The organism is Corynebacterium kalidii (assembly GCF_022869005.1).
In the GTDB taxonomy this organism is placed as follows: Bacteria; Actinomycetota; Actinomycetes; order Mycobacteriales; family Mycobacteriaceae; genus Corynebacterium; species Corynebacterium kalidii.
Genome location: NZ_JALIEA010000010.1, coordinates 1 through 96,770, shown reverse-complemented (window position 1 = coordinate 96,770; position 96,770 = coordinate 1). Strand labels below are relative to the sequence as shown.

Annotated in this window: 87 protein-coding genes and 1 tRNA gene; 47 read left to right on the top strand and 41 right to left on the bottom strand. The window is 69.5% G+C overall.

What is annotated here, in order from left to right; all coding sequences use genetic code 11:
• Nucleotides 1-71 precede the first annotated feature (71 nt).
• From MUN33_RS02625 to MUN33_RS02610, 4 genes are all read right to left on the bottom strand, one after another.
• A complete protein-coding gene (locus tag MUN33_RS02625) occupies nucleotides 72-419 on the bottom strand; it encodes a hypothetical protein (protein WP_244803357.1) in 348 nt (115 codons plus the stop codon).
• A gap of 51 nt (nucleotides 420-470) precedes the next feature.
• Nucleotides 471-1,412 carry a universal stress protein gene (locus MUN33_RS02620; protein WP_244803356.1) on the bottom strand — a complete coding sequence of 314 codons (942 nt, stop codon included), beginning with the start codon at nucleotides 1,410-1,412 and terminating at the stop codon, nucleotides 471-473.
• Between the two features lie 3 nt (nucleotides 1,413-1,415).
• Nucleotides 1,416-1,868, bottom strand: a complete 453-nt coding sequence (locus tag MUN33_RS02615; RefSeq protein ID WP_244803355.1) for a MarR family winged helix-turn-helix transcriptional regulator — start codon at nucleotides 1,866-1,868, stop codon at nucleotides 1,416-1,418.
• 115 nt (nucleotides 1,869-1,983) lie between these two features.
• Entirely contained in the window at nucleotides 1,984-3,090 is a 1,107-nt protein-coding gene (locus MUN33_RS02610; RefSeq protein WP_244803354.1) for an inositol-3-phosphate synthase, read from the bottom strand.
• Nucleotides 3,091-3,220: 130 nt separating this feature from the next.
• On the opposite strand from MUN33_RS02610, the gene MUN33_RS02605 reads away from it, so the two are divergent.
• The 7 genes from MUN33_RS02605 to dnaB all read left to right on the top strand — a co-directional run bounded on the left by MUN33_RS02605 (nucleotide 3,221) and on the right by dnaB (nucleotide 9,835).
• Entirely contained in the window at nucleotides 3,221-3,682 is a 462-nt protein-coding gene (locus tag MUN33_RS02605; RefSeq protein WP_244803353.1) for a DUF5318 family protein, read from the top strand.
• Entirely contained in the window at nucleotides 3,679-5,817 is a 2,139-nt protein-coding gene (locus tag MUN33_RS02600; RefSeq protein WP_439647822.1) for a transglycosylase domain-containing protein, read from the top strand. The genes MUN33_RS02605 and MUN33_RS02600 overlap by 4 nt, the downstream gene beginning before the upstream one ends.
• Nucleotides 5,818-5,830: 13 nt before the next feature.
• Nucleotides 5,831-6,031, top strand: coding sequence for a hypothetical protein (locus tag MUN33_RS02595; RefSeq protein ID WP_244803352.1), 201 nt, complete (start codon nucleotides 5,831-5,833; stop codon nucleotides 6,029-6,031).
• A 111-nt stretch (nucleotides 6,032-6,142) separates the two neighbouring features.
• Complete coding sequence (gene rpsF / locus MUN33_RS02590) at nucleotides 6,143-6,442, top strand: 30S ribosomal protein S6 (protein ID WP_244803351.1); 300 nt, start codon at nucleotides 6,143-6,145, stop codon at nucleotides 6,440-6,442.
• 65 nt (nucleotides 6,443-6,507) lie between these two features.
• Nucleotides 6,508-7,134, top strand: a complete 627-nt coding sequence (locus MUN33_RS02585) for a single-stranded DNA-binding protein (RefSeq protein WP_244803350.1) — start codon at nucleotides 6,508-6,510, stop codon at nucleotides 7,132-7,134.
• A gap of 64 nt (nucleotides 7,135-7,198) precedes the next feature.
• On the top strand, nucleotides 7,199-7,654 hold the full coding sequence (gene rplI / locus MUN33_RS02580; protein WP_244803349.1) for a 50S ribosomal protein L9: 456 nt from the start codon (nucleotides 7,199-7,201) through the stop codon (nucleotides 7,652-7,654).
• Between the two features lie 651 nt (nucleotides 7,655-8,305).
• On the top strand, nucleotides 8,306-9,835 hold the full coding sequence (gene dnaB, locus MUN33_RS02575; RefSeq protein WP_244803348.1) for a replicative DNA helicase: 1,530 nt from the start codon (nucleotides 8,306-8,308) through the stop codon (nucleotides 9,833-9,835).
• Here dnaB and MUN33_RS02570 read toward each other — a convergent pair whose 3' ends face one another.
• Entirely contained in the window at nucleotides 9,836-10,300 is a 465-nt protein-coding gene (locus tag MUN33_RS02570; protein WP_244803347.1) for a MarR family winged helix-turn-helix transcriptional regulator, read from the bottom strand.
• 95 nt (nucleotides 10,301-10,395) lie between these two features.
• Here MUN33_RS02570 and MUN33_RS02565 point away from each other — a divergent pair, with 95 nt between their 5' ends.
• From MUN33_RS02565 to MUN33_RS02555, 3 genes are read left to right on the top strand one after another with little or no spacing between them, the layout of a single operon-like run.
• Nucleotides 10,396-10,941, top strand: coding sequence for a YceI family protein (locus MUN33_RS02565; RefSeq protein WP_244803346.1), 546 nt, complete (start codon nucleotides 10,396-10,398; stop codon nucleotides 10,939-10,941).
• 44 nt (nucleotides 10,942-10,985) lie between these two features.
• Complete coding sequence (locus MUN33_RS02560) at nucleotides 10,986-11,408, top strand: FluC/FEX family fluoride channel (RefSeq protein ID WP_244803345.1); 423 nt, start codon at nucleotides 10,986-10,988, stop codon at nucleotides 11,406-11,408.
• Nucleotides 11,405-11,779: a fluoride efflux transporter FluC gene (locus tag MUN33_RS02555; RefSeq protein ID WP_244803344.1), complete on the top strand. Its 375-nt coding sequence runs from the start codon at nucleotides 11,405-11,407 to the stop codon at nucleotides 11,777-11,779. The genes MUN33_RS02560 and MUN33_RS02555 overlap by 4 nt, the downstream gene beginning before the upstream one ends.
• A gap of 28 nt (nucleotides 11,780-11,807) precedes the next feature.
• Here MUN33_RS02555 and MUN33_RS02550 read toward each other — a convergent pair whose 3' ends face one another.
• Entirely contained in the window at nucleotides 11,808-12,587 is a 780-nt protein-coding gene (locus tag MUN33_RS02550; protein ID WP_244803343.1) for an SDR family NAD(P)-dependent oxidoreductase, read from the bottom strand.
• 67 nt (nucleotides 12,588-12,654) lie between these two features.
• A complete protein-coding gene (locus tag MUN33_RS02545; protein ID WP_244803342.1) occupies nucleotides 12,655-13,146 on the bottom strand; it encodes a hotdog fold domain-containing protein in 492 nt (163 codons plus the stop codon).
• A 210-nt stretch (nucleotides 13,147-13,356) separates the two neighbouring features.
• On the opposite strand from MUN33_RS02545, the gene trxA reads away from it, so the two are divergent.
• The gene (gene trxA, locus MUN33_RS02540) at nucleotides 13,357-13,722 is read left to right on the top strand and encodes a thioredoxin (protein ID WP_244803341.1); all 366 of its coding nucleotides are present in this window, start codon (nucleotides 13,357-13,359) and stop codon (nucleotides 13,720-13,722) included.
• Nucleotides 13,723-13,734: 12 nt separating this feature from the next.
• On the opposite strand, the gene MUN33_RS02535 is transcribed toward trxA, so the two are convergent.
• On the bottom strand, nucleotides 13,735-14,826 hold the full coding sequence (locus MUN33_RS02535) for an NAD(P)-dependent alcohol dehydrogenase (RefSeq protein ID WP_244803340.1): 1,092 nt from the start codon (nucleotides 14,824-14,826) through the stop codon (nucleotides 13,735-13,737).
• A gap of 128 nt (nucleotides 14,827-14,954) precedes the next feature.
• Here MUN33_RS02535 and MUN33_RS02530 point away from each other — a divergent pair, with 128 nt between their 5' ends.
• From MUN33_RS02530 to MUN33_RS02520, 3 genes are all read left to right on the top strand, one after another.
• Nucleotides 14,955-15,758 carry a PspA/IM30 family protein gene (locus MUN33_RS02530; RefSeq protein WP_244803339.1) on the top strand — a complete coding sequence of 268 codons (804 nt, stop codon included), beginning with the start codon at nucleotides 14,955-14,957 and terminating at the stop codon, nucleotides 15,756-15,758.
• A gap of 286 nt (nucleotides 15,759-16,044) precedes the next feature.
• Nucleotides 16,045-17,532, top strand: a complete 1,488-nt coding sequence (locus MUN33_RS02525) for an MDR family MFS transporter (RefSeq protein WP_244803338.1) — start codon at nucleotides 16,045-16,047, stop codon at nucleotides 17,530-17,532.
• Nucleotides 17,516-17,881, top strand: a complete 366-nt coding sequence (locus MUN33_RS02520) for a hypothetical protein (protein WP_244803337.1) — start codon at nucleotides 17,516-17,518, stop codon at nucleotides 17,879-17,881. Before MUN33_RS02525 ends, MUN33_RS02520 begins: the two co-directional genes overlap by 17 nt.
• A 12-nt stretch (nucleotides 17,882-17,893) precedes the next feature.
• Here MUN33_RS02520 and MUN33_RS02515 read toward each other — a convergent pair whose 3' ends face one another.
• From MUN33_RS02515 to MUN33_RS02500, 4 genes are all read right to left on the bottom strand, one after another.
• Nucleotides 17,894-18,490 (bottom strand): Ltp family lipoprotein, encoded by a 597-nt coding sequence (locus tag MUN33_RS02515; protein ID WP_244803336.1) that lies wholly within the window; start codon nucleotides 18,488-18,490, stop codon nucleotides 17,894-17,896.
• Between the two features lie 137 nt (nucleotides 18,491-18,627).
• Complete coding sequence (locus tag MUN33_RS02510; protein ID WP_244803335.1) at nucleotides 18,628-19,785, bottom strand: FUSC family protein; 1,158 nt, start codon at nucleotides 19,783-19,785, stop codon at nucleotides 18,628-18,630.
• Between the two features lie 49 nt (nucleotides 19,786-19,834).
• The gene (locus MUN33_RS02505) at nucleotides 19,835-21,232 is read right to left on the bottom strand and encodes a GntP family permease (protein WP_244803334.1); all 1,398 of its coding nucleotides are present in this window, start codon (nucleotides 21,230-21,232) and stop codon (nucleotides 19,835-19,837) included.
• On the bottom strand, nucleotides 21,229-21,768 hold the full coding sequence (locus MUN33_RS02500; protein ID WP_244803333.1) for a gluconokinase: 540 nt from the start codon (nucleotides 21,766-21,768) through the stop codon (nucleotides 21,229-21,231). Before MUN33_RS02500 ends, MUN33_RS02505 begins: the two co-directional genes overlap by 4 nt.
• A 237-nt stretch (nucleotides 21,769-22,005) precedes the next feature.
• Here MUN33_RS02500 and MUN33_RS02495 point away from each other — a divergent pair, with 237 nt between their 5' ends.
• From MUN33_RS02495 to MUN33_RS02485, 3 genes are all read left to right on the top strand, one after another.
• Nucleotides 22,006-23,361 (top strand): lipase family protein, encoded by a 1,356-nt coding sequence (locus tag MUN33_RS02495; protein ID WP_244803332.1) that lies wholly within the window; start codon nucleotides 22,006-22,008, stop codon nucleotides 23,359-23,361.
• A 19-nt stretch (nucleotides 23,362-23,380) separates the two neighbouring features.
• On the top strand, nucleotides 23,381-25,660 hold the full coding sequence (locus MUN33_RS02490) for a glycoside hydrolase family 3 C-terminal domain-containing protein (protein WP_244803331.1): 2,280 nt from the start codon (nucleotides 23,381-23,383) through the stop codon (nucleotides 25,658-25,660).
• 140 nt (nucleotides 25,661-25,800) lie between these two features.
• Nucleotides 25,801-26,256 (top strand): hypothetical protein, encoded by a 456-nt coding sequence (locus tag MUN33_RS02485; RefSeq protein WP_244803330.1) that lies wholly within the window; start codon nucleotides 25,801-25,803, stop codon nucleotides 26,254-26,256.
• Nucleotides 26,257-26,587: 331 nt separating this feature from the next.
• On the opposite strand, the gene MUN33_RS02480 is transcribed toward MUN33_RS02485, so the two are convergent.
• From MUN33_RS02480 to MUN33_RS02460, 5 genes are all read right to left on the bottom strand, one after another.
• Entirely contained in the window at nucleotides 26,588-27,262 is a 675-nt protein-coding gene (locus MUN33_RS02480; protein WP_244803329.1) for a response regulator transcription factor, read from the bottom strand.
• A complete protein-coding gene (locus MUN33_RS02475) occupies nucleotides 27,259-28,722 on the bottom strand; it encodes a sensor histidine kinase (RefSeq protein WP_244803460.1) in 1,464 nt (487 codons plus the stop codon). Before MUN33_RS02475 ends, MUN33_RS02480 begins: the two co-directional genes overlap by 4 nt.
• 29 nt (nucleotides 28,723-28,751) lie before the next feature.
• Nucleotides 28,752-29,177: a hypothetical protein gene (locus MUN33_RS02470; protein ID WP_244803328.1), complete on the bottom strand. Its 426-nt coding sequence runs from the start codon at nucleotides 29,175-29,177 to the stop codon at nucleotides 28,752-28,754.
• 105 nt (nucleotides 29,178-29,282) lie between these two features.
• Complete coding sequence (locus MUN33_RS02465; protein ID WP_244803327.1) at nucleotides 29,283-30,533, bottom strand: glycerate kinase; 1,251 nt, start codon at nucleotides 30,531-30,533, stop codon at nucleotides 29,283-29,285.
• 62 nt (nucleotides 30,534-30,595) lie between these two features.
• Entirely contained in the window at nucleotides 30,596-32,125 is a 1,530-nt protein-coding gene (locus MUN33_RS02460; RefSeq protein ID WP_244803326.1) for an SLC13 family permease, read from the bottom strand.
• A gap of 219 nt (nucleotides 32,126-32,344) precedes the next feature.
• Here MUN33_RS02460 and MUN33_RS02455 point away from each other — a divergent pair, with 219 nt between their 5' ends.
• The 7 genes from MUN33_RS02455 (at nucleotide 32,345) to MUN33_RS02425 (ending at nucleotide 40,342) form a co-directional block, all read left to right on the top strand.
• On the top strand, nucleotides 32,345-33,229 hold the full coding sequence (locus MUN33_RS02455; protein ID WP_244803325.1) for an SDR family NAD(P)-dependent oxidoreductase: 885 nt from the start codon (nucleotides 32,345-32,347) through the stop codon (nucleotides 33,227-33,229).
• 5 nt (nucleotides 33,230-33,234) lie between these two features.
• Nucleotides 33,235-34,641, top strand: a complete 1,407-nt coding sequence (locus MUN33_RS02450; protein ID WP_244803324.1) for an MFS transporter — start codon at nucleotides 33,235-33,237, stop codon at nucleotides 34,639-34,641.
• On the top strand, nucleotides 34,638-36,134 hold the full coding sequence (locus MUN33_RS02445) for an AMP-binding protein (protein ID WP_244803323.1): 1,497 nt from the start codon (nucleotides 34,638-34,640) through the stop codon (nucleotides 36,132-36,134). The genes MUN33_RS02450 and MUN33_RS02445 overlap by 4 nt, the downstream gene beginning before the upstream one ends.
• Nucleotides 36,131-36,940, top strand: a complete 810-nt coding sequence (locus tag MUN33_RS02440) for an SDR family oxidoreductase (protein WP_244803322.1) — start codon at nucleotides 36,131-36,133, stop codon at nucleotides 36,938-36,940. Before MUN33_RS02445 ends, MUN33_RS02440 begins: the two co-directional genes overlap by 4 nt.
• A gap of 15 nt (nucleotides 36,941-36,955) precedes the next feature.
• Complete coding sequence (locus MUN33_RS02435; RefSeq protein ID WP_244803321.1) at nucleotides 36,956-38,095, top strand: acetyl-CoA C-acyltransferase; 1,140 nt, start codon at nucleotides 36,956-36,958, stop codon at nucleotides 38,093-38,095.
• 18 nt (nucleotides 38,096-38,113) lie between these two features.
• Nucleotides 38,114-38,752, top strand: a complete 639-nt coding sequence (locus MUN33_RS02430) for a TetR/AcrR family transcriptional regulator (RefSeq protein ID WP_244803320.1) — start codon at nucleotides 38,114-38,116, stop codon at nucleotides 38,750-38,752.
• A gap of 219 nt (nucleotides 38,753-38,971) precedes the next feature.
• A complete protein-coding gene (locus MUN33_RS02425) occupies nucleotides 38,972-40,342 on the top strand; it encodes a lipase family protein (protein WP_244803319.1) in 1,371 nt (456 codons plus the stop codon).
• A 10-nt stretch (nucleotides 40,343-40,352) separates the two neighbouring features.
• On the opposite strand, the gene MUN33_RS02420 is transcribed toward MUN33_RS02425, so the two are convergent.
• Nucleotides 40,353-42,680, bottom strand: a complete 2,328-nt coding sequence (locus tag MUN33_RS02420; RefSeq protein ID WP_244803318.1) for a heavy metal translocating P-type ATPase — start codon at nucleotides 42,678-42,680, stop codon at nucleotides 40,353-40,355.
• A 2-nt stretch (nucleotides 42,681-42,682) separates the two neighbouring features.
• Nucleotides 42,683-42,892: a heavy-metal-associated domain-containing protein gene (locus MUN33_RS02415; RefSeq protein ID WP_244803317.1), complete on the bottom strand. Its 210-nt coding sequence runs from the start codon at nucleotides 42,890-42,892 to the stop codon at nucleotides 42,683-42,685.
• Nucleotides 42,893-43,065: 173 nt separating this feature from the next.
• Between MUN33_RS02415 and MUN33_RS02410 the strand changes: the two genes are divergently transcribed.
• Nucleotides 43,066-44,142: an alkene reductase gene (locus MUN33_RS02410; protein ID WP_244803316.1), complete on the top strand. Its 1,077-nt coding sequence runs from the start codon at nucleotides 43,066-43,068 to the stop codon at nucleotides 44,140-44,142.
• A 3-nt stretch (nucleotides 44,143-44,145) separates the two neighbouring features.
• Here MUN33_RS02410 and MUN33_RS02405 read toward each other — a convergent pair whose 3' ends face one another.
• The 3 genes from MUN33_RS02405 to dprE1 form a co-directional block, all read right to left on the bottom strand.
• Nucleotides 44,146-45,030 carry a Fic family protein gene (locus tag MUN33_RS02405; RefSeq protein ID WP_244803459.1) on the bottom strand — a complete coding sequence of 295 codons (885 nt, stop codon included), beginning with the start codon at nucleotides 45,028-45,030 and terminating at the stop codon, nucleotides 44,146-44,148.
• A 397-nt stretch (nucleotides 45,031-45,427) separates the two neighbouring features.
• Complete coding sequence (dprE2, locus tag MUN33_RS02400; protein ID WP_244803315.1) at nucleotides 45,428-46,186, bottom strand: decaprenylphospho-beta-D-erythro-pentofuranosid-2-ulose 2-reductase; 759 nt, start codon at nucleotides 46,184-46,186, stop codon at nucleotides 45,428-45,430.
• A 24-nt stretch (nucleotides 46,187-46,210) separates the two neighbouring features.
• A complete protein-coding gene (gene dprE1 / locus MUN33_RS02395; protein ID WP_244803314.1) occupies nucleotides 46,211-47,626 on the bottom strand; it encodes a decaprenylphosphoryl-beta-D-ribose oxidase in 1,416 nt (471 codons plus the stop codon).
• A 49-nt stretch (nucleotides 47,627-47,675) separates the two neighbouring features.
• On the opposite strand from dprE1, the gene MUN33_RS02390 reads away from it, so the two are divergent.
• Nucleotides 47,676-50,747: a hypothetical protein gene (locus tag MUN33_RS02390; protein ID WP_244803313.1), complete on the top strand. Its 3,072-nt coding sequence runs from the start codon at nucleotides 47,676-47,678 to the stop codon at nucleotides 50,745-50,747.
• A gap of 22 nt (nucleotides 50,748-50,769) precedes the next feature.
• On the opposite strand, the gene MUN33_RS02385 is transcribed toward MUN33_RS02390, so the two are convergent.
• Entirely contained in the window at nucleotides 50,770-51,090 is a 321-nt protein-coding gene (locus tag MUN33_RS02385; RefSeq protein WP_244803312.1) for a hypothetical protein, read from the bottom strand.
• Nucleotides 51,091-51,199: 109 nt separating this feature from the next.
• On the opposite strand from MUN33_RS02385, the gene MUN33_RS02380 reads away from it, so the two are divergent.
• The 5 genes from MUN33_RS02380 (at nucleotide 51,200) to MUN33_RS02360 (ending at nucleotide 54,798) form a co-directional block, all read left to right on the top strand.
• Complete coding sequence (locus MUN33_RS02380) at nucleotides 51,200-51,670, top strand: DEAD/DEAH box helicase family protein (protein ID WP_244803311.1); 471 nt, start codon at nucleotides 51,200-51,202, stop codon at nucleotides 51,668-51,670.
• Complete coding sequence (locus tag MUN33_RS02375) at nucleotides 51,667-52,290, top strand: N-acetylglucosamine-6-phosphate deacetylase (protein WP_244803310.1); 624 nt, start codon at nucleotides 51,667-51,669, stop codon at nucleotides 52,288-52,290. Before MUN33_RS02380 ends, MUN33_RS02375 begins: the two co-directional genes overlap by 4 nt.
• A 78-nt stretch (nucleotides 52,291-52,368) precedes the next feature.
• Nucleotides 52,369-53,586, top strand: coding sequence for a hypothetical protein (locus tag MUN33_RS02370; protein ID WP_244803309.1), 1,218 nt, complete (start codon nucleotides 52,369-52,371; stop codon nucleotides 53,584-53,586).
• Nucleotides 53,587-53,803: 217 nt separating this feature from the next.
• Complete coding sequence (locus MUN33_RS02365) at nucleotides 53,804-54,376, top strand: GtrA family protein (RefSeq protein ID WP_244803458.1); 573 nt, start codon at nucleotides 53,804-53,806, stop codon at nucleotides 54,374-54,376.
• Nucleotides 54,373-54,798, top strand: coding sequence for a GtrA family protein (locus MUN33_RS02360; RefSeq protein ID WP_244803308.1), 426 nt, complete (start codon nucleotides 54,373-54,375; stop codon nucleotides 54,796-54,798). The genes MUN33_RS02365 and MUN33_RS02360 overlap by 4 nt, the downstream gene beginning before the upstream one ends.
• Nucleotides 54,799-54,869: 71 nt before the next feature.
• Here the strand turns inward: MUN33_RS02360 and glfT1 are convergent, their stop codons facing one another.
• The 4 genes from glfT1 to MUN33_RS02340 all read right to left on the bottom strand — a co-directional run bounded on the left by glfT1 (nucleotide 54,870) and on the right by MUN33_RS02340 (nucleotide 58,401).
• Nucleotides 54,870-55,793: a galactofuranosyltransferase GlfT1 gene (gene glfT1, locus MUN33_RS02355; protein WP_244803307.1), complete on the bottom strand. Its 924-nt coding sequence runs from the start codon at nucleotides 55,791-55,793 to the stop codon at nucleotides 54,870-54,872.
• 61 nt (nucleotides 55,794-55,854) lie between these two features.
• Nucleotides 55,855-57,369 (bottom strand): SDR family oxidoreductase, encoded by a 1,515-nt coding sequence (locus MUN33_RS02350; protein ID WP_244803306.1) that lies wholly within the window; start codon nucleotides 57,367-57,369, stop codon nucleotides 55,855-55,857.
• Nucleotides 57,370-57,387: 18 nt separating this feature from the next.
• Nucleotides 57,388-57,870: a MarR family winged helix-turn-helix transcriptional regulator gene (locus tag MUN33_RS02345; protein ID WP_244803305.1), complete on the bottom strand. Its 483-nt coding sequence runs from the start codon at nucleotides 57,868-57,870 to the stop codon at nucleotides 57,388-57,390.
• Between the two features lie 72 nt (nucleotides 57,871-57,942).
• The gene (locus tag MUN33_RS02340; protein ID WP_244803304.1) at nucleotides 57,943-58,401 is read right to left on the bottom strand and encodes a helix-turn-helix domain-containing protein; all 459 of its coding nucleotides are present in this window, start codon (nucleotides 58,399-58,401) and stop codon (nucleotides 57,943-57,945) included.
• A 119-nt stretch (nucleotides 58,402-58,520) separates the two neighbouring features.
• Between MUN33_RS02340 and MUN33_RS02335 the strand changes: the two genes are divergently transcribed.
• Both MUN33_RS02335 and MUN33_RS02330 read left to right on the top strand, forming a co-directional pair.
• Entirely contained in the window at nucleotides 58,521-59,585 is a 1,065-nt protein-coding gene (locus tag MUN33_RS02335) for a ferrochelatase (RefSeq protein ID WP_244803303.1), read from the top strand.
• 58 nt (nucleotides 59,586-59,643) lie between these two features.
• Complete coding sequence (locus tag MUN33_RS02330) at nucleotides 59,644-60,033, top strand: histone-like nucleoid-structuring protein Lsr2 (RefSeq protein ID WP_244803302.1); 390 nt, start codon at nucleotides 59,644-59,646, stop codon at nucleotides 60,031-60,033.
• On the opposite strand, the gene MUN33_RS02325 is transcribed toward MUN33_RS02330, so the two are convergent.
• The 5 genes from MUN33_RS02325 to wzm all read right to left on the bottom strand — a co-directional run bounded on the left by MUN33_RS02325 (nucleotide 60,003) and on the right by wzm (nucleotide 64,543).
• Nucleotides 60,003-60,731: a Rossmann-fold NAD(P)-binding domain-containing protein gene (locus tag MUN33_RS02325; protein ID WP_244803301.1), complete on the bottom strand. Its 729-nt coding sequence runs from the start codon at nucleotides 60,729-60,731 to the stop codon at nucleotides 60,003-60,005. The two genes, MUN33_RS02330 and MUN33_RS02325, sit on opposite strands and share 31 nt — an antisense overlap.
• A 146-nt stretch (nucleotides 60,732-60,877) precedes the next feature.
• A complete protein-coding gene (locus tag MUN33_RS02320; protein ID WP_244803300.1) occupies nucleotides 60,878-61,822 on the bottom strand; it encodes an alpha/beta hydrolase in 945 nt (314 codons plus the stop codon).
• A gap of 95 nt (nucleotides 61,823-61,917) precedes the next feature.
• A complete protein-coding gene (locus MUN33_RS02315; RefSeq protein WP_244803299.1) occupies nucleotides 61,918-62,826 on the bottom strand; it encodes a helix-turn-helix transcriptional regulator in 909 nt (302 codons plus the stop codon).
• 36 nt (nucleotides 62,827-62,862) lie between these two features.
• Complete coding sequence (wzt, locus tag MUN33_RS02310; RefSeq protein WP_244803298.1) at nucleotides 62,863-63,651, bottom strand: galactan export ABC transporter ATP-binding subunit Wzt/RfbE; 789 nt, start codon at nucleotides 63,649-63,651, stop codon at nucleotides 62,863-62,865.
• Nucleotides 63,652-63,664: 13 nt separating this feature from the next.
• Nucleotides 63,665-64,543 carry a galactan export ABC transporter permease subunit Wzm/RfbD gene (gene wzm, locus MUN33_RS02305; RefSeq protein WP_439647824.1) on the bottom strand — a complete coding sequence of 293 codons (879 nt, stop codon included), beginning with the start codon at nucleotides 64,541-64,543 and terminating at the stop codon, nucleotides 63,665-63,667.
• A gap of 226 nt (nucleotides 64,544-64,769) precedes the next feature.
• Between wzm and MUN33_RS02300 the strand changes: the two genes are divergently transcribed.
• The gene (locus MUN33_RS02300; protein WP_244803297.1) at nucleotides 64,770-66,077 is read left to right on the top strand and encodes an aminotransferase class V-fold PLP-dependent enzyme; all 1,308 of its coding nucleotides are present in this window, start codon (nucleotides 64,770-64,772) and stop codon (nucleotides 66,075-66,077) included.
• Here MUN33_RS02300 and MUN33_RS02295 read toward each other — a convergent pair.
• Nucleotides 66,074-67,060, bottom strand: a complete 987-nt coding sequence (locus tag MUN33_RS02295) for an NAD(P)H-quinone oxidoreductase (protein ID WP_244803454.1) — start codon at nucleotides 67,058-67,060, stop codon at nucleotides 66,074-66,076. The two genes, MUN33_RS02300 and MUN33_RS02295, sit on opposite strands and share 4 nt — an antisense overlap.
• 120 nt (nucleotides 67,061-67,180) lie before the next feature.
• Here MUN33_RS02295 and MUN33_RS02290 point away from each other — a divergent pair.
• Nucleotides 67,181-67,268, top strand: a tRNA-Ser gene (locus MUN33_RS02290).
• A 122-nt stretch (nucleotides 67,269-67,390) separates the two neighbouring features.
• Here MUN33_RS02290 and MUN33_RS02285 read toward each other — a convergent pair.
• Nucleotides 67,391-68,110: a hypothetical protein gene (locus tag MUN33_RS02285; protein ID WP_244803296.1), complete on the bottom strand. Its 720-nt coding sequence runs from the start codon at nucleotides 68,108-68,110 to the stop codon at nucleotides 67,391-67,393.
• Between the two features lie 396 nt (nucleotides 68,111-68,506).
• Here MUN33_RS02285 and gltB point away from each other — a divergent pair, with 396 nt between their 5' ends.
• The 5 genes from gltB (at nucleotide 68,507) to MUN33_RS02260 (ending at nucleotide 76,763) form a co-directional block, all read left to right on the top strand.
• Complete coding sequence (gene gltB, locus MUN33_RS02280) at nucleotides 68,507-73,099, top strand: glutamate synthase large subunit (protein WP_244803452.1); 4,593 nt, start codon at nucleotides 68,507-68,509, stop codon at nucleotides 73,097-73,099.
• The gene (locus tag MUN33_RS02275; RefSeq protein ID WP_244803295.1) at nucleotides 73,099-74,685 is read left to right on the top strand and encodes a glutamate synthase subunit beta; all 1,587 of its coding nucleotides are present in this window, start codon (nucleotides 73,099-73,101) and stop codon (nucleotides 74,683-74,685) included. Before gltB ends, MUN33_RS02275 begins: the two co-directional genes overlap by 1 nt.
• Nucleotides 74,686-74,725: 40 nt before the next feature.
• On the top strand, nucleotides 74,726-75,385 hold the full coding sequence (locus tag MUN33_RS02270) for a LysE family translocator (protein ID WP_244803294.1): 660 nt from the start codon (nucleotides 74,726-74,728) through the stop codon (nucleotides 75,383-75,385).
• A gap of 200 nt (nucleotides 75,386-75,585) precedes the next feature.
• On the top strand, nucleotides 75,586-75,945 hold the full coding sequence (locus MUN33_RS02265; RefSeq protein ID WP_244803293.1) for an RNA-binding S4 domain-containing protein: 360 nt from the start codon (nucleotides 75,586-75,588) through the stop codon (nucleotides 75,943-75,945).
• On the top strand, nucleotides 75,945-76,763 hold the full coding sequence (locus MUN33_RS02260; RefSeq protein WP_244803292.1) for a VOC family protein: 819 nt from the start codon (nucleotides 75,945-75,947) through the stop codon (nucleotides 76,761-76,763). Before MUN33_RS02265 ends, MUN33_RS02260 begins: the two co-directional genes overlap by 1 nt.
• 161 nt (nucleotides 76,764-76,924) lie before the next feature.
• Here the strand turns inward: MUN33_RS02260 and MUN33_RS02255 are convergent, their stop codons facing one another.
• The 7 genes from MUN33_RS02255 to MUN33_RS02225 form a co-directional block, all read right to left on the bottom strand.
• Nucleotides 76,925-78,565 carry a glycoside hydrolase family 25 protein gene (locus tag MUN33_RS02255; RefSeq protein ID WP_244803291.1) on the bottom strand — a complete coding sequence of 547 codons (1,641 nt, stop codon included), beginning with the start codon at nucleotides 78,563-78,565 and terminating at the stop codon, nucleotides 76,925-76,927.
• 240 nt (nucleotides 78,566-78,805) lie between these two features.
• Nucleotides 78,806-79,876: a PrsW family intramembrane metalloprotease gene (locus MUN33_RS02250; RefSeq protein WP_244803290.1), complete on the bottom strand. Its 1,071-nt coding sequence runs from the start codon at nucleotides 79,874-79,876 to the stop codon at nucleotides 78,806-78,808.
• Nucleotides 79,866-80,714, bottom strand: a complete 849-nt coding sequence (locus MUN33_RS02245; RefSeq protein WP_244803289.1) for a hypothetical protein — start codon at nucleotides 80,712-80,714, stop codon at nucleotides 79,866-79,868. The genes MUN33_RS02250 and MUN33_RS02245 overlap by 11 nt, the downstream gene beginning before the upstream one ends.
• Before the next feature lie 10 nt (nucleotides 80,715-80,724).
• Nucleotides 80,725-82,821 carry a M13 family metallopeptidase gene (locus MUN33_RS02240; protein ID WP_244803288.1) on the bottom strand — a complete coding sequence of 699 codons (2,097 nt, stop codon included), beginning with the start codon at nucleotides 82,819-82,821 and terminating at the stop codon, nucleotides 80,725-80,727.
• Nucleotides 82,822-82,956: 135 nt separating this feature from the next.
• Nucleotides 82,957-86,391 (bottom strand): arabinosyltransferase domain-containing protein, encoded by a 3,435-nt coding sequence (locus MUN33_RS02235; protein ID WP_244803287.1) that lies wholly within the window; start codon nucleotides 86,389-86,391, stop codon nucleotides 82,957-82,959.
• 71 nt (nucleotides 86,392-86,462) lie between these two features.
• Nucleotides 86,463-88,487: a galactan 5-O-arabinofuranosyltransferase gene (locus tag MUN33_RS02230; protein WP_244803286.1), complete on the bottom strand. Its 2,025-nt coding sequence runs from the start codon at nucleotides 88,485-88,487 to the stop codon at nucleotides 86,463-86,465.
• A 70-nt stretch (nucleotides 88,488-88,557) separates the two neighbouring features.
• The gene (locus tag MUN33_RS02225) at nucleotides 88,558-89,820 is read right to left on the bottom strand and encodes an NYN domain-containing protein (protein ID WP_244803285.1); all 1,263 of its coding nucleotides are present in this window, start codon (nucleotides 89,818-89,820) and stop codon (nucleotides 88,558-88,560) included.
• Between the two features lie 198 nt (nucleotides 89,821-90,018).
• Here MUN33_RS02225 and MUN33_RS02220 point away from each other — a divergent pair, with 198 nt between their 5' ends.
• The 7 genes from MUN33_RS02220 to MUN33_RS02190 all read left to right on the top strand — a co-directional run bounded on the left by MUN33_RS02220 (nucleotide 90,019) and on the right by MUN33_RS02190 (nucleotide 96,694).
• Entirely contained in the window at nucleotides 90,019-90,393 is a 375-nt protein-coding gene (locus MUN33_RS02220; RefSeq protein WP_244803284.1) for a GntR family transcriptional regulator, read from the top strand.
• Complete coding sequence (locus tag MUN33_RS02215) at nucleotides 90,390-91,304, top strand: ATP-binding cassette domain-containing protein (protein ID WP_244803283.1); 915 nt, start codon at nucleotides 90,390-90,392, stop codon at nucleotides 91,302-91,304. Before MUN33_RS02220 ends, MUN33_RS02215 begins: the two co-directional genes overlap by 4 nt.
• Nucleotides 91,301-92,470, top strand: coding sequence for a hypothetical protein (locus MUN33_RS02210; protein WP_244803282.1), 1,170 nt, complete (start codon nucleotides 91,301-91,303; stop codon nucleotides 92,468-92,470). Before MUN33_RS02215 ends, MUN33_RS02210 begins: the two co-directional genes overlap by 4 nt.
• Nucleotides 92,471-92,513: 43 nt before the next feature.
• On the top strand, nucleotides 92,514-93,425 hold the full coding sequence (locus MUN33_RS02205; protein WP_244803281.1) for an ATP-binding cassette domain-containing protein: 912 nt from the start codon (nucleotides 92,514-92,516) through the stop codon (nucleotides 93,423-93,425).
• A complete protein-coding gene (locus MUN33_RS02200; RefSeq protein ID WP_244803280.1) occupies nucleotides 93,422-94,585 on the top strand; it encodes a hypothetical protein in 1,164 nt (387 codons plus the stop codon). The genes MUN33_RS02205 and MUN33_RS02200 overlap by 4 nt, the downstream gene beginning before the upstream one ends.
• Nucleotides 94,585-95,469 (top strand): ATP-binding cassette domain-containing protein, encoded by an 885-nt coding sequence (locus MUN33_RS02195; RefSeq protein WP_244803279.1) that lies wholly within the window; start codon nucleotides 94,585-94,587, stop codon nucleotides 95,467-95,469. Before MUN33_RS02200 ends, MUN33_RS02195 begins: the two co-directional genes overlap by 1 nt.
• 124 nt (nucleotides 95,470-95,593) lie before the next feature.
• Nucleotides 95,594-96,694 carry a hypothetical protein gene (locus tag MUN33_RS02190; RefSeq protein WP_244803278.1) on the top strand — a complete coding sequence of 367 codons (1,101 nt, stop codon included), beginning with the start codon at nucleotides 95,594-95,596 and terminating at the stop codon, nucleotides 96,692-96,694.
• Nucleotides 96,695-96,770: the final 76 nt, after the last annotated feature.

Here is a 96,770-nt window from a genome sequence, read left to right as displayed (position 1 = left end):
CGGCGACAATCCGACATGGGGGCCGATGGGGGCGGATGGGGCGGATCGGTCGGGTGCCGCAGGGACGCGGGTCAGTGCCCGGCGATGAGCGGGACGGGCAATGTGGTGAAGATGATCAGGAAGAAGGGGATCAGCCACCACAGGGCCCCCATGAACGGCTGCCACCACTGGTAGCGGCGCCACTTGCGCAGCACGACCAGGCCCGCGGTGACGGGGCCGCACATCGCGACCACGGTGGGGATGATCCGTGTCGCCGCGGTGTCCCCCCACGTCAGGTCGAGGAGGAACCAGACGACGATCGTGACCACGGGGAACCCGACGGCCAACTGCCAGGCCTGACGGACCGACGTACGCCGGTCGAGCGCTTCGAGACGGTCGAGCGGGTCGGGGAGCTCTGCACTGCTGGACTGATCGGACATGATGCCTCCGAGTCTAGCCCGTGGACCGGTGCCTCCGGCTACCGCTGTACGTCAGACGGGACTGACGAGCACCGGAGCCGGCGAGTGCGCCAGGAGCTGGTTGGTGGACGGGCCGATGAAGACCCGGTTGAAGGCGCCGAGGACGGAGGACCCGACGACCAGCAACTCCCCCTTCTTCCAGTGGACGTCGTCCATCGCACCGCTCCACCCCGGTCCAGAGCCGACCTCGGTCTCGACACGCAGGTCCCGGTGCCGCTCCTCGGCGCGTTCGCGGCCCCGTGCGAGGATGCCGAGGGCCTGCCCGCGCCACCGTTCATCGGCTTCGGCGGCGTCGGGGAACGGTGTGAGGGTGGGGTACATCGACGCGCCGGTGGGGCTGAAGGCGACGAGGCGGAGCGGCACGTCCCAGCGGGACGCCAGGTCCGCGGCCTTGCGCAGCGCCTGGTGCGACTGCTCGTTGTCGACGTAGGCGCAGCTGACCCGGGTGACGCCGTGTTTCGACAGGGTCGGGCTGCGGGGCACGGTGACCACGGGCAGGGGTGCACAGTGCAGGAGGGCGTCGGCGGTGGAGCCCGCCCGGAAGCGTCCGACGGGCCCGCCGGAGGTACCGAAGCGGGACCCGACGACGATGACGTCGGCCCCGAACTCCTCGGCGGAACGGATCAGCGCCGTCGTCTCCGAGTGGCTGTGGAGCAGTTCGTCGCTGTCGTCGATCATCGACTCCGGGACACCGGCGTCGGTGAGGGCGGTGCGCGCCGCGGCGTGGCAGGCGGTCGACTCGGCCGCGGCCCAGGCCTCGAAGCGCTGTGCGGCGGCGTCGGGGACCTCGTCCCGGCCGACGCCCTCGGGCCAGATACGGGGGATGACGGTGACCGGTTTGACGTTGATCTCCGCTGTCCTGGCCAGCCAGGAGACGAAGGCCGCGGTGTCGGCCCCGGCGCCTCCGGAGTCTCCGTCAGGCCGCCAGGCCAGGAGCACCCGTAGCGGTGTCACCGGCTACTTCTCCCCCATACGACGGGAGTCAAAGACCTCCATGCCGGCCTCGAGGGTGGGGATGAACTCCTCCACCCGCTCCAGCTGCTCCGCGTCGAGGACGGAGAGGATGTTCGCCATCTGCTTGTCGCGCTCCTCGCCGATGCGGGCGAGCTCGGTCCGGCCGACGTCCGTGAGCTTCACCCGGACTCCGCGGCGGTCGCTCACGTCGCGGACGCGGGACACCAGGCCCAGCGACTCGAGGTGGTTGATCGCGTTCGACGCGGTGGGCATCCGGATCGACTCGAGGTCGGCGATCTGGCTGATGCGCAGTGCTCCGTGGGTCTGCAGGTTCATCATGATGGAGAGCTGCGCGGTACTGATGCTGGACTGCGTCGTCTGGCGGAAGTACAGCAGGTACATCCGTGTGACGACGGGTCGCAGGCGCTTCGCGACTTCAGACGGGGTAGCGGTCATGGTCACCAATCTACCGTGCTTTGCTCCTGAAAGGTATACTGGTACCACTTTTAGGCCCGTGAAGTTCCTTAACCCCGCAGTTCAGACTGCAATTCCTCGCCCACATTGATGTTGGTCACCCCTCCACGATGAAGGTCTCGAGGTCCGCGCGGCCCTGGTCGTCCGGCCGCTGGACCCGGGGCGACTTCATCAGGTAGGTGGACGCCGGGTCGACGGGCCCGCCGAGTCCACGGTCCTTGGCGATCTTCGCCGCCCGGACCGCGTCGATGATGATACCGGCCGAGTTCGGGGAATCCCACACCTCCAGCTTGTACTCCAGGCTGATGGGCGCGTCGCCGAAGGCGCGGCCCTCCAGCCGGATGAACGCCCACTTGCGGTCGTCGAGCCACTGCACGTAGTCGGACGGGCCGATGTGGACGTTGCGGTCGTCGATCTTGCCGGACAGCGCGCCGGTGAGGTTCGAGGTCACCGCCTGGGTCTTGGAGACCTTCTTCGACTCCAGGCGGTCGCGCTCCAGCATGTTCTTGAAGTCCATGTTGCCGCCGACGTTGAGCTGGTAGGTACGGTCCACCGTGACACCACGCTCCTCGAAGAGTCGGGCGAGGACGCGGTGGGTGATCGTCGCGCCGACCTGGCTCTTGATGTCGTCGCCGACGACGGGCACCCCGGCGTCCTCGAACTTCTTCGCCCACTCCGGGTCGGAGGCGATGAAGACCGGCAGCGCGTTGACGAAGGCCACGCCGGCGTCGATGGCGCACTGCGCGTAGAACTTGTCGGCCTCCTCGGAGCCCACCGGGAGGTACGACACCAGGACGTCCGCCCCGGTCTCCCGCAGGTGGGCGACGATCTCGTCGTGGGTGGCGTCGGGCTCGTCGGACTCCTCGATGGTCTCGCGGTAATACTTGCCCAGCCCGTCGGCGGTGTGGCCGCGGCGCACGGTGACCCCCAGCTCCGGCAGGTCGCAGATCTTGATGGTGCAGTTCTGGCCGGACTCGGTGGCGACGGAGACGTCCTTGCCGACCTTGTCGGCGTCGACGTCGTAGGCGGCGACCAGTTCGATGTCACGCACGTGGTAGTCGCCGAAGCGGACGTGCATGAGTCCGGGGACGGTGTCGTCGTCCGGGGTGTCCCGGTAGAACTCCAGCCCCTGGAGCAGGGAGGTCGCGCAGTTGCCGATGCCGGCGATGGCCAGCTTGATGGTGGGGTTGTCCTGTGAACTCATGACTCCGGACGTTAGCCCCGGAAACTGCGGAAAACACCCTCTGACATGGGGCGGAACGGGTCTTGATCGGTCAACGGCACGCCTTGACCGATTCACCCGCGGCCGACGGACGGATAGAATGGTCGGCACCATGTCGACAGTGCAGCCCGTCCACACCGTCCCCCACGACCTCGACCGCCAGCGGACCCTGCGTGCCGTACGGCGCGGCGAGCGTCGTCGGGCGGACGTCTGTGACGCCGACCGGGCCCTCCTCTCGTCCGCCGAGGTGCTGGGGACATGGGTCGACCGGCCCTGTCCCGTGTGCGGCGCGCCGGACCTCCGCGAAAGCCGGTGGGTCCACGGTGCGGCGATGGGGGAAAAATCGGGAACGGCGCGTAGTCTTTCGGAGATTGACGCTATCCTCGCTACCCTGTTTCCTGACGGCGTCGGACGGTCTGATAAGGAACGGCCCGACGCAGCCCCCGACGGTGTCTCCGGGAGCGGGGTGGCCGTCCACACGGTGGAGGTCTGCCTCCGCTGCCGGTGGAACCATCTCATCAGGGAAGACATGTACGGTGCCGGTAATTCCAGTACGGAGAGAACAGCCACGTGACTAACGACTCGACCACCCCCAACGACTCCACGAAACGGCAGCGCACGCGTACGCGCAAGCCGGTGTGGAGGCGTCTCTTCGCCTCAGTGGCGGCCGTCCTGGCCGTGTTGATCGTGGTGCCGCTGGTGACGTTCTTCGCCGCCTACTCGGTGACCAAGGTCCCGCAGCCGGAGGAGCTGGTGAACAACCAGATCTCGCAGATCTTCGCCAGCGACGGCACCACGGAACTGGCACGCATCGTCCCGCCCGAGGGCAACCGCCAGAACGTGGGCATCGACGAGATCCCGGAGCATGTCCAGGAGGCCGTCCTGGCCGCCGAGGACCGGGACTTCTACGACAACCCCGGGTTCTCGGTCACGGGCTTCGGTCGGGCTGCGCTCGGTCAGCTCACCGGCAAGGACGCCGGCGGTGGGTCGACCATCACGCAGCAGTACGTCAAGAACGCCGTGGTCGGCGACGAGCGCAGCCTGGTCCGTAAGGGCAAGGAGCTGGTGATCTCGGCGAAGATGTCGCGGCAGTGGTCGAAGGAGGAGATCCTCGAGGCCTACCTCAACACCATCTACTTCGGCCGGAACGCCTACGGCATCTCGGCGGCGTCGCGCGCGTACTTCAACAAGCCGATCCAGGAGCTGACCCCGGCCGAGGGTGCGGTACTCGCGGCATCGATCCAGCGACCCAGTCAGCTGGACCCGTGGACGAACCGTCCGGAGGCGGAACAGCGTTGGAACTACGTCGCCGACGGACTCGCGGAGATGGGGGCGGTGACCCGCCAGGAGCGTGACGAGATGGTCTACCCCGAGGTCATCGACCCCGCACAGGTCGACTCCGGCTCCGTGGCGGAGGGGACCAACGGTCTGATCAAGAGGCAGGTCCTTGCCGAACTCAACGCCAACGGCATCACCGAGGAGGCGGTGAACACCGGCGGGCTGAAGATCACCACCACCATCGACGCCAACCAGCAGCAGGCCATGGTCGACAACGTGCACGGCGTCATGGAGTCACAGGCGGACACGGTGCGCTCGGCCGGCGTGGCCATCGACCCGAAGACCGGCGGGGTGCGTGCCTATTACGGCGGCGACGACCCCACCGGCCTGGACTGGGCGAACGCCGGCCTGCAGACCGGTTCGACGTTCAAGATCTTCACCATGGCGGCGGCGGTGGAACAAGGCATCCCCACCTCTACCCCCTACGACTCCTCCCCCGTCTTCACCGGGTCGACACAGGTCGGTAACGTCGGCGGTGAATCCTGCGGCACCTGCTCGATGTCCGAGGCTCTGATGCGTTCCCTGAACACGACGTTCATCCGCGTCGCCCGTGACCTCAACGGCGGCCCGCAGGACGTCGCCGACATGGCGCACCGGCTCGGTGTCGCCGAGGAGCTCCCGGGCATCGGAGCCACGCTGCGTGAGAATGGCGGCACCCCCTTCGAGGGCATCACCCTGGGCCAGTACCAGTCGCGTCCGCTGGACATGGCGTCCGCGCTGGCCACGCTGACCAACCAGGGCCGCTACTTCCCCCCTCACTTCGTGTCGAAGGTGGAGACCTCCGAGGGTGAGACGCTGATGGACAACAGCGACATGGAGCCCACCCAGGTCGTCCAGCCCGAGGTCGCCGACCAGGTGATCGCGGCGATGGGCCCGATCGCCGCCTACTCCAACGGCCACTCGTTGGCCGGCGGACGGCCCAGCGCGGCCAAGACCGGTACCGCCCAGCTGGGTGACACCGGGCAGAACAAGGACGCCTGGATGATCGGTTCGACCCCCCAGCTGGCGACGGCGGTGTGGATCGGTGACACCGACGGCCAGCCTCTGATGGACGGCCGGTACGGCGGTTCGATGTACGGTTCGCAGTCGCCGTCGGACATCTGGCAGGGCTTCATGAACGAGGCCCTCGTCAACGAGGAGGTCGAGCAGTTCGCCAGCTCGGTGCCCGTGGTCCAGACCCCGCAGACCGGATCGTCCTCCGGGACGCAGGGCGGTGGCACGGGTACCGGGGACGGTGCCGCCGAGGACGACGGGGAGGCTGACAGCGGCGTCTCCGAGGACCTCCCCGACCCGGGCGTGAACCCGGGCACCGGTACCGGTCAGGACACCGACATCGGGCGGATGATCGACGACTTCCTGAACAACCTCTGATCGGCCGGCCGGAATGTCGAGTACGGAGCTGCTGATCACCATGGGCAGCGTGTTCATCGGTTTCCTGCTGTTCGGTGGCTCCTTCGCCAGTTTCATGGCGAAGCGGCGCCCGGCGGTGATCTGGGGCCTGTTCGGTGCGGCGATCGTGTTCATCACGGTGATCCCCGTGATCGTCGCGGTGTTCTGGGCCACGGCGGGCCCGGTGTCCGGATAAGTTGGGGCCAGGTCATATGGCGTGTATTCTGATCAGGTTGCTGACGCAACGAACCCTCCTGCCGTGACCACTCCCGGTCGCGGCCGAAAAAACACTAGACCACAGGAGGTGATGAGGTCCGTGCGTCAATACGAGATGATGATCATCATCGACCCGTCACAGGATGAGCGCACCGTTACCCCGTCCCTGGACAAGTTCCTCGAGACGGTCCGCAAGGACAACGGTACGGTTGACAAGGTTGATATCTGGGGCAAGCGTCGCCTGGAGTACCCGATCAACAAGCAGGACGAGGGCATCTACGCTGTCGTCGACCTGAACTGTGAGTCGGCCACCGTCCAGGAGCTCGACCGCGTTCTGAACCTGAACGACATCATCATGCGCACGAAGGTGCTGCGCAAGGACGCCAAGTAAGCGTCCTCACGATATCCGGATCAACGTCGGACCGACGCTGACATCGACTGACAGGAGAAACTGACATGGCACAGGGAGACACCCCGATCACCCTCGTCGGGAATCTCGTCGCGGACCCCGAGCTGAGGTACACCCCCAGCGGTTCCGCCGTCGCGAATTTCCGCGTGGCTTCGACGCCGCGCCGTTTCGACTCCCAGTCGAACCAGTGGGTGGACGGCGAAGCACTGTTCCTCCAATGCAACGTGTGGCGCCAGGCGGCCGAGAACGTGGCGAACTCGCTCACCAAGGGTGACCGGGTGATCGTCACGGGCCGTCTGCGGCAGCGCTCCTTCGAGACCCGTGAGGGCGAGAAGCGCACCGTGTTCGAGGTCGAGGCCGACGAGGTCGGCCCGTCCCTGAAGTACGCCACGACCCAGGTCACCAAGACCCCCCGCCAGGGTGGGAACTTCGGTGGCCAGCAGGCCCCGCAGGGCGGCGGCCAGGCCGGTAACCAGGGAGGCTTCGGTGGAAACCGTGGCCAGGGTGGTTTCGGCGGTCAGCAGGGACACCAGGGTGGTCAGCCCAACCAGGGTTTCGGCGGCAACGCCGGGAACCAGGGTGGGTTCGGCGGGCGCAACGCCGCGCCGGACGACGACCCGTGGAACTCCGCTCCGCAGTCCGGTTTCGACGGCGGCGACGAACCGCCGTTCTGATCCGTCGTGTGAGTTCACCCCCAGATCCTCCGGGATCTACCGAAACCATGAAAGGCTACGGATCATGAAGCTGATCCTCACCGCCGCCGTCGACAACCTCGGTGTCCCCGGTGACATCGTCGAGGTCAAGGCCGGCTACGGACGCAACTTCCTGCTGCCGCGCGGCTACGCCATCACCGCCACCCGTGGCGCTGAGCGTCAGGTGGAGAACATCCGCCGTGCACAGCAGGACAAGGTCATCCGCGATCTCGACCACGCCCGCGAGGTCAAGGACGAGATCGACCGTCTGAACACCGTCACGGTCACCGTGCGTACCTCGGAGAAGGGCAAGCTGTTCGGCTCCGTCACCGCTGACGACGTCGCTGCTGCCGTGAAGGCCGCCAACGGCCGTGAGCTGGACAAGCGCACCATCGTCCTCAACCAGGGTGACGTCAAGGCGACCGGTTCCTACAACGTCGACGTGAAGCTGCACCCGCAGGTCGTCGCGTCGCTGAACTTCAAGGTCGTCGCAGAGAAGTAGTTCTCTCCTCGCCTCCCCTGTCACAGGAACCCGTCCATGGTTCCGCGGACAACCCCCGGCCTAGACACCCGGGGCTCCCGGCCTAGACAACCGGTGTGTCCGCGGTCCGGGTACCCTGTGCCGGCGGCGAAGAACGCCACCATCTGTAAGACAACAGCATCGTCCGACAGGCCCGCCCCGGTCATCCGACCGGCCGGCGGGCCTTCGGCATGTCCGGGGCAGGGTGTGTGCATCTGTGGAAGGTTGTGCACAGCCATCCGCAGCCCTGTGGATAACTGTGGACAACGGAGGATAAGGCGCGCTGATATGCACGAAATATGCGCATATTTAGTTATGCTGTGACCTCGGAAAACGCAGGACGGGGGGTATCTGGCCTGCGGTAAGAGACGTTGTCCACGTCGCATAGCCACTAATATTTCACACAAATAACACGGTGACCTGCGGTAATGGAGAAAACTGCAGGTCAGTACGATTGGTGTCCACACGTTGTCCACAGGCCGTGCAGGTACGACGTCCATACGCACACATTCTGTCCACAACTCTCACACACACCCTGTGGACAACTCCGGCGCGGGCACGCCGCGGGTAGGGTGGGGACGGTGGACAACCGTAGGCGTGGAGCCTGTGGTGGAGGGGGCTAGAATCATGGACATGAGCACACCGGAACGGGCACGCGACAGCTTCGCCGACGACGCAGGGGACGCTCCCCTGCCGCCGGAGCCTGACCAGTGGGACGGCGAGGCGTACACGCCTGCACCGGTATCCGGTGGCTTCGGCGGGCAGGGCGGCCAGGGGGGACGCGGCAACTACCGCAGGCGCGACAATGAGACGGGCGCGGGCGGGGCGTTCCTCGAGGCACGGCAGATGCCGCAGAACACCGAGGCGGAGATGGGCGTGCTCGGCGGCATGATGCTGAGCAAGGACGCCATCGCCGACGTCGTTGAACGGCTGCGTCCGGACGACTTCTACCGGCCGGCCCACCGCACGATCTACGAGACCATGCTCGAGCTCTACGGCGAGGGCATGGAGGTCGACCCGGTGATCCTCGCCGGGCGTCTGGACAACAACGGCATCCTGGACAGCGTGGGCGGGGCCCCGTACCTGCACGAGCTCTCCGCTAAGGTGCCCACGGCCGCCAACGCGGGGTACTACGCCGACCTGGTCTCCGAGAAGGCCGTCCTGCGCCGTCTCGTGGCCGCCGGGACGCGCATCGTGCAGTACGGCTACTCCGGGTTGGAGGGCAGTGAGCTGGAGAGCGTGGTAGACCGCGCCCAGCAGGAGATGTTCAACATCACCAACGAGTCCGCCTCGGAGGACTACATGGTGCTCCAAGACCTCCTGGAGTCCACCATGGACGAGCTGGACGCGCTGGAGAACGGCGACGGCCAGGGGCAGGGCGTGCTCACCGGGTTCAGTGAGCTGGACGAGATGACCAACGGGCTGCGTGGCGGGCAGATGATCATCGTCGCCGCCCGTCCCGGTGTCGGTAAGTCGACGCTGGCGATGGACTTCATGCGGTCGGTGTCGGTGCAGCAGCACCGGGCGTCGGTGCTCTTCTCCCTGGAGATGAGCAAGTCCGAGGTGATGATGCGTGTCTTCTCGGCAGAGGCGGAGGTGCCGTTGTCGGTGATGCGCGGCGGCAAGATGGTCGACTCGCAGTGGGACAAGCTGACCCAGCGGGTCACCGCCATCGAGGACGCCCCGATCTTCATCGACGACTCGCCGAACCTCACGATGACCGAGATCCGCGCGAAGGCCCGGCGCCTCAAGCAGAAGCACGACCTCGGGCTGATCGTCGTGGACTACCTGCAGCTGATGAGTTCGGGCAAGAAGGTCGAGTCACGTCAGCAGGAGGTCTCGGAGTTCTCCCGTCAGCTGAAGCTGCTGGCCAAGGAAGTCGATGTGCCGCTGATCGCGATCTCGCAGCTGAACCGTGGTGTCGAGTCGCGTGGCGACGACGCCCTGCCGCGCGTGTCCGACCTGCGTGAGTCCGGTTCGCTGGAGCAGGACGCCGATATCGTCCTGCTGATCAACCGTCCCGACGCGCAGAACCGTGACCATGAGCGCGCCGGTGAGGCCGACCTGATCCTGGCCAAGCACCGTGGTGGGCCCATCGGCACGGTCCAGGTCGCCCACCAGCTGCACTACTCGAAGTTCTCGGACCTCAGCAGGGGTGTCTGACTACCCGGTGAACTGCCGTCCCAGCGTGTCCAGGATGTCGTGGAGGGCGGCCGTCTGGTCCTCGTCGAGGACGTCGAACATCATCCGCCGGACCGACGCGACGTGGGAGGGGGCCGCGTCCCGGATCGTGGCGAGCCCCAGGTCGGTGAGGACAACGAAGGCGCCGCGACCGTCGGAGTTGCACGTCTCCCTACCGAGGAGGCCCCGGTTGATCATGCGCGTGATCTGGTGGGAGAGCCGCGAGCGGTTCCAGGCCAGCCGGTCGGCGAGCACCGCCATGCGCATCCTGTTCCCCTCGGCCTCGGAGAGGTTCACCAGGACCTCGTAGTCGGCCATGGAAAGCCCCGTGTCACGCTGCAGGTCCCGGGCCAGTGCGGTGTCCATGCGTCGGGCCACCGACAGCCAGGAGCGCCACAGTTCCTGTTCCGCCTCCGTGAGCCAGGGGGTCGTCTTGCCGTTCATCATATGTCCATTGAACCACAGCGAGAAAGTAGTTGACACATCAACTATCCGGGTCTATTCTGAACCCCGTCATGCACCACACGAAGGGAAACAGCATCATGAGCAGCATCAACGACTACAGCGGCAGCTACACCATCGATCCCGCCCACTCCGAGATCGGGTTCACCGCGCGCCACGCGATGGTCACCAAGGTCCGCGGTTCCTTCACCGAGTTCTCCGGCTCGGCGTCCACGGAACAGGGCCTCGAGAACGCCACCATCGCCGTGGAGATCCAGGCGGCCTCCATCGACACCCGCAACGCGGACCGCGACGGCCACGTGAAGTCCGCGGACTTCTTCGACGTCGAGACCTACCCGACGATCACCTTCACCTCCACCGACGTCCGTGCGGACGGTGACGACACCCTGGTGGTGACCGGCGACCTGACGATCAAGGACGTGACCCGGTCCGTCACCGTGGAGTTCGACTTCGACGGTGAAGTCACCGACCCGTGGGGCAACAGCCGCATCGGCTTCGAGGGTTCCACCGAGATCCGCCGCTCCGACTACGGGCTCACCTGGAACGCACCGCTGAAGAGCGACGGTGTGCTGGTCTCCGAGAAGATCACGCTGAACTTCGACATCTCTGCGACCAAGAACGCCTGACTGAACGCCTGACTGACGGGCGGACATCGCCTACCATCGCGGACATGACCATCCACCTGTCCGCGGACGGCCGCACCGGCGGCCTCGTCTTCATCGGCGGGGCCGCCGGTGCGTTTCTGCGCTGGGCGTTCACCGTCGACACCGGTGTCGACGGTTCCCTCTGGCCCCTGCTGGTGATCAACCTCCTCGGCGCCATGCTGATGGGCACACTCGTCGGCTACCTGCCGGTGGTGCAGGACACGGCGCGCCGGGCGCGGCTCAAGGCCACCCTGGGTACCGGCCTCCTCGGCGGCTTCACCTCCTACTCGGCGATCGCGGCGGCCGCGGTCCTCGACGCGGACAACGTCGTCACCGCCGTGGTCTACGTGGTGGGCACGGTGGTGACGGGGGTGCTGCTCGCCCGCGCCGGTGTGTGGTGCGGGGAGCGGCTGCACACCGGCGACGAGGGTGCGGGGGCGGAGTCGTGACCGGGGAGATCTCGCTTCTGGCCGCGCTGGCGGTGGCGTTCGGTGGTGGCGTCGGCTCGTGGCTGCGGTGGCGGGTGGACGGCCTGGTCAGCGAGCGTACCGCCACCGACGTCCCGGTCGCGCTGCTGGTCGTCAACACCGTGGGCTCGCTGGTCCTGGGGGTGCTGCTGGGCCTGACCGACACGTGGTGGCCGGTGGCGCTGGTGGGCACCGGCCTCTGCGGCGGTTTCACCACGTTCTCCACCGCGTCGGTGGAGGGCATGTCGCTGCTCCGGCGGCGACGGACGGTCCCGGCGGTGGTGGCGCTGGCCGGGATGGCGGTCCTCGCCGTCGGGGCCTTCGCCCTCGGCTACCTGGCCGTGTCCCGGTAGCTGTCCTGGTAACTGTCCCGGTGGCGCGTCAGACCGCGGTGTAGCCGCCGTCGACGAGGTGGTAGGAGCCCGTCACGAACGACGCCTCGTCGGAGAGCAGGAACCGCACGAACGGCGCGATCTCCTCGGCCCGGCCCAGGCGGCCCAGCGGGTGCCTGGCGACGAGACCCTGCTTCACCTCGTCGGGCACGTGCGCCAGCAGCGGGGTGTCGATGTAGGCGGGGCCGACCGCGTTGACCCGCAGACCGGCGGGACCGTACTCGGCGGCCGCGTTCTTCGTCAGGCCGACCACCCCGTGCTTGGCGGCGGTGTAGGCGGCGCTGTTCGGTGCCGCGACCGCGCCGTGGATGGAGGCCATGTTGACGATGGCGCTCTCCCCCGCCCCGGCCTCCAGCATCGCGGGGATCTGGTACCGCATGCCGTAGAGGACACCGTTGAGGTTGATGCCGATCACGGTGTCCCAGTCGTCGGTGTCCAGTTCGCCGACCGGGCTGGAGGCACCGGTGACACCGGCGTTGTTCACGGCGTAGTTGAGCTTGCCGTAGGTCTCCACGGCGACGGCCACGGCGCGCTCGGCGTCGGTGGCGCTGGAGGCGTCGGACCGCAGCGCGGTCGCCGTCCCGCCGGCCGCGGTGATCCTGTCGACGACCTCCTGCGCGCCCTCGAGGTTGATGTCGGCGACGACGACCTTCGCGCCGCGACCCGCCAGGTCCGACGCGACAGCCGCGCCGATGCCCGACCCTGCCCCGGTGACCAGTGCCACCCGTCCCGCGAAGTCCTGTGGTGTTGTGGCGTCCTGTGCTGACACGGTGTGTCCTTTCGGTGTGGTGGTGTCTCTCCACCACCCGAGGTTACGCCCACCGCGGGGAGGTCGCTCAGCGCTTCTTCGCCGAGACCCACACGTCGATCTCGGCGTGGACCGGCTCGTTGCCGGCGTCGTCGATCAGCGAGATGTCCAGGGTCACCAGCTGGCCACCGGTCTCGGGGGTGATGGTGGAGAAGTCCGGGAAGTCGGCGGTGGCCGTCACGGTCAACCCGCCGGTCGACTTGGTGGGGTAGTCGGCGCGCATACCGCGCGGCAACCACCGGTGCGTCGTCGGGACGGTCGACTCGCAGAGCATCCCCATCGCGGCCTCCGCGCCGTTGAGGGCGGCGATGACGTGGTACGTCCCGATGTGGTTGCGCACGCCCCACCAGTCGCCGATGCGCACGACGGCGCGTCCCGGTTCAGCGGCGCGGACCCGGGGCAGGACGGTCCGGAAGTACGGGGCCTTGAGGCAGAACCCGACCGAGAACAGCCCGCGACCCGGCGCAGTGCCGCTGAGCTTCTTCCACAGCTTGTAGGTGCCGGTGGCATGAGTAGTCATGTTTCCAGACATTATCGGAGCCGAGCGTCCGGCACAGCCGAACCGCCGGAGCGGTGACACACGGCCGCGGACGCCGGTAGCGTGGGGGAGACCGCGGCGACGGAATACCCGCCGCGCCCGGCGGCGTTGTACCGGGTACGGCGCGAGAGCGACCGGGTACCGATCACCGAGCGATTAACGAGCGACACAGACAGTCAGGAAGGTGCGGCCATGGCCACCACGACGATCACCAGCGAGAACTTCCAGGACACCATCCAGGGCGACGGCATCGTGCTGCTCGACTTCTGGGCGGAATGGTGCGGGCCCTGCAAGCGGTTCGGCCCCGTCTTCGAGAGCGTCTCCGAGAAGTACCCGGACCACACCTTCGGCAAGATCGACACCGAGGCCAACCAGGACATCGCGGCGGCCCTGCAGATCCAGTCCATCCCCACGCTGATGGCGTTCCGTGACGGCATCCTGGTCTACCGCGAGGCCGGCGCCCTGCCGCCGAAGGCCCTCACCGACCTCATCACCGAGGTCGAGGGCCTGGACATGGACGACGTCCGCAAGAAGGTCGCCGAGCAGCAGGACAGCTGACCGCGCGGCCGGTCAGAGGGTGCGCGCGTCGATGACCGCGCGGTAGCGCACCTGCGAGCCGAGCACCCGCCGGTAGGCGTCGTTGACCGCATCGACCCCACCGGCCCCGGCGGCGGTGACGACCTCGACCCGGGCGGTGATCCCGTGCGCGGCGCAGAAGTCGATCATCTCCTGGGTCTCGGCGATACCGCCGATACTCGACCCCGCGATCCCGCGGCGGCGGCCGGTGAGCTGGTTGACCCGCACCGACAGAGGTTCGGTGGGCAGGCCGAGCATCACCAACGTCCCGTCCGGGGCGAGCATGCCGAGGTAGCGGTGGACCGGCAGGGGGGCCGACACCGTGTTGAGGATCAGGTCGAACTCGTCGGCGTGGTCCCGGTGGAAGGTGTCGGCGGCGTCCCCGCCGGTCGCCACATAGTGGGACGCGCCGAACCGCAGCCCGTCCTCCTTCTTCGACAGGCTGTGGGAGAACACGGTCACCTCCGCGCCCAGGGCGGCCGCGATCTGCACGGCCACATGCCCCAGCCCGCCCATGCCGACCACCGCGACACGTGAACCCGGACCGACCTCCCAGTGCTTCAGCGGCGAGTAGGTGGTGATCCCGGCGCACAGTAGCGGGGTCATCGCCGCCATCGTCGCACCGTCCAGCCCGCCGTCGACGTCGGGCATGCGGATGAGGAAGTCCTCCCGGCACACGATGTGCGTGGAGTACCCGCCCTGGGTGACCGAGCCGTCGTGCCGGTCGACGCCGTTGTAGGTGCCGGTCAGGCCGTCGAGGCAGTAGTTCTCCTCGCCCCGGGCACAGGCGGTGCATTCGCCGCAGGAGTCCACCATGCAGCCGATCCCGACGACGTCCCCGACCCGGTACCGGGTCACCGCGGTGCCCGTCTCCAGGACGGTGCCGACGATCTCGTGGCCCGGGGTCATCGGGAAGTTGTCGTGCGGCCAGTCGCCGTTGACCGTGTGGATGTCCGAGTGGCAGATCCCGGACCAGCGGACTGCGACGAGGCAGTCGTCGGGACGCAGATCGCGCCGGGTGACGGTCCCTTTCGTCAGGTCGGCGCCGGCGGCCGTGGCGTGGATGCAGGTGGCGGTGACGGTCATGGCTCCGATGGTAACCCTGCCGTCGACACACCGGGGGACGCGTGGGATGAAAACCGTTTATGCTGGGGAACAGACCAGAGAAGCCGCCCGGGCACGGACGCGGACACGACATCGTTAGGAGTACCGCCATGGCGAACCCCTTCTCCAAGGGCTGGAAGTACCTCATGCAGTCCCTCGACACCACGATCGAGGAGAACGCGGACCCGAAGGTCCAGATCCAGCAGGCGACCGAGGCGGCGAAGAAGCAGCACCGTGAGGTCACCGAGTCCGCCGCCCGGATCATCGGCAACCGCAACCAGCTGGAGATGACGCTGAACCGCCTGGTCAAGGACCAGGAGAAGCTGCAGGACAACGCGCGTGCCGCCCTGCAGCAGGCCGACAAGGCGGCCGCCGGGGGAGACACCACCGCGGCGACGGAGTACACCAACACCGCCGAGATCTTCGCTACCCAGCTCGTCACCGTCGAGCAGGAGATCGAGGACACCAAGAAGATGCACGCGCAGGCCACCCAGGCCGCCGAGCAGGCCCAGCAGCAGCAACGGCAGTCTGAGGTGCGGCTGAAGGAGCAGATGGGCCAGATCGACCAGCTGCGTGCCCAGGTGGACCAGGCGAAGATGCAGGAGAGCTCCAACCAGGCACTGGAGTCGATGCAGGGCATACAGGCCGACGACAGCGTCCCCACCCTCGACAGCGTCCGCGCCAAGATCGAGGCCCGCTACGCCACCGCGCTCGGCGCCCAGGAGCTCACCGAGAACAGCGTCCGCGGCCGGATGGCGGAGATCGAGTCCAGCGGACGTGACATGGCCGCGTCCTCCCGCCTGGAGCAGATCCGCGCCGAACTCGCCGGGGGCTCCACCGCGGCCGGCACCGGTGAGATCACCGCAGGGGAGTCGGCCGGGGACACGGATCAGGAGGACACGCAGGGGCGGTGACCGTCCTGTCCGCGCGGTCCTGTCCGGCAGGATTGCGCGCATGGTCCAGAACCTCTAGGATTGCAAGGCTTGAGCACGGGAGCGTGGTGTTCCGCCGACGGGCGGCCCCGGGCACTCCGGATACTTTGTGACAGGACCCCCGCATCTGAGCGCGGGGTCCTCGCGTGTGCCTTCATCCCGAGCCAGCCGCTGCAGCGGGTCAACCGACACTGCAGCCCACCGGCGACGCATGTCCGCACGGTCACCCCGTGCGTGGGCGTCGCCCTGCATCTTTGGGAGGACCTCCATGGCAGAAACCAGAACATCCCCGGGCTCGCGCCCGGACACGGCAGGCGTCAACGTCGGCCTGCTGATCGGCATCCTCGTCGCCGCGGCCTTCGTCGCGATCCTCAACGAGACGGCCCTGTCGAACGCGCTGCCCAGCCTCATGCGCGAATTCCAGGTCGGCGAAGACGTCGCGCAGTGGCTGACCACCGTCTTCATGCTCACCATGGCGGTGGTCATCCCCACGACCGGCTACCTGATGCAGCGTCTCACGCTCCGGACGATCTACATCGTGGCACTGTCGTTGTTCCTTGGCGGGACGGTGCTGGCCGCCGTGGCCCCGGTCTTCGCCGCGCTGCTCGCCGGCCGTGTGCTGCAGGCCGCCGGTACCGCGCTGATCATGCCGCTGCTGATGACCACGATCATGGTCCTCGTCCCGGTCGAGCGGCGTGGGTCCGTCTTCGGCCTGGTCACCATCGTGATCGCCGTGGGACCGGCGCTCGGGCCGACCTTCGCCGGCCTGGTCCTCGAGCTCGCGAGCTGGCGGTGGATCTTCCTCGTGATGATTCCGCTGGCGGTCCTGGCGCTGGTGATGGGCATCTGGCAGATCCGCAACTTCGAGGAGCCCAGCCGTCCGCCGTTCGACCTGCTGTCCGTGCTGTTGTCGGCGGTGGGCTTCGCCGCGGCGATCTACGGCCTGTCCGGCCTCTCCAAGGCCGCCCAGGAGTTCCCGACGGTGGCGGTCGTCTGCCTGGTGGTCGGCGCCGTGGTCCTGGTGGTCTTCTTCCGCCGCCAGGGCATGTTGATGAAGGCCCAGGCCGCCGGCGAGCACCGCGCACCGTTGATGAACACCACGCCGTTGAAGATCCGGGAGTTCTCCTGGTCCCTCGGTCTGATGCTGCTGTCCTTCGGCTCGCTGTTCGGGTTCATCATCATCATGCCGATCTTCGGCCAGAACGTCCTCGGACTCTCTGAGCTGCAGACCGGACTGGTCACCCTGCCCGGCGGCATCATCATGGGGGCGATGGGGCCGATCGTCGGACGCCTGTACGACGCCCACGGAACCCGCCCGCTGATCATCCCCGGTGGTGCGCTGCTGGTGGTGGCGATGGGTCTGCTGCTGATGCTCGACGAGGACAAGACCTTCTGGTACCTCGCCGGGATCGCGGTGGTGCTGAACCTCGGGCTGTCGCTGCTGATGACGCCGTTGATGTCGAACGCCCTCGCCGCGGTGCCGAACGAGATCTCGTCGCACGGCTCGGCGGTCCTCAACACCCTGCAGCAGCTCGCCGGCGCCGCCGGCACCGCGTTGTTCATCGCCGTGATGGGCATCGGTTCGGCGAACTCCTCCGCCGGGACGCCCACCGGTGTGCTGGTGGACGGTGTCCACGTGGCCTTCTACCTGGGTGCGGGCATCGCCGTGCTCGTGTTCGTCCTGGCCCTGGTGCTGCGCATCGACGCGCGGGACGCCGAGACGGGTGAGGTTCAGCGGGATGCGCAGACGGCCTGACCTGCGGGTGTTGACCGTCCTGCTGCTGGTGGCGCTCGTCGCCGTCGGGGCGGTGGTGGTCTGGTGGTACGGACAGAGCTACCTGGAACGTGCCGGCGGCCTGCGTGAATCCGAGGCCCGCACGCACTGTCGTGAGGAGGTCCGGTGGGAGACCGGCTACGGCCGTGACGCGGAACTGGACCTGTGGGGTGCCCGGCACGACCGGGAGGGGGACCGGTGGATCATCGACGGCCAGGTGTTCGCCGAACACCTGGAGGGCGTCGAGGTGACCCACGGGGCGCGCACCGACGGGGAGCAGTTCCGCTGCCTCGTCTCCACCGACCGCGTGGTCGTGGAGATGGTGGACTGACCTGACCGGCCGTCACTCCAGGTTGGCGATGGCGAAGTCGGCTTCCTCGACGGTGAACTTCTCCCCGTACTCGGAGGTCAGCTGGTCGTGGATCGCCGCCGGGGACATGCTCATCGTGTCCTGGTAGTTGCGGGCGGACTCCAGGGCGTTGTTGTTCCAGTCGGCGTCGATGGTGTCGACGGCGTACTGTGCGGCCTCCGGGGAGAACTGGTCGGCGTACTCCGAGGTCAGCTGGTCGTAGATCTTGGCCTTGGACATGTGCATCATGTCGGAGTACCGCTCGGCGGACTTCAGGGCGGAGGTGAACTCGCGGGGGACGTCCCCGCCGGAGTCGGCCTCCGGCGCGGGGTCCGGCTCGTTAGCGGGCTCGGGGTCCGGCTCGGGGTCCGACGGCGCCTCGGGGGAGACGGCTGCCGTCGTGGTGCCGGCGTCGTCCGCTGCGGTGTCGTCCTCGTCGCCGCCGCTGAGGGCACCGCCGATGACGGCGAGGACGACCACGCCGGCCAGGACGAGGAACCAGACCCTCTTGTAGAAGGGCTTCTTCTGTGCGGTCTCCGGCGTCTGCTCCGGGGGCAGGTACTGGTTCTGGGGTGCGCTGGGGGTACTCATCGTGAAACGTCTTTCTGCGTCGGTGGAGGCCGGTCGACCCGGCCGGTGGACGTCCTCTCCTCGAAGGACACGTCCGATGTTCGCACCGGGTCCGGACACGGAAGTTCCGTGTTCGAACGCATTGTTCGACCGCCCCGTCAGCCGGCGGTTTCCCGCGCCTCCTGGGACGAGGCGACGTCGTCCACGACGGTGATGATGTGGTCGAGGCCGGTGATCAACGCGCCGTAGACGGGCCAGTGGTCCGTCGGCAGGTCCCCGTCGGAGAACTCCCGGGTGAGCGCGGCCAGCCGGTCCGACAGGGGGCCGACATCGGCGTCCGGGTCGGCCACCGCACGTCCGGTGGCGCGGGCGACCGACGCCCATTCCCGACGGAAGCCGGTGTCCCACTCGCCGTCGGCGTACGAGGCCTCACGCAGCGTCCGGGCGAGGTGGCGCAGATGCGACACGCCTTCGTCCGCCCGCCGCAGGATGTCCTCCCAGGTTGCGTCCGCCGGATCCGGGGCGCGCCCAGTCGCCGCGCGTGTGCGCTGGAGTCTGGCGAGGTAGGACCGTGGATTGGCGCGGCGGCTCTCGCGGGCGAACCGCACGACCGACCACGCCGACCCGAGTTCACGGCTGATGGAGTCCGTCTCGTCGATCCAGGCGTCGGCACGGTCGGTGTCCCACGAGGAGGCGAACTCCTCGCCCATGTTCTCCAGGACCGAGCCCATCCGCCGGTTCACGCTGTCGACGTAACGCGACGCCTGCCGGTCCCGCATCGGCGGCAGGACCAGCAGGTTCACCACGACGCCGACGAGGACACCGACACCGATCTCCAGCATCCGGTCGCCGAACTGCTGTTGTTGCTCGGAGAAGCCGTCACTGAGGATGAAGATGGACATCGTCGCGACGGTGACACCCTCGTCGCGGATCCACCGCACCTGGGCCACCACCAGTCCCACCAGCAGGGCCAGCGCGTAGGTCCACAGGGAGACCTCCAGGAACGTGCCTACGGTGAAGGCCACGCCGATGCCGAGGAGGGACGCCACGGTCGACTGCACCCCGCGCGACAGGGTGCGGTAGGCGGTGGCGTCGATGGTCAGCAGCGCGACCCAGGGGGCCAGGAAGGGGAAACTCGTGTTGAGGAACGTCACCGAGACCCACCACGCGCCCGTGGCGGCGATGACGCACTTGGCGATCTGCAGTCCCGCCGTCGACGCCTCCGGGTTCCGGGCCATGTCCCGGAGTCTGCCGAGGGCGCCCCGGGTGTCGGTGTCGGGGGCGCGAACCCCGCCGGATGGTGAGAATCGGGCCATGTCACGACCTTACCAGCGTCGTGACCAGCCGGGATGTGCGCTGTCGTCCTCAGATGAGCAGGTGGACCAGCAGCACCATGACGAGGGCGACCACGGACAGGACGGTCTCCATCAGCGACCAGGTCTTCAGCGTCTGCGGCACCGTCATGCCGAAGTACTCCTTGACCAGCCAGAAACCGGCGTCGTTGACGTGGGAGAAGAACACCGAGCCCGCGCCGATCGCCAGCACCATCAGGGCCACCTCGGTCGACCCCATGCCGGCGGCGACCGGTGCCATGATCCCCGCCGCGGTGACCGTCGCCACGGTGGCCGAACCGGTGGCGAGTCGGATGAACACCGCGACCAGCCAGCCTGCGACCAGCGGCGACACCGGGGCGGCCTGCACCCACTGTCCGACGACATCGGCGACCCCGGTGTTGACCAGCGTCTGCTTGAAGCCCCCGCCGGCGCCGACGATGAGGATCACCCCGGCGATCGGCCCGAAGGCGCCGCTGACCTGGTCGGAGACCTCCTGGCGGGTACGGCCTGTGCCGAAGCCGAGGAAGTACATCGCCAGCAGTACGGTGGCCAGCAGTGCCACGATGGGCTCACCGATGAACCCGAAGACCGTGGACACCGTGGACGCGACCGGGCCCTCCGGCAGCTGCAGCGACTCCACGACGGTCCGCGAGAGCATCATCACCACGGGGAGCAGCACCACGGTGAGGCCCCGACCGACCGACGGACCGACCGACGGGCCGACCGACGGACCCGCCGACGCGCCGTCCGGCTCGTCGCCGGTCCGGGTGACGTCCTGCCCGGAGATCGAGGCCGGCGCCTCGATGGGCACCCAGCGGGCCATGACCTTCGCCGACAGTGGACCGGCCACCGCGACGACGGGCAGGGCCACCAGGAGCCCGAGTGCCAGGGTGAGTCCGAGGTTCGCCCCCAGGGCGTCCACGGCGATCAGCGGGCCGGGGTGCGGCGGCACCAGGGCGTGCAGGGCGGAGAGGCCCGCCAGGGCGGGGATGCCCAGCAGGATCACCGGGAGCCGGGAGCGCCGTGCCGCCAGCATCACCACCGGGATCAGCAGGACGATGCCGACCTCGAAGAACAGGGGGATGCCCAGCAACATCGCCAGACCCGCGATCACCCAGGGACGCAGGCCCGGCGTCGTGCGGTCCAGGAAGGCGTCGACGATGCTGTCGGCGGCACCGGAGGTGACGAGGAACTGGCCGACCACCGCGCCGAGCGCGATGAGCACGCCGACGTCGCCGACGGTGCCGCCGAAACCCTCGGTGAAGCTGCCGAAGGCGTCCACCAGCGGGGTGCCCGCGACCAGGGCGAGGGTGGCCGACCCGATCATCAGGGAGAGGAAGGGGTTGAGTTTCGCCCAGACGATCAGCGCGATGATCAGCGTGATGCCGACCACCGCGGCGATCACCAGCTGGGAGCCTGCGGTGCTCATTCGTGGAGGAGCACGGTCAGTGCCCCGATGGAGAGAATCTCGCGGGCGAGCGACTCCGGCGGCTCGGTGGCGTCGACGGTGACGCCGTTCTCGTCGGCGTCGAGGCCCTCGAGGGTGTCGAGCTGGGAGCGCAGCAGGGAGGCGGGCATGAAGTGGCCCTTGCGGTCCTCCATGCGGGCGGCGAGGACGTCCTCCGGGGCGTCGAGCAGGACGAAGAACTCGTCGCCCTCGGCGGCGCGCAGGACGTCACGGTAGGACTTCTTCAGCGCGGAGCAGGTCACGATCGTGGAGTGCCCCTGTTCCGCCTGGGAGGTCATCCAGTCCCGCAGCTCGTGCAGCCAGGGCCACCGGTCGTCGTCGTCGAGAGGCTGGCCGGACCCCATCTTCTTCTTGTTCGCCTCGGGGTGGAAGGCGTCGGCCTCGGCGTAGGGGACCCCGGTACGCTGTTCCAGCTGTTCGGCGATCGTGGTCTTCCCGCTGCCGCTCACCCCCATGATGACGAGGTGGACGGGGCGGGGCCGGGTTGTGTCGGTCATGGCACTCGTTTCTGGTTGGACGGGCGGTCTTGCGGAGACTGTACTCCTGCGGCCCCGTGTGGTGAATATTCCGTGTACGCCCGTCCGGGGTGACCGTATCTGTGGTCTTGTTTGGTTCTGTGTGGTTCTGTGTGGTTTTCGCGGTGCCGCCGCGCGACGGCGACTCCGCAGCTAGGTTCGACAGGGGAATGTAGTTCAGGAAACTTTCCTTCTGTCGGGAACGGAGGAGCATCAGGTATGAAGCGAACAGCGGGCAGGACGGTCGGGACGGCACTCGCCGCCGCACTCGTCACCGTGGCGGCGGGGCTGGCGGCGGGACCGGCGGCTGGTCCGGCGCAGGCCCAGACACTGCCGTGGGGCGGACACGCGCCGCGGGTCGAGGCGGGCGACCACGACCCCTTCTACGGCACCGCGGACCTGGCGCCGGGGACGCCGGGCACGGTGCTGCGCACCGCGTCCGCCCCCTACGCCCCGGCACCGTCCGGACCCGACGGCCACCAGTTCGCCGTCCCGGACCGGGTGCAGAAGATGATGTACTCCACCACCGACATGGACGGCCGGCCCGTCGCCGTCAGCGGCTACACCGTGGAACCGACGGTGCCGTGGCGCGGGCCGGGGGAGCGGCCCACCGTGGTCGTGGGGCGCGGCACCGTCGGGCAGGGCGACCAGTGCGCCCCGTCGCGTAACTGGCCCCTGGACAACCAGCCCGACCCGCTGGACTCCGGCCGGACCGTCGCCCTGGAGGGTGCCTACGACTGGATCTTCGCCAGCCAGGGTGTCCGCGTCGTCGTCACCGACTACGTGGGTATGGGCACGCCGGGGATGCACACCTACATGAACCGCGCTGAACAGGCCCACGCCATGATCGACGCCGCCCGCGCCGCCCGGAATTTGGTCGAGGACCGCGGGGAGGACTTCGGCGCGATCGGCTTCTACGGGCACTCCCAGGGCGGCGGGGCGTCGACCGCGGCCGTCGAGGCGGTGGCCGACTATGCGCCGGACCTGGACGTGGCGGGTGCCTACGCGTCGGCGCCGCCGGCGGACCTGGTCGAGGTGCAACGCACCATCGACGGGTCGAACCTGGTCGGGGCGATCGGCTTCGCCATCAACGGCCTGTCCGCCCGGTACCCGGCCCTCGCCGCCGAACTCGACACCCACCTCTCCGACCACGGCCGCGGTGTCCTCGACGACCTGGCCGGCATGTGCACCGACGAGATCGGGGACACCTACGGCTACCTGACCACCGACCAGTGGACCGCGGATGGACGACGCCTCGACGACCTGCTCGGGGAGATCCCCGAGGGGGTGCGCGCCATGGAGGAGCAGCGCGTCGGCACCGGCACCCCGGCCGCCCCGACGATGATCGTCTCGGGCCGCCACGACAAGACCGTGGCATACGGCCAGGCACGCGAACTCGCCGCCACGTGGTGCTCGGCCGGGGCACCCGTGGTGTACCGCGACGACATCCTCCCCGAGATCAGCGACCAGAACCACTTCCTCCAGGCGGCCTCCGGCGGCGCGTTCGGCATCCCCTTCCTGCTCGACCGCTTCCACGGACGTCCGGTGGGCGGCACGTGCAGCTTCCCCGCCTGAAACCCCGTACAAAGGAGGTATGAGCCACCACACACCACACACCACCGGTACCGACGATGTCGCCGCACTGCCCCTCGCCGACCGGGCCGCCCTCGGCTCCGGGAAGAACTTCTGGCAGACCCAGGACGCCGGCGACGTCCCCTCCATCACCCTGACGGACGGGCCGCACGGCCTACGGAAACAGACCGGCGGTGTCGACCACCTCGGCCTGTCCGGCAGCGCCCCGGCCACCTGCTTCCCGCCCGCCGCCGGGCTCAGCCAGAGCTGGGACCCTGACCTGGTCGAACGGATCGGCGCCGCCCTCGCCGACGAGGCCCAGGCCGCGGACGTCCAGGTCGTCCTCGGGCCCGGCGTGAACATCACACGGTCCCCGCTGGGCGGCCGCAACTTCGAGTACTACTCCGAGGACCCGCACCTGACCGGGGTGCTCGGCACCGCCTGGGTCACCGGCCTGCAGAGCGGCGGGGTCGGGGCGAGCCTGAAGCATTTCGCCCTGAACAACCAGGAGACCGACCGGATGCGGGTGAGTGCGGACGTGGACCAGCGTCCCCTGCACGAGATCTACCTGCGGGCCTTCCGTCGGATCGTGGAGGACGCCCGCCCGTGGACGGTGATGTGCTCCTACAACGCCGTCAACGGCGTCCCGGTCCGTCACAGCCGTGAACTGCTCACCGACATCCTGCGCGACGAGTGGGGGTTCGACGGGGTCGTCGTCAGCGACTGGGGCGCGGTCGGCGGCCGCCTGCGGTCCGTCGCCGCCGGCCTCGACCTGCAGATGCCGTCGGACGGCGGGGCGGCGGACGAGGAGGTGGTCAGGGCGGTGAGCAACGGACAGCTCGACGAGCAGACCGTGACCGTCGCCGCGCAGCGGGTGGCGGCCCTGGCGCGCCGGGCGACGGCGGCACGACGCGAGGTCAGCCTCGACGACGCCACCGTCGAGGCCCACCACGCCCTCGCCCGGGAAGCCGCGGCACGCTCGATCGTCCTGCTCAAGAACGACGAGGCCGACGGACGCCACATCCTGCCGATCGCCGCCTCCGGGGTCACCGGCTCGGTCGCGGTGATCGGCCCCTTCGCCGAGACGTCGCGCTACCAGGGCGGCGGCAGCTCGCACGTCAACCCCACCCGGCTCGACTCGCCGCTGGAACTGATCAAGGACCGGTTGGCGGCACCGGTGACCTACGCCGCCGGCTTCACCACCGACGGTTCCGGACGGCACAGCGGGCTGCTCGCCGAAGCGGTGGAGGACGCCGCGAACGCGGACATCGCCGTGGTGTTCCTGGGCCTGTCGCCGGACCAGGAGTCCGAGGGCTTCGACCGCACCGACCTCGCGCTGCCCGCCGAACAGCTCGGCCTGCTGCGCGCCGTCCGCGCCGTGCAGGACCGGGTGGTCGTGGTGCTGTCCCACGGCGGCGCACTGGACCTCACCGAGGTCACCGAACTGGCCCCGGCGATCCTGGACGCCAACCTGCTGGGACAGGGCGGCGGAGCCGGGATCGCCGACGTGCTGACCGGCGAGGTCAACCCCTCCGGCAAGCTCGCCGGGACGGTGCCGGCACGGCTGGCGGACACCCCGGCGTTCCTCGACTTCCCCGGCGAGCACGGGCATGTCCGCTACAGCGAGGGCCTGTTCGTCGGCTACCGCTGGTACGACGCACGTAACCTCCGGGTCGCCTACCCGTTCGGGCACGGGCTGTCCTACACCACCTTCGCCTACGACGAGGCCTACGGGCAGCCCGACGACGACGGCGACGGCATCACCGTCACCGTCGGTGTCACCAACACCGGACGTCGCGCCGGGCGGGAGGTGGTCCAGGCCTATGTGTCGGTGCCGGACTCGGGGCAGGTCAGGGCGCCGAAGGTGCTGGCCGGATTCGGTTCGGTCACCCTGGAGCCGGGTGAACGCGAGGAGATCGAGATCCACCTGGGCCGGCGTGACCTGGAGTACCGGGACGTGCGCTCAGGCAGGTTCGTGCTGGAGCCGGGACGGTACGTGGTCCACCTGGGGTCGTCCAGCCGGGACCTGCGGGCGTCGGTCGAGGTCGACCTCGAGGGTGAGGACGTCCGTGTGCCGCTGACCCTGGAGTCGACCCTCGGGGAGGCCCTCGCGGTGCCGGCGGTGGCGGAGGCGTTGGGCGGTTTCCTCGGCGGGCTGACCGGGGAGGACTCCGGTGACGGACTCGGTGTCGACATGGCGAAGATGATGGCGAGCATCCCGCTCGACCGGATCATCACCTTCAGCGGTGGTTCCGTGACCCGGGAGCAGCTCGAGGAGCTGCTGGAGCGGGTGAACGGGTAGGGGGCGGGCCCTGTCAGGGCCCGACGCCAGGCTTCCATGCCGAGCACTACTGGAGGTCACTTTGTGATGAACTGAAGGTGCTCCTGTTGGCAGTTCTTCTGACAGCATGACTCTTACTTAGGTGGGGAGGTGGGTCTCAGGTGTCAGTCGATGCTATTGTATTGACTATGAAAACTCGCTTAGCTTCAGTTGCCGCCGCGGTGGCCATCGCTCTTTCAGCCCTTCCCTCTGCTCACGGAGAGCCTGACCTTCTGCGGATCTACGACCGGACGGGTACCGTCACTGAATCCAACCCGCTGGGTGTTCCCGAGCCGGATGACGTGGCGGATCTTGGGCTCGCGACACAGACTGGCTACATCAATTACATGAGCAACTGGTGGGAGTACAATGACTACCTGAAGCCCAACTGTGCTCGACATGTCACCGCGATAGACGCGACGCTCTGGTACTTCGATCCCGAGAACTTCGACGGGGTGAGTGTGGTGAACCACTATCCTGGAAAGACCGGCGAACAGTGTGCTGCGGAGAACGGGCTTCCGTCGGCGCCTACTCCTGGAGGAAGTATCTCGGGAAGCTTGGCGGCAATCGGGTCGTAACCACGGCGTGTTCGGGGGCTGTCCCTTGTTACTCGACGGGCAGTCGAGCCCAGGGGCATATGAAGACCGTGATAACGACGATGAAATCACAGTGTCCTCCTTCCTATGATCTCCGTGCCCTGTGACGGATCCTGGTTGTTCTTCTGTCTCCGTTGCAGGTCAGGTCCTCCGCTGCCACGGACTCGGCGTCGACATGGCGAAGATGATGGCGAGCATCCCGCTCGACCGGATCATCACCTTCAGCGGTGGTTCCGTGATCCGGGAGCAGCTCGAGGAGCTGCTGGAGCGGGTGAACGGGTAGGGGGGCGAGTGGAGTGAGATCCGGGTCCACTCACGCCAGCCGGTAGCCTACCCCGCGGACCGTCTCGATCCGGTCCGCGCCGATCTTCTTCCGCAGCGCCCGCACGTACACATCCACCACATTCGACCCCGGGTCGAAGTCCATGTCCCAGACCATGCTCAACAGCTGGGCCCTGCTCAGTATCTGCCCCGGGTGCCGCATCAGTGCCTGGAGCAGGTCGGACTCTCGGCGTGAGAGGCTGCGAGGGACTCCCCCGACCCGGACTTTCTGCGTCCTCGGGTCGAGGTCCAGTTCCCCGCGGCGCAGGACCACGGGCGCGGCGGCCGTCCCTTCCGCCGTCCTTCCGGCCCCTTCGAGCCGGAGTTTCACACGGGCCAGCAGTTCGGCGAACTGGAACGGTTTCGCCATGTAGTCGTCGGCCCCGCCCTCCAGCGCCCGCACCCTGTCATTCAGCCCGGTGCGCGCGGTCAACACGATGATCGGCATCGTCACCCGGAGAATCCGGAGCTGCTCCAGGATGTCCGTCCCGTCCATCCCCGGGAGGCCCAGGTCGAGGATCATCATGTCGAACTCGCCGCTGTGGCCGCGGATGAACGCCTCGGACCCGTGGTCGGCCACCTCGCAGAGGTACCCTTCCAGCCGGAATCCCCGCATGATGAAATCGGCGATCCCGGCGTCGTCCTCAGCCACCAGTATCCTCGTCATTGTCTCTGCTCCTTTTCTTCCGGTGTCCCCGACCCTTCGGGGCCGGTCGGCGCGGGGAGGTCCAGACCGAAGATCGAGCCGAGCCCCACCGTGGACTCCACGAACGCCCGTCCACCGTGGCCCTCGGCGATGGACTTCACGATCGACAGGCCGAGACCGGCCCCGCGCGGCCGCGCCGACGCCGCAGCATGCTCCCCGCCACGGGAGAAGCGGCGGAACAGCGACTCCCGGGATTCCGGAGGCAGCCCCGGCCCCCGGTCCCGTACCCATATCCGCAGGTACCGTCCCGGGCCGGTGCCCCGGAACTCCGACCCGATCTCGACGGTGTCGTCGCTGTACCGCAGGGCGTTGCCGAACAGTTCCAGCACCGCCTCGGTGACCCGCTGTTCATCCAGCACGACCACGCCTTCGGCGGCGTCCACGAGCAGTGCCCGGTCACTGACGGTGCGTACCTTGTCCTCGATGTCGATCATCAGCTCGGCGATGTCCACCGGCGACGGGTGCAGGAAGGAACCGGAGTCCGCCACCGCCAGGGTCAGCAAGTCGTTGACCATGCGTGTCATCCGGTCGAGTTCGGTGGTCGCCAGTTCGACCGACCGCGCCCGGGACTCCGCGTCGCTGGTCTCCAGGAGCTCCAGCTGACCGCGGACCACGGTCAGCGGCGTCCTCAGTTCATGTCCCGCGTCATCGACGAAGGCCCGCTGGTCGTTCACCACCGTCTCCAGTCTGTCCAGCATGTCGTTGAAGGTCTCGGCCAGCCGGGAGATCTCCCGCGGGCCGTCGGCCGGCACCCGTCGGGACAGGTCCGAGTTCGATATCGACGACGACACCTCCTGCAGACGTCGGATCGGCGCGATGATCCGCCCCGCGACCAGCAGCGCGAGGAGCGTCGCGACGAGGACGCCACCGGCCCCGGCCGCCGCCATCATCCGGACCTGCGAGGACACGGCGGCCTCGTCCTCACGGGTGAACATGACCACGGCGAACTGGCCGGACTGCGATTCGTCGCCGGTCGTGAACGCCAGACGTCCCCAGTGGGCGGTGCCCCGGTCGGGGTCGTCGAGGATCCCGGAGGACTCGTCCGAGGAGAGCACCTTGGCTGCCAGGGGTTCCGACGGGTCGAGGGGCTCCGGGTGGGCACTCCGCAGATGGCTGCGGTCCGCCTGGAGCAGGTTGCCGTCGAGCAGGCCCACCATGAGCTCGTCCTCGTCCGGTATCTGCCGGGACAGGTAGACCTCCGTCAACCTCCGCGTGGACGAGAAGGGGGCGGCCGTCACCGGGTCCGTGCCCTGGGCGACGAACCTCCGGAACTCCTCGAGTTCCTGTTCGACCGCGGCGTTCGCCCGGTCACTGACCTGGGCCAGGGACACGGACCTGGTCACGACGACGACACTCGCGACGGTGATCAGGACGACGGTGGACATCGTCAGGACGATCTGCCATCTCAGGGAAGCGGGCATCCGCAGGAAGAGGGACACGTCAGTTCAGGCTAGTCGTCCCAGTCATCGTCCCAGTCGTCGTCTCCGTCATCGTCCCAGTCGTCGTCCCATCCGGTACCGGTGCCGGTGCCACCCGGTGCGTACGGACTGTAGTTCAGGGGCAGGTCACGCGGCGTCCCTGCGCCGGGTTCGGCGGGGACCGCGCCGGTGCCGGGCGCCGGGGGGACGTCGTCCGGGCGTTTCCCCGGGGACGTGGGGGACGTGGGGGACGAGGAGGAGGTGGCGGACGTGGGGGACGTGGAGGACGTGGACGATGCAGCGTCCCGTTCCCCGTCCCCGGTCGTCTCCTGGCTGGTCGCCCGCGCGGGCTCGGAGTCGACCTCCGGTGGCGCGCCGTTGTCGGCCAGGGCGGTTCCCAGTACGGCGACGAGAAACAGCACGGCCAGCAGTCCTGCCAGTGGTAGGAATCGTTTCACGGTGGTCATTGTCCGGTCCTCCTGTCGTGGTGGCGTCCCCCGGCGGGGGCCGGTGTCTACGGTGCCGAGGGTCGTCGGGCCCCATTGTCGACGACGGAGATGAAGTCAGGATGAAAAGTCTGCCGGGACGGCGGCGCCGACGGCGCTGGTGTAGCTGCTGCGCACCTCCGCTTCCCGCCGTCCGGAGACGACGCAGCCGAGCAGCAGCATCCGGGTCGCCCGTGCCGCCGCCTCCGTGAGCAGGTCGCGGCCGTTGCGTAGGGCGTCCTCCATGGCCATGGGCACGGTCATGATGGACTGCAGGGCGCCGATGCCCATGTCGTGGACGTCGGGTGCCCCGTCTCCCAGCGATCCGGCGAGCGCGAACACCGGCACCCCGGTGGCCCGGGCCCGCCGTGCGATCTCCGCGGGGACCTTGCCTTTCGGTGTCTGGAAGTCGATGGCGCCTTCTGCGGTGACGACGAGGTCCGCGGCGCTGATGAGGGAGTCCAGGTCCTCCTGTGCCGGCATCCTCCCGAGCAGCACCTCGAAGCGGTTGCCGGCCCGGCCGCCCAGAGCCATCACCGCTGCCCCGAGCCCGCCCGAGGCCCCCGTCCCCGGCGCCCGGTGCAGGTCGACGGTCGGTCCGAAGGTCCACTGCAGGACGTCGGCCCAGCGTCGCATCGCCTTGCCGAGCTGCTTGACCTGCTTCCTGGTGGCGCCTTTCTGCGGGCCGAAGACCGCCGCGACCCCGTTGTCCCCGGTGAGGACGTTGTGCAGGTTGCAGGCGAGCGTCAGCGTGCAGTCGGCGAGTTCGGGGCGCAGTCCGCTGACGTCGATCTCCGCCGCCCGGGAGAGCGCGAGACCGCCGTCGGGGAGTTCCCGTCCGTCGTCGTCGAGGACGCGGGCGCCGAGGGCGCTCAGTGCCCCTGCCCCGCCGTCGCACGTCCCGGAGTCGCCGCAGCCCACGATGATCTCCCGGATGCCCCGGTCGAGGGCCAGTCCGATCAGTTCGCCGACGCCGCGGCTGGTGGTGGAGCCGGGGTCCCGCTGTCCGGTCGGGATGAGGCGTAGCCCGGCGGCCTGGGCCATCTCGATGACGGCGGTGGACCGGTCATCGTACTCGAGCCACCGGGCGGTCACCGGTTCGCCCGTGGGACCGGTGACGGTCGCGGTATGGACGGTGGTCCCCGGGCTCCGGCTGAGGATCTCCACGGTGCCCTCACCTCCGTCGGGGACGGGGAAGGTGTCGACCCGCACCCCCGGCAGGGTCCGGAGGACACCGGCGGCGATGGCGTCCGCGACGTCGACGGCGGACATGGACTCCTTGAATCCGGAAGGGCAGACGAGGATACGTTCGGGCAGGTAGAGGGTCATGGGACAGCTCCTGACGTGAAAGGGGGTGGGTGAGGGAGGTGGGACCGGCGAGGGGGACGGTCTCAGAGGGTGAGTGGGAGTCCGAGTGCCGGCCAGACGACGAAGGCGAAGACGACGGTGACACACAGGAACATGGGGAACAGGAACGCGGAGACGAGCAGCAGGTCGGACGCCGTGAAGCGGGGGAGGTCGTCGTCCTGCCCGTCGGTGGTGTCGTCGCCCCGGAAGATCGTCAGGGGTTTCGCGGACGACGCCATCGTGTGGCAGTAGCCGGCGGCCGCGGTGGAGATGAACGCCGCGGCGACGGGATTCACCCCGGCGGCCGGGGCCAGGGCGAGGACCAGGGGGACCAGGACCGCCGACCGTGCCGAACGGGACTGGACGACCAGGTGCGCCAGGGCGGACACGACGATGACCACGATGACGAAGCCGGTGGTGTGTAGTCCGGCGAAGACGCCTCCGGTGAGTACCTGGACCGCCCCGGACTCCGTCAGTGCGGTGCTCAGGGCCACGGTCGCGGCCATGAAGATCAGCAGTGACCAGGGGACATCGTTCATCGCGCCCTTCAGGGTGACCGTGCCCACCACCGGGGACGCCGCGAGGACGGCCCCGAGCACCGCGACGAGCGCCGGCGGGATCCCGTGCAGCCCCTCGGTGAACCACAGCACCGTGACCACGGTGAGGAGCACCAGGACCCTGGTCTCCGGCGCGGACAGGGGCTTCGTCGCGGGGAGGCTGAGGTCGAGCCGCTGTCGACGCTGCTCCGGTGTGGACAGGCACTGCAGGATGATCTCCGCTGCGAGATGCGACGTGACCAGTGCGAACGGTAACCCGAGGACGAGCCACCGGGTGAAGGGGATCCCTTCTTCGCCGCCTGCGGTGAGTATCTGGACCGTGATGAGGTGGGCGCCGGCACCGATGAGGGACGCCACCGCCGAGAACAGGACGACGCCGGGCAGGGCCACGGCCAGGACCCGTCCCAGCCACCGGGGGAGGGCCCGGGCGACGACCAGGAAGACGGGGAGGACGAGGGCCGCCCGGCCACTGGTCGCCGGAACGACGAACGCCGTGGTCACCGCGGCCAGGGTGAGCAGGTGCACCAACGCCCGGGAGGACGTCACCCCGTTGCACAGGAGGGACGCTGCCCGGTCGGCGAGCCCGGTGGCCGATATCGCCGACGCGACGATGAAGGCCCCGATGAGCAGCCAGATGGTGCTGTCGCCCAGTGGTGAGAACAGGGCGTCTTCCTCGATGACCCCGGCGACGACCAGGACACATGCCGCGGTGAGGGCGACGAGCGTGTCCGGGACCGACGAGAACACCCACAGCCACACCGCCGAGGCGAACACCAGGAGGGTGAGCCTGGCGTCCCCGCCGGTCTCCGGCGGCACCGGGAGGAACCAGATGGCGGGGATCCCGGCCGCGGCGACCGCCCCCACCACGAGAGCGGCCCACGGTCGCGACCGGGACGGGGTCTCCGTCGTCTCCGCCGTCTCCGTCGTCTCAGACGGTGGAACGGTGAAGGGCACGGTGTCGGGGTCGGATGCGGTGTTGGATGCAGGGTCCGTGGTGGCGTTCGGTCGGGGGGTCATCGGATGCTCGCCTTCGTGGTCGATCTCTGCGGTGGTCGGGACACCGGACGTCCCGACAACCCCATCGTCGGGTCCGGCCGTGAACCGGGGATGAAACGGGAATGAGAGATCTTTCATGGAGCCGCGATCGCTCGATCGCAAAACAAAATATTGACACGACTGCGATCCACGTCACATAATACTCGGCAGTATTGCAGATCACATCGAGAAAGGCGTGTCATGGAAGAGTTCACGGGACAAGTCGCCGTCATCACCGGGGCAGGTGGGGGACTGGGCAGGGCCCACGCCCTCGCCCTCGCGGAACGCGGCGTGAAGATCGTCGTCAACGACCTCGGTAACGCCGCTGCCGTCGTCGACGAGATCATCGCCGCCGGCGGCGAGGCAGTCGCCGACAACGCCGACATCTCCGACGTCGACGCCGCCACCGCCCTGGTCGACACCGCCGTCGAGCGGTGGGGCCGCATCGACATCCTCATCAACAACGCCGGCATCCTCCGTGACAAGAGCTTCGCGAAGATGGACCTCGCCGACTTCCGCAAGGTCGTCGACGTCCACCTCATGGGGTCGGTGAACTGCACCAAGGCCGCCTGGCCGCACATGGTCGACCAGGGCTACGGCCGCATCCTGATGACCACCTCGGCCTCCGGCATCTACGGCAACTTCGGCCAGGCGAACTACGGTGCGGCGAAATCCGCGCTGGTCGGGCTGACCAACGTCCTCGCCATCGAGGGCGCACGCAAGGGCCTCAAGGTCAACGCGTTGGCGCCGACCGCCGCCACGCAGATGACCGACGGACTCATCGACGAGGACGCCGCCGCGAAGCTCGCCCCGGAGACCGTCGCCCCCGGCGCGGTGTTCCTCGTGTCGCCGGACGCCCCGACCGGGGTGATCCTCGGCGCCGGTGCCGGCGTCTTCGCCGTGTCCCGCATGCTCGAGGCCGAGCCGGTGGCCCTGTCCGCCGAGGACTGCACCGCGGAGGGCATCGCCGCCCGGTGGGACGAGATCTCGGACCTCGGCAACCCGCACTCCCTGGGCTCAGCCTTCGACCAGACCGCGTTGTACGTGCGGACGGCGACCGGGGCCTCCGCGGCGGCGGGGCGGTGAGCGGGATGTCCGCCGTATCCGTCACGTCCGCCACCAGCCACCTCCATGCCGTCGCCACCCGCAAAGCGATGCTGCGGCTGCTGCCGGTCCTGTGCCTCGCGTACTTCATGTCCTACGTGGACCGCACGAATATCGCGATGGCGAAGACCCAGCTGCAGGCCGACGTCGGGATCAGCGTCGCCGCGTTCGGGCTCGGCGCGGGTCTGTTCTTCGTCACCTACGCCTTCCTCGAGGTGCCCAGCAACCTCATCATGTACCGGGTCGGTCCCCGCCGCTGGATCTTCCGCATCGCGGTGAGCTGGGGCACCGTCACGGCCCTGATGATGTTCGTCAGCAACGACATCACCTTCTACCTGCTGCGCATCCTGCTCGGGGCGGCCGAGGCCGGCCTGTTCCCGGCGATGATGTTCATGATCACCCAGTGGTTCGCCCAGAAGGACCGGGCGACCGCGATCGGCTACACCTACCTCGCCGCGACGATCGGCATCTTCCTCGGCGGGCCCATGGGCGGTGCGCTGATGGGCATGCAGGACACCCTGGGCCTCCACGGCTGGCAGTGGATGTTCCTCGTGGAGGGCATCCTGACCATCCTCGTCGGGTTCGTGGTGCTGGTCATGCTGCCGGACACGCCGCAGACCGCGGGCTGGTTGAACCAGGAGGAGGCCGACGCCCTCACCGACGGCGCCACGGGTGGCGGTGAGGCTCACGAGCGGCACTCGGTCAGGGGCAACGTCAAGGTCGCGTTCGGGCGGCCCTTCATCCTCCTGATCGGCCTGATCTACTTCCTCAACCAGGTCACCAACAACGGCGTCACCTTCAACGTCCCCTCCATCGTGGAGGAGATGAACGTCAGCAGTACCTTCATGATCGGCCTGCTCAGCGGAATCACCGGTGTGGGTGGGACCCTCGGGGTGCTCCTGATCCCCAGGATCGCCAAGCGGTTCACCAACGAACCTGCGATCATCGGGGTGCTGGCCGGTGGCTGTGCCGTGGTCGCCGCACTGTTCCTCGCGACGTCCTCCCCGGTGCTGCGGATCATCCTCATCGGTGTCCTGGCCTTCTTCTACCTGGGGACGCTGCCGTTGTTCTGGTCGGTGGCGATGCCCCGGATGACCGGCCTGATGGCCGCCGCCGGCTTGGCGTTCATCAACACCGTCGGTCTCACCGGTGGATTCGTCGGACCGTACGTCTTCGGTCTGATGGAGAGCGCGTCGGGCACGCCCGTGACCGGTTTCTGGATCATCATCGGGGTCTCCGTCGTCGGCGTCTTCCTGGCCATGGCGCTGGGGCGGGCGTTGAAGAAGGAGGACCGGGCCCTGGCGAAGGAGGCGGCGGAGGCCGCCGCGACCCGCACCACCTTCCGCCGGACGGATGTCCCGGAGCACACAGCAGACCTGAAGGAGAAGAAGTGACTGAGCAGTACAGTGAACCCGACCTCGGCTTCCCCCTCGCGGGCATCCCCGGGTTCTACGCCTCCCGGATGCCCGACACGGTCGTCGTCGAGGCTGGCGGGGACAGGCTGACCTGGCGGGACCTGGACAGCCGCAGCACCCGGGTGGCCCGGGGCCTGCGGGCGGGAGGTGCGGAGCGCGGCCGGATCGTCTCCCTGTTGATCCCCAACTCCACGGACCTGGTCGTGGCGCTCTTCGCCTGCTACAAGGCCGGTGCGTCCCCGCAGGTGCTGTCACCGCGGATGACCGGCCACGAGCTCGCCGCGATCCTCGAGCTCGGCGACCCGGCGGCGGTGATCGTCGTGGACACCGGTGACGGCCCCGACCTCCCCGGTGCCGTGACACTGCCGGAACTGGCCGACGGCCACGGTGACGAACCCCTGGAAACGCAGGTCGCGGCGTCGTGGAAGGCCCCGGTCTCCGGCGGCTCCACCGGACGGCCGAAGATCATCCTCTCCGGACGGGAGGCGGTCACCTCGGACTTCGACCCGTCCTTCTGGGGGATCGGCCCGGGCGAGCGGGCCCTGATCACCGCGCCGCTGTTCCACAACGCCCCCTTGAGCACGACCCTGTCCACCATCTTCCGTGGCGGTTCGGTCTGCCTGCTCAGCAGGTTCGACGCCGAGGGGACACTCGCGCAGATCGACCGGTTCGGTGCGACCTGGATCTACCTGGTGCCGACGATGATGCGCCGCATCCTCGCCCTGCCGGAGGACGTCCGGGCGTCCTACTCCCTGGCCTCCGTCCGGTCGTTCTGGCACTGTGCCGAACCCTGCCCGGCATGGCTGAAGGCGGAGTGGATCGACTGGGTCGGGGCCGAACGGCTCTGGGAGCTCTACGCCGGCACCGAGGCGGAGGCCGGCTGCACCATCCGGGGCGACGAATGGCTCGGACACCGAGGCTCCGTCGGCACGGTGACCTGGGGGACGATGGTCCTGCTGGACGAGGACGGGCAGCGGATCACCGAGTCAGGTGTCACCGGCGAGGTCTTCATGCGACCGCCGGAGGGCATGACCGCGACCTACCGCTACATCGGGGCCGAACCCAAGGTGACCGACGGGTGGTCGTCCCTCGGCGACATGGGCCACTTCGACGACGACGGGTACCTCTACCTGCACGACCGCAGCTCCGACATGGTCACCGTCGGCGGGGTGAACATCTACCCCGCCGAGGTCGAGGCGGCGCTGATGGAGCATCCGCGCGTGCTGGTCGGTGTGGTCGTCGGCCTGCCGGACGACGACGCCGGCAACCGGCTCCACGCGATCATCAACACCACCGGCGGCGACGTCACCGACGGCGAACTGGCCGAATTCCTCACCACACGGCTCTCGCGCAACAAACTGCCGCGGACCTACGAGACAGTGGAGGAACCGCTCCGCGACGACGCCGGCAAGGTCCGTCGACCGGCGTTGCGCGCGGCACGGCTCCCCGACAACACACGGAAGGCATCATGACCACACCAGACCTGTTCGACATCTCGGGACGTACCGTCCTGGTCACCGGCGGCGCCCGGGGCATCGGGCGCATGATCGCCGAAGGCCTGCTGCGCTCCGGGGCGACCGTCCTGGTGACCACGCGGAAACCCGAGGCCGCCGAGGAGGCGCAGCGGGAGTTGTCCCGCATCGGCGGCACCGTGCACGCCATCGCCGCCGACATCTCCACAGAGGAGGGGTGCCGGGACCTGGCCGAGCAGGTCGGGGCACTCATCGACCACCTCGACGGACTGGTCAACAACGCCGGGGCGACCTGGGGCGCCCCCTTCGACGAGTTCCCCCCGTCCGCCTGGGACAAGGTGCTCGGGGTGAACGTCAAGACCCCCTTCATCCTCACCCAGCTGCTGCGGCCACTGCTCGAGGCCGGTGCGGGGGCGACCCCGTCCGGCCCGTCCCGCATCATCAACATCGGCTCCATCGACGGCCTGGCCGTCCCGAACTACGAGAACTACTCGTACTCGGCGTCGAAGGCGGCGGTCCACCACCTGACCAGGCACATGGCCTCCACACTGGCACCGTCGGTCCTGGTCAACGCCATCGCGCCGGGACCGTTCCCCACCAGGATGATGCAGTGGGCCATCGACGAGCACGGCGACGAGATGAACGAGGCCAACCCCCTCGGGCGGCTGGGACGACCCGAGGACGCCGTGGGGCTCGTGACATTCCTGCTGTCCCCGGCGAGTTCCTTCATCACCGGCACGACGATCCCCCTTGACGGCGGACTGACCACCACGATGTCCGTCAACCTGTACGACACCGAGAACTGAGGAAAAGAGACGACCATGAGAGAAGCAGTGGTGGTGTCCACCGCCCGGACCCCTATCGGCCGTGCCTACAAGGGTGCGTTCCGTGACACCCAGGGCCAGGAACTCGCCGGCCACGCCATCGCCGCCGCCGTGGAGCGCGTCGGCCTGGACCCGTCGGAGGTGGAGGACGTCATCCTCGGCTGCGCCATGCAGGAGGGCTCCACCGGGTACAACGTCGCACGTCAGGCGACGCTGCGGGCCGGGCTGCCCGTGACGGTGCCGGGCATGACCGTCGACCGTCAGTGCGCGTCCGGGCTGATGGCCGTCGCCACGGCGGCCAAGGAGATCATCACCGACGGACTGCAGGTCGCCGTCGGTGGCGGCGTGGAGTCCATCTCACTGGTGCAGAACGAGCACCGCAACAGCTACCGTGCCGTGGACCCGTGGCTCGCGGAGAACGGGCACGACGTCTACATCCCGATGCTGGAGACCGCCGAGAACGTCGCGGAACGGTTCTCCGTCTCCCGGCAGGCCCAGGACGACTACGCCCTGGAGTCCCAGCGGCGCACCGCCGCCGCACAGGAGGCCGGCCTGTTCGACGAGGAGATCGTCCCCTTCGGCGGACTCTCCCTCGACGAAGGGAACCGTCCGAACACCACCGCCGATGGCCTGGCCGGGTTGAAGGCCGTGCTGCCGGACCGCGCCGGACACGCCGCGACGATCTCCGCCGGCAACGCCTCCCAGCTCTCCGACGGTGCGGCCGCGGTGGTCCTCATGGAGAAGGACGAGGCCGCCCGCCGCGGCCTGGAGCCGATGGGCACCTACCGGGGGATCGCGGTGGCCGGGTGCGAGCCGGACGAGATGGGTATCGGGCCGGTCTACGCTGTGCCGAAACTGCTGGAGCAGCACGGACTCACCGTCGACGACATCGACCTGTGGGAACTCAACGAGGCGTTCGCCTCCCAGGCGGTGTACTGCCGTGACACGCTGGGTATCGACCCGGAGAAGTACAACGTCAACGGCGGTGCCATCGCCATCGGCCACCCGTACGGCATGAGCGGTGCCCGCATGGTCGGCCATGTGCTGCGCGAAGGGCGGCGACGTGGGGCCCGGTACGTGGTCGTCACGATGTGCATCGGCGGCGGCATGGGCGCTGCCGGCCTGTTCGAATTGTGACTGTATACACTGGAGACCATGACAGCGGAGACCTTCGGTGTGGACACCACTGCCCATGATCAGGCGCGTCGTCAGATCCTCGACGCCGCCGCCGAGGTCTTCCAGCTCAGGGGATTCGACCGCGCCACCATCGACGACATCGCCGAGGAGATCGGGGCGACGAAAGGGCGCGTCTACTACTACTACCGCTCGAAGTTCGACATCTACCTCGCCGTGTACGAGGAGGGGATGAAGAACGTCCGGCGGGTGGTGGAACCGTTCTCCACCGGTGGCGGCACCGGTGCGGAGCGGCTCGCCGCCATGAGTGAGGCGCACCTGGTCAACCTCATGCAGAACCTCGGCTACCACAATGCGATCCACCAGGGTGTTCCCGGCCAACGGTTCGCCGCGCTGAAGGAGCGGCAGCGGGAGGTGCTGGGGACGATCAACGGGCTGCGCGAGGAGTACGAGGTGATGTTCCGGCAGGTCCTGGAGGACGGCGTGGCCGACGCCAGCATCCGCGACGGCGACCGGCGCCTGATGACCCGTGTCCTGTTGAGCAGCCTGAACAGTACGGCGATGTGGTTCCGGCCCCGCGACGGACAGGACGGGGCGGAGATCAGGGCACTCGCCGGTGCGGTCGTCGGTCAGGCACTCGGCGGACTGCTGCGCGCGTGACGGCCGCCCGTGACGATCGTCCGTGCCAATACTGATGAAATCACACTGTTTTCTCTCCCATGATCCCGGGTCCCATGATGGGATCCGGGATTGTCGCATCCTCCGTCGCAGGTCACGGCCTTCTTCCTGAGGGGTGCCACGCCGAACACCGGCACCTCCCCGAGGAGTCCGGATTCCGTGGCTACGGTGTCGTCAACTGACTGACGATCGGGAGGAACGATGCGGGACACGAAGAAGACACGGAAGACACTGTGGGCGACACTCGTCGCCCTGGCCCTCGTCGGCGGGGCGGCGCCCGCCTGCGCCGGGACGGCCGACGGCCCACCGGGGGAGACGACGGTGTCCGCCCCCGTCACCGCCCCGGCGGAGATCCCGACTGTCCAGGACGACGGGTCCTTCTTCTCCCTCCCCGACGGCGGTGACCTCCGGGGCCTGGCACCGGGGGCGCCGGTGAAGCAGCGCACCGTCCCGGCGAGCATGGAGGAGTTCGACGCCCCGCTGCAGGTCACCCAGGTGCAGTACCGCACCACCGACTCCCTCGGCGACCCGTCCGCCGCCGTGACCAGCGTGATCCACCCGCCGGCGTCGGTCGAACCGTCCGGCGGCACCGTGATGTACGCCAGCTTCTACGACTCCATGCGGCCCGAGGACGGCCCGTCGCGCGTCCTGGCCGGGAACGTCACCGAAGGGGGCGCGGTCGTGCTCGCCGAATTGGCCTTCGTCGCACCGCTGCTGGCGGCCGGGCACACCGTCGTGATGCCCGACATCCAGGGCGAGCGGGAGATCTTCGCCGCCGGGCCCGAGTACGGGCAGATCATCCTCGACGGTCTCCGGGCGGCCCACCGCACGCCCGGGGCGGACGTCCCGTCCGACGCGCCCACCGCCCTCGTCGGCTACTCCGGCGGGTCGATCGGCGCGGGGTGGGCGGCGATCCTGGCGGAGAGCTACGCCCCGGACGTCGCGGAGGGCATTGTCGGGGTCGCCCAGGGCGGCACCATGGTGCGGCCCGAGCACAACCTGGCCTACGCCGGCGAGGGGAGTGGATGGTCCGGCGTCGTCGGTATGGCCATGGTGGGGTTGACCCGCGCCTACGGTGTCGACATGGACCCCTACCTCACCGATACCGGCCGGCAGGTCTTCGCCGACATGGACCGGGTCGCCATCGGCGACGCCTCCGACGCCTACGAGCACCTGCGGTGGGACGAGATCATCCGGCCGGAGTACCCCGACCCGGACTCCATCCCCGAGGTGCGCCGTCTCCTGGACGACACGAACATGGGCTTGCGCGACACCCCGCCGTTCCCCCAGCTCCTGGTGCAGGCCGGCGGCGGTACCGCCGAGGACACCCCGCCCCACCCGGTCCTCGGCGACGGTGACGGGGTGATGCTGCTCGGCGACACCCGCACCCTGGCCCGGAAGTACTGCGAGGACGGCACGGACGTGGACTACCGCGAGATCCCCACCGGCGGTCACGCGATGGCGGGGGCGGCGTGGGCGACGCAGATGGTGCCGTGGGTGAACGCCCGCGTGGCCGGGGAGACCCCGACCAGCACCTGCGGGCAGATCCCGGAGGGGAACCCGCTGGTGTGAGCAGCTGTACTCAGCTGCCGTGGCTGGACCGGAACCCGCGCAGACGCAGCGAGTTCGACACCACGAACACCGAGGAGAAGGCCATCGCCACTCCCGCGAGCATCGGGTTGAGTAGCCCGATCGCGGCCACCGGGATCAACGCGACGTTGTAGGCGAACGCCCAGAACAGGTTGCCGCGGATCGTGCCGAGCGTGCGGCGCGACAGGCGGATGGCGTCGACGGCGGAACGCAGGTCGTCGTTCATCAGGGTGATGTCCGACGCCTCGATCGCCACGTCCGTCCCCGCGCCCATCGCCAGCCCCAGTTCGGCGGCGGCCAGTGCCGCGGCGTCGTTGACGCCGTCACCCACCATCGCCACGTTGCGGCCCTCGGCCTGCAGCGACTCGACGTGGTCGACCTTCTCGTCCGGCATGACACCGGCGATGACGTGCGCGGGGTCGATCCCCACCTCGGCGGCGACGGCACGGGCCGCCCCCTCGTTGTCGCCGGTGAGCAGCATCGGGGTCAGCCCCAGCTCCTTCAGCCCGGCGACAGCCTCCGCGGAGGTCGGCTTCACCGTGTCCCGCACGGTGACCACGCCGGCGGCCCGCCCGTCGACCTCGACGACCACCGGGGTGCCGCCGGCGTCCTGCGCCCGGTCGAAGGCCTGCCGCAGCCTGTCGGACAGGGCCGCCGCGGGACGGCCCACCGTCACCGTGGAATCGTCGACCTGCGCGGTCACGCCACGGCCGGCCGTGGTGCTGAAGTCCGTGGCCGCGGGGATCCCCGCGGCCGCCTCCTGCTCCTCGGCCGCCCGCACGATCGCGCGGGCGATCGGGTGCTCGGAACCGGACTCCACGGCGGCGGCGAGGGCGAGCAGCTGCTCGGTGGAACCGTCCCCGTCCCCGGAACCGTCCTCGTCCGCGGTGACCTCACTGACGGACATCACCCCGGAGGTGACGGTGCCGGTCTTGTCCATGACCACGGTGTCCACGCGCCGGGTGGACTCCAGTACCTCGGGCCCCTTGATCAACAGGCCGAGCTGGGCGCCGCGGCCCGTGCCCACCAGCAGCGCCGTCGGCGTGGCCAGTCCCAGGGCACACGGGCAGGCGATGATCAGCACGGCGACCGCGGCGGTGAACGCCGGGGCCACGCCGCCACCGGTGGCGATGTGGATGACCAGGGTGGCGACGGCGACGAGGATGACCACCGGGACGAAGATCTGCGAGATCCGGTCCACCAGGCGCTGCACGGGCGCCTTCTTCGACTGCGCGTCGGTGACCAGACGGGCCATCTGCGCCAGGGTGCTGTCCTCGCCGGTGCGGGTCACCCGCACCAGCAGGCGTCCCGAGGTGTTGATCGTCGCCCCGGTGACGGTGGACCCGACGGCGACCTCCACCGGCACCGACTCGCCGGTGAGCATCGACTCGTCCACGGCGGAGCTGCCGTCGGTGACGACGCCGTCCGCCGCGATCTTCTCGCCGGGACGGACCACGACCACGTCGTCGACCTGCAGCCGGCTGGTGGGTACGCGGACCTCGGCACCGTCGCGCAGGACGGTGGCGTCCTTGGCCCCCAGGTCCAGCAGGGTTCGCAGGGCCTCGGAGGAGCGCCCCTTCGCGCGGGTCTCGAACCAGCGGCCCAGCAGCAGGAACGTGATCACCACCGCGGCGGTCTCGAGGTAGATCTCGTCCATGGTGGTGTCGGACGGGAGCAGGTGCATCTCCATGGTCATGCCGGTCATCCCGGCGTTGCCGATGAACAGGGCCCACAGCGACCACAGGTAGGCCGCCGTCGTCCCCATGCTGACCAGGGTGTCCATGGTGAAGGCGCCGTGGCGCAGGTTCGTCAGCGTGGCCCGGTGGAACGGCGCGCCGCCCCAGAAGTACACGGGCGTGACCATGGTCAGCACGGCCCACTGCCAGTTGTCGAACTGCAGTGCCGGGACCATGCTCAGCAGCACCACCGGTACCGTGACCAGCGCCGAGACGATGGTGCGCTTCTTCAGGTCGGCGGCCTCGCTGTCGCGGGCGGCGTCGACCCGCGACCGGTTGTCGTCCTGCGCCCCGTCGGTGTCGGGTGTGACGTCCTGTTCTCCGTCGGCCATGGCGAAGGCGTCGTACCCGGCGCCACGCACCGTGTCGATCAGCGACCCGGGGTCGGCCTTCGACGGGTCGTAGTCCACGGACGCGGACTCGGTGGCGAAGTTCACGGTGGCGTCGACGCCGTCGAGTTTGTTGAGCTTGCGTTCCACGCGGCTCGAACACGAGGTGCAGGTCATGCCGGTGACGCCGAGGTCGAGGTGGATCACGTCGACCGGTTCGACCGGCTCGACAGGTGTGACGGGTGCAGTGGTCATGCTCAGCTCCTGATGCTGTATCCGGCCTCGGCGACGGCGTCGGCGACCGTGGAGTCGTCGAGGTCCTCGCCGGTGACCGTGACGGTGCCGGTGGAGAGTTCGGCGTCGACGGAGGTGACGCCGGTGATCCCGCCGATCTCCTCTTCGACGGACGCCTTGCAGTGTCCGCAGGTCATGCCGTCGACGGTGTAGTTCCTGGTGATGGTGGTCATGGTGTCCTCCTTGGTTGCTTCTGTCTCCTTGACAGGGCCCACTGTATACCCCCATGGGGTATATCGCAAGGGGTGGTGCCGTGCCGGGGAATACCACCGGGGCCGGCCGGGTTGTTCCGGGAATGACGACAACTCCCGCGACAGCGACTTCGACGACTCCCGCGACTTCCACGATGACGACCTCACTCTTCGACCCGCTGGACACCGGCGCGCTCCACCTCACCAACCGGGTGACCATGGCCGCGCTGACCCGCCAGCGGGCGGACGAGGACGGCGTCCCCACCGACCTCCACGTGGAGTACTACCGGCAGCGGGCCTCCGCCGGCCTCGTGCTGACGGAGGGGACGTTCCCGGCCTTCAGCAACCGCTCCTTCCCCGGCCAGGCCGGTATCGCCGACGCCGCACAGCAGGAGGGGTGGGCGCAGGTCGCCGAGGCGGTCCACGCCGAGGGCGGCACCCTGGTGATGCAGATCATGCACGGTGGCCGGACGTCCCACCCCGACCTGCTGCGCGGTGGTGAGCCGGAGGCGCCCAGCGCGATCGGTACCGGCGGCCCGGTCCGCGGGTTCTCCGGCAAGCTCGACGGTGTGGTGCCCCGGGCTCTGGGCACCGACGAGATCCCGCGGATCGTCCAGGAATTCGTCGACGGGGCACGCCGGGCCGTCGACGCCGGTGTCGACGCAGTCGAGATCCACGGTGCGAACGGCTACCTGCTGCACGAGTTCACCGCGGCGTCCTCGAATCACCGGGACGACGCCTACGGGGGATCCCCGGAGAACCGGGCCCGCCTCACCGTCGAGGTGGTGCGCGCGGTGGCCGCCGAGATCGGTGCCGACCGCACCGCACTGCGCATCTCCCCGGAACACGGTGTGCAGGGCGTCCCGGAGGACGACCGGGGGGACGTCCTGGCGACCTACGGCGCCCTGATTGACGGAATCCGTGACCTCGGGCTGGTGTACCTGTCGGTGCTGCACGCCGACATCGACGGTGACCTCGTCTCCGCCCTGCGCGCGAGGTTCGCGGGGACGTTCCTGCTCAACAGCGGGTTCGGCCACGTCACCGAGCTGGACGAGGCACGGCACATCGTCGAGGACGACCTGGCCGACGCCGCGGTGGTCGGACGTCAGTTCATCGCCAACCCGGACCTGGTCCTGCGGTGGAAGGACGGCCTGGAGCTGAACACCCCGGACTCCTCGACGTTCTACGTCGGCGGGGCGCACGGGTACACGGACTACCCCTTCGCGGGGTAGCTCTCACGGCATCCCGCGACGCCCGGCGCGTTCCGCGAACTCGTCCAGGAGTTCGAGAACCTCGGGGCTGCGCCATGCCCGCCGTGAACTGGTGATCTGTGAGCTGACCAGGATCCCGTCCTCCTCCAGCCGGTCCAGCGCGCGCCGGGTGTTCACCTGGCTGAGACCGAGTTCGCCGCAGATGATGTCGGAGTCGACGACCGGCTGGCGCACCAGGATGTCGAGGATCCTCCAGTCGGCGGCGTCTTTCCGGGCGTGGACCCTGTCGGTCCAGGTATGCCGGATCGCGGTCAACTCGCCTCCCAGCCATTCCCCGAGCTCTGCACCACGCAGTGCAGACCGGGAGATCAGCTGGACAATCGCGTTGATGTCTCCGGCGCGGTAGGTGTCCAGGGCTGCGAAGTAGGACTCGGGGTCCTCGAGGATGCCGGCTGCGAGCGGGAGGGTTCCGTTCCGGGACACTCCACGGGCACGGAGGATCCTGTGCATCAGTGCACGTCCGGTCCGGCCGTTCCCGTCGGCGAACGGGTGGACGGTCTCGAACTGGGCATGGCTGACCGCTGCGAGGACGAGGGCGGGGACATCGCGGCGCGTCATGAAGACCACCAGGTCCTCCATGAGAGCCGGAACGCGGCCAGGCTCGGGGGGTACGAACAGGGCGCCGTCCGGGTGGCTGTCGCTGCCGCCGATCCAGACCGGGGTGTCGCGGAACACTCCGGCGATCGTGGGGTCACTGGGCCCCAGCAACAGCTCGTGCATCGTGAGAATGGACTGGAGGGTCGGGAGATCCTGTGCACCGATGGCTTCGGTCATCTGGGCCGTGGCGGCAGCGATCAATGCGGCATTCCCGGTCCGTCCCGAAGGGGCGTCGAACAGTTCAGCCTCCATCACTTTCCGTGACGATGACGTGAGCTGTTCAATACGGGAGGACGCCACGGACTCGCCCCGGAGAAGGAGGGGGGCGAAGGGGAGGATACCGGACGCTTCTGTCGCATCGAACCTGGTGGCCGCGATCGTCGCCTCGTCAGCGAGGGTCAGATTGGCCTCAGTGAGATGGGCCGACACATGCTCGAGTTCCGATATCCGTGGAGGAGTGGCGGACGTGTAGTGCGTGGGTTGGCGCCGTCTCGCCCGATTCGACAGCAGCGCACGGGATGTCCAGGGCAGGGTTTCGTAGGAAACGTTCGGCCATGACGACATGGAATACGTTTATACCATGATCCGTTCGCGTCGATGTCAACGCGAATGGATATTGCCTCTTCCGTTCGTGAGCGGCGGAACTGTCCTACAGCGGCAGGCGCCGCACGATGAACTGCGGCAGGTTCTTCAGGATCAGCATGATCGGGCGGAACAGCGGGTGGATCCAGATGACCGGCTTGCCGCCGTCGACACCTGCGGCGACGGCCTTCGCGGCGTCGGTCTTGTCCACGGTCAGCGGGGCGTCGTCCAGCCCGGCGGTCATGTTCGTGCGCACCTGGCCGGGGCGCACGGTCAGCACCTTCACCCCGGTGCCACGCAACGCCTCGCCGAGCATGCGGTAGAAACCGTCCACGCCGGCCTTCGTGGAGCCGTAGACGAAGTTCGAGCGTCGCACCATCTCACCGGCGACCGACGAGAAGACCACGATCTGGCCGTGGCCCTGGGCCTTCATCCGGTTGGACAGCAGCACACCGACCGAGACGGCGCCGGTGTAGTTCACCTGGGCGGCGAGCACGGCCTGCTTCTGGTCGGTCCACTGCACCTCGTTGTCACCGAGCACACCGAAGGCGACGACGGCCAGGTCGATGTCGCCACCGGCCCAGATCTCGTCGAAGACGGCCGGGTGGGAGTCGAAGTCGGTGGCGTCGAAGCCGACGGTCTCCACGGCGGAGGCGCCCGCGGCCTCCATACGTTCCACGGCGGAGGACAGGTCCTCGCCGGGGCGGGCGGCCAGCACCACACGGGCCGGGCCACGGGTCAGGAACTCCTCGACCACGGCGAGGCCCATGTCGGAGGCGCCGCCGAGCAGCAGGATGGACTGGGGCTTACCCACAGCGTTGATCATTGGAAAGACTCTCCTAAACAGGCTCTAGTTGAGCTCGAGGCGGCGGGACATGTCGGAGGCGAAGACGCCCGTGGGGTCGATGGACCGGCGGGTCTCCAGCCAGCCCTCCAGGCCCGGGTACATCCTGTGGAAGTTCTCGGCGGAGGTACGCGACTCCTTGGCCAGGTAGAGGCGGCCGCCGAACTCCATGACGCGCTGGTCGAGCTTGTCCAGGAAGGCGCCGAGACCCGGACGGATCGGGAAGTCCACGCACACGTTCCAGCCGGGCATCGGGTAGCTCAGCGGTGCACGGTTGCCCTCGCCGAAGAGCTTGAACACGTTCAGCGCGGAGTAGTGGCCGGACGCCTGGATGTCGCGGATGATGTCCTTGAACGGTTCCACGGCCTCGGTCGGCACCACGAACTGGTACTGGAGGAAGCCCTTCGACCCGTAGCCGCGGTTCCACTCCCCGATGAGGTCGAGCGGCTGGTAGAACTGCGTGAGGTTCTTGACCTGGTTCTTCGCCGGGGCACCCATCGTGTAGTACGCCAGGCCCACGGCGGACAGCGTCAGCTTGTTCAGGGTGAAGGACGGGAAGATGTCCGGCACGGTCATCAGCTGCGGGGCGTTGAACTTCAGCGGGTCCGCCGCCAGCTTCGGGGCGTACTCCTTGAGCTGGTCCAGGGTGGCCAGCGAGCCGCGGGAGATCGTCGCCCGGCCCAGTTTCGGGGCGGGGGAGATGCAGTCGAACCAGGCCGACGAGTAGGTGTAGTTGACCTCGGAGCCGTCGGAGTGTGCGGCGATGGTCTCGTCGAGGGTGTCGGTGCGGTCGGTGTCCGCCAGGAAGTAGGCGGTCTCCGTCTTCGTCATCCGGATCGTGGCCCGCAGGATGATGCCGGTCAGGCCCATGCCACCGACGGTGGCCCAGAACAGGGTGCCGTCGGGGTCGTCCGCGGAGCCCTCCGGTTCGAGGTGCAGGACACGTCCGTCGGCGACGAGCAGTTCCATGGAGACCACGTGGTCGCCGAAGGAACCGGCGGAGTGGTGGTTCTTGCCGTGGATGTCCGGGCCGATGGCCCCGCCGATGGTGACCTGGCGGGTGCCGGGCAGGACCGGGACCCACAGGCCGGAGGGCAGCGCGGCCTTCATCAGCTGGTCGAGGGTGACGCCGGCGTCCACGTCGACCAGGGCGGTGTCCGGGTCGATGGAGTGGATGCGGTTGAGCTGCTGCATGTCGATCACCAGGCCACCGCCGTTCATGGCGGGGTCGCCGTAGGACCGGCCCATGCCGCGGGCGATGACGCCGCGCTTGAGGTGGTCGGGCTTGTCGGCGTTGTCGTCGGCGACCTGGGCGACGGCGGCGGAGATGATGTCGACATCAGGGGTGGCGAGGACCTCGGCCGAGGTGGGCGCGGTTCGTCCCCACCCGGTGAGCGTCCGGGTGTGCGTCTTCAGTTCCATGGTGACCACCCTACCGCCGGGGGAGGCCGATCCATGTCATAGTTGGGGCATGGGACGGGTCGGAGATACGCAGGATGTGGCGTGGGTCGCACAGGAATGGGATTCTCTGCGGGGGAGGCGTTCCCGCGGGGAGATCAGCGAGGAGTCCTACCTGCGCAGGTGTGAGGAACTGCCGGATTGTCTGGGAACTTCCCGTGAGGACGAGGAGTTGGCCTACCGGATTGACCTGCTGCGTTGTCTGGAGGGGGAGTCGCTCGACCGTCCGGACACCGTCGACCTGCTGCCGGGGCTGTGGGAGAAGCACCGGGAGGACCCGCACCGCTTCCCCGCGCACCCCGACGCCGGACGGAACGGGGCGGAGGGGGACCTGCCGAACATCTTCGACCTGCTGTGGCAGGAGATCGTCCTGGGTGCGGCGCAGCGTCCGGACATCGCCCTGGCCGACCTGGAGGCACTGGGCGAGACGGCGGCCGGGGCGTTGGAGAGCCTCGGACGGTCCACCACCGACATCGCCGAGACCCGCGTGCGCGTGCTGCTGGCGTTGGGCCGGTTGGACGAGGCGCAGGGGATCCTCGACGACCTGCCGGAACCGTCGTTGCCCGAGGAGATGACGTGGGCGCAGGCGCACCGTTTCCAGCGTGACCTGGATGTCCGCGGCATGGTGGCGTTGCAGCGGGGTGACCTGGAGACCGTGGCCGGGATCGTCGAGGCCATGGAGAACGCCCCGGAGGCCCATGTGCAGCCCACGGTGATGCTGGCGGAGTCGCTGATCCCGTTGTCCGGTGTCGTCGACCCGGAGGTCACGGCGGCGCGGGCGGCGTTCGTCGCGGACCGGGCGGTGGGGTCGCCGGAGTTGTCGGACGCCCTGCTGCAGGTGGCCGAGCTCCTCGCGGTGACGGGACGGACGTCGCTGGCGCTGGGGCTGCTGGACCGGATGCTGCCGGTCATGGCGCTGCACCGGCGGGCCCCCGCCGAGGACGTCCATCTCCTGGAGGGGCTGCACACCGTGCTGGACGCCGCGGCGCGTGCCGGGGCCGGCGAGGTGCGGCCGTTGTTCGCCGGTCTGCCGGCGGTGGCGGACTGGTTGGCGTTGGCGGGGGAGCAGGCCGGCGGCGGGACGGTCGCGGGCCTGGCCCGGTGGACCGGTGAGCGGGCGCGGTCCGCGGCGGCCGCCCTGGACCTCCGTAACGGCAACGACGTGGAGACGCGCGTCGGTTTGGGTCTGCACCGTGCGCCCGCCGGTGCGCCGACGGCGCCGGTCGCCCCGGCACCGGAGTCGCACGCCCTGTCGGTCACCCCGGCGATGCCGTCGTCGTTGCCGTCGTGGGTGGAGGACGCCTGGCTGACCCTGCCGCGGGAGGTCGCGGACTGGCGCGGCGAGGTCAGCGGGACGGCCTCGCCGGAGATCCCCGTGGCGGGCCCGGTGGACCTCACGGCCCTGGACCCGGCGGACACGGTCGCCGCCCTGATGATGTACTCGATGCTGGGCCTGTCGGAGGCGGTGGGTGTCACCGTCGACCGGTTGGCCGTGATCAGTGCCGGGTCGGCGGGGCCCGGCACGCAGGACGGCCCGCAGGATGGCCCCGGCGGTGAGCCGCTCGGCGCGCTGGTCGGGGAGCTGCTGCGGAGGTACGAGACGCAGGACGAGGGCGGCTTCTACGACGAGGCCGACGAGGCTGACAGGTCTGAGGGGTCTGGGACCGGTGCCGGTGGCCCGGTGCTCGACGAACTCGACGAGCTGCTGCGGGAGCGCCAACGCGCCCAGGACGAGGCCGAGGACACCGGTGCCGACCCGGTCACGATCCTGGCGAACCGGGTGGAGACCGTCGTCGGGTTCTGGCAGGGCTCCGGCCCCCTCGTCCGGCGTGTCATCGAGCAGGACGTGCTGATGGGCGGGGTGTACCCCGACAAGGAGTCGCTGCGTCTGGCGTTGCGGGGCGTCCGGCAGGTCACCAGGTTCGTCCCGCGGTCGATACCGGAGGTCGGGTCGGCCCTGCTGGCCGGCATCGTGGAGCTCGCGGCGGACGACCCCGGGACGGACGCCCTGGTGGCGCAGGTGGCGCACTATGTCGCCGGAGTGGCGCTGAGTCTGCCGTCCCCGCCGGCAGGCCCGGTGGCGATGCTCGGGGACGAGGAGGTCCCCGGGCTGCTCGACGAACTGCTGTCGCTGGGGGTCGCGCTGTCCGGGCACGGCGCGTTCCATGAGTCGCTCGCCGTGTACGACAGGTGCCTGGCCCTGGTGAACGCGGGGACGGACGAGCCCGCCGGGGCAGCGATGGCGGAGAGCGACAGTGCGCTGATGCGGGTGCACCTCATGGCGGCGCGTGGTGAGACGTTGGGGAAACTGGGCAACCACCGGGCCGCCGCCGGCGCGTTCGCCGAGGCCGCGGACAACGCCCGGTTCCGGGAGCAGTGGGAGGCCGCCGCGGAGTACCAGGTGACGTGCGTGTCGGCGCTGCTCGACGACCGGGACTTCCCGCGGGCGGCGTTCGTGCTCGACGGGCTCGACGATATCGAGGGGCTGGACTGGCAGCGGTTCCCCCACGCCGCCTTCCGTCGGGAAGCGGAGGCCACCCGCCTGGCGACGGCACTGGTGGGCGACGCCTTCGCCGAGGACTGGCCGGGCCAGGTCGACCGGTTCAAGGAGGCGTACCGGCGGTTCCACGTCGCGGCGTCCACCCTGGAGGCGGAGCTGCCGTCCGAGGAGCTGGCGTTGCGGGCGGCCGGGGACCTGGTCGACCACGTGCTGTCGGTCAACCGGGGCCTGGTGCACACCGACCGGGTCGCCGAGGCGCTGGAGCTGACGGCGTGGGCCGCCGGAGTGGCGAAGAAGGCGGAGGAGGCGTTCGTCCGCGCGGGTGTGGGGCCGGTGCCGGGCACGGCGGTGGAGTCGGCGCGCCTGGAGGCGTTGACCGAGGAGGCCCTGCTGCTGCACGTGCTCGGGCGGGACGACGAGGCGTTGCTGATCTTCGAGTCGGTCGTCCAGCAGGCCCGACGGGTCGACGCCGACTGGCTCATCGCCGCGGTGACGCGTCGCCTCGACGCGGCCGCCCGCCACGGTGTCGACCCGGGTGTGCGCGACCGGTACGCCGGGCTGCTCCGGGAGATCAGTGGCGTGTGAACGGTGCCGGTGACCGCCGTGGCTACAGCTCCATGACCTCGCGGACGGTCTCCGGCAGTTCGGCGACGCAGGTGATCGTCGGCCCGTCGTACTCACGCAGTTCGCGGTTGACGATCCGGCGGCTCGTGGAGTCCAGCACCGGGAGCTCCTGGGCGAGCAGCCGCACCATGAACTCGTTCAGCGGGGCCTCGGCCCGCGACGCGGCCTCGTAGCTCTTGTCGGTCGCGGTGCCGCCGACCACGTTGGTCTCCGCACGCGACCCCTTCGTCCCGGCGGGCTGGCCGGCGTTCGCCTTGGCGATGGAGCGCCGCATCTGGTTCTTGGCACGGTCTTTTCCGAACATGACCTCCAGCGTACAACGGCCGTGTCCGGGTGCTGATCTACACTCGGAGGGGAGGCGGATCCCGGCGATGGGGGTGCACGCCGCGACTGCGAGGAGGACCACGATGGCCATGAAAACCAGAACAGGACAACGCGCACTCACGCAGAAGGAGTTCCGGATCATTGCCGCCACCACACTGGGGTACTACCTGGTGCGCGACGTGGTGAAGCGGAAGTGGCCGCGCCGTGCCGGCCAGGCAGCGGTACTCGCCACCGGGGTCGGCCTCGTCCTTGCCGACGAGTGGGAGGCCCTGTCGGACGAGGAACGGGGTGAGATACGTGAATCCCTGGCGCAGATGAGGGAGAACCTGGGCACCAATGCTGCTCCCGGGCTTGTGGTTCTGGCTGGAGCACCAGTCGCCGTTCTCGGTACCGCTGCGTGGCTCAACGGGCGTCTGGACGCGGCGGGAGCGGCGTTGGTCACCAGCACTCTCGGCCGCATCCCTCTGATCGGCGGGATCTTCCGCGCGCTGCCGTCGACGGTGTACGGCGCGGCGCAGGTCGGCGTCGTCTACGCGGTGAACGGGAAGGTGGACGCATGACGGGCACGGCAGGCGACACCGGGGCCACGCAGTCCCAGCAGGCGGGCGCGACCCGGCCCCAGGACCCACCGGTGATGGTCGCCGCGACCGTCGGTGACGTCACCGCGGTATGGCAGGTCGAGGTCGACGCGCGGGTGCTGCTCGGGGACTTCAGCGGGGCCTGGCTCGTCGATCAGGCCGGGGTGCACGGATTCGCCGCCGACGCCGACTGGATCGAGGAGCGCGGTGACCGCGACGCGGTGCTGTCGCTGATCCTCGGTCGTCCCGTCGTCGTCTCGGGCGAGGCCGCGGGACTACCCGAAGGACTACCGGACGGGACGCAGGTGGTGGACCTGCCGGCGACCATCGAGAACGCCCGCGCGGCGGTCGAGCGCAACCGGGAGGACTTCGCCGCGGCGAACCCGGGCAAGCGGCAGCCGGCCTGGGGTGAGATCGAGTTCGCGGAGCAGGACGGGTTGCCTCCCCAGGGGCTCGACGGCGACGCCGCCGAGGCGGTCACCCGGTGTATGGCGACCGCCCGGGGCGTCCGTCGCCTCGCGCAGAGCTGGAACGTCGTCGAGAAACTCCGGGTCCAGCGCCTGGGTGGGGAGCTGCGGGCCCTGCCGCTCGTGCTGGCCTGAGGGAGGGGGCCGGCGGCCGGTTCGGTGGCTGGTCCGGACACCCGGCACCATCCCGGTAACGTCGCTACCCTTGGTGGCATGAACGCACGGCATGCTTCCCGGCCGGACCGCTCCCGCGGCCCGGTCTCCGGTGACGGGCTTGCCGCCGTCCTCCGGCTGCCGTTGCTGGACGACCCCCCGGGCCCGGCGGCCGACGACGGCGGGACCTCCCCGGCCACCCTACTGGTCCTCGCGGAGTACCACCGGCCGTCCACCGGCTTCTACACCCGTGCCCTGGGGCTCAACGACCAGCTGTCCGTCGCCGAGACGGTGCGCGCGGTGCTGATCGCCTTCACCGTCCCCGGTGCCGAGCGGATGCTCGACGGGGCCGCCACCGGCCCGGCCTGGTCCCTGCAGGCCCGCCGTCGGGACCGCCTGCGGGTCTACAGCCGCACCGCCGGACCCATCGGCACCACACTGGACGAGGCCCTGGGCCGTGACGGCACCGCCACCCTGCTCGTCGACGACACCGTCATCACCGTGACCACCGCCGGGGCGATGACCAGGGACGAACACACCCCCGACGCGGTCTGCCTCGCCGGGGAGTTCATACCCGAGTCCGGCACGGGGACCGACGCCTACCACGGCACGACCGCCCCGCCGACCGCCCCGGTGCCGCTCCCCCCGCCCCTGCTGTTCGCCGGCCCCACCGGCAGTCGCGGGCCGGGCGACATCGACGTCCCGCGGGACGTCGACCTCGCTGCGGTGAACGTTGCCCTGACCGGGGAGGAGACCGTGGAACAGATCCTCGACGGCCTCGCCCCGGAACTCCGGGACCTGCTGCTGGCCGGCGACCTCTACGAGTTCACCCCCCTGCTGCAGGCCCTCGACCTCGGCCGCGCCGCCCAGGTCCCGGACGGCGTACGGGCCGTCCTGGACGGTGTCCCCGCCGAGACGACGCGGCTGGGACGGGCCGCGGCGTGGTCGCGGATCGTGGCCCTGTCCACCCTGTCGGACCGGGCGACCGCCGACGAGATCTCCGAGATGCTGATGTCCGCCCTCGGCTTCACCTGCGCCGACGCCGGTATCGCGCCGGGTGGCGGCCGGTTGTCCGCGGACCCGCTGACCGCCGCCGAGATCCGCGGGCTGTCCACCGCGACCGGACGGACACTGGCCGCCTGCGGTGCCGGCGTGTGGGAGGCGAAGGACACGACCGGTTCGGTGGTGACGCCACTGGTGCCGCGCAGTAGTCTGCTCGAGCGGCTCGAGATGTACCGCTACCTCCTGCAACGCCACGACGCGGCCCCCGGCGACTGACCGGGAACGGCGGCCGGGTCCGACACCACGGGTGCCGCCGGTGTTTCGTAAATGGCGGATGTGCCAGTAGCGTATGTCCGATAAGTGTCCGTGGACCGTTCCCGGACCGAAGACCACCACCAGTGCAGGGAGGACGCCCGTCGTGACCGACGCCATCGCCGAACAGCCGGGCCCCGCCGCCCAGGGCGACGGGGGAGGCACGCCCCAGCCGCGGCGGCTGTCCACCTCGGAACGGACCTGGCGCTTGGCCCGGCAGTTCCTGAAGTTCGGCATCGTCGGCGCGTCGGGCGTGATCGTCAACAACGCGGTCGTCGTCGTGGCCAACAAGACCACCCAGTGGCTCGGCGGATTCGACGGCCACGCGGCGTTCGCCAACCTGCTCGGCACCCAGTTCCACATCCGCTGGTACCACGTGTTCGCGGTGCTGGCCTTCGTGGTGGCGAACCTGTGGAACTTCAACCTCAACCGCCGGTGGACGTTCAGGACGTCCGGGAAGTCGTCCTGGTTCCGGGAACTCGTCCCGTTCATGATGGTCGGTATCGGCGGCCTGGCGGTGACTCTGGCGGTGCAGACCGCGATGATCAACCCCGAGTCGCCGGTGGCCCTGTCGCGGGAGATCTGGGACGGGTCCAGCGGGCTGCGGGACCCGATCTACTGGGGCAACCTCATCGGGGTGTGCGTGGCGATCCCGGTGAACTTCCTGTTCAACAAGTTGTGGACCTTCCGTGCGGCACGTGACCACCACGTGCCCGTCCACCTGACGCCGCTGCCCGAGGGGGACGAGAAGTGACCGACTCCACCACCGGGACAGTCGAGCGCCTGACACTGAAGACCCAGCTCGTCCGGTTCGTCATGACCGGCGTGGTCGGCGCTGTCGTCGACTTCGGCAGCACCTACCTGCTGTTCCTCGCGGGGATGGGCGACGGCGCGTCGAAGACCGTGGGTTTCATCCTGGGCACGCTGACCGCCTACCTGATCAACCGCCGGTGGACGTTCCAGGCCACCCCGTCGGTGAAACGCTTCCTGATCACCATGGCGTCCTACCTGGCCACCTACGCGGTGCAGGTCAGCCTGTACAAGCTGAGCATCCCGTGGCTCGAGGGCATGGACCTCGACCAGTTCTGGGTGCGTGCCGTCAGCTTCGTGATCGCCCAGGGTACGGCGACGGTACTGAACTTCATCATCCAGCGCTGGGTCATCTTCCGCAGCTGACGGCCGCGGACACCGGATTCCGCAGTTCCGCCCCTCCGCCCCTGCGCCGCAGGGACGCAGCGCCGCAGCACCTACGGCCGGTAGAACTTCTCCGCGCGTCCCTTCGCCTGCAGGGACAGCCACTCGCGGAAGCCCTTGAGGTCCCGCTTCTGCACTAGGAAGAACCAGCCGAAGCGTGCGTACTCCTGCGGCAGCAGACGACGCATCCCCGGCTGGTTCATCAGGAAGCCTCGGTTGCGGTAGGTGAAGTAGCGCTTGGTGGCGTTGTCCGGGTACTGGGTGTGCATCCGGCCGCCGAGGATCGGCTTGAACTCGTCCGCGCCGTCCGGGTGCAGGTAGGAGGTGGTCAGGCAGGTGCCGAAGGGCAGCCCGGACCGGACGAGACGCCGGTGGTACTCGACTTCGTCGCCGCGGATGAAGAGACGGTAGTCGGGGACACCGATGACTTTCATCGCCTCGGCGCTCAGCAGTGCGCCGTTGAAGAGGCTGGCGATACCGGGCAGGAAGTCGCCCTGCAGTTCGTGCATGTAGCGGTGCCACACCACGCCTTGGCGCAGGGGGAACGCCAGGCGCTTTGGCTCGTCGATGTTGCAGACCGCGGGGGACACCTCGGCGAGACCGTGGGTCTCGGCGACGGTGTAGAGGTTGTCCAGGACGTGTTCGTCGGCGGGTTGGCCGTCGTCGTCGGCGCACCACACCGCGTCCATCCCCAGGGAGAGGGCGGTGAGGAAGCCCAGGGCGAAGCCGCCGGCGCCGCCGAGGTTGGTCCGGGAGGGGACGTAGACGGCGCGGTCCCCGGCGAGGTCGTCCAGCAGGACGCGGACGTCGTCCTGGCAGCCGTTGTCGACGACGATGACCTTGTCCACCGGGTGGGTCTGGGAGCAGACGACGGTCAGGGAGTTGCGCAGCAGGTCCACACGCTGGTGGGTGACGATGACCGCGGCGGTGGTGCCGTTGCGGTGGAGGCGGGCCGCTGACTGTTCTGGTGTCTGCATGCGTGTCATTCTGCCACGCCGTGCCGCGGGGGCAGGCGTCGGCGGCGCCGGACCTACATGGTCATTCCCTGGCCGCCGCGGCGATGATGTTTCGCTTCATCAGCGGGAAGACCGCCGCATGGAACGGGGCGACGACCCACCAGTAGGCCCGTCCGCGCAGTCCGCGGGGCAGGAAGACCGCGTCCTGCCGGTAGACGGTGGTCGCCCGGTCCCCGTCGGCGCCGTCGGCGCCGTCTGCCTCGTCGGTGCCGTCGACCCGGAGGATCAGCCACGCCTGCCCGCTGACCTTCATCTCCGCGCGGAGGACCAGCAGGTGCGGACGGTCGATGCGTTCCACCCGCCACCAGTCCACGCGGTCACCGGTGGCGAGGTGGCGGGGGTCGCGGCGTCCTCCCAGGCCCGGGCCACCGACGAGCCGGTCCATGATGCCGCGCACGTTCCACAGCAGAGGCGTGGAGTACCAGCCGTTGCGCCCGCCGATGGACTCCACGACCCGCCACACCTGCTCCACCGTCGCCGTCGTCCGGGCCTCACGGCTGTCGGTGTACACCGTCTCCCCCGACCAGTCCGGGTCGGTGGGCGACTCCGCACCGACGTCGGTGGACTGCCAGGACCGGTCCCAGGACGTCGGGACCTCGCCGGTGGCTTCACGCTGCAGGGCCCGATGTACCGCCGTGGGGTAGTCGGCCAGGCCGCCGGGCGGGTCGGGGAGGACGTCCCGGATCCGGTGGCCGTCGGTGGTCACGGCGTCCTCGGCCATGGACTGTGCCAGTGGCACCGCCAGGGAACGGGGGACCGGGGTGACCAGGCCGATCCATCCGCCGGACAGCTGGTCCACCGGCAACGGGACAGGGACGGCGGTGATCAGGCGACGTAGACCACGGATCCGGCCGTAGATCCGCAGCAGGTCCGAGAACCGGTAGGTCTGCCCGCAGCCCACGTCGAACTGGTCGTTGACCCCGTCGAGACCGGCCGCGTCGGCGGCGTGGACGAGATAGTGCAGGACGTCCCGCACACTGACCGGTTCGATGCGGTTGTTGATCCACTGTGGTGCGACCATCACCGGCAGCCGTTCGGTGAGGTGACGGATGATCTCGAAGGACGCCGAGCCTGATCCGATCACCGTGGCCGCACGCAGCACCACCGCGGGGACGGTGCCCCCGAGCAGGATCCTGGCCACGCGTTCGCGTGAGCGCATGTGCTGGGACAGCTCCTCCAGCGCACGGTCCGGCGGGTGCATGCCCGAGAGGTAGATGATCCGTGAGACGCCGGCGGCCGCCGCGGCCTCGGCGAGGTTCGTCGCGGCAGCGCTCTCGGCGTCCTCGAAACTGGTGCCGGTGCCGTCGCCCATGGAGTGCACGAGGTAGTAGACGACCTCGACGCCGTCGACCGCCGCGGCCAGGGACGAGGGGTCGGACAGGTCGGCGCGTACGGCGTCGACATCGTCGTACCAGTCGAAGCGGGTCAGCCCGTCGGGGTGGCGGGAGGCGGCGCGGACGCGGTGCCCCGCGGCGAGGAGCTCAGGGATGAGGCGTCCGCCGATGTAGCCCGAGGCGCCGGTGACGAGGATGTCCATGGCACCAGCGTAGGCACCTCAGTGGTCCCGTGCGGCGTCGTCCGGGGTGACGGCCTCGACCAGGGCGTCGAGGAAGCCGATGACGGCGCGGCGGTCACCGGCGGGGACGTCGCGGGCGGCCTGCAGCATCCTCCCGTGCATCGGGGAGAGCCACTCGTCGACTTCGTCGTGGGTGAGGTCGGTGGCCACGATGATCACCGAGCGTCGGTCGCCGGGGTGCGGGGCGCGCCGGACGTGGCCTGACGCGGTCAACCGGTTGAGGAGTTTGGCTGTCGCCGCGGTGGAGATGTGCAGGGTGTCGGCGAGTCCTCTGGCGGTCAGGGGGCTGCCGGCGCGTTCGGCGGAGATGATGTGACGGACGGCTTCGGTGTCGGTGGCGTTGAGGCCCATGTCTGCGCCGGTGCGCCGGCGCATCTCCTGGTCGGCGGCCCGGAAACGCCGTACGGCATGCAGGAGCGCCACGGCGGGGTCGGCACCGTCGTACCAGTAGTCCGTTGACATGTGGTCATCATAACCGGTCGTGTTTCCGTCACGTTACGGCTGTCGGCGGGTACCGTGCAGGCTCCCCTGCGGCTACCGGGCCGTGTCGGGGAGGTCGAGGTTCTTCCAGATGCGTCCCACTGTCGACGCCGACAGGCCGGTCTGGCGCGCCAGTTCACGCCGTGTCCAACCCACGGGCCTTCCCCGACGTGTCGGCGGGGTCGCGAGGATCTCCCGGATCTCCTCCATGGTCATCCGGGGTGGGCGACCCGGCCGGGGTTCGTCGGTCAGGCCGTCGAGACGGAGTTCCAGGAACCGGCTGCGCCATTTGCCGACGGTCGGACGGGAGACCCCCAGGGTGGTCGCCACCTGCGTGTTCGTCGCGCCGGTCGCGCAGGCGAGGATGATCCGCGAGCGCAGTGCGAGCGCGGTCCCGGAGGTGGCGTCGTGCGCCCAGCCGGTGAGGGTCGCGCGTTCGGCGTCCGTGAGGACGACCGGCGGTGTGGGGCGTCCGCGACGGTGATCGTGAGGGGGATCGGGGAGACCGGTCATGTTGCTAGCTTAGCTAGTGAAGAAAGATTGTTCCTCTAAGTCGTCTTTTTCGGGGTAATACGTGTGGTTATACCTAGCTAGGTGAGGTGATAGCTGGATCGGTGGCGTACGGTGAGGGGGTGACTGCACGCAGACAACCCGATGCCCTGCTGGTCCTCTCGTTCGGTGGCCCCGAGCGGGAGGACGACGTGATCCCTTTCCTGGAGAATGTGACCCGTGGCCGTGGAATACCGCGCGAGCGACTCAGGGACGTCGGCGAGCATTACTACGCCCTCGGTGGCAAAAGCCCGCTGAATGACCTCAACCGCCGGATGATCGACCGCATCCGTACCGAACTGCGGTCGCGCGGGGCCGACGTCCCCGTCTACTTCGGCAACCGCAACTGGCACCCGTTCGTCGAGTCCACGGTGGAGACGATGGCCCGTGACGGCGTCCGCTCCGCCGCAGTCTTCGCCACCTCCGCCTGGGGTGGCTACTCGGGGTGCCGGCAGTACCACGAGGACGTCGCCCGGGCCCGCCGCGCCGTCGTCGACGCCGGGCTGGTCCCGCCACGTCTGCAGCGCCTACCGCAGTTCCACGCCCATCCGCTGTTCATCACCGCGTTCGCCCGTGCCGTGGACGCCGCCAGGGCGTCCCTCTCCGGTGCCGGTGCCGACGCCGACCTCGTCTTCACCGCGCATTCGGTCCCCCTCCGTGCCGACGCGGAGTCCGGCCCGCCCGCGGACGGCGGTCACCTCTACTCCCGTCAGGTCCGTGACAGTGCACGGTTGATCCGTGACCACAGTTCCTTCGCGGTCGGGGACGGGGCGGCAGGGGTGGAGCCGGAGGTGGCGTGGCAGTCCCGCTCGGGGCCGCCGTCGGTGCCCTGGCTGGCCCCGGACATCAGCGACCACCTGCGGGCCCGCGTCGCCGCGGGGAACACCCGCCCGGTGGTGCTGTGTCCGGTCGGCTTCCTCGCCGACCATGTCGAGGTGCTCTGGGACCTCGACACCGAGGCCGCGGAGACCGCCGCGGAACTGGGTGTCGAGATGGTCCGGACGGCGACGCCGGGGCTCGCACCCCTCTTCGCGGAGATGGTCGTCGACCTGGCCCTGGGGGAGGGGGCTGAGCGACAGGGGTGCGTCCCCGACTACGGCGTGGGCGTGGACGGTGCGGTGTGCGCCCCGGGGTGCTGCGGCAGCTGACCTGCCCGGTCGTGCCGGGGGACCGGTGCCGCCGCCGGCCGGTGGTAGGCTGACACGAATGGGACGACGAACTGTGATCACCTACGTTGACGATATCGACCGCGAGGAACTCGCGCCTGACGAGGTGCGGACCGTGAAGCTCGGCTACCGCGGCTCCGAGTACGTCCTGGACCTGTCCGAGCTGAACGCGGAGATCCTTGCCGAGGAGCTCGAGCCGTACCTGAAGGTGGCGCGTAAGCTGCCCCGTACCGCGACCGGTACCGCGTCCGCCGGTGCAGGACGGGGAACGTCCGGGAAGGCCGGGGCGTCCACGTCGTCCGCCGATGCCGCACGCAACGGCCGCATCCGCGAGTGGGCGCGCGAGACCGGGCGTGAGGTCTCCGCCCGTGGCCGGATCGCCGCCGACGTGATCAGCGCCTACGAGGACGCACACCCCGAGGACCGCTGATTTCCGCGTAGGACCCCGCCCCCGATCATCTCCCGGTACCCCTGGATGTAGCCGGGGTAGTGCAGCCCGCCCAGGAAACGGCCCAGGGCGGATCCGTCGATGTAGGTGCCGGCGGGTTCGTCCGCTGTGGTCTGCGGAGGGGCCTCGACTCCGAGCTCGTCGGCGATGAAGGAGACGATATCGCCGAGCTCCGCGGGCTGTCCGTCGACAGCGTGCAGCACCGACGGGGGCCCGGCCGCGTCGAGCATCACCTCGAGTGTGCGCACCAGGTCGGTCTCGTGGATCCGGTTGGTCCGTCGGCGGTAGTTGACGGGGGTTCCGTCGCGCACGGTGCGCAGCAGGAACTCCCGTCCCGGGCCGTAGATCCCGGCGGGACGGACCACGTGGGCGCCGAAGAGTTCCCTGGCCAGCGCCTCACCGTCGGCCAAGGTGACCGCCCTCGGTGAGACGGGGCGAGGGGCGTCGTCCTCCGTCAGCGGGCGGTCCTGCGTCGGGCGGTCGAAGACGCCGGTGGACGAGACGAACACGGTCCGGGAGGGGAGGTCGGGGAGTGCGGTCGCGAGGTGGCGGAGTGCGGTGAGGTAGCCGTGCGGGTCCTCCGGCCCGCCGATGCCTGGGGTGAGGGTGACGACCATCGCGTCCACCCGCGGCAGCGGCCCGGGGGCCGGTGACAGCAGGTCGACGGACAGGGGAGTCACACAGGACGGTAGGTCCGCGGCATGGCGGCGTAGAGCGAACACCTCGGCGCCGCGTGCGGTGAGACGTTCCGCGAGCCGGACGCCGACCCGTCCACACCCGGCGAGCAGCACCCGTGCGGGAACGGGCCCACGGACCGTATTCTTCCTCAGAGCTTCTCCGCGAAGAACGGGATGACCTTCTTGAGCGCCTCGCCGGCGCCATTCGGCTGGTCGTACAGGTCGTAGTGTGACACATCGTGGAGTTCGACGAGCTCCTTGTCGGTGGAGGCGGCCTTGGCGTAGATTTCCTTGCCGTCCTTGTACGCGCCGAATGCACCCTGCTTGTCGCCGACGACCACCATTAGCGGCTGGTCCAGCAGCTCATCGGCCAGGTGGAAGGCGTCCCAGCCCAGTGCGGTGGCACCGTGGGCGGCCTCGAACAGCACGCAGCCGTTGTCCTCGCGGCCACGGTCGGTGCGGTAGTAGTCGAAGGCCTCGACGATGTCGATGTCGCCGACGGCGGCGGCCTGCTCCGCGGTCTCGGGCAGCATGCCGCTGACGGCGCTCTCGGCACCGCGGGCCTCGGCGGTGCGCTGGGCGGCGACGCCCCGCAGTGCGCCGATGACGCCGCCCTCGCCGGCGGCTGCGGTCTCGCGCTGCATGCGCCCGAAGTTCACACCGGTGATCGAGACGACGGCCTTGAAACGCTTCTCGGTCAGCGCGGCGCTGAGGGTGTAGCCACCACCGCCGCACACGCCGAGCACGCCGATACGGTCGGCGTCGACGTAGGGCAGGGTGACGAGGTAGTCGACGACACGACGGAAATCCTCGACGCGCTCGGCCGGGTCCTCGCGGAAACGGGGGGTCCCGCCGCTGGCGCCCTGGAAGCTGGCGTCGAAGGCGATGACGACGTTACCGGCCTCGGCCAGCGCGGTGCCGTAGATGTTGCCGGAGGTCTGCTCCTTGCAGGAGCCGATCGGGTGCGCCGTGACGACCGCCGGGTAGGTCTTGTTTTCGTCGAACTCCGGCGGGAAGTAGATGCTCGCAGCGATGTCCCAGTACATGTCGGGGTTGCGGAAGGTGGCGTTCTTGACGTTGGTGGCGGTGGCCATCGTGTTCTCCTCGGTTATGGACGGTAATTCCGGTGTCGACCGGACGTGTACCAGTGTGGCGCGGGTCCGGCGGCCGTACCAGACACGGTTCCAGCCTAGGAAAAATCTTCCTGGGTTATCGGGTTCACCGGCCTCATCAGGGTGGCCAGCCGCTGCTGGGTGGCCGACCCGGGCTCCACGGAGTTGAGGATGAGCTGCTGGTCCGGGGCAGTGCCGTAACGGAAGATCTCCCAGTCGAGTGTCAGGTCGCCGACCTCGGGGTGGTGCAGGACCTTCGTCCCGAAGTCCTGGCGTGCCACGTCGTGCGCCGCCCACCAGCGTGCGAAGTCATCATCGGCGACGGTGAGCTCGCCGACCAGCGACGTCAGCCGGGGATCGGACGGGTTGGCGGCGGCCTCCCGGCGCAGGATCGCCACACACGACCGGGCCACGGACTCCCAGTCGTCGAAGAGCCACCGCATCCGCTGGTCGGTGAAGATCAGGCGGACGTAGTTGCGCTGGTCGGGTGCCAGCGCGCCGAAGTCCACGTAGACCCTGGCCGCCAGCGGATTCCAGGCCAGGATGTCCGTCCGGGGCCCCATGACCAGGGCGGGTGTCTCGGTGAGCTGGTCGAGTAGCCGCATCACCTGCGGCCGGACCGTGCCGGAGTCGGACGGCTGTCCGTCCTGGGACGGCGACACCGCCCCCAGGGCGTGACTGGGTGCCGCAGCATGGTCGGCGAGGGCCCCGAGGTACTCCGCCTGGTCACCGTCCAACTTGAGGGCGGAGACCAGGGCGGCGAGTACGGCGGGGGAGGGCGCCAGACGCCCCTGCTCGATCCGGGCGTAGTAGTCGCCGCTGATCCGTGCCAGGTCGGCGACCTCCTCCCGACGCAGGCCGGTCACCCGGCTGCGCCGGTTCGCCCGGCTGACCCCGACGTCCCCGGGCGACAGCTCCCCGCGCCGTGTGCGTAGGAACGCGCCCATCTCACGGAGGTGCGGCTCCCTGTCTCCGGTGGTGGTCATGCTCCTCATCCTAGGACAGCCGGAGCAGGGACGGGTTCAGAGCCGCCCCAGCCCCTTCAGGACGCCGCGGACGTGCTCGGCGGCGTGCGGCCCCTCGTAGGCCCCGACGATCTCGTCGACCGGCCCACATGAACGGATCTGACCGTGGTCGACCCACAGCGCCGAATCGCACAGCTGCGCCAGGAACTCGTTGGAGTGGGAGGCGAACACCAGGATGCCGGACTTCTCGACCAGTGCCTGCAGCCGGACCCGCGCCTTCTCCATGAACGCCGCGTCCACCGCGCCGATGCCCTCGTCCAGCAGGAGGATCTCCGGCTCGATCGAGGTCACCACACCCAGCGCGACACGCACGCGCATACCCGTGGAGTAGGTGCGCAGCGGCATCGACAGGTAGTCGCCGAGCTCGGTGAACTCCGCGATCTCGTCCATCTTCTTCTCCATGGACTTACGGCTCTCGCCGAGGAACAGCCCACGGATGATGATGTTCTCGTAGCCGCTGATCTCCGGGTCCATGCCCACACCCAGGTCGAAGACCGGTGCCACGCGCCCCTTGACCACGGCGGACCCGCGGGTGGGTTCGTAGATCCCGGAGAGCAGCCGCAGCAGTGTGGACTTGCCGGCACCGTTGTGGCCGACCAGGCCGATCCGGTCACCCTCCTTGAGGTGCAGGTTCACGTCGCGCAGGGCCTCGACGACGACGGTGTTGTCGGAGTTGCGTCCGATGGCACCGCCGGCGGCGCCGAGGAAGGCCTTCTTCAGGGAACGGGACTTGGCGTCGAAGATGGGGAAGTCGACGCAGGCGTCGTAGGTGTCGATGGAAACCATGTGTGTACTCCTTCTAGACCCAGTAGCTCACGCGCGAGCGCCACTGGCGCATGAACACCATGGCGAACAGGGTGCCGAGCACCGTGAGGACGGCGACGATGATCCACGAATGCAGCTCGACCGGTTCATTGATCATGGGGCCGCGGACGACACTGAGGTAGTGGAACAGCGGGTTGATCTCCGCGATCCGGGCACGCTCGGCGACGGCACCCCCCTGCTCCAGCAGTGTCTTGGTGGTCCACACGATCGGGGTCATGTAGAACAGCAGCTGCACCAGCGACTCCAGCAGCGGGGCGACGTCGCGGAAACGGGTGGCGATGATGCCGAAGAACATCGAGACCCACACGCCGTTGGCCACGAGCAGTGCCAGACCGGGGACGGCGAGCAGGACCTCCCAGCCGACCGGGATCTGGAAGATCGCCAGCAGGAGCAGCCAGATCACCAGGTTGTGGCAGAGGATGAGGAACTGCTTCCACACCAGGCGGTAGACGTGCACGCTCAACGCGCTGGGGAGCTGTTTGATCAGCCCCTCGTTGGCGATGAACACCTGTGAGCCCTCGATGATGCACCCGGAGATGAAGCTCCACATGATCAGACCCACGGCGACGTGGGGCAGGAACTCCTTGAGGTCCATCTGGAACAGCATCGAGTACAGCAGGCCCAGCGCCACGGCCATGACGGCGGTGGCCAGGGTGATCCACAGGGGGCCCAGGACGCTGCGTCGGTAGCGCTGCTTGATGTCCTGCCAGCCCAGGACGAGCCAGAGTTCGCGCTGACCGAAGCCACGCTTCAGGTCGTCCCACGCTGCACCGAGGGTCTGGGACGTCGAGGCAGGCGCACCGCCGTTCACCGGTGCGGCGACGAAGCGCTCGTACTCCGGTGCGGTGGCCACCGGGCGGGGGTTTTCTGAATCGGACACGGGGATACGGTACTCCGGAACGGTGCGGTGTGCGGTAATCCGCGCCCGGGCCACCGCCGGTACCACTCATGTCCGTGTGCCGATGTAGTATCGGTGACGTTGCCGGGGCGGCGCGGTCGTTTCCTGGTTTTACTATCGTGACCTGCAAAGATATTTTCGGGTCGTCAGTGCGGTGAGATGCGGAAAGGGGCAGTCGGGAGTGTTCGACATCGCGAGAGTGCGAGGCCTCTATGAATCACTGTCCGAGGGGTGGACCTACCTGAATGCCGGCCGTCGTGCGCAGGTGCCGGAGAAGGTCAGCTCGGCGGTGTCCCGGGCGTTCCGGGCGTCCCCGCTGCAGGGGCAGGACGGCGCGGCCCGCGGCGACCGCCACGTCTCCGCGGCACGTGAGGCCGTCGCCGACCTCGTCGGGGCCTCGCCGGAGTGCGTGGTGCTCGGGCCCAGCCGTGCGACCCTGCTGGGGATCCTGGCCACGGCGGTCCCCGCCAAGCTGCGGATGGGCCGTGAGGTCGTGTTGAGCCGGGTGGACGAGCCCTCCAACATCACCCCGTGGAAACTCGCCGCCGACCTCTACGGGGCCTCGGTGCGCTGGGCGGAGGCGGACCTGACCACCGGTGCCCTGCCGGCCTGGCAGTTCACCAGCCTGATCAGTCTCGACACCTCCATCGTCGCGGTGCCGGCGGCGAACACCCACCTGGGTACCGTCACGGACGTCCGCGCCATCGCCGACATCATGCGGGCGAAGTCGCGCGCGTGGCTCGTGGTGGACGCCGGGGCGTACGCCCCCTACCGGCTGATCGACATGGAGGAGTGGGACGCCGACGTCGTCGCCCTGGACATGGCGCCCCTCGGCGGGCCGGAGGTCGGGGCGTTGGTCTTCCGGGACCCGTCGCTGTTGGCGGAGCTCCATCTCGTGGAACTGCGCCGTGGCCGCCACGCCGCGCCGGAGTCGCAGGAGCTGACCGCCCGACGGGTCGCCGAACTGGAGCGGGACGGCAACGCCCCGGGTCTGCTCGGTGGTGTCCCGGCGGCGGTGAACCACCTCGCGGGGCTCGACGACGAGGCCACCGGCACCCGGCGTGAACGGCTCGCCACGTCTCTGCGGTCCACCGAGGGGTACCTCGGCAGGCTCGCCGGCTATCTCGTCGACGGCCTGCGGGACCTGGAGAACGTGCACGTCGTGGGCGTTGACGGGGAGATCGACACCGACCCCGGGCACGACCACGACAGCTGGGGCACCGCGGACGGCGGCGACGGGCGGCACTTCGGCCCGGTCGACCGGTTGCCGCGGGTCAGTTTCCTCGTGCAGGGCATCGAGGCCTCGGTGGTGGGGGAGAGGCTGCTGAGCAACGGGGTGGTCGCCCAGACCGTCGGGCTCGAGGAGAGCGCCCTGTTCGACCAGATGGGTGTCGCCGAGATGGGCGGCGCCGTGTGCGTGGCACTCGCCCCGCACAACACCCACATGGACGTCGACCACCTGGTGCGCGTGGTCGGCGGGATCGTCTAGCGGGCGACCTCGAAGATCGCCTTACCGGTGATCTCCCCGTCCAGCAGGGCCCGGTGGCCTTCTGCGGCGTCCTGGATCGGGAACACGCGGTCGACATGGTGGCAGATCCGGCCGTCCTCCAGCATCGGCCACACGTTCTCCACCGTCTCCGCCACGATCCGGGCCTTGTCCTCCCGGTCGCGGTAGCGCAGGCCCGTGGCCGAGATATTCCCCCGCTTGGCCAGCAGCTTGCCGATGTTCAGCTCCCCCTTCACACCACCCTGCATACCGATGATCACCAGGTGGCCGTCCGGGGCCAGGGCGCTCACATTGCCTTCCAGGTACTTCGCGCCGATGATGTCCAGGATCACGTCCGCCCCGCCGAGCTCCTTGACGACCTTGACGAAGTCCTCCTCGTGGTAGTTGATCAGGACGTCCGCACCGTAGCGACGGCACACGTCCAGCTTCTCGGGGCTGCCCGCGGTCACCGCCACCCGGACGCCCAGCGCGTGCGCCAGCTGCGTGGCGAAGATACCGATGCCGCCGCCACCACCGTGGATCAACAGGGTGTCGCCCTCGCGCAGGTGTGCCGTCATCATCAGGTTCGACCAGATCGTGCAGGCCGCCTCGATGACGCTGGCGGTCTCCTGCAGCCCGAACCCGTCCGGGACCGGAGTCAGCTGTCCGGCAGGCACGATCGTGTACTCGGCGTACGCGCCGCCCGACAGCAGCGCACCGACCTCGTCACCCTCCCGGTAGGGCATGCCGTCGGGCCGGACACAGCCGTTCGGGTCGACGATCACCCCGGCGGCCTCGAGGCCGAGCACCTCGGACACCCCCTTCGGCGGCGGGTAGTGTCCCTGTGCCTGCAGGGTGTCGGCACGGTTCAGGCCGGCGGCGGCGACCTGGATCAGCACCTCGCCCTCACGCGGTGTCGGGATGTGGGTCTCCTGCCAGTGCAGGGACCGGGGGTCGGCGGGGTCCGTCTGGATGATTGCCTTCATGTTCCCGTTCATGTCACCAGCCTAACCATCAACCGGCAAGCAGGGGTGGGCACCGACGATCCGGCGTCGGTGGGTTAGAATCGCAGACGCGCTGGACGCACCGTGACGCGTGCAGCCGAGGGAGACGTGGCAGAGCGGCCGAATGCACTGGTCTTGAAAACCAGCGACGAGCGATCGTCCAGGGGTTCAAATCCCCTCGTCTCCGCCACAGCGGCCGACCCGCCAGCCGGTTGCGCCGGTGTCACCGATTACGCCGCGGCGTGGGGCCCGCCCGGAAAAACCCCAGTTCGCCGACACCCCCGGCGTAATCCGTGACCACCCTGGCCGGCGCTACTCCAGCACCGTGATCTGCTCGACGGTCCGGAGTCGCAGGGGGCCACCGTCCGGACGGTCGACGACGAGCTCCGAACCCACGGTGGCGGACACCAGGCGTGACCAGTGCATCCTCTCCCGGTGTACCTGTCTCCGGGAGATGTCGAAGACCCAGAGCGCGTGGTCCACCAGGACCGTCGTCCCGGTGTGCTCGTCGCCGGCGAGGCGGAGGAGGTAGACGTGGTCGTCCAGGTCGCTCCGGCGCAGGCCGCTGAGGTCCGGTGCGGAGTCGATGGCCTCCACCGTCGGCGCCAGGACGGTGATCCGGTTGACCAGGCCGAACCGGTGCACGGTGCCGGTGGCGGAGAGCACGGTCAGCGGTTGGCCGACGGCGCACCGGCAGATCCCGCCGTGGCGCCACACCACAGGTTGGGGCGCCTCCGACCCCGGTCCCTGACGCGCAGGGCGGACCGCCGTCCACCAGGGGTCCAGCGTGATCCGGTGGGCCGGCTGTTCGGTCTCGACGAGGTAGCGTCCCGGTGCGTCGGCGGTGAGGATCGAGGGCCTCTCGGCCACCAGCGCCGACAGGACGTCCATGACCTCGTCGTCGGTGGAGTTCCAGCCGATGCCCCGTGACTCCAGGATGCCGTAGAGCTGGGGGAGTGTCAGGTCCGGTTGGCTCTCCCACGCCTGCGAGAGGGTCTCCAGGACGCGGTGGATTCTCAGGGGGTCCTTCACCCTTCCCATGGTAGCGGCCGGCGTCGTGGTGCCGGCACGCGCGTTACGTCCGGGTTGCGGTGGTGCGGGGGTGTACACAGCGGGGAAACTGCTCCGAAACCAGGACGAAACAAACGTCCCAACTAGTGAGATTTTAGCGCGCATTTACTGGGAACATGCTGTTGTATCGTGTTCTGGATAGCGGGGGGATAAGATACAAAGACAACCGCACAACGAGACGGACCCGGATGTGGCGGCGTGACGTGCCGTACGCCACCGTCCGTCACCGGCGCCGGCGGCTCTGAGCGGAGCCCGACCGTGTGCCACCCCCACCGACGACAGGCCACCACCCCAGGCCACGGAGAACCACACTGCACGACCCGACGACCGGAGGATGACCACCCCGTGAACAACCAGCTGAAGAACTATCCGGCGCCCCAGGGGCTCTACCACCCGGTGCACGAGCACGACGCCTGCGGCGTCGCCTTCGTCGCCGACATGCACGGCCGCGCCAGCCACGACATCGTGGAGAAGGGCATCCAGGCACTGGTCAACCTCGAGCACCGGGGTGCCGCTGGGGCCGAGAAGAACACCGGTGACGGGGCCGGCATCCTCATGCAGGTCCCGGACCGGTTCTACCGCGAGGTCCTCGCCGACCAGGGTGTCGAGCTGCCCGCCCCGGGCGCCTACGCCACCGGCATCGCCTTCCTGCCCGCCGCCCGCATGGCCGCCCTGGACGCCATGCGTGCCGTCGAGTCGATCATTGCCGAGGAGAACCTCGAGCTGATCGCCTGGCGCGAGGTCCCCGTCGACGACTCCGCCCTGGGCGCCATGGCCCGCGACGCCGAGCCGATCTTCTACCAGCTCTTCGTCGCCGGACGCGACGCGGAGGGTAATGAGCTCTCCGGCATCGAGCTGGACCGTCGGGTGTGGTTCGTGCGCAAGCGCGCCGAACGCGAGCTCGGGTCGAAGGGGCCGGGCGAGGGGGCCGGGTCCGACACCGTCTACTTCCCGTCGCTGTCCTCGCGCACCATCGTGTTCAAGGGCATGCTCACCACCCCACAGCTGCGCGACTTCTACCTGGACCTCCAGGACGAGCGCGTGGAGTCGGCCCTGGCGGTCGTGCACTCCCGGTTCTCCACGAACACCTTCCCCTCCTGGCCGCTGGCCCACCCCTTCCGCCTGGTCGCCCACAACGGCGAGATCAACACGGTGCGCGGCAACGAGAACTGGATGCGTGCCCGCGAGTCCCAGATCCGGTCGGAGGTCCTCGGCGACATCGAGCGCGTCCTGCCGGTCTGCGACCCCGCCGGGTCGGACACCGGCCGGTTCGACGAGGCCCTGGAACTGCTCCACCTCGCCGGCCGGTCCCTCCCGCACGCGGTGATGATGATGGTCCCCCAGGCGTGGGAGCGGAACCCGTCCATCGACCCGGACGTCCGCGCGTTCTACGAGTACCACTCCTCCCTCATGGAGGCGTGGGACGGCCCGGCCGCCCTGGTGTTCACCGACGGCACCGTCATCGGCTCGGTGCTCGACCGCAACGGTCTGCGGCCCGGGCGTATCTGGGTCACCCGGGACGGCCTGGTCATCGGCGGGTCCGAGACCGGTCTGCTGCCGGTCCCCCCGGAGGAGATCGTGCAGCGTCGCCGCATCGAGCCCGGCCGGATGTTCCTCGTCGACACGGCACAGGGGCGCATCGTCCCCGACGACGAGATCAAGTCCAGGCTGGCGGACAAGCCCTACCGCGAGTGGGTCGACGACAACATCGTGCGCTTCGCCGACCTGCCGCCGGTCGAGTACGAGGCCATGAGCCACGAGCGGGTCGTCCTGCGTCAGCGGGTCTTCGGCATGACCGAGGAGGACGTCGACGTCCTCATCCAGCCGTTGGCCGTCACCGGCGCCGAACAGCTGGGCTCCATGGGCACCGACACACCCGTCGCGGCGCTGTCGGACCGCCCCCGCATGCTCTTCGACTTCTTCTCCCAGCGCTTCGCGCAGGTCACCAACCCGCCGCTGGACTCCATCCGGGAGAAGTCCGTCACCAGCATGTTCACCCAGCTGGGCCGTCAGGTCGACGTCACCACCGAGGTCCCCGAGGCCGCGCACCGCATCCACCTGGAGACCCCGGTCCTGCTGAACTCCACGCTGGCCACCCTGCGCCACGCCGGCGAGCACGAGGGCTTCGGGGACTTCCGCTCCGCGGTGGTCTCCGGGCTCTACCCCGTCGCCCACGGCGGCCGAGGCATGCGCGACGCCATCGAGCGCGTCCGACGGGAGACCTCACGGGCCATCGAGGACGGTGCGACGCTGATCATCCTCTCCGACCGGGAGTCCGACGAACGCATGGCCCCGGTGCCGTCACTGCTGCTCACCAGTGCCGTGCACCAGCACCTCGTCGCCGAACGCACCCGCACACAGGCCTCGTTGATCGTCGAGTCCGGCGACGCCCGCGAGGTCCACCACCTCGCCATGCTGCTCACCTTCGGCGCCGACGCGGTCAACCCGTACATGGCGTTCGAGACCATCGACGAACTCTCCAAGCGCGGCCAGCTCGACGGGCTGGACACCGACGACGGCTGCCGGAACTTCATCGACGGCGCGACTGCCAGCGTGCAGAAGATCATGTCGAAGATGGGCATCGCCACCGTCGCGTCCTACCGCGGCGCCCAGCTGGCCGACGTCACCGGCCTGCACCAGCAGCTCCTCGACGACTACTTCACCGGCTGCCTCAGCCCGATCTCCGGCATCGGCCTGGACGAGATCGCCGCGGACGTCGCCGTGCGGCACCGCTTCGCCTTCCTGCCCCGTCCCGAGGAGGTCGCCCACCGCGAACTCGAGATCGGCGGCGAGTACAAGTGGCGCCGGGAAGGCGAGTACCACCTATTCAACCCGGAGACCGTGTTCAAGCTGCAGCACGCCACCCGCACCGGGCAGTACCGCATCTTCAAGGAGTACTCCGACAAGGTCGACAACCAGTCGAAGCGGCTGGCCACCCTGCGCGGCCTGTTCGAGATGCACAGCGACCGCCCGTCGATCCCCGTCGACGAGGTCGAGCCCGTCTCATCCATCGTCCGGCGCTTCTCCACCGGCGCGATGAGTTACGGCTCGATCTCCGCCGAGGCCCACGAGACCCTGGCCATCGCCATGAACCGGCTCAAGGGCATGTCGAACTCCGGTGAGGGCGGAGAGGACCCCGACCGCTTCGAACCCGAGGCGGACGGCACCTGGCGCCGCTCGGCGATCAAGCAGGTCGCGTCCGGACGCTTCGGCGTGACCAGCCACTACCTCAACAACTGCACCGACATCCAGATCAAGATGGCCCAGGGCGCCAAGCCGGGCGAGGGCGGCCAGCTGCCCCCGCACAAGGTCTACCCCTGGATCGCCGAGGTCCGGGTGACCACACCGGGCGTCGGGCTGATCTCCCCGCCGCCGCACCACGACATCTACTCCATCGAGGATCTCGCGCAGCTGATCCACGACCTGAAGAACGCCAACCCGGACGCCCGCATCCACGTCAAGCTCGTCGCCGAACAGGGCGTCGGCACCGTCGCCGCCGGTGTATCCAAGGCGCACGCCGACGTCGTCCTGATCTCCGGGCACGACGGCGGCACCGGGGCGTCCCCGCTGAACTCGCTGAAGCACGCCGGCGGCCCGTGGGAGCTCGGCCTGGCCGAGACCCAGCAGACACTGCTGATGAACGGCCTGCGCGACCGCATCACCGTGCAGTGCGACGGCCAGATGAAGACCGGACGCGACGTCATGGTCGCCGCCCTCCTCGGCGCCGAGGAGTTCGGCTTCGCCACCGCCCCGCTGGTCGTCGAGGGCTGCATCATGATGCGCGTCTGCCACCTGGACACCTGCCCGGTGGGCGTGGCCACCCAGAACCCCGACCTGCGCAGGAAGTTCACCGGCCAGGCCGAGCACGTGGTCAACTTCTTCACCTTCATCGCCCAGGAGGTCCGCGAGTACCTCGCCGAACTCGGCTTCCGCACCCTGCAGGAGGCCGTGGGCCATTCCGAGTGCCTGCGCGCCGGCGCCGTCGACCCCGGGCACAAGACCGCCGGGTCGCTCGACCTCTCGCCGATCTTCGCCCGTCCCGACAGCCCGTTCATGCACCAGGACCTGTACCGGACCAAGGACCAGGACCACAGCCTGGACGCCGCCCTGGACAACCGCATCCGCGAGGACGCCGGGGAGACGATCCGACGCGCCGCCGCCGGTGAAGGCACCACCGTCTCCCTGTCCTACCCGATCACCAACGTCAACCGGTCGGTCGGCACGATGACCGGCTCGCTGATCAGCCGCGTCGCCGGACGGGACGGGCTGCCCGAGGGCACCGTGAACCTGACGTTCACCGGCTCCGCCGGCAACTCCTTCGGCGCCTTCGTCCCCAGGGGCATGACCCTGACCCTGGTCGGCGACGCCAACGACTACGTCGCCAAGGGCCTGTCCGGCGGCACCGTCGCCATCCGCCCCCACGACCGCGACGGCGCGGTCGGCGAACACCAGACCATCGCCGGCAACGTCCTGGGCTTCGGCGGTGTCTCCGGCGAGATGTTCATCCGCGGCGCCGTCGGCGAACGCTTCTGCGTGCGCAACTCCGGTGTCACCGCCGTCGTCGAGGGCATGGGCAACCACGGCTGCGAGTACATGACCGGCGGACGGGTGATCAACCTCGGCCCCGTCGGCGAGAACTTCGGCGCCGGCATGTCCGGCGGCATCGCCTACCTCATGGACGACGGCACCGGGGTCGAGGGCATGTCCCGGCACATCAACCCCGGACTCGTCGACATCGAGCAGGTCGGCGAGGACGAACTCGACTGGCTGGTCGACACCATCGAACGCCACCGGAGACTCACCGGCTCCACCGTGGACGTGGACCCCCGGTCGCTGATCAAGGTCATGCCGCGCGACTACCGCCGCGTCCTGCAGACCATCGAACAGGCCCGCGAGGCGGGACTCGACGCGGACGGCATCGCCGCCGCCATCATGGAAGGAGTCAGGTAATGGCTGACCCGCACGGCTTCATGAAGTACCCCCGCGAGGAAGCGGCACACCGCCCCGTCCCCCTGCGCCTGCTCGACTGGAAGGAGGTCAACGAACCCCTCGCTGACTCGACGGTGCAGACCCAGGCCGCCCGCTGCATGGACTGCGGCATCCCCTTCTGCCACGACGGCTGCCCGCTGGGCAACATCATCCCCGAATGGAACGACCTGGTCCGCCAGGGACGGTGGAAGGAGGCCTACGACCGCCTGCACGCCACCAACAACTTCCCCGAGTTCACCGGACGTATTTGCCCCGCGCCCTGTGAAGGCGCCTGTGTGCTCGGCATCGACGGCATCGGTGCAGGCGCCGGCGTCGGCGAGCCGGTGGCCATCAAGACCGTCGAGCTGCAGATCGTCGAGCACGCCTTCGAACAAGGCTGGGTGCGCCCGGTGAAGGCCAGCTTCTCCACCGGCCAGTCCGTCGCCGTCGTCGGCTCCGGGCCCGCCGGGCTCGCCGCCGCCCAGCAACTCACCCGCGCCGGGCACGACGTGACCGTCTTCGAACGCGACGACCGCATCGGTGGTCTGCTGCGCTACGGCGTGCCGGACTACAAGCTGGAGAACCGCTGGATCGACCGGCGCGTGGCCCAGATGGAGGCCGAGGGAACCACCTTCCGCACCGGCGTGTCCCCGTCGGCGTCCGACCTCGCCGGCTTCGACGCCGTCGTCATGGCCGTCGGGGCGACCGTCCCGCGGGACGTCTCCATCCCGGGCCGCCACCTGGACGGCGTCCACCAGGCGATGGACTACCTGCCCATGGCCAACCGCGCCGTCGCCGGTGACGTTGATGACGTTGACACCCCTCAGATCGACGCGAAGGGCAGGCACGTCGTCATCATCGGCGGTGGCGACACCGGCACCGACTGCTTCGGCACCGCCCTGCGGCAGGGGGCGGCCTCCGTCCGGCAGTTCGACTACAACCCCGCTCCGGACGCCTACCGCACCGAAGGCAACCCGTGGCCGGTGTGGCCGAAGATCTGGCGTGTGGCCTCCGCCCACGAGGAGGGGGAGTACCGCGTCAGCGGCGACGAGTCCGCCGACGAGATCGTCGCCCTCGGCCTCGCCGCGCGAGAGGTCGGCAGCCCGTTGGGCCACCGCGACCACCGCATCAACACCGTGGAGCTCACCGGCGCCGACGGCCACGTGACCGGGCTGCGCGCCGCGACCTGCGAACGCACCCCCGACGGCACCGTCAACGTGCCCGGCACCGAGGTCGACATGGACGCCGACCTCGTCCTCCTCGCCGTCGGCTTCACCTCCGTCGACACCACCGGCATCATCTCCGAACTGGGGCTCCCGGTCGACGGGCGCGGACGCCTCACCCGCGACGACGACTACCGCACCTGGTGGGCCGAATCCCCCGAGGTACGGGCCACCGGCTTCGACGCTCCCGTGTTCGCTGCCGGAGACGCCGGTCGCGGCGCCTCGCTGATCGTGTGGGCCATCTCCGAGGGACGGGCCTGCGCCGCCGCCGTCGACCGGGCCCTGATGGGCGAGAGCGCGCTGCCGCGCCCCGTCGCACCGACGGACATGCCGTTGAGCGTGTGAGGGTGCCGGGGGAGTAGCCGGGGGAGTAGATTGAACCCCCATGACCGGCGGCGCTCTCCTCAGTATCCTCGTCGCGTGGCTCCTCGCCATCGCCTCGCCCGGCCCGGACCTGGTGCAGATCCTGCGGCTCGGTGCCCTCCGTCGCAACGGCGTGGCCTGCGCCCTGGGGATCATGACCGGCAACACCCTGTGGATCGTCGGCAGCATGGTCGGCCTGTCCGCCCTGATCGCCGCGGTCCCCTGGGTGCTCACCGTGCTCTTCCTCGTCGGAGGTGCATTCCTGGCCTGGATGGGGCAGGGCGCGTTGCGGGGTGGCCTGGCGGAACGACGCGCCGGCGGGACGGTGGTCCCCACCGGCGCGACCACCGGCACCGCCGCCGCCGGTGGGGTCTCCACCCTGGGCGCCTGGCGTCTCGGCCTGCTGACGAACCTGGCGAACCCCAAGGCCCTGGTCTTCTTCGGGGCGGTGTTCGCTGGTTTCGTGCCCCCGGACACTGGGTGGGGGATGCGGCTGATTGTGCTGGTGCTCCTGCTGGTCACCGGCGTCGCCTGGTTCGTGGCGGTGGCCGTGATGGTGTCCGTGCCCGCCCTGTCACGACGGCTGCAGGCCGCGGGGCCGTGGATCGACATCGTCGCCGGGGTGGTGTTCCTGGTGCTCGGGGTGGTGCTCGTCGGTGAGGGACTGCTGCAGGCGGGGTAGGTGTCCCGTCTCTCCCCCACACACATGTCGGAAAATCGCCCTCCCAGGAAGGATTCTCCCCCTGACCCCTACCTGGGAGGGCGATTATCCGACATCCGGGGGCGTGGTCGGGGAGGCTGCACGGCCGACGGTCGTCGCAGATCGCGGCATTCTGGGCCGGGGACTTCCCTGGCACCGTCCGGAGTCGTAGGATGGTCGGCATGCCTGAGCGAGAAGAGCACAAGGTACCGGCGCAGGACGTCCCCGTCCGCGGGGACGACATCCGACTGGGGCAGTTCATCAAACTGGCGAACCTGGTCGAATCCGGCGGCGCGGCCAAGGAGGCTGTCGCCGCCGGTCGTGTGACGGTCAACGGCGAGGCAGACACCCGCCGCGGCCGTCACCTGCGTTCCGGGGACGAGGTGGCGGTTCTTGACGGGGACGGCCCCGACGCCACCCCGGTCGCCGCGGCCCGTGTCGTCACCGGGAGCGGTGACGGCGGAGACGGCGACAGTGACGACTACTTCGACGAAGCAACCGCCGACGACGATTTCGACCCTGACAAGTGGAGGAACCTCTGATGCCCGCTCTCGTAGCGGAGCCAGGAATGCCGATCTGGATCGACCTGGCTACCACCGACCTGGAGAAGGCGAAGGCCTTCTACACCGAGCTCCTTGACTGGGAGTTCGACACGCAGTGCGACGGCTATCTCGTCGCCAAGAAGAACGGGATGCCCGTCGCGGGGCTCGGGGAGGTGCCGGACGACAAGTCGTCGCTGTGGGGCATGCTGCTCTACGCCCCCGACATCGACCATGTCCATGACGAGGCCGTGAAGGCCGGGGCCACCAGCATCCTCTCCCCGCGCGACGTGGGCCGGCGTGGCCGCATGGCCGTCATCGTCGATCCGTCGGGCGCGACGGTGGGTCTGAAGCAGCCATCCGGCGACGAGCCCTTCTTCGCCGCGGGTGAGCCGGGGACCCCGGTGTGGCATGAGCTGCTCGTCGGTGAAGAGTTCGACGCGACGATGAAGTTCTACCACGACCTGGCCGGGTGGGACATCCGTCAGCACAGTGACACCGCCAAGTTCCGGTACGCCACCGGCGAGTACAACGGTGCGCCGTTGTGCGGCATGTGGGACACCAGTGAGCTGGACGAGAATCCGTCGATGTGGACCCTCTACCTCGGCTGCGTCGACGTGGACAAGGCCGCGAAGAAGGTCAAGAAGCTCGGCGGCAAGCTGGTCCGTGCACCGTGGAACTCCGAGCTGGGACGTCTGTGCACCCTCGTGGATCCGACGGGTGCGCTGGTGAACCTGTGCGAGATCGCCGAGCCGACGCCGGAGAGTCTCGAGGACGCCCACGAGCCGGACATCATGGCACCGGGTGCGCCCCAGCCGTGACGCGGTTTTGACGGAGTGCGGACCGCAGGCTGGTCACCGATTACGCCTCCGTCACGAAACGCCCTGACCTGGGTTCGTAAATCACCAGGTCAGGGCGTTTCTGTGTGGGCGTGCCATCCACGCCGGCGTAATCGGTGACGGGCGTCGCCGACACCGCGGGGTCAGAGCTGCGCGGCGAGCATCGGTGCGGCACCGACCGGGTCGATGCCGGCGTCCTCCAGGGCGCGCAGCGCACCCTCGGGGTCGGAGGCGAACCGGGCGGCCGTCTCGCGGTCCACACCGAGGCGCTCGGCTGCGGCGACGGTGGCCGCGGGGTCGGCGGAGAGCTTCGCGGCGGTCTCGGGGTCGACCCCGGCGGCCTCCAGGGAGGCACGCAGCGCGGCCGGGTCGGCGTCGACGGCGGGGGCTGCGGCGTCCTCGGCCGGGGCGGCGCCGGAATCCGGTGCCTGCTCCGGCGAGGGCTGGGACTTCACCTGCGCCAGCAGGGCGTCGGTGTCGACGGTGCCGGCGGCGACCTGTGCGGCGTAGTCGCTGGCACCGAAGGCGGTCAACAGGCGCAGGATGCTGTCGAGGGAGACGTCGCCGCCACCGATGAGCCCGGCGAGCTGCGAGATGTCGACTCCTCCGGCAGGTGCGCCCTGGTCGCCGGCGAGGGACCCGACGAGCTCACCGACCTGGTTGGCGATGTCCCCTCCGTCGGCGCCGAGGCCGAGTGCGCCCAGTACGAGTGCGGCGACGGCGGCGACGGGCATGCTCTGCCCGGCGTCGCGGGCCTCGATGCCGGAGGACGCGAGGACGGCACCCAGCGCCTCACCCAGGCCGGATTCCTGGGCGGCGGCGATGACGGCGTCCGGACCGACGGTGCCGCCCACGAGACCGAGCAGGTTGACCAGCAGGTCGGTGCTCAGCGGCTGGTTCAGTCCGGGCTCGCCGCCGGCGGCGTCCTGGTGCTCGGTCTGGTTGGCGTTCTCGGCCTGGCCGAGTGCGGCGTCGGTGATGGGTTTGAGGGCGTCGACGATGTTGCCGGCCGCGCTACCGTTCGACGGTGCGCCGGTGAGGGCCTGCAGCTGCTCGTCGGTGCCGTAGTAGGTGTTCATGTCGACGTTGGTGTAGATGCCGTCGACCTGTCCCTCGGAGGAGTACTGCCAGAAGGTGACCTCGTTCCATCCGCCGGGGATCTCGGCGGGCAGCGTCGGGTTGTAGTAGGCCAGCCACAGCGGGTATTCCGCGAACTCGGTGGTGTTGGCCATGTCGTTGATCCAGAAGTTGTGGTACGTGTAGATGATCGGGTCACGTCCGGTGAGGTTCTTGATCTCGTCGATCCAGTCGCGGACCCAGTTCTGCAGTTCCACCGGGCCGAGTCCGCCGGACTCCTCCAGGTCGAGGGTCGGGGGGAGCGACGGCTGGACGCCGGTGGCGAGGGTGGCGGCGTAGTGCCGGGCCTCGGCGCGGGGGTCGGTGGAGCCGGGTTTCGCGTAGTGGTAGCTTCCCGGGGTCACGCCGGCGGCCGACGCCTTGGCCGAGTCCGAGGTGAAGTAGGGGTTCACGTAGCCGGTGCCTTCGCTGGCCTTGATGAAGGCGAAGCTCTGGCCGGACGCGGCAACGCTCTGCCAGTCGATGGCGGCACCGCCGGGGTGCTGGTGGCTCGCGACGTCGACTCCGTCGAGTGCCCAGCTGGGCACGGGGAGGACATCGGTGGCGACCAGCGCGGCGACCGTTGCGGCTGAACCGAAGAGGGTTACTGCGGTGAGTCGGGCGGGGACGGTGGTGCGCGCGGTGCGACGCCAGGGGAGAGACAGCATGCGCCACACGATACACACTATTACCAACAATCACACGAGTAACACGCGCCCCGCGTGTCGCATTTCATGTCGGAGCTGCCGAGCCTGTGACCAGGCTGTGACCACAGGAAAAGGCGGGAAAAGGTCGGGAAAAGGCGGGAAAAAGTCTGTCCCCGTGCTCCCTGAGGGGCTCAGGGCGGCACGGGGACAGACTTCTCCGGCCCCTCCGGCGTCTCTGCGATCGCCCCCGGACCGCGCCCGCTACCGTGGACCCGGACCCGCCCCGGGGTATCCCGGCGTCCCGTGCGGCGGCGCCCCCGGTGGCATGTGCTGTACCTGCGGGAATGCCGCGGCAGGCTGCGGTGCCGGGATGCGTTGGTAGATCGAGATGGCGGGGTAGCGGCCGGCGGCGGCGAGCCCCCGCGCCTCCTTCGTCGAGATCACGACGGCGGTGACCAGCAGCGCCGCGCCCAGTCCCCAGGATCCTACGAGGTGGACGACGGTGGCTGCCGTGGAGTCAAGCTGCAGGTTCCACCCGGCGTGCACCATGAATCCGGCCATGCCGGAGGCGAGCACCCACGCCAGTCGTCGACGCCAGGTGAGGCCGGCGGCGTAGACCGCCATCCCGATGCCGAACCCGACCAGGCCGGTGCACACGGCGTGCAGCAGTGGTCCGGCGACGAGGCGGAACAGCCACATCTCGGACACCCCGGCCAGGTCGGAGGTGGGGTGGTAGACGGAGAACATCACCGCGTAGCCGAGGTTCTCGAAGGCCTCGAAACCGATGCCCACCAGCATGCCGGCGACGAGCCCGTGCCAGGGACGGTTCCACCACGCCCGCCCGGTGTGCAGCAGCAGCCACACCCCGAGCGCCTTGGCGAGCTCCTCGGGGTAGGCCCCGCCGAGGGAGAGCGCCACTTCGTCGAGGTCCCAGCTGTAGGACAGTTCGATCAGCCGCTCGCTGACGGTGAAGGCGCCGATGGCGAAGGAACCGGTCATCCCCCACAGCACCGCGGCGCCGGCGAGCAGCCAGGGCGTCCCCCGGTAGATCAGCGTGCGTGACAGGAGGAACCAGGTGACGGCGATGAAGACCAGGGCGTACAGCGAGGCCAGCGCGACGGGGCCGGGCCCGGGGAAGAACACCAGCACCGCCGGTGTCAGCGCGGTGAGGAACAGGCTGCCCAGGGTGATCAGCAGGAAGGACCAGCCGAAGATGTCCCAGGTGGGACGGAGCCGTGGCCGCTGGTTCGGCGGGAAGGAGTCGTGGTGGCGCCGGGGGACGTCGAGGACGCGCCACTGCTGGCCGGGACGGGGACGGTTGTCATGCGGCACGGACGGCACCCCACAGGTGGTCGGCGGTCTCGGCGACGGTGCGTTCGTTCCCGCCGGTGACGGCGAAGGTGTAGAGGACACCGTCGGGCCCGTCGAGCAGGACGGCGGCGGCGACGGTGTACCGTCCCGACCCCGACCCCGTGCCCGACGTCCCGTCCGGCGCCGTGTCCCCGTACTGGACGGGCCGCGTGTCGGCGGGAACGCCGGGGTCGCGCGGTTCCGGCAGCTCGTCGAGGAGCCCGAGCGGGGACCGCAGTTCGATGACCGGGGAGACCCGGAGCCCGTCGGCGCGTCCCGCCAGTGACGGGTGGAGGATCTCGTCGGCGGGCGCGGGACGGAACGGGACGTCGGAGACGTCGGAGGCGAGGACGGCGCGCAGTCCGCGGCGGGCCGAGGGGGCGGCGTCCTCCACCCCGGCCATCGCCACGACGTCGAGGTCCACGGTGTCCCACCGGTTGCTGCCCATGCATGTGGCCTCCAGGGTGCCCGGCAGGATCGCCTCGCCGGTGGCGGCGCACCGGCCGTCGAGACCGGTCAGGTCCAGCGGCGCGAACTCCCAGGTGGTGAGGCTGTCCGCGGCGGCCTCGTTGAGCAGGTACGGTTCGCCGTCCGGGTCGTCGTTCACCGGGACGGCGAGTGGGAGCGCGAGGAGCAGCAGGGCGGCACCGACGAGGATGAACCACCGGGCGGTGCGGTGCGGTCCGACCGCCGCGGGCCGGTAGAGCCCGTCCGGGTCGGCGTCAGGAGGGCCGGGAACCGGTCCGGCGCTCGGGCGGACGCGGGGCGGACGTCCCCACCCGTCCGCCCCCGGGTCCGGGGTGATCGGTGCTACGGGCATTCCCGGGACGTTACCAGATGGTCACGCGCCGGTCCCTGGACAACCACATGCCGTTGTCGGGGGTGACCTCGAAGGCCTCGTAGAACTCCGCGACGTTCGACGCGACCACGTTGCAGCGGAACTCGCCGGGGGAGTGCGGGTCGATCGCCACGTACTGCGCGGCCATCTGCGGCCGGATCGCGGTGCGCCACACCGTCGCCCACCGCAGGAAGAAGCGCTGCAGGACGGTGAACTCCGTGCCGTCGTCGGCACCGTCGACCCCCTCGACCGGTGCGGTGGGGGCGGTGTCGACCGTCTCCCCGCGGTCGGCGAGCCACTTCTTCAGCGCGACCACGGCGATACCGAGTCCGCCGAGGTCACCGATGTTCTCCCCGAGGGTGAAGGAGCCGTTGACCTTGTGGTCGGTCTGGCCCCGCTGCGCCAGGCCGGTGGGCACCAGCCCGTCGTACTGGGTGACCAGCTTGTCGGTGAGTTCGGTGAAGGCGGCGCGGTCGGCCTCGGTCCACCAGGAGTTGAGGTTGCCGTCGCCGTCGTACTTGGAGCCCTGGTCGTCGAAACCGTGGCCGATCTCGTGGCCGATGACTGCGCCGATCGCCCCGAAGTTCCCGGCCATGTCGGCCTCCGGGTCGAAGAACGGGGGCCGCAGGATCGCCGCGGGGAAGGTGATGTCGTTGCGGACCGGGTTGTAGAAGGCGTTCACGGTCTGCGGGGTGGTGAACCACAGGTCGCCGTCGCTGGGCTTGCCGAGCTTCGCGACCTCGAAGTCGTGGTTGAAGTCGGAGGCCGCCCGGTAGTTGGCCAGCAGGTTCTCTCCGTGGTGTGCGTCGGCGCCGAAGGTCAGCCCGGAGAAGTCGCGCCAGGTGTCGGGGTAGCCGATGCGGGCCCGGAAGGTCCCCAGCTTCTCCAGGGCACGCTCCCGGGTGGCCGGTGTCATCCACTCCAGGTCGCTGATGCGGTCGCGGTAGGCGGCCAGCAGGTAGTCCACGAGCTCCAGCATGAGCTCCTTGTACTCCGGCGGGAAGTGCCGGCGCACGAACTCCTGCCCGACCTCTTCTCCGACGGCGCCCTCGACCATCATCACGGCGCGCTTCCACCGGTCGCGCTGTTCGGTGGAGCCGGAGAGGGTGCGCCCGTAGAAGTCGAAGTTGGCCTCCGCGAACACGCGGGGAAGCTTGCCGGCCCGGCCGGTGAGGACCCGCCAGTAGGCCCACAGCTTCCACTGGTCGAGATCCGGAGCTTCACCGTCGCCGTCGCCCGCGCCGGGCACCAGGGAGGCGACGTGCTCCAGGTAGGACGGTTGGTTGACGACCACCGTCGGGGCGACGTCCGGGGTGACACCGACGCCGCGGAGCCAGGCGGCGAAGGGGAAGCCCGACGGCAGGTCGTCCTGCGCGGTCGGGTTGTGCGTCTTCTCCGCGTCGCGGGAGGACACGGTGTCCCAGTGGCCCTTGGCCAGGGCGGTCTCGAACTCCATGACGGCGTCGGCCGCGGTGGCGGCGTCGAGCCCGGCGAAACGGCCGGGTCGGGGTTGTTCCCCGGTCTCGTCGACGAGTCGCAGGAACCGTTCGATGAACTCCCGGTACGCCGCACGGGTGTCCGCGTGCTGGTCCTCGCGGTAGTAGGCCTCGTCGGGCAGACCGAGACCGGTCTGGACGAGGTAGGCGACCTCGTTGCCGCTGCCGCCGGCGTCCTTCTCCGTCCAGAACCCGACGACGCCGCCGACGCCGTGCCGGTCGAGCTGTGCCAGTGCGGCGACCAGGGCGTCGATGTCCCCGGCCTCGCGGACGGGGTCGAGGTCCGGGGAGAGGACGCCCAGCCCGGCCTGTTCGATCCCGTGCGCGCCGTCCTCGTCCATGTACGAGCTGAACAGCGCACCGATGCGCGTGGACGGGTCCGCCGCCTCCACGATCGCCTTGACGTCCAGTTCGGCGCGGTCGCGTAGTTCATGGAACTTGCCGTCGACGGCGCGGTCGGCGGGGATCTCGTGCGACGCCAGCCAGGCGCCGTTGACGTGGCGGTAGAGGTCGTCCGCCGCGCCGGGAACGGGGCCGGTGGAGGCCTCGGTGATGTTGTCGGGGATCGTCGGTGCGTCTGTCGTCTCAGCCATGGGCACCACTGTAGGCATCTGACGGCGGAGCTGCGGATGGAACGGCCACGATGCGGCCTGGAGCACCGGAAAAGTCTGGCCCCGTGCACGGGATCCACCCGGATCCGTGCACGGGGCCAGACTTTTCTTGATCTGCTAACTCAGCCGCATCGGCCCCGGCGACCACAGGCCGGACCTGGTCTCGGTGTCGATGTCGAGCTCGACCGTCTTCGGCTCCTCACCGGTGGAGGAGGCGAACGGGGTTAGCCTGGTGACCACACCCCAGTCACGCTGCCAGTCGTCCTTGAGGTAGGTCGACATCTCGGTGCCGTGGGTGACCATCTGGGTCAGTCCGCCGGCGCCGCCACCGTAGTAGTCCATCACCGGGGCGTGGGCCTTCTTCGCGTCGTGCTCCGGTGAGATCTGGTACTCGGGGACCTCGGCCACACCGACGTAGTGGTTGAACGGACGCTGGGCTGGGAACTGGAGCGGCACCGACCAGTCGAGCAGTGTCGGCGCGTCACCGATGACGTCGTTCAGGGGCGTCAGCGTCGGGACGCGCGGCGGGGTGAAGGCCAACCACTGGTCCGGGGTGACGTTCATGTCCGCGGCGTAGATGCGCACGACCTCGGCGTCCTCCGGGATCTGGTCCATGGGGAAGCGCAGGTTGCGCCACTGCGGTGCCGTGCCGATGTCCAACGGCTCGAGCTCACCCATGACCTCGAAGTCGTCGGAGCCTGCGCCGGTGCTGCGGCCGTACTGCAGCTTCAGCTCCTGGCCGTACTGGCGAACCCCGTTCATGTCGAGGTGGGAGACCTCACCAGCGGCGGAGACGATCAGCAGGGGTGCGTCGTCGCTGCGTTCCGGCAAGGAGTACCAGGACGTGGTGGTCTGGGCCTGGAGCTGCAGGCCGTCGGTGTAGGAGCCGACGACGGGCACCTGGCTGCGGTCAATGTCGAAAGGCAGCTGGGCGTAGGAACCGTTGGCGCCTTGCCGGGGGTCGAGTCCGCCCCCGGGGCCGGTGTCGGTCATGTCCTCGTCCTCGGTGGAGCCGTAGGCGTTGGTGTCGACGGCGGAGGTCTGCGGTGAGGAGCTGGACTCGGAACTGTCGGAGCTCTCCTGGATGCGGTTGGGGATGTTGTTCGGCCCGAAGCCGCGGGAGTCGTCACCGGTCAGGGAGTCGGCGAAGTCGGTGCCGTCGGCGGTGTCCAGGAAGGAGTCGTTGGTGTCGGACTCGACCAGGGCGTCGCCGGCCATCCCGCTGGAGTTACCCGTCAGCGCGGCCAGGTTGCCCTTGCCCACGGAGTAGGCGGGCCACTGGGAGATGAACCCCTTGCCCAGGGAGGCCAGGTTGAACAGCACGACGATGGCGGTGAGGACGGCGATCGGTGCGGCGGCCACCCCGGTGAAGCGCTGTGCCTGGGCTGCCTCGCGGCGGTCGACCTCCCGCAGTTCGGCGTCGCTGGTGGCGTTGGCCTCACGGATGTCGTTGAGGAACCCGATGACCACGCCCACGAACATGACCAGCACGGCGAGGACCATCATGCCGGTGGAGATCTCGAAGCCGGCGATCTGGATGGGCTTGTCCCACCAGGGCACGCCGAAGCTCGAGATGTACCACCAGCCGTTGGTACCGGCAAGGGTGAAGGCGAACAGCAGCAGGCAGGCGCCGAGGAAGACGATGCGGTTGCGGGCCGAGCGCATGGCCATGGTGGACGCGGCGACGGCGGCCAGGGCGGCGAGGCCCGCGGCGATGCCGGCGTAGACACCGAAGTGGTGGGTCCACTTGGTGGGGGTGAACGTCATGAAGAACATGGTGCCGACGACCACGAGGGTCATGCGCAGTGCGGGCCCGTGAGCGGTGCCGGGGACGCGGCGGTTACGCAGCATCGAGGCGACGACGACCGCCAGGCACAGTAGCATCATCAACACGGAGAACCTACGGGGGAAGGACCCGTCCACGGTCTGCTTCAGCAGCTCGGTGTAGCGCTGCGGCTCCTCGTACCAGGACAGGGCGGGGCCGACGGGGCCGCGCACGCTGATGGACTCCATGACGGTGCTCAGGGTCTGGTCGCCGAAGACGCAGATCAGCACGGCGGTGCCGGCGGCGAAGAACGGTGCGATCTGAGCGACGACGGCACCGGTGACCTTCTTCCTCGAGCTCCCCTTTCCGGCGTTGAGCAGGGGCAGTCGTCGGATGACGATCCGGACCAGCCCGGACAGTGCCACGAGGATCGAGGCCACGGCCATGAGCCCGGTGGGGCCGGCGGCCAGCGACAGGGACGCCACGATGACGCCCACCGCGGCGGGCAGCAGTCGGCCGGTGGCGATCGCCCGCTCCATGCAGACCCAGGTCAGCAGGGCGCCGAGCGCGATGACGGGCTCGGGGCGGGTGCCGTTGTTGAAGGTCATCGCGAAGACGAGGAACACCGCTGCGGCGGTCCAGTGTGCGACCTGACGCTGCGCGATCTTCGCACCCAGCCGAGGCAGCACCTCCCGCGAGAGGATCATCCAGGTCAGCAGGCTGGCGATCAGGACGGGCAGGCGCATCCACACCGACGCGGTGGAGACGTGCGTCATCAGGGCCAGCAGGTCGTAGTACGGGGCGCCGAACGGGGACTCCGGCACACCGAACCAGCGGTAGTAGTTGGCCATGTAGCCGGATTCCTGGCTGGCCCGGGCCATGGTCAGCAGGTACCCGTCGTCGGCGGTGTTCGCGCCGATGAAGTACCAGACCACCAGGATGCTGCCCACCACGGCGTCGAGCCAGCGTGGTCGCCACCAGTTCGCGGGAAGGAAGCGTCGGCGGGTGCGGGTACGCCCGTCGAGGATGTCCATGCGGTGCAGGGCCCACAGGGACACGACCATGAACAGCACGCCGAGGACCATCGCGGCGATCTTGATGCCGCTGGGGGTGGAGGTGTACCGCGAGTCGACGGTGACGTCCACCTTCAGGCCGGCGTCGATGGCGGCCTGCGCGTTCTCGGGGGTGTCGGTCATCTCCGTGAAGATGCCGGTGAGCATCGGCCGGATGTCGTCACCGAACCCGCCCTCCAGCGGGTTGCCGTTCTCGTCGGTGGCGTCCGGGATCCAGGCACGCGTGCCCTCGTGGTCGGAGGTGATGCGCAGCTGGGACCCGTCCGGGAGGTCGGCGAGGGTGTCCGTGTCGACGGACAGGGCCACCGAGTTGCGGACCACGACGTCGAGCCCGTCCGGGGTGGACCGGACGAACATGCCGCGCAGCGTCGCCTCTTCCGCACCCTCGGGCACGGTGGACAGGACGGTCGTCTGGTCGCCGTTGAGGTCACGGACCTCCGACAACGGCAGGGTGATGTCCAGGTTCTCCGGGTGGTAGGAGATCAGCGGCGCGTTGACGCTGCGCAGGTCACCGCCCTGGGGCCAGGAGAAGCTGGACTGTTCCTGCTTGACCGGGAGCAGCGGGGTCAGGCAGAACAGGACGAGTGCGGCAATCCCCGACAGCACGGCGATGGCCTTGAGCCGGTCGACCCCGGCTGCCGTCGTGCGGTCGGGGTGTGTCTCAGCGGCCTGTTCGGACACCTCGTCGGGCGCATCGTGTTCGACTCGTGACATAGCAGGACATGTTACGGCAGGAGTCTGGTGAGGGCTAAGCGGTGGCGGGCCGTGTTCCTCACAACCGACGGCTACCGCTGGCGCACCGCGACGACGAACGGTCCGATCTGTTCCAGATCCCACCCTTCGGAGAACGCCGAGGCGTGGAACGAGATGGTGGTGAAGCGGACGTTCGGGTCGTTGGGGTAGATGTCCTCCGACAGACGGTAGCGGAACCGGCCGTCGGGGTCACCGGCACCGGCCTCTCCGTCTGCGTTGCCGCCGCCAGCACCGCCGGCGGTGGCGTCGGCAGCTTGCCCGCGCAGGACGAGGACGTCCGGGCCGGTCCACCCCTCCTTCTCGGCGGCGGTGTCCATCGCCCCGGTGAGCTCGGCCGGGTCGCTGATATCCGCCCACCGCTCGATCTCGGCGTTGCGGTCCTCGAACCGGCCGAGGGGGTTGGCGTAGTGCGCGGTCATGGCCTGGTAGGAGTGGTACGGGTAGTAGGCCATGAAGCTCTGCTCGTCGGTGAGCACCACGGTGCCGGCGCGCTCGCCGCCGAGCCCCAGGGTCTCGTCGATGTAGGCGTCGACGTCGGCGTAGTAGACGGTCGAGTCGGCGGGGAAGAGGTCACCCCGTTGAGCCTCCCCGTCGGTGTCGGAGTAGGCGAGGTCGATGTGCTGGCGCAGGTGCAGCGGGATGTTGATGACGTGCGTGGCCGCGGCGAAGGTGAGCAGGATCGCCAGGACGGCGGTCACCTTGGGGGCGGCGGTCGGCCCCACGAACTGCGGGTAGGCGCGGCGGATGCCGTTGACGCGCAGGTCCTCCAACGCCATCATCCCGCCGGTGACCAGCAGCAGGGAGATCGGCAGTTCCATGCGGAAGCCCAGCAGCGTGGTCCCGGTCAAGGTCGTCAGCATGGACGCCAGGACCCAGAGGTAGCAGACCACCAGTCCGGCGACGAGTGCGCGGACCTGGCTGCGCCTCCAACGCAGCACCATCCACACGATGCACAGCAACGCCAGCACGCCGACCAGGTTCACGTGGAAGAAGGGGACCGGGATCTCGGTACCGGACTGGGGCAGGTAGTGCTGTGCCCGTCCGCTGGCGCCGCGCTCCGAGGTGAGCAGCGCCAGGCCGTAGGGTGCCCAGCCGACCAGGGCGATGACGATCGAGCCCACGCCGATCACCGTCAGGCGGACCAGCGGCATCACCGCGCGGGTGCGCCAGGCGACGACGACGGCGATGACCACCACGGTCAGCGCGGACACACCGGTGTAGAGCGTGTACAGGTTCGCCGACAGGCCGAGGAAGACCGCCAGGCCGGCGATGCCGGGACGGGAGCCGCGGACGGCGCGTCCGGCGAGGACGATCGCGGCGGGCATGCCGAACGCCACCACGGCGGCGTAGGGCTCCTCCGGGGCGGTGTACAGGACGACGGCGGTGGTGACCAGGGCGATGACGCTGCCCAGCGGCAGTGATCCGGTGAGCCGGTGCCACACGGGGACCAGCATGGAGCCGGCGACGGCGAGGGTGATCAGCGACCACGGCTGGAAGGCGGCCCACCCGGCCAGGCCGAGGACGTTGGCGAACAGGCCACCGGTGAGGAACCACAGGCGCGGGTAGAAACTCGGCTCGCCCAGGTACGCCATGTCCTCGAAGCCCGGCTGGTCGGTCATCCGGGTGAAGAACTGGGTGCGGAACGCCTGGTCCACGCTGATGCCGTCGAGGTAGAGGCGGGTGGCCGCCAGCGGCACGGCGAGCGCGGCGATGACGAGGCCCGCCGGGGCGAGCCAGCACAGGACCGTCGCGCCGGCCCGTCGCCACCGCGGCCAGTCGACGACGGGGGTGCGGGCGTGCAGCAGCGCGTAGAGCACCAGGGCCAGGACGACGAGGACGATGACTCCGCCGGCGCTGGCCAGGGCCTTGGTGACGTTCGACGAGGAGTAGGCGGGCAGGTTCGTGCGGGCGAGCACGAACCATGCGGCCAGGGTGACGACGGCGGCGAGGGCGCCCGCGCCCAGGATCTGCCCGCTGAAAGACAGGAACCCGCGACCGGTGCGGTCGGGGTGGGACGCGGTGTCGGTACCGGTGAGTCCGGTGTCGGGGGCTGTCATGACGGCATTTTCTCACAGTCGGCGCCATGACCGGGTGACCGGTGACCGGGTGGCTGCCGGCCGGTCACCGTCACCGGTTGAGCAGGATGCCCCGGATCCCGGAGTGGAACCCGTCGCGGAGGTTGACGCGCTGGTACTCCGTCAGCGTGTACTCGTGGAGCGTCTCGCAGGCGAACTGGAGCAGGGGACGGTCGACCTCGGGCGGCAGGCCGCCACCGCTGAGCACGTGGGCGCCGTCCTGCTGTTCGGTGGTGGCGGCGTTCTGGAACCACCAGACGGCGTACTGCTCGCCGATGTCGAAGGGGTTCTGCTGGCCGCCGGACTGCCACACCTCGGTCGGCAGCGGGACGTACCGGCTGCGGAGACGACGGCGCGGCGCCATCATCGCCGGGGTGGGACGGGAGCCGGCGAGGTCGGCGGGTGAGGGGGTGGCTGCTCCGCCGTCACCGTCGTCACCCTCACCGTCACCGTCGTCGGACGAGACGGGGTTCTCGTGGGAGACGGCGCCCGGCGACGGGTCGGTGACGCGGGCCGGCATCGAGGCGGGTGTCGGTGTGTCACCGGCTGTCGTGTCGGTCTCGGTCGCGTTGCCGGGGTCGCCGACGTCGCCGGTGCCGGTGGTGGTGTCGCCGGCGTCGCCGGTGTCCTCCGTTTCCTCCTCCGTGGACTGGGCGGCAGGTCGACGGCGGACGTCCGGGACGGCGCACGTCCCGGAGAGGTCCTCGACAGGTTCGGCGTCGCCGATGGGTTTGTGCTGGGCACCGGCGGCCCCGGTCTTCAACGGGCCCTCGAGAACCTGCAGCCGCATGCAGTCGGCGAAGTCCTCGCGCGGGTCGAGGATCGTGGTGGAGTCGCAGGAGTAGCGCAGGTTGGCGGACATCGAGTCCCACCCGAAGCCGTACAGGTGCACCCGGACGCCCCGGGAGACGGCCTCCTCGACACCGGGGAGCATGTCGGCGTCGCCGGAGACCAGGACGATGTCGGTGACCTCCCGGGACAGGGCGCTGATGACCATGTCGGCGACGAGCCGGGTGTCGACCGCCTTCTGGGTGCGGCGGTCGCCCCATTCGATGAGCTGGCCCGTGCGTAGCTGGACGCCGTTGCAGGAGCGGAGGGCACGCTGGTACCGGTGCGGCCCGGAGTCGGGGAGCCCGTCGTACCAGTTCTGGCGGTAGACCGGTTGTCGTAGCTGGTCGACCACGCGCGACTCCAGGACGTTCACGACTTCCGGGAGGTCGATCTCGAGCTGTGCGCGGGCGCCGGTCTCCCAGGCGTTGTAGAAGCTGGCGAGCAGGTAAGAGGTGTCGACGTAGATCAGGGTGCGTTCGAGCATCGGAAGGGTCCTCACTAAAGTTCTGTCGTTTGGTCTCCCCAGTGTGCATCAGGTGTGCGGCGCGTGGGGAGGTGTGCTGGTCATTCGGTGGTCGTACGGGCGAGGTGCCGGTCGCCCTTGTCAGAAACGCCGCCCTGTGCGATGGTTGGTTACTGTAGTAACCAACCAACGTGGCGGTGGCAGGGAAGGAGACCGGTCGTGGACGAGACGACGTCGCCCCTGTTCCGGCAGATCGCCGAACTCGTCGAGGACTCCGTCGTCGACGGCTCCCTCCACGAGGGCGACCGGGCCCCCTCCACCAACGAACTCGCCGCCTTCCACGGCATCAACCCCGCCACCGCGCGGAAGGGACTGACCCTGCTCGTCGAGCGCGGGGTGCTGGTCAAGCGACGCGGCCTGGGCATGTTCGTCGACGACGGGGCCCGGGCGCGGATCACCGCACGACGTCGGGACGCCTTCGCCGCGGACTTCCTCGTGCCACTCGTGGACGAGGCGATCAAACTCGACCTGCCCCGCGACGAGGTCCACCGGTTGGTCGACCAGGTCGCAGAAAGCAGAGGACTGTACTCATGACCATCACACTCGTGGACGCGGAGATGTCCTACCCCTGGGCCACCGGCGGGGCGCGCGGCACCCGGCCGGCACCGTCGGTGGTGGGGCCGCTCACCCTGGAGCTCGACGACGGCGTCGTCGGACTCGTCGGGCGCAACGGGGCGGGGAAGACCACCCTGCTCGGCATGCTCGCCGGACAGCTCAAGCCGTCCGCCGGCACCGTCCGCAGCGGCGGACGCGACGCCTTCGACGACCCCGTCGTCCTGTCGGACACCAGCTTCACCGGGGTCGACATCGACTACGCGCCGTCCTGGACGGTCACCGGGATCCTGGACCTCTTCGCCCGGCGGTACCCGCGCTGGGACGCCGCCGAGGCGGAACGACTGTGTGAGGCCTTCGGACTGGCGCCGACCTCCACCTACGGGGTGCTGTCCCGGGGCCAGCGCACCGCGGTCGGTATCGTCGTCGGACTGGCCTCCCACACACCGGTCACGTTGTTCGACGAACCCTACGTGGGCCTCGACGCCCAGACCCGCCGCCTGTTCTACCGCGAACTGATGGACTCCGTGGAGGCCGACCCCCGCCTCGTGGTGGTCTCGACACACCACCTGCCGGACCTGGAACGCATCGTCGACCGGGTGCTGGTGCTCGAGCGGGGACAGCTGGTCCACGACATCGACGCCGAGGACCTGTCCGGGCGCTTCTACCGGGTCACCGGATCCGAAGCACGTGTCGACGCCCTGGTCGCCGACGCGCCGGGACTCACCGTCCTCGAACGACGGGACATGGCGGGGGCGAGCCGGGCGGTCGTCGACCTGGGGAGCGACCGTGCCGGCGGTGGCGCCGCCCGGCCGTACCTCTCCGACCTCGCCGCCGAGCCGGTCGACCTGGAGGAGGCCGTGCTCCAGCTGACGGGAGGTGAGCGGTCGTGACCACCACGACGATGCGCACCCCGTGGCAGCGCCTACGCGCCGACCGTCGGCCGGATTCCACGCTGGTCCTCCTGCTCCTCGTCGGGGTCATGGCGTTCTTCACCACGTCCACGCTGGTGCAGTTCACCCCGGGGTGGGAACCGTGGCCCGCGGTGACCGGCGGGATCCTCTTCCCGGCCCTGTCGGTGTTGCTGCTGGTGCCGGGCCCGGCACGCTACCGGGTGGTGGGGCTGCCCGTGCGCGGGTGGCTCCTCGACCATGGCCTGCTGGTCGCCCTCGTGGCGGTCATCCACCTGGCCTGGCCGGTGTGGGCGGTGGCCCGTCCGACGGACATGTCGGCCGGGGTGCCCGGATGGGTGCCGCTCCTGCCCGCGGCGGCGATCGTCCTGACCGGCGCCGCGATCCTTCACCACCACCGCCACGTCCTGTCCGGACGTGTCGTCGGCACCGGGTACCGCTACGCCGGTACCCCCGTGCATCACCGCGTCTTCCTCGCCCGACGCGGGCCCGTCTCCTGGCGGACGGTCTACCAGCCGGTGGGGACGACCGCGCTGGCGACGGTGGCCGTGTTCGTCGTCTGGATCCTGTTCGACCGGGGCGACAGTCAGTCGGTGACCGGGGCATTCCTGGTCGCGGCCCTGGTGACGGCGCCCGTCGTCGCCGCGAGCCGCAGCACCGCGGCCGCGGTGGGGATGACGCGTCGTGCATGGGTCGGCCACACCCTCGTGGCTGTCGCGGTGCCGCAGGCCGTGGTGGGTGTCGTCGCCACCGTATTCCAGGTGTCGGTGACGGGCGGACTGCCCCTCGGCACGTTCGTCGGTGGCACGGGGTCCGGGCAGCCCTCCACGACGTCCCTCCTGCCGCTGTATCTCGTCGTCGTGGTGTTCATGGCGGTGACCGGCGGGGCCTTCGCCGTCAGCGTCTCCTACGAGGACTGGGGGACGGCGGTCATGTGGCTGATCTTCGTCAACGTGGTGGCGACGGTCGCGGTCGCCGTCTTCGGGGTCACCACCGCGTGGGCCCCCTGGCCGAGCGTCGTCGCCGTCCCGGTCAGCGCACTGGTCGCCTACGGACTGTCCCGGTACGCCGTCCGGCGGGCACTCCTCGGCCAGCCCGACTGGACCATGACCAGCATCATCGGCGGACGACGGGCGCGTCCCACCTGACACCGGCACCCCGCCTCCCGGCACCAGACAAGGAGAAAGCACCATGCATTCACCACAGCACACCACCCTGCCGGACCCGTTGGTCCGCGTGGAGGACCTCCACCGCTCCTTCGGCGACAGGCACGTCCTCCGGGGACTCACCGTCGACCTGCCGCGTCACGGCACCGTCGGGCTCGTCGGACGCAACGGCGTCGGCAAGACGACGCTCATGGGCATCCTCGCCGGCCAGCTCCGTGCCACCGGGGGGACGGTCACCGTCGCCGGCGGGACACCGTTCGAGAACGCCGCGGTCATGAACCGGGTGTGCTTCACCGGGGTCGACGTCCTCTACCCGCCGCAGTGGTCCGTCGCCACGGTGCTCTCGGTCGCCGGCGCGCGGTACCCGTACTGGGACCAGGGGATGGCCGACGACCTGACCGGGCGCTTCGGGCTCCGCCGCTTCGCCCGGATGTCGGCCCTGTCGACGGGACAGCGCTCCATGGTGGGCATCGTCGTCGGCCTGGCGTCCCGCGCACCGTTGACCCTGCTGGACGAGCCGTACTCCGGCCTGGACGTCCAGAACCGCCGACTGTTCTACGAGGTGCTCGCCGACGCCCGGGAGGACGACCCACGCTGTATCGTGCTGTCCACGCACCAGCTCGCGGACGCCGGACGGGTCGTCGACCGGTTGCTCGTCCTCGGCGCTCAGGGATCCCTCAGCCACGACATCGACGGGGCCGAGCTCGGGGAGCGCGTCGTCCGTCTCACCGGCAGCACCGCGAGGATGACCGCCGTCCTGGACGAGGTGAGGAACCTGCCGGGGGCACGGCCGACCGCCATGCGTGACGTCGCCGGCAGCATGTCGGTGGACGTCGACCTCGACGGCGGGGTGTTGCCCGACTGGCCCGGTGTGACCAGGGAACGACTGGGCACCGAGGACGCCGTGCTGGCGTTGACCGGGGAGCCGGAACCATGAGCGGCGCACGTGGCGCACCCGGCGTATCCGTCCACCCGTCCCGCCTCCGCCTGCGGCTGCAGATGTACCCCCGGGTCGAGCACCTGCTGGTGGTGCCGCTCCTCCTCGTGGTCTGGGCGATGCTGTCCTTCGGCGGCGACGGCGACGGCGACGGGTACCGGGGCGTCCCGTGGGTCGCGCTGCTCAGTGGGCTGGCGATGTGGGTCATGGTCCCGGAGAGCGGCCGTTACCGTGCGTTCGGACTGCCGCTGCGGTACTGGACGAGGGACGCCGCCGCTGCGGTCCTGGTGGGCGCGGCCCTGTTCTGCGCGGTGGGGGCCGTCGCGTCCGCCGGATGGCGGGCCTACACCGGGTTCCTCCTCGGCGCCCTCGCGGTCGCCGTGCAGCAGTGCGTGTCGGCGCGCAGGACGGTCCGGGGTGACCGCCGTGTCCCGGCGGCGTCCCGGCGGGCCGGCGGTGGGTGGGCGACGCTGGTCGGCCGTCTGCCGTCCGTCCCGGGACCGCTGCCGTGGCGGCTGGTGTACCTCCCGGTCGGGGCGGCGTCGCTGGCGGCCGTCGCCCTGTTCGCCGGGGGATTCTCCCTGGTCCGGATGACTGTCGGCACGGCGGACGACGGTCCGTTGGACCTGGCGTCGTCGATGCCGCTGACGGTGGTTCTCTTCCCCACTGTCGCGGGCGTCCTGGCCGGTGGTCTGCGTGGCTGGACGGTCATGGGGATACCGGTGCGCCGCTGGCTCAGGCACGCGTACGTGGCCTCGGCGGTGGCCGTCCTGTCTCTGGTTGCCCTGGTCGCGTTGGCGACATCGACAGGCCTCGTCGGCGGAGTGCGTCCACCGGCACAGATGCCTGTCGGACAGGTCCTTCTGACCGTCGCCTTCACCGTGCTCTGCATCGTCGTCGTGCCGCTGATCGCGACCAGCGGTACCGTCCTGATGTCGATGGTCGCCGTCGTCCCGGTCATCGGGACGGCCATGACGGTCGGGACGGCCGACCCGCTCCGCGGACCCGGCCCCGTCGTCGGGGCGGTCGTGGTGCTGGCGGTGTCCGCCACGGTCGTCGCATACACCGCACACACCCTGCTGCGCGGGGACCGGGCACGCCCCACGGGCCTCGTCCAGGCGGCCGAACGTACCTACTACCAACGACAGGGAGCACTGTGATGGGCACCTTCTCACTCCGTGGCGTACGGAAGACCTACGGCACATCCCCGGCGCTCGCCGACGTGACCTGCGATATCCCGCACGGGCACGTCCACGGGCTCATCGGGCCGAACGGGGCAGGGAAGACGACGCTGTTGCGCGCCCTGGCCGGACAGGTCCCGGTCGAGGGCGAGGTCACGATGGACGGTGAGCCGGTCCGGGACAACCAGCCCGTGCTCGACCGGATCATTCTCGCGGGTGCGGATGTCCCGTATCCCGGACAGATGAAGGTCGGGACACTCCTCGACCTCGGCGCGGCGCGGTGGGCGCACTGGGACGGCGACTACGCACACCGTCTGCAGCGCCTCTTCCGCCTCGATCCCGCTGCCCGGTTCGACGACCTGTCACGTGGGCGCAAGACGCTCGTCGGTGTGGTCCTGGGGTTGGCGGCACGGGCGGAGGTGACACTGCTGGACGAGCCCTACCTGGGGCTCGACGTCCAGAACCGTGACATCCTCTACCGGGAGCTCCTCGAGGAGGTCTCCCGTGACACCGCCGCCGCGCGGGCCTTCGTCATCTCCACGCATCATGTGGAGGACGTGTCGCTACTCCTCGATTCGGTGATCCTCATCGACGACGGGCGGACGTCCGGGGCCGTCGACGTCGACGACCTCCTGTCGTCGACCGTCGTGGCGACCGGGACGGCCGGCGCGGTCGACGGGCTCCTCGAGGGTGTGTCGTGTCCTGTCCTGCGTGACGAGGCGGTCGCGGGGTCCCGCCGTGTCGTCCTGGACCTCGGGTCGGGTGTGCCGGACGTCTTCCGGGCCGCCGACGGACTGGACGTCCGGGTCGAGTACGCGGATCTGCCCGAGACGGTACTGGTGCGGGGGCGTCGCGATGAGTGACGTCGTCATCGCCTCACCCTCGGGGCGAATCTCAGCCCGTACCCACCGTGCCCTGTGCATCGCGCAGTTCAGGACCGAAGCCGCCGGCCGGTGGATTTCCGTCGGACTCCTCATGTTCTGTTACATGGTTCTCATCGAGGACATGGGCGGGCCACGCCTGACGGTCGCGGAGGTCCTGTTCGGTGTCCTGGGGGCGGCGGCCATCCCGGTGTTCCGGATGCCCGTCACCCAACTCCGTGCGCTGGGACTGGGCAGGAATGCCCAGTGGACGCACCTGGTGATCTCGACCGTGGCGGGCACGGCCCTCTACCTGGTGTGTGTCGCCGCCATGTGGGGTGTCGCGGTGCTCCGCGGCGTACAGGACGGCCCGAGGTGGTGGCTGCCCGCCGTGATCGCCGTGACCCTGGCCGTCGTCGGTGTGCTGGTGGACGGCCGCAGGATCCGACGGGGCGGCGTCGACGGTCTGGGACGGTCCGCAGGTGACGACGCGTGGGACCGGCTCGCGCGGCACCCCGACGGACACCGACGGGTCATGGAGCGTATGGCCCGGTCGGGGACGACCAGTACGGTCGTCGGGTTCTTCCTGGTGATGGTGCCGGGCCAGCTGGTGCTCCGTGCGATGTCGGACGCCGGTGCGGCGCTGGTAGGGCTCGCCCTGACGGTCGTTCTCGCCGGGACGACGTTATTCGTCCGGGTGGTGCAGGCCGAGCGGGCCGCCGGGATATGGATGGTCTACGGTGGCGCCCCGCGGGACTGGCAACATGCCGTCCTCCGGAGGGCGTGGGTCGTTCCCGTCTCGTTCCTGGCCGTGTACCTCCTGGCGTGGGGGCTCGAACACGGCCTCGGTGCGGTGGGAGGGGACCGTGGCATGCAGATGATGCGGCCCACGGACGGTGCAGGATGGTTCGCCTCCGTGGCGGTCGTGATCTCGTACGCCATGATGACGATAGCGGCGACAACCAGCATGCTTTCCATCACCGTGACGAAAAAACAGGCAGGTCGCAAGGTTGTCGCCGGTATCGTACTGGTGGTCAACCTCGCGTTGGCCGGGTGGCTCACCTACGGGGTCGGTGTCGGCCTCCGGGGCTGGGCCCTGGTGTGGTGTCTTCTCGCCGTCATCGCATGGACGACCGTCGCGGTGGCGATGTTCCTCCGGTCCCGCGGCGCCGTCGAGGTCGGTCCGCGGAGCGGGGTGGAACGGTATTTCGGTCTGGTGTTGGGTTAGTGGTGGTGTGACCTGGTGTTTTGTGTCTGTGGTGGGTGCTGTGTAGATTAATGCGAGTCAGAGCGACCGGCGCTGC

Bases quoted from the DNA above. Each gene is read 5' to 3' on its own strand.
- MUN33_RS02625 (WP_244803357.1), bottom strand. From the start codon at position 419: ATGTCCGATCAGTCCAGCAGTGCAGAGCTCCCCGACCCGCTCGACCGT.
- MUN33_RS02615 (WP_244803355.1), bottom strand. From the start codon at position 1,868: ATGACCGCTACCCCGTCTGAAGTCGCGAAGCGCCTGCGACCCGTCGTC.
- MUN33_RS02610 (WP_244803354.1), bottom strand. From the start codon at position 3,090: ATGAGTTCACAGGACAACCCCACCATCAAGCTGGCCATCGCCGGCATC.
- MUN33_RS02605 (WP_244803353.1), top strand. From the start codon at position 3,221: ATGTCGACAGTGCAGCCCGTCCACACCGTCCCCCACGACCTCGACCGC.
- MUN33_RS02595 (WP_244803352.1), top strand. From the start codon at position 5,831: ATGTCGAGTACGGAGCTGCTGATCACCATGGGCAGCGTGTTCATCGGT.
- rpsF (WP_244803351.1), top strand. From the start codon at position 6,143: ATGAGGTCCGTGCGTCAATACGAGATGATGATCATCATCGACCCGTCA.
- MUN33_RS02585 (WP_244803350.1), top strand. From the start codon at position 6,508: ATGGCACAGGGAGACACCCCGATCACCCTCGTCGGGAATCTCGTCGCG.
- rplI (WP_244803349.1), top strand. From the start codon at position 7,199: ATGAAGCTGATCCTCACCGCCGCCGTCGACAACCTCGGTGTCCCCGGT.
- dnaB (WP_244803348.1), top strand. From the start codon at position 8,306: ATGAGCACACCGGAACGGGCACGCGACAGCTTCGCCGACGACGCAGGG.
- MUN33_RS02570 (WP_244803347.1), bottom strand. From the start codon at position 10,300: ATGATGAACGGCAAGACGACCCCCTGGCTCACGGAGGCGGAACAGGAA.
- MUN33_RS02565 (WP_244803346.1), top strand. From the start codon at position 10,396: ATGAGCAGCATCAACGACTACAGCGGCAGCTACACCATCGATCCCGCC.
- MUN33_RS02560 (WP_244803345.1), top strand. From the start codon at position 10,986: ATGACCATCCACCTGTCCGCGGACGGCCGCACCGGCGGCCTCGTCTTC.
- MUN33_RS02545 (WP_244803342.1), bottom strand. From the start codon at position 13,146: ATGACTACTCATGCCACCGGCACCTACAAGCTGTGGAAGAAGCTCAGC.
- trxA (WP_244803341.1), top strand. From the start codon at position 13,357: ATGGCCACCACGACGATCACCAGCGAGAACTTCCAGGACACCATCCAG.
- MUN33_RS02535 (WP_244803340.1), bottom strand. From the start codon at position 14,826: ATGACCGTCACCGCCACCTGCATCCACGCCACGGCCGCCGGCGCCGAC.
- MUN33_RS02530 (WP_244803339.1), top strand. From the start codon at position 14,955: ATGGCGAACCCCTTCTCCAAGGGCTGGAAGTACCTCATGCAGTCCCTC.
- MUN33_RS02525 (WP_244803338.1), top strand. From the start codon at position 16,045: ATGGCAGAAACCAGAACATCCCCGGGCTCGCGCCCGGACACGGCAGGC.
- MUN33_RS02520 (WP_244803337.1), top strand. From the start codon at position 17,516: ATGCGCAGACGGCCTGACCTGCGGGTGTTGACCGTCCTGCTGCTGGTG.
- MUN33_RS02515 (WP_244803336.1), bottom strand. From the start codon at position 18,490: ATGAGTACCCCCAGCGCACCCCAGAACCAGTACCTGCCCCCGGAGCAG.
- MUN33_RS02510 (WP_244803335.1), bottom strand. From the start codon at position 19,785: ATGGCCCGATTCTCACCATCCGGCGGGGTTCGCGCCCCCGACACCGAC.
- MUN33_RS02505 (WP_244803334.1), bottom strand. From the start codon at position 21,232: ATGAGCACCGCAGGCTCCCAGCTGGTGATCGCCGCGGTGGTCGGCATC.
- MUN33_RS02500 (WP_244803333.1), bottom strand. From the start codon at position 21,768: ATGACCGACACAACCCGGCCCCGCCCCGTCCACCTCGTCATCATGGGG.
- MUN33_RS02495 (WP_244803332.1), top strand. From the start codon at position 22,006: ATGAAGCGAACAGCGGGCAGGACGGTCGGGACGGCACTCGCCGCCGCA.
- MUN33_RS02490 (WP_244803331.1), top strand. From the start codon at position 23,381: ATGAGCCACCACACACCACACACCACCGGTACCGACGATGTCGCCGCA.
- MUN33_RS02480 (WP_244803329.1), bottom strand. From the start codon at position 27,262: ATGACGAGGATACTGGTGGCTGAGGACGACGCCGGGATCGCCGATTTC.
- MUN33_RS02475 (WP_244803460.1), bottom strand. From the start codon at position 28,722: ATGCCCGCTTCCCTGAGATGGCAGATCGTCCTGACGATGTCCACCGTC.
- MUN33_RS02465 (WP_244803327.1), bottom strand. From the start codon at position 30,533: ATGACCCTCTACCTGCCCGAACGTATCCTCGTCTGCCCTTCCGGATTC.
- MUN33_RS02460 (WP_244803326.1), bottom strand. From the start codon at position 32,125: ATGACCCCCCGACCGAACGCCACCACGGACCCTGCATCCAACACCGCA.
- MUN33_RS02455 (WP_244803325.1), top strand. From the start codon at position 32,345: ATGGAAGAGTTCACGGGACAAGTCGCCGTCATCACCGGGGCAGGTGGG.
- MUN33_RS02450 (WP_244803324.1), top strand. From the start codon at position 33,235: ATGTCCGCCGTATCCGTCACGTCCGCCACCAGCCACCTCCATGCCGTC.
- MUN33_RS02440 (WP_244803322.1), top strand. From the start codon at position 36,131: ATGACCACACCAGACCTGTTCGACATCTCGGGACGTACCGTCCTGGTC.
- MUN33_RS02435 (WP_244803321.1), top strand. From the start codon at position 36,956: ATGAGAGAAGCAGTGGTGGTGTCCACCGCCCGGACCCCTATCGGCCGT.
- MUN33_RS02430 (WP_244803320.1), top strand. From the start codon at position 38,114: ATGACAGCGGAGACCTTCGGTGTGGACACCACTGCCCATGATCAGGCG.
- MUN33_RS02425 (WP_244803319.1), top strand. From the start codon at position 38,972: ATGCGGGACACGAAGAAGACACGGAAGACACTGTGGGCGACACTCGTC.
- MUN33_RS02420 (WP_244803318.1), bottom strand. From the start codon at position 42,680: ATGACCACTGCACCCGTCACACCTGTCGAGCCGGTCGAACCGGTCGAC.
- MUN33_RS02415 (WP_244803317.1), bottom strand. From the start codon at position 42,892: ATGACCACCATCACCAGGAACTACACCGTCGACGGCATGACCTGCGGA.
- MUN33_RS02410 (WP_244803316.1), top strand. From the start codon at position 43,066: ATGACGACCTCACTCTTCGACCCGCTGGACACCGGCGCGCTCCACCTC.
- MUN33_RS02405 (WP_244803459.1), bottom strand. From the start codon at position 45,030: ATGGAGGCTGAACTGTTCGACGCCCCTTCGGGACGGACCGGGAATGCC.
- dprE2 (WP_244803315.1), bottom strand. From the start codon at position 46,186: ATGATCAACGCTGTGGGTAAGCCCCAGTCCATCCTGCTGCTCGGCGGC.
- dprE1 (WP_244803314.1), bottom strand. From the start codon at position 47,626: ATGGAACTGAAGACGCACACCCGGACGCTCACCGGGTGGGGACGAACC.
- MUN33_RS02390 (WP_244803313.1), top strand. From the start codon at position 47,676: ATGGGACGGGTCGGAGATACGCAGGATGTGGCGTGGGTCGCACAGGAA.
- MUN33_RS02385 (WP_244803312.1), bottom strand. From the start codon at position 51,090: ATGTTCGGAAAAGACCGTGCCAAGAACCAGATGCGGCGCTCCATCGCC.
- MUN33_RS02380 (WP_244803311.1), top strand. From the start codon at position 51,200: ATGAAAACCAGAACAGGACAACGCGCACTCACGCAGAAGGAGTTCCGG.
- MUN33_RS02375 (WP_244803310.1), top strand. From the start codon at position 51,667: ATGACGGGCACGGCAGGCGACACCGGGGCCACGCAGTCCCAGCAGGCG.
- MUN33_RS02370 (WP_244803309.1), top strand. From the start codon at position 52,369: ATGAACGCACGGCATGCTTCCCGGCCGGACCGCTCCCGCGGCCCGGTC.
- glfT1 (WP_244803307.1), bottom strand. From the start codon at position 55,793: ATGCAGACACCAGAACAGTCAGCGGCCCGCCTCCACCGCAACGGCACC.
- MUN33_RS02350 (WP_244803306.1), bottom strand. From the start codon at position 57,369: ATGGACATCCTCGTCACCGGCGCCTCGGGCTACATCGGCGGACGCCTC.
- MUN33_RS02345 (WP_244803305.1), bottom strand. From the start codon at position 57,870: ATGTCAACGGACTACTGGTACGACGGTGCCGACCCCGCCGTGGCGCTC.
- MUN33_RS02340 (WP_244803304.1), bottom strand. From the start codon at position 58,401: ATGACCGGTCTCCCCGATCCCCCTCACGATCACCGTCGCGGACGCCCC.
- MUN33_RS02330 (WP_244803302.1), top strand. From the start codon at position 59,644: ATGGGACGACGAACTGTGATCACCTACGTTGACGATATCGACCGCGAG.
- MUN33_RS02320 (WP_244803300.1), bottom strand. From the start codon at position 61,822: ATGGCCACCGCCACCAACGTCAAGAACGCCACCTTCCGCAACCCCGAC.
- MUN33_RS02315 (WP_244803299.1), bottom strand. From the start codon at position 62,826: ATGACCACCACCGGAGACAGGGAGCCGCACCTCCGTGAGATGGGCGCG.
- wzt (WP_244803298.1), bottom strand. From the start codon at position 63,651: ATGGTTTCCATCGACACCTACGACGCCTGCGTCGACTTCCCCATCTTC.
- MUN33_RS02295 (WP_244803454.1), bottom strand. From the start codon at position 67,060: ATGAAGGCAATCATCCAGACGGACCCCGCCGACCCCCGGTCCCTGCAC.
- MUN33_RS02275 (WP_244803295.1), top strand. From the start codon at position 73,099: ATGGCTGACCCGCACGGCTTCATGAAGTACCCCCGCGAGGAAGCGGCA.
- MUN33_RS02270 (WP_244803294.1), top strand. From the start codon at position 74,726: ATGACCGGCGGCGCTCTCCTCAGTATCCTCGTCGCGTGGCTCCTCGCC.
- MUN33_RS02265 (WP_244803293.1), top strand. From the start codon at position 75,586: ATGCCTGAGCGAGAAGAGCACAAGGTACCGGCGCAGGACGTCCCCGTC.
- MUN33_RS02260 (WP_244803292.1), top strand. From the start codon at position 75,945: ATGCCCGCTCTCGTAGCGGAGCCAGGAATGCCGATCTGGATCGACCTG.
- MUN33_RS02255 (WP_244803291.1), bottom strand. From the start codon at position 78,565: ATGCTGTCTCTCCCCTGGCGTCGCACCGCGCGCACCACCGTCCCCGCC.
- MUN33_RS02245 (WP_244803289.1), bottom strand. From the start codon at position 80,714: ATGCCCGTAGCACCGATCACCCCGGACCCGGGGGCGGACGGGTGGGGA.
- MUN33_RS02240 (WP_244803288.1), bottom strand. From the start codon at position 82,821: ATGGCTGAGACGACAGACGCACCGACGATCCCCGACAACATCACCGAG.
- MUN33_RS02235 (WP_244803287.1), bottom strand. From the start codon at position 86,391: ATGTCACGAGTCGAACACGATGCGCCCGACGAGGTGTCCGAACAGGCC.
- MUN33_RS02230 (WP_244803286.1), bottom strand. From the start codon at position 88,487: ATGACAGCCCCCGACACCGGACTCACCGGTACCGACACCGCGTCCCAC.
- MUN33_RS02225 (WP_244803285.1), bottom strand. From the start codon at position 89,820: ATGCTCGAACGCACCCTGATCTACGTCGACACCTCTTACCTGCTCGCC.
- MUN33_RS02215 (WP_244803283.1), top strand. From the start codon at position 90,390: ATGACCATCACACTCGTGGACGCGGAGATGTCCTACCCCTGGGCCACC.
- MUN33_RS02205 (WP_244803281.1), top strand. From the start codon at position 92,514: ATGCATTCACCACAGCACACCACCCTGCCGGACCCGTTGGTCCGCGTG.
- MUN33_RS02200 (WP_244803280.1), top strand. From the start codon at position 93,422: ATGAGCGGCGCACGTGGCGCACCCGGCGTATCCGTCCACCCGTCCCGC.
- MUN33_RS02195 (WP_244803279.1), top strand. From the start codon at position 94,585: ATGGGCACCTTCTCACTCCGTGGCGTACGGAAGACCTACGGCACATCC.
- MUN33_RS02190 (WP_244803278.1), top strand. From the start codon at position 95,594: ATGGTTCTCATCGAGGACATGGGCGGGCCACGCCTGACGGTCGCGGAG.